This is a genomic window from Nocardia sp. 348MFTsu5.1 (assembly GCF_000383535.1).
In the GTDB taxonomy this organism is placed as follows: domain Bacteria; phylum Actinomycetota; class Actinomycetes; order Mycobacteriales; family Mycobacteriaceae; genus Williamsia; species Williamsia faeni.
Window position 1 is genome coordinate 57672 of record NZ_KB911520.1, and the last position, 115343, is coordinate 173014.

The following is a 115343-nucleotide window of genomic DNA, read 5'->3' on the forward strand; positions in this document are numbered from 1 at the left end:
CCGATCGGACGTCCCACCGTCACACCGCGACCGACAACGACCACATGTGATCCGGCGATCGGCACGTCGCACCGTCGCAACAGATGCAGGATGCCGCGCGGGGTGCACGGCAGCGGAGCGTCGGACGAGGTCCCCGATCCGTCGAGGACAAGGCGCCCCAGATTGATCGGGTGCAGTCCGTCGGCGTCCTTGGCGGGATCGATCCGCTCCAGGGCCGCATTCTCGTCGAGATGCTTGGGCAGCGGCAGCTGGACGATGTACCCGGTACAGGCCGGATCGGCGTTCAGCTCGTCGATCACCTCGTTGAGCTGCTCGGTGGTGATGTCGGCGGGCAGATCCTTACGGATCGATGCGATGCCGAGTTTGGCGCAATCGTTGTGCTTTCCACGCACATAGGCGTGTGAGCCGGGGTCTTCACCGACCAGCACGGTGCCGAGACCGGGAACTATTCCGGCGGCACGGAGCTTGTCGACCCTCACCTTCAGATCGACAAAAACTTCATCACGGGTTGCTTTTCCGTCCAACACAGCTGCACTCACGCCACCCACTATTTCAGGTCGCGGCCGCGAGGTGTGCAAGCCATGGATCTAGCGGGTCCAAAACCACGCGATCTTCGATGAACCGATACCCGAGATCCACACTTTGCCGCCCGTTTCGACAACGCCGGTGCTCATTCCGAAACCCGGGATGTGCACTCGGTGATCAGCAACAACACGGCCGCCGGGCAACTCGATCTTCAGCAGCCACAGCGGGGTCACCGGTTCCGGCAGGAATTGGTCGGGTACGCGCCAGATCAACTTTCGCAGCCGCGGATATTTGGCGAGAAGTTCCAGCGGCCGACTTCGCATGCCCGCCATCGCCAGCCACATGTGCTCACCGTCGGCGCTGATCGAGGCGTTGTCCGGGAACCCGGGCAGCCGATCGATGGTCACCGCCTGCTCACCCGTCGTCGGGCTGTACGACCTCACGCAATAGTCACCGGTTTCGGCGACGTGCAGAAGCCCGCCGTGCGCGACGATCCCGTTGGCGAACTGCAGGTCATTGATGACAACGGTGGCCGTCGGCCGGAGATCGTCGTCGAACCTGACCCGGATCAGCCGGCCCGTCGCGGAATGCTCGATGATGTCGGCCTTGTAGTGGTCGTAGCCGAATCGCGTGGTGGACTGGCTGACGTAGAGCTCGCGCGGCCGGGGATCGATTCCGCCGGTGTGCTCGGTGACGATCACGTTGGAGCAAAACGTCAACGGCACACCGTCGGCCTCTTCGATGATCGTCTCGATCGCGTAGGTGTCGAGGTTCATCTGGAGCAGGCCGCGTTCACTGTCGCAGATGAACAGGCGCGCACCGAGGACTTCCAGACCCAGTGGTCGCCCGCCCGTTGTCGCGACCGCCTGCCACCGCCCGGAGTCGGGATCGATGCAGATGATGTCGCCGCCGATCGCCCCGGTCCAGATCCGCCCCCGGTCGTCGACAACAACGTCCTCGGGTGAATCGGACTCGACGTCGATGACCGAGATCTCGGGTTCCTGCGCCTGTGGCCAGCCTGCGGTCGATGCCGGCGTGGGCGTCCATCGCACCGGGGAGATCGCAGGCTTTGCCACAGCGTTCAACCTCCGATGTTGAGTCCGTGTGCCGCCGCGAATTCCATCGCCTGGCCGTGGTCGACGAGCGAATCGGTGACCTTGGCCTGCAGCCAGAGCATCGGATCAATTCTCGCACCCCGAAGATTCGCCTGACCCAGCTTCGTCCCGATCGCTCGGACGCCGGTCAGGTCGGACCCGGTGAGGTCTGCGCCGGTGAGATTCGAATCCGACAGGTTCGCCTCGCGCAGGCGACAACGGCTCAAGACCACACCCGACAGGTCCAGGCCGCCGATGGACATGAGTGACAGATCGCTGTCGACGATTTTCATCGGCCGAACCCGGGAGTTGGTGATAACCGACCCCAGCAAACTGCAGTCGGTGATCTCGGTCTTGTTCAGATGCGCGCGTTCGAAGTGGCAGTTCCGGAACGCGCTGGAGACGTGTTTCGAGAACGACAGGTTGACACCGGTGAAGTCGCAGTCGGTGAAAATCACTGTGCGAGTGGATAATTCACTCATATCGGCCTCGACAAAACTGCAGTTGACGAACTCCCGGTCCTCCCAGGTCTCCCCCGAGAAATCGGCATAGTCGAACTGTTCACCCTCGGCCACGTCAGTCATGCCCTCTGTTTACACCGGGGTGCCCTTGCGCCCAAACGCTCCACCTCTCAACCCCCAGAAGTCGGTCCGCAGTGCCGGTGGGGCAAGCTTCACAGGTGTTCAGAATGCTTTTTCACGAACCATGTATCCCGCCCAACACCGGCAACGCGATCAGATTGGCCGCCAACACCGGGTGTGAACTCCACCTGGTCGAACCACTCGGATTCGACCTCTCGGAGCCAAAGGTCAAACGGGCCGGACTCGATTACCACGACATGGCGACGGTGAGTGTCCACTCCGATCTGCTGACGGCGTGGGGTGCGCTCGCCCCCAAACGGGTGTACGCCTTCACCGCCCATGCCGATACGTTTTATACCGACATCAAGTACGAAGCGGGCGATGTGCTGTTGTTCGGTCCGGAGCCCACCGGACTGTCGGACCAGGTACTGGCCGATCCGCACATCACCGAAACGGTCCGCATCCCGATGCTGCCCGGCCGCCGCTCCCTCAATCTGGCCAACGCGGCCAGCATCGTGATCTACGAGGCATGGCGGCAACACGGATTCCCCGGCGCGGTCTGACACTCAGTCGATCGGCAGGCCCCGCATGACGAACTTGCGCAACATGACGGGTGTCGGTTCTGCGATCAGGAGTTCTGCGTTGTCGGCCGGGTTGGTCTCGGTGACCGTCAGCTGCAGTTCGCCGCCGGGCAGGATGTCCGCGGTGTAACCACGTTTGTCGCGTTCCCACTGCATGCTCAAACCACCGGCCGCCGTGGCAGATGGTGTGGACTCGGTCCAGTACGAGCTGCTCAGGCCGTCCCAGTACAACTCGAAGAACGCTTTGGCCGGGGCCGTCGGCGCCAGCGAACCAGCCCCTTTCCAGCCGTCCTCCAATTCCCAGAGATCCTTGATATGGGTGTCAATGACCCGCTTTGCGTTCGCCTGGTCGTCGCCCGACGCTTGCTTGTCGAGATTGCTCGAATACGTGCTTCTCGTGGTCATATACCGAGGTTAGGCTCTTTCCGGCCTCCGGGTATCCCGTGACGCCGACACCCACCATCACCGCTCCGATCGACCTACTCGTCGATCCGGAATCGTTTGATTCGTGAGGTCGCACCGGCGGTCAACGTCACACGGCTCTTCGCGATCCCAAAATGCTTGGCCAGCAATGCCGCAACAGCCGCGTTCGCCTTACCCTCGGTGGCCGGTTCCCGAACGAACACCGTGAGTGCGCCGGCGTCGTCCATTTCGATCAATGGTCCTTTACGACTGTTCGGCTTCACCGTGACCACCACCTGCTCATCCACCGCTTCAGGTTATTACGGCCCACTCGGCGGCTGGTTCGGCACGGTCGGCGGTTCTATCGGCACGCTCGACGGCGGGTGGGTGGGCACGGTCGGCGGCGGGTGGGTGGGCACGGTCGGCGGCGGTGGATCAGGCCCAGTCGCGGGATCTGGTGGCAACACGGAGGTCCATGCGCTGCATACGTTCTGCCACCACGGTGACCGCACCTTCGGCGTTCTGGACCCGGCCACGGATCAGCAACGCCGGCGACGACTGTGCGAGTTTGCGGTATTTGGCCCACAAACCCACCGAGCAGACCACGTTGACCATGCCGGTTTCGTCTTCGAGGTTCACGAAGGTGACACCGGATGCAGTGGCCGGGCGTTGCCGGTGGGTCACCGCTCCCCCGACCAGTACCCGGGAACCGTCGGGCACCGACAACAGGTCAACCGCCGCGACCACCCCCAGCTCTTTCAGCTGAGGCCGGATGAACTCGGTCGGATAGCTACCCGGGCTGACGCCGGTGGCCCACACATCCGAGGCGGCCATCTCCACATCGCTCATACCCGGCAGCGCGGGTGATCCGTTGACCTCGTGCAGAGCCAGCCGATCCGACTTCTCCTGGGCAGCCGCCCCGGCATCCCACAGTGCCTGACGGCGACTGGTTCCAAAACACTCCAGCGCCCCTGCCGTGGCCAGCGACTCCAACTGCCTGGTGCTCACCTCACACCGACGGGACAGATCCGCAGCTCCCTTGAACGGTCCTCCGGCCTCCCGCTGGGCCACGATCTGCTCGGCCAGGTCGATGCCGATGTTGCGTACCGCCCCCAGACCGAGCCGGACATCGAGTCCGTTGTTCTCCAGATCCGCATAGGGCTGCGAAACATTGATATCCGGCTTGTGCACCGCGACCCCATGCCTGCGGGCATCGGCAACCAGTGACTGCGGCGAGTAGAAACCCATCGGCTGGGCTTTGAGCAGCGCAGCACAGAAGGCGGCCGGATGATGCAGCTTGAGCCACGACGAATAGAAGACCAGGGAGGCAAAACTCTGCGAATGACTCTCGGGGAAACCGAAATTGGCAAAGGCAGCCATCTTCTCGAAGATACGATCGGCCATCTCCCCGGTGATGCCGTGCAGGTCTTTCATGCCCTGATAGAACCGGCCGCGCAGACGGTCCATCTTCTCCGGTGACCGCTTGGATCCCATCGCCCGACGCAACTGGTCGGCCTCTGCGGCACTGAAGCCGGCGACATCGGTCGCCAGTTGCATGAGTTGCTCCTGGAACAGCGGAACCCCGAGCGTCCGTTCGAGTGCCGCCTCCATCGACGGATGCTCGCAGGTCGGCGCTTCCAGCTTGTTACGACGACGAATGTAGGGATGCACCGAGCCACCCTGGATCGGCCCCGGCCGGATCAACGCGACCTCCACCACCAGGTCGTAGAACTTGCGGGGTTTGAGCCGGGGCAGTGTTGCCATCTGCGCCCGCGACTCCACCTGGAACACACCGACGGTGTCGGCGCGACAGAGCATGTCGTACACCGCCTGTTCGGTGAGGTCGATCTTTGCCAGGTCGACGTGGATGTCTCTGTGCTCCGCCAGGAAGTCGATGGCGTAGTGGATGGCCGAGAGCATACCCAGACCCAGCAGATCGAACTTCACCAAACCGATTGCGGCGCAATCGTCTTTGTCCCACTGCAGCACACTGCGACCCGGCATCCGTGCCCATTCGGTGGGACACACATCGGCGATCGGCCGGTCACAGATGACCATGCCACCGGAATGGATACCGAGGTGCCGCGGCATGCCATTGATCTGCCCGGCCAGATCGAGCACGTCGTCGGGGATGTCGGTCTCGGTGGATTGCGCGGCGCCATACCGATGCACCTGTTTGCTCCAGGCATCCTGCTGACCCACCGAATATCCGAGGGCGCGGGCCATGTCGCGCACCGACGACTTACCGCGATAGGTGATCACGTTGGCGACCTGCGCCGCGTTCTGCCGGCCGTAGCGCCGGTAGACGTACTGGATGGCCTCTTCGCGCCGATCCGATTCGATGTCGACATCGATGTCCGGTGGGCCGTCCCGGGCCGGGGACAGGAACCGCTCGAACAGCAACCCGTTGCCCACCGCGTCCACGGCGGTGATCCCGAGCGCGTAACACACCGCGGAGTTGGCGGCACTTCCCCGCCCCTGGCACAGGATGTCATTGGCACGGCAGAACGAGACGATGTCGTGTACCACCAGGAAATAACCCGGAAATCCCAGTGAATCAATCACATTCAGCTCATGTTCGATCTGCTGATACGCCTTGGGATGACTCTTCGGGGTGCCATAACGCTCCACGGCCCCACGGGCCGTGAGCTCACGGAGCCACGAACTCTCGGTATGGCCCTGCGGCACGTCGAAAGGCGGCAATTGCGGTGCGATCAGGTGCAGCCCGAATGCCAGATCCTTGGCCAGCATGACGGCGTTGTCGATGGATTCGGGATGCGCCGCGAGCAACCGGGCCATCTCATCCCCGCTACGCAGATGCGCGCCGCCGAGTGGACCGAGCCAGCCGTCCATCTCATCGAGACTGCGCCGCGCCCGCACCGCGGCCATCGCCATCGCCAGACGCCGGCGATGTGGCGCCGAAAAGTGCGCACCCGTCGTCGCCACCGTCTGAACCCGATTGCGGTGGGCGATCTGCGCCAGCATCGCATTCCGCTCGTCGTCTTCGGCAACGCCTTGAGCGGTCAACTCCATCACCACGTTGCCGTGGCCGAACTTGTCCAGCAGATCACGCAGCGCCTTCTCGGCAGCCGACGGACCACCCGTGTCCAGCGCGCGACGCACATCGCCTTTGCGGCATCCGGTCAGGATCAGCCAATGTCCTTGCGCCGCCTGTGCCAACGTGTCGATGTCAAAACGCAACAGCCCCTTCTCCCCGGCTGCCATGTGGCCGTCGGCCAGCTGTCTCGACAATCGCCGGTACCCCTCCTGCCCTCGCGCCAGGACCAGCAGATGAGAACCGGCCGGGTCGGCGACCCCGGTTCGGGATGAGTCGTGTTCCAGCGACAATTCGGATCCGAAGATGGTGGGCAGTTCCCATTCCAGAGCAGCCTCGGCAAACCGCACCACCCCGTAGAAGCCGTTGTGATCGGTGATCGCCAGCGCCTCGAGCCCCAGCCGGTAGGCCTCTTCGGCCATCTCCTCGGGACTGCTGGCACCGTCGAGAAAGCTGTACGAGGAATGGGCATGCAATTCGGCGTATCGGGTGTCGGAGACACCTCTGCGAAGAGGCCCGGCCTCATACGGTTCGCGCTTGCGCGACCATGCCGGACTGTCACTGCCGTCACCGGCAAAGGTCTCACCGGACCGGCCACCGTTTGACGGTCGACCGGACAGTACGCGCTCCATCTCCGACCAGGTCGGAGGGCCATTGTGCCAGCCCATAGCGCATGGTATCGAACACAGTTTCGAATGACAAGCGACCCTGTTGCTCTCGACGGCATCCATGCCGCCACACCGACTCTGGCATTGTTGCCTCACATGACGGAACCCAATACCGGGCAACCAGGACGTGGCGGGCGGATCCTGGCTGCCACCTCGGCGCTCGACACCCCATTCCTGGCTGTCGACGAACAGGTTCTCGACGCGAACATCGCTCGCATGTCCGCCTTCGCCGCCACGTCCGGACTCCGGTTGCGTCCACACGCCAAAACACACAAGTCCCTCATCCTGGGACAACGCCAACTGGATGGCGGCGCAACGGGACTGACTGTCGCCACCATCGCGGAAGCGGAAGCCTTTGCCGGCGGCGGATTCTCAGATCTGTTCATCGCCTATCCCCTGTGGATGACCGAGAACAAGGCGGCGCGATTGCGTGCGGTGATGGCGCGGGCGCATGTCCTGCTCGCGATCGATTCGGTCGCCGGCGCCGAGCAACTCGCCTTCCATCTTCCCGGGGCCCCGGTTCTGGTCGAGGTCGATTCGGGGCACCACCGCACCGGGATCGCCCCGGAACTGGCGGGCGATCTGGGAGCCGCGGCCAAAACCGCCGGACTGGAGGTGCTCGGCGTCTTCACCTTTCCCGGGCACAGCTACCGCCCGGACGGCCCATCCGACGCCGCCGGACAGGAATCGCACGCCCTCGCCGTCGCCGCCGAATCCCTGCGCAGCCACCAGATCACCCCGGTGATCTGCAGCGGCGGCTCCACACCGTCGGCCGGCAACACCGACTCCACCGTCCTCACCGAGATCCGGCCGGGTGTCTATGTGTTCAACGACGCGGGGCAGGTCGAACTCGGGGTCGCTACCATGGCCGATGTGGCATTGACGGCAATCGGCACCGTGGTGCACAGCAACGGGGCAAAAGCCGTTGTCGACGTCGGGAGCAAGGTACTCGGCGCGGACCAGCCGGCCTGGATCAGCGGTGGTGGCCGGCTTCCCGACGAACCCGGGGCGCGCATCACCGCACTCTCCGAACATCACGCGACCATCGACTTCTCGAACGCATCGCGCCATCCGGTGGCCGGCGAACGGGTCCGGATCGCCCCCAATCATGTGTGCACGGCAGTCAATCTCGCCGATGACCTCGTTGTGGTCGGTGCCGATGACGTCCTCACGCACTGGCCCGTCACCGCCCGCGGAGCCAACACATGAAGAACCTCGGAGCCGCGGCCCTGGCCGTCCTGATGCTGGGCATGTCCGCGTGCGCATCGGACGAACCAGCAGACCTGACAGTGGAATTGGCCACCGCCTCTGACGTCGAGTTCGAGGAGATCGGCATCGATGAGGTCCGCGATGCGGCCACCGCACTGGTCGGGTACACCAGCGACCTGGGGATCGACATGATCCGCAGTGCGAAGCCCGCCGCCAATCAGGTGGTGTCCCCCTGGGGAGCGATGCTCACGCTGCAGATGCTGCGGGCCGGCGCCGGCGGCAACACTGCGGCCGAACTCGATTCCGTCCTGGGCGTCGCCGATACCGACGCCGTGGCAGCGCTGATCGGTCAACTCGATCAGGTCTCGGGTGATCCCGGTGGTGTGGACCTGAAGAACCCACCGTCGCCGCCGGTCTTTCACCAGGCATCAGGGATCTTCATCGACGACTCCCTCACGGTCGGTGACGACTACCTCGAGGTACTCGCACGCAGCTTCGGTACCGGCATCTACCCGGTCGACTTCTCGGTGCCCGAGACCGAATCAGCTCTCAACAAATGGATTTCGGTGAACACCGGCGGAGAGATCTCGCAGGCGCCGACCGAGTACAGCACCGACACCGTGATCAGTGTGCTCTCCACCGTCTTCCTCGCCGCTGCCTGGCAGCAGCCTTTTTCGCCCGAGTCCACCTCCCCCGCAGATTTCACCACCGGCGACGGCTCGGTGGCGGAGGTCGACACCATGCACAAGACCTTGGATGTACCGCTGCGGCGAGGCGCCGGCTGGACCGCGGTACAACTTCCGTACTCGCAGAGTCTGGCGATGCAGATCCTGCTGCCCGACAACGGATCTGACCCTGACGCCTTGCTGAACGGAACGGCACTGGCCGATGCGAACAGTGCGCTGCGGGCCGGTCCCGAGTCGTCAGTCGAGGTGAGTCTGCCCCGCTGGGACATCACCGGTCAGGTTGATCTCAAGTCCACCCTCGAAGGCCGTGGCGTCCACGACCTGTTCACCGATGCCGCCGATCTCACCGCGATCAGCGATCAGTTGGTGGTAACCGCTGTCGCGCAGAACAGTTCGATCACAGTCGGCGAGAAAGGCACGGTCGCCGCCTCGGCCACACAGGTCGACATCGGCGTGACTTCGCTCCCGCCCGAACCGGCCGATACCTTCATTGCCGACCGGCCGTTCGTGTTCCAGATCGTGGACACCGCAACCGGCCTGCCGTTGTTCCTGGGAATCGTGGCACGACCCGACAACGGCTAGCAGTCCCACCCGCTTCTGCGACTCGCCTGGTCTCGCCCTTTCGACTTTTGTGAATGTTAGGCTACCCAAACGCCCGGGGGCCTTTCCCGGAGTCGAGCATCGTGAACACGCGTGAAAGTCGAGGTCGCCGACATGGTTCAGACGTTGGCACCTCCGACCACCACAAAGCCGCACGAGGGGTTGATCCAGAACGGCAAGCGCGTTCTCGCACTCGTGGTCATGGCCGGGTTACTCGTCGTGGTGATGTTCCTGAGCGTGTTCATCGGTAGCGGCGACATTCCGGTTTCAGATGTGTGGCAGGCGATCCTGCACGGCAGGGACGGCAGCACCAATGCCGAGATCATTCTTTCGAATCGAATCCCCCGAACACTGCTCGGCGTCCTCGTGGGCGCCGCGCTCGGTGTCGCCGGAGCGCTCATCCAGGCGCTGACCAGAAATCCGCTGGCCGACCCCGGCATCCTCGGTGTCAACGCAGGCGCGTATTTCGTGATGGTCGTGGGTTTCGCGGTGTTCGGCGCCACGTCCATCTCGGGCAACGTCTTGTTCGCCATGCTCGGCGCCTTCGCGGCCTCGATCCTGGTCTACTTCGTCGGTTCCCGGGGACGCGGTGGTGCCAGCCCGGCCAAACTCGTTCTGACCGGTGTCGCGGTGAGTTGCGTATTCCAAGGCGTCGCCTTCGGCATCACCATGGTCGACCCCAAGGCCTTTGACAACATCCGCAACTGGCAGGTCGGCTCACTACAGAAGGATCAGACCGACTCGATTCTCGACACGATCTGGCCGTACATCCTGGTCGGACTGGTGATCGCGCTCCTGCTGACCGCCTACCTCAATGCCATCGCCCTCGGTGATGACCGGGCACGGGCCCTCGGAGTTCCGGTGACCTCGGTGCGGGGAGCAGGCTTCGTGTCCATGACGCTGTTGTGCGGCGCCGGTACCGCTGCGGTCGGTCCGATCACCTTTCTGGGACTGATGGTTCCCCACGCCGTTCGCACGGTGGTCGGTCCCGACCAGAAGTGGATCATCCCGGCCAGCATGCTCTTCGCGCCAGTACTCTTCCTCGGCGCGGACGTCATCGGCCGGGTCATCGCCCCGACCGAGGTACCGGTCGGGATGGTCGTGGCGTTCATCGGTGCACCGGTCCTGATCTACCTCGCCCGCCACAGCAAGTTCAACGAGCTATGAGCACCACGACAGCACGCCCAGAACCCGCGATCTGGCCGAAAAGGACCAAATTCCTGCGGCCGTTCTCCGGCAAGATCAGCATCAAGATCGATCTGCGAACCGTGGTGATCACCGCGATCCTCGCAGTCATCACCGTGTGCGTAGCCCTTTGGTCGCTGACCCTCGGATCCGCCGAAGGCTCGGACATACCCCTGGATCGAGTGTTCGGGGCACTCGCCGGAAACGAATCACCTTCCGTCACCCGAATCGTCGAGGGCCGGTTGCCGCGAGTACTGGTCGCCGTGTTCGGTGGCGCCGCACTGGCTCTGAGCGGTGCGATCTTCCAGACAGTGACCCGGAACCCCCTCGGTAGCCCCGACATCATCGGCTTCACAGCCGGGGCGAACACCGGGGCTCTGATGGCGATGCTGGTGTTCGGTCTGGGCTACAACGGGGCGACCTTCGGTTCGCTGATCGGCGGGTTGCTCACCGGCGTCGTCATATATCTGCTGGCATTCCGCGGTGGGGTGCAGGGATATCGGTTGATCGTCATCGGTATCGGCGTCAGCGCGATGCTCACGGCCTTCAACGGATACCTGCTGGTACGTGCCCGCGTCGAGAATGCCGCGGCTGCCGCGGCATGGGGTCAGGGCATCTTCGAACAGCTGCGGCTCAAAGACGTCATCCCCGTGGTGCTCGTTCTGGTGATTCTCATCCCCGCCCTGACTTACTTCACACCGAACATGCGGATGTTCGAACTCGGCCAGGATTCGGCCCAGAGCAAGGGAGTTCACACCGAACGCGTCCAGGTGTATCTGATGATCATCGGTGTGGGCCTGATAGCTGTGGTCACCGCGGTTGCCGGACCGATCGCCTTCATTGCGCTCATCGCGCCGCAGGTTGCCATGCGGATCACGCGCAGCCCCGGTATTCCGCTGGTGACCGGCGCCGCGGTGGGGGCCACCCTGCTGGTGATCAGTGATGCGATCGCCCGCACCCTGCTGGCTCCGGTCCAGCTCCCGGTCGGTGTGGTGACGACCGCACTCGGTGGTGTGTATCTGCTCGGTCTACTCATCGTCCAGTCCCGAAAGGCAGGCTCGTGACCGAATCACCGACCTATACCGGCCGCCTCACCGGCGAGTCACTCGACATCGGTTACGACAAGAACATCATCATCCCCGATCTCGACATCACCATTCCGGACGGATCGTTCACCGTGATCGTCGGCCCCAATGCGTGTGGAAAATCCACACTGTTGCGCGCACTGTCGCGGCTACTCAAACCCAGTGGTGGCACTGTGCTGCTCGACGGCAAGGACGTTCACGGGTTCAACGGCAAAGAGTTCGCCCGCGAGGTCGGACTGCTGCCCCAGCAATCGTTGGCTCCAGAAGGTATCAACGTCGTCGACCTCGTCTCACGAGGCCGCTTTCCGTACCAGAAGATGTTCAAGCAGTGGACGGATGCCGACGAGAACGCGGTTCGCCGGGCCCTCGCGGCCACCCGGTTGATGGATCTGTCCACCCGCCCGGTCGCCGCTCTGTCCGGTGGTCAGCGGCAACGGGTGTGGATTGCCATGGCGCTCGCCCAGGAAACACCCATTCTGCTGCTCGACGAGCCCACCACGTATCTCGATCTGGCGCACCAGCTCGAGATCCTCGAACTGTGCGCTCGACTGAACAAAGAGGGGTCCACCCTCGTGGCGGTCCTACATGACCTCAACCAGGCAGCGCGGTACGCGACCCACCTGATCGCCATGCGCAGCGGGGTGGTCGTCGCCGAAGGTCCGCCGGCCGAAGTTGTCACCGAGGAGATCGTCGAATCCGTCTTCGGGGTCCGGTCCCGGGTGATCAACGATCCCGAAACCCAGACCCCGATGGTCATCCCATTGGCGAACGGAGCCGTACTGACGGCTGAAGTGCAAGGCGACACGGCCAATTTGAGGGCCGAACTCGATGATCTGGGCTGACGCCGGGACCTACCGGCCTGATGGAAGGGCAAGCGAAATATGAGATCTGTGCGGCGTGTTCTAGGTGCGCTCACCGTTGCGGTGGCGCTGACCACGGCGATGGCTGCGTGTTCATCATCGGATGATTCGTCCTCATCCGACGGCGAGGTGGTCGGTTCGGTCGCGAGCGGTCCCGACACCGTTGTCCGGAAGTCGGGCGACGAACTCAAAGTTGTCGCTTTGGGCTGGTCGGACGGTGAGATCTCGTTGTCCCTGGGCGTCAAGCCGATTGCCATCTATGACTGGCAGGGTCTGGGAGAGTCGAACAAGGGCGTCGGGTCCTGGGCGACCGATCTGTTCGGCGACTACTCACCCACCGTCATCAAGAACACCGGCACCACCTACAACTACGAGCAGATCGAACTGCTCGAGCCCGACCTGATCCTCAATGTCCGTGCGGCATCGGACGAGAGGGTTTTCGATCGGCTGTCCGAGATCGCACCGGTTGCAACCGCGCCGCCGGGAACCCCTGACTTCGCCGTCGACTGGCGCACCCAGACCAAGATCATCGGCGAGGCGATCGGCAAAACGGCTGAAGCCGACCAGGCGGTGGCCGATACCTCGGCGAAGATCGAAGCGGCCGCGACTGCGAACCCCGATTTCAAGGACAAGACCTTTGTCTACGCGGCGAAGTTCGCTGACGCCTACGGCGCATATGTGGCCGGCGATGCCCGGTTCGACGTGTTCGCCGAGATGGGCTTTGTGGCCTATCCCCCGTTGCTGGCATTGCAGCCCAGCGGGTACTTTGCGGCCGTGTCGGCAGAGCAGGTGGCGGCGCTGAACGCGCAGGTGGCCATCTTCACCACGATCTCCAAACCGATGAGCGACCTGACCTCGGACAATCTGATCAATTCACTCAGTGTCGTCAAGGACGGCCGGGCCATCATGCTCGACGAGAAGAGTGAGGTCAACGTCGCGTTGGCTGCGGGAACCCCGCAATCCATCGCGATCGCCGTCGACCAGGTTGTGCCGATGCTCCAGCAATCAGTGGCAAAGATCCCCGCCTGACCCGGTTGTGGTGGGTTCTGGTGAGCGTGACCTGCGGAGATGCTCGCCAGAACCCACCACTTTCGGCTATTCATAGACCCCTTCCACCACCCACTTTCCTTGCTGGTAGAGCAGCAGCAGAGCTCGCGAATCCTCCAGCAGCACTTGAGCTCTCGCATACGAACCAACATTGCCACCACCGTCGGCGGCGGACCACCAGTGTTCGTCGACAGCCCACGGCCCGGCCCACCAACTCAGTGACCAGGTCCGCTTGCCCCAGCACAGACTGGTCGGCTCGGCGCTGAAACTGCCTCGGGCAGTGACCTCGACGGGTTGATCTTCGACGTCGAGTACCCGTACCGGGGCCATCGGCAGGATCGCCGGAGATGGACCGGGCAATCTGCCCGGCCAGGGTGCCGACGGATCCGACGCCGCCGCCAGCTCATCACCCAACGGCACCAGCGTGATCTGCTGAGCAGGCCCCCGACCACCACTGCGCACCGGAACCTTGACCCTCTCACCACCGAGCAGGCCCTGTACCCGGACCAGGGCCCGGCGCACCCGCTCGGCCACCTCACCGTCACCACCGGTCAGTCCACCACCGGTGAATCCCAATTGCATTGCACCCGAACCGATCACCTCCACCGGATCCAGACGGAGCAGCACCACCGGGCCATCCGGGCGCTCGGCGGCACTTCGGCCGGAGAGCCACCCCTCCACCTGCCAGCGGATCCGGTCGGCCGTGGCATCCGGCGTCAACGGCTGGGCACACCGCCAGGTACGTGAATACTCACGACCGCTTTCGGTGACCGCCTGCACGGTCAGCCTGGTACAGGCCACCGACGCCGCCGCCAACAGATCGTGGAGCTGAGCCGACAACCGACGTCCGACAAAGGCGGCCGCATCCACCCGGTCGATCGGCGGGTCGCACTGATGCTCCACCACCAGATTCGGCGGAGGCGCCTGCCCGGAGGCGGAACGCTGCGGCAGGGCCCGCGCCGTGCGGTGGGCGTAGATCGCATCGGCCGCAAACCGGGTTGCCACGTCGGTTGCCGACAACGCCGCAAAGTCACCAATGGTCCGTAAACCCATCCGCCACAACAGATCAACAAGGGCAACCCGATCATCGGCACACATACTCGGCTCCACCGCCAGCTCCGAGATACGCAGCGGCGCCAGGAACCCGGCACCCTGCCCGGGGGGTATCACCAGCCCACGGCGGGCGGCGATGATCGCGGTGAACAGTTCGTCGGCCACCCCGACCTGCGACTCGACACCGCAGGCAGACACCACATCCGTCAGCTTCTCGGCCGCGATTTCCTCACTCCCGAAATACCGGGCCACTCCACGGGCCGGCAGCACCAGCAACCCCGGCCGCAGCACCTCGACCACGGGGATCATCTCGGCGACAGCCGCCACCACCGGTTCGAACAAGCGCGCATCGCGGCCGATGTCCGCATCTGCGAGCACCAACTGCGGACATCGTGCCTGCGCATCGCGCTTCCGCATCTCCCGGCGCACCCCGGCGCCGCGCGCCGCTGCCGAGCACGCGACGATCCGCCCCGACTGCAGCACCGCCACCGGCCGGTCCGGTGAGATGTCGACCTCCGCCGCCGCGGCCACCGCCGGCCAATCGGGGCACCAGACACCGAACACCCGTCCACTCATCTACAGCGCCACCTTGAGCATCTCGGATTCTGAAACATTTTGTCCACCAACACTATTCCGATGGTTTTCGGAGATATCCGAGACCGGTGCGATGTCGGCCGGAGAATCAACCAGCTGAACCCGGTTGTCGCGATGAACCACATCCAGCCGGGTGGTGGCCCCGGCAAACCCCCGGCCCCGCGAACGCACCATCAGAGACACCCCGCCGAGCCGCCCGTGCCCGCGGCGGCGCGGGGACTGCCCTAACCCCGACGGTTGATGCCGGTAATCGCACACCCGGGACTGCACCTTCACATGCGCACCCGACCACTCTCCGTCGGTGACCACCAGGACCGCACCCTTGCTACGGGCGCGGGCCATCACCACCCGACTGCGGGAAGGCGGCACACTGAGCCCACCGAGCCCGACCACCACCAGATCAAGCCCGTCGAGCAAGACGGCCGCGATCTCCACCGGATCCGGCCCCGGATCGGGGATCACCGCGATCCTGGACAGATCCGCACCCATCTCCACCGCCGCCAACAGCCCCAACTGCGGCTGCCCGATCACGGCCACATGACCTCCGTCGGCGCTCACCTGGGCAATCAACGACAACAACAGCGATCGCGCTCCTTCCAGCGCCAACACCGTGCCCCGAGCCAGCCCCGAAGGCGGCAACACCCGCTCGAACGCCGGCGGCACCGGCAGCCGATCCCGCTCGGAGTACTTTTCATCAACGTTCCGAACAGCGGACATCTGACGCTGCGGCACAATGGATTCCGGGCGTGCCCGAGTGGTGGCAGCAGCAAGGGTCTGCCGCAACATCTCCAGCTTCTGCGCCCTACTCGGTACCGCTTCCGGCACCGTCTCGATAGCTTGCATCACACCTCCACATCACTCTCCGCCGAGGCGAAGAAGTGGCACAGGGAAGGTGGGCCACAATCAGAACTCGAATAAAAACTCGAACATGTTTTCGATGACCTGAGCGTAGGTCAGCCCTCCGACAAGCGTCAAACACTCACGGCGCGTCGGCCCCGAAATGCCGGGGCGGGCGGCACACCACCAACACGCGCCCCAGCGTCCACTAAGGTCAAACCCGTGAGCGCCCCTTCGTACCGCGTTCCCGGCCCCGACTACCTCGTCGCCGGGCGATACCGCCTGCGTTCGAAGATCGGTGGCGGCGGCATGGGCGCGGTCTGGCTGGCGCACGACACCCTCCTCGACCGCGAGGTGGCCGTCAAGCAGGTGCTCTCCGTCGCCGGGATGACCGAGGATTCGGCGGCCGAGATGCGGCAGCGCGCGATGCGAGAAGGCCGGATCGCCGCCCGGCTCAGCCACCGCAACGCCATCGCCATGCACGACGTCGCACTCGACTCCGGCGAACCCTGGCTTGTCATGGAATACCTGCCCTCGCGCAGCGTGGCCGAGATCTTGCACCAGTCCGGCACCCTGCCCGTCGATCAGGTGGCACAGATCGGTGCGCAGATCGCCGATGCCATGGTCGAAGCGCACACCGCGGGCATCCTGCACCGCGACATCAAGCCCGGCAACATCCTGATCGCCGAGGGGCGCAACGCCGGACTGGTCAAACTCACCGACTTCGGGATCTCCCGATCCAAAGACGACGCCGCGCTGACACAAACCGGGGTGATCACCGGGACCCCGGCATACTTCGCCCCCGAAGTGGCCCGCGGAGAGGATCCCACCGAGGCATCCGATGTCTATTCCCTGGGATCCACCCTCTACACCGCGGTCGAAGGTCAGCCGCCCTTCGGCGTCGACGAGAACTCACTTGTCGTGCTGCACAGGGTCGCCCGCGGTGAGATCATCCCGCCCAAACGGTCCGGACCCCTCGAAGGTGCGATCCTGGCGATGCTCGAACCCAGCCCGGCCCGGCGCCCGACCATGGCCCAGGTCCGCGACCGTCTCGCCCAGGTGGCGGCCGGTGACAACAGCAACACCGCGTTGATCCTGACCACACCAATCGATCGCAGGTCCGTCGGGACCCCGCATCGCACCACCACCCGGCGGATACCGACCGCCACCGAGTCCGGCCTCCCCGCTGTCACCGGTGTGCCCGGCCCCACTCCGCAGACGGGCACCCCGTCGTGGCAGGTCACCGGAGTCTCCGGACCGTCCTACCCGGCGTCCTGGGCTGCTCAGCAACCCCGGAATCAATCCCCACAGCGTCATCTCGGCCTGGCCGCCGCGGTGTTCCTGGTATTTGTGCTGCTGGCCGCCATCGCGATCACCATCATCGCCCTGATCCGCTGATCCTCAGCCATATCCACGTGGCGCAACTGGTGGCGGCGGGCGGCGCTGCTTGTTTGTCGATAATCAGTGAATGTGCCGGTTCACGGCCCAGCGCGTGAGCGCATTGCGGTTCGACTGCTGGGTCTTGCGCAACACATTCGAGGCATGCGTTTCCACGGTCTTGATCGAGATGACCAGATCCTCGGCGATCTCGCGATAGGTGAACCCGCGCGCCAGCAACCGCAGGACCTCCATTTCACGCGGGGTCAGCGAATCGAGCTCCGGATCGAGATGCGGCTCGGGCACCGGCGAGCGGCCGGTGAACGAATCGAGCACAAACCCGGCAAGACGTGGGCTGAACACCGCATCACCGTCGGCCACCCGTCGCACCGACTCGGCCAGCTCGGCGCCGTCGATCGTCTTGGTGACGTAGCCGCGGGCACCCGCCCGGATGGTGGCGATCACGTCCTCGGCGGCGTCAGAAACGCTGAGCGCCAAGAACACCGGCGGATTGCTCGGCGCGGCATCGGCGATCCCCCGGAGTACCGCGATCCCGCCACCGGCCGGCAAATGGACGTCGAGTAACACCACATCCGGCGACGACTGCATGATCCCGGCGATCGCATCCGCCACAGATCCCGCCTCACCGACAACCTGAACATCGGCCTCGGACGCGAGTTCGGCACGGACACCGGAGCGGAAGACCCCGTGATCGTCCACCAAGAACACGCGGTACGGTCCGCTTCTTCCGGTCATCGTTCCCGCTCTCCGTCCACCTGCGTCTCGTCGCCGATGTCCACCGGAGGCTCGACACCGTTGTCGAGCGCCGGCTCGCCGCCGTGCCCACCGCGCGGCATGGCCATCCGAACGTCGACGCCTTTGCCCGGCACCGACTTGATGTCAACGCTACCGCCGTGCCGGATCACCCGGCCCTTGATCGAACCCGACACACCGCGACGATCTTCGGGTACCTCGTCGGGATCGAAACCGACTCCGCGGTCACGGACATACACCACGATCTGCCCGCCATCGACCTCGGCGTACACATCGACCGAGCGTTCGCCAGAGTGCTTGGCCGCGTTCACCACAGCCTCCCGGGTGGCCGCGATCAGTGCGGCCCAGCGCCGGGTGTCGGTGGTCCATTCCGGATCGTCGGCGGTGACATCGCCGACGGTCACCACCTCGACCTCCACCCCGTAGTGGTCCTCCACCTCGGCCGCAACGGATTTGATGGCGGCGGTCAGCGAATCACTGTGTCGGTCAACCTCTCCGAACAGGTAGCTGCGAAGTTCTCGCTCCTGACTGCGGGCCAGCCGCTGCACCTCGTCGGCATGTCCGGAACGCTTCTGGATCAGCGCCAGCGTCTGCAACACCGAATCATGCAGGTGCGCTGCGATTTCCTCGCGCTCGATGTTCCGGATCCGGGCGGCCCGTTCCATTCCGAGCATGCGGGCCATCCGCAACCACAGCGGAATCGTCAGCAGCATCACGCCGGTGAACGTGGCCGCGACCGCCAGCATGACGGTGCTCAAGCCGCCGATCTTGTTGTTGCTCGCCAGCACGACCACCACCAGTCCGATCACCACCAGCGTTGCGCCACCGGTGATCCGCGTCCAGGTGAGCGCGCGGGCCGATGCCGATCGTGGCCGCCAGCTCGAGTCGAGTTCCCGCCACACCAGCGACGCTCCGATGGCAACCACCACCAGCGGGATGAGGAACTGCGCCGGGGTGCCAGAGGCGACAAATCCGACCAGGACCACCGCGACCAGACCGACGATGGCGAGTCCGATCCCTTGCCTACGTTCGGACTTGCTGGGCGGCACGGTGTCGGTACCAGGTGGGCACATGAACCAGAGCAGGCCGTACGCGCATATCCCGGCCCCGGCCAATGCACTGAGCACCACGAACACAACACGCACCCGAAAGGCGTCGACGCCGAGATGATCGGCCACACCGCCGGCGACCCCGCCGATGACGCGACCTCCATCACGTCGGTGGACACGAGCGGCAGTGGACATCACCCGATAGTGGCACGCCCGGGCCGGTCGGCACATCGGGGACATTCCCCAGATCCGAAGACAGGGTGCAAATCAGGGTGAATCCCGATGGTGCACGGGCCCACCGCTCCGCAGAATTGAGACAACAGAATTGAATCGACAGCACAGCACCGATGTATCGAGGCGGAGTCATGACAACCAGCAGCACCGGTACAGGTACCGACGACTTGCAGAAGCAAGTGCAGAAGATGTGGCAGACCCGGCCGGCCCGGGCGACCACCGGGTCGACGGTCGGTGGTGTGTGCGCCGGCATCGGTGCCCGATACAAGGTGGATCCGAACCTGGTCAAGGTGGCGTTCATCGTCGCGGCGCTGTTCGGTGGATCCGGCCTGGTGCTCTACATAGCCGCATGGATCGTATTGCCCGAAGGTTCGACGACCTCGCAGCCGGGCGCCCAGCATCATCACCGCCGGTGGCATGGCTTCCGGCATTCGACATCGCATCCACCGACGGTCGCGGCCATTGTCGTGCTGGTGATCCTCGTCCTGGTGCTGCAGCCCAACATGGCCTGGAGCGGGGGTGGCCTGGCCGGTACGGCACTGATGTTGCTCGGCTGGTGGCTGCTGTATCAACGGACTCCGATACCTGAACCAGGAACCAGCGCAGACACTCTCGGGCAGCAGTCCGGCAGTGCGCAGGCCGTCGGTCCGCAGGCCGCTACCACCGGTTCGTGGTGGGCCAATGACTCCGGTAGCCCGGGTCAGGCGACCGACCAGTTCCAGCGGTGGACCCCGCGGTCGTGGCTCAAAGACGAAACACCGGCCGGAGCGGACGGCCCCGCCGCGGGGGCGGGCGCCGATGCGGCCGCATCCGATCCCCTCTCGCCACCGTCGCCGCCCTCGTGGGACCCGTTGGGAGTTGCGCCTTTTGCCTGGGATCTCCCCGAACCCGCACCTCCGGAGGAGAAGAAACCCTCGTCACGTTTCACTCCGATCGTGCTCGGCCTCGCGATCATCGCGACGGCCGTGACCGCTGGTCTTTCCAGTTTCGTGGACTGGCTCAGTCCGGCCGAGATCGCCTCGGTGGGATTACTGGTGCTGGCCGTTGGACTGTTGATCGGCGCGTTCACCCGGCGCGGTCTGGGACTGATCCCGATTGCCATACCGGTTGCCGGATTCGTCGTTGTCGCATCGTTGATCAGCGGTATCGGCTTCCCCTCGGGTGGAGTCGGTGACCGCAACTGGAAGCCGCTGACGGCTGCGGACCTGAAGGACAGCTACTCCCTTGCGATGGGCAACGGCACCCTCGACCTGACAAATATCGACCTCACCGAAAACGCAACGGTCACTGCGGAAGTCGGTGTCGGCGAGTTCAAGGTGATCGCTCCGGCCGGCATGAACATCCGGGCCGATTGCGACGTCGCGGTCGGAGAGGTCAACTGCCCCGATGGCCTCGACGGCGGTAACGACGGAACCAAAGGTCCCGTCGTGGTCGTCGACCTGAGTGCATCACTGGGAAATGTGGAGGTCACCCGTGAATAAGTTCTCTCCGACCCTGGCACTGAGCGGCATCGGCGCACTTCTGGTCGCGGTGTGGGGTCTCCTCGGAGGCCCGGACATCACCAATTCGGCCACGGCGCTGTGGAGCGCGCTGGTCGTGGCCGTCCTGGTCGGACTCGTCCTGATCTTCAGCGGAGGACGACACGACACGAACGGTCGAGCACACAACCAGGACCAGGAAACCGCAGAGCCCGCCGAGCCCGCAGAGTAGGCTCAGCCGCCGGCGATCATTCCCACTCGATGGTGCCCGGCGGCTTGCTCGTCACGTCGAGAACCACCCGGTTGACCTCGGGCACCTCGTTGGTGATGCGCGTAGAGATGAGTTCGAGGACCTCATACGGGATACGTGTCCAGTCGGCGGTCATCGCGTCTTCGCTCGACACCGGGCGCAGCACGATCGGATGACCGTAGGTACGGCCGTCGCCCTGGACACCCACACTCCGGACGTCGGCGAGCAACACGACCGGGCATTGCCAGATCTGGTTGTCGAGTCCGGCCGCGGTCAGTTCCTCGCGAGCGATGAGATCGGCCTTGCGCAGCAGCTCGAGCCGCTCCGCGTTGACCGAACCGACGATGCGAATGGCCAGTCCCGGACCCGGGAAGGGTTGGCGCGCAACGATTTCCTCGGGCAGACCGAGCTCACGACCAACCGCCCGGACCTCGTCCTTGAACAGCAGACGTAGCGGTTCGACGAGACTGAACTCGAGATCTTCCGGAAGTCCACCGACGTTGTGGTGGCTCTTGATGTTTGCCGTACCGCTACCGCCACCGGATTCGACGACATCCGGGTAGAGGGTGCCCTGCACCAGGAACTCGACCTTGTCGCCGTCGGCGGCCCGATCACCGAGGACATCGCTGATCGCACCCTCGAACGACCGGATGAACTCGCGGCCGATGATCTTGCGCTTGGTCTCGGGATCGCTGACATCGGCGAGTTCACGCAGGAAGGTCTCTTCGGCGTCGACGGTGACCAGGCGGGCGCCGGTCGCGGCGACGAAATCGTGCTGGACCTGTTCGCGCTCACCGGCGCGCAGCAGACCATGGTCGACGAACACACAGGTCAGGCGATCACCGACAGCCCGTTGGACCAATGCCGCGGCCACTGCCGAGTCGACGCCACCGGACAGTCCACAAATGGCCAGACCGTCGCCGATCTGCTTGCGGACCTGCTCGACGAGAGCATCGGCGATGTTCGACGCGGTCCAGGTGGGTGCGAGCCCGGCGACCTCATACAGGAACCGGGTGAGCACGTGCTGGCCGTGCGGAGTGTGCATGACCTCGGGGTGGTATTGGACGCCGGCCATCTGGCGCTCCACACATTCGAAGGCCGCAACCGGGGCACCGGGTGTCGACGCGGTGACCACGAATCCGGGCGGCGGTTCCTGCACGGCGTCGTTGTGACTCATCCAGACCGGCTGCTGGTCCGGGGTTCCCCCGTGCAGCACACCGCCGGTCGTGGTCATCGTCGTGCGGCCGAACTCTCGGCCACCGGTGTTGGCAACCACACCCCCGAGCGCGTTCGCCATCGCCTGATACCCGTAGCAGATCCCCAGCACCGGAATCCCGAGGTCGAACAGACCGGCATCGATCCCCGGCGCATCCTCGGCATACACCGATGCCGGACCGCCGGAAAGTATCAGCGCAACAGGATCTTTCGCCTTGATCTCATCGAGTGTCGCGGTATGGGCGACGACCTCCGAATAGATCCGGGCCTCGCGGACCCGTCGAGCGATCAGCTGCGCGTACTGGGCGCCGAAATCGACCACCAGTACCGGTCGCGGAGCTGCCGCCTGTACACCTGTGTCTACGCTGTTTGCCACCGCACCAGTCTAAACGCGTCCGGGCAATGCCCCGACCACTGGGAGACCATCCTAGGCACCGGCCTGCAGTGGCTTGTTCACCACGGTCAAGGGAAGCCGCAGGGCACCGGGCGCGCCGTCGGGAACCACGGGAGCATTGGGCCGCGTCGGCGCAATCCGGATATAGGGCTGCCCCTGTTCGGGCCGGTTGTCCGCTTCGCCCTTGTTGGGCCACAACGCAACAGCGCGCTCTGCCTGTGCGCAGATCGACAACGACGGGTTCACACCCAGGTTCGCCGAGATCGCCGCACCGTCGGTGATGTGCAGGGTCGGGTAGTTCCACACGCGGTGGTAGGGATCGACCACACCGGTCTCGGGGCTGTCCGAGATGACACATCCACCCAGATAGTGGGCGGTGAGCGGCATGTTGAACACATCGCCCCAGGTTCCGCCGGCAAGGCCGTCGAATTGCGCCGCCGCCCGCTCCGTCGCCTCGTTGCCGGCCGGGATCCACGTCGGGTTCGGTTCGCCGTGGCCCTGCTTGCTGTTCACGAAGCGCCACGGGCCGAACTTCTGCACGAAGGTCGTCAGCGAGTTGTTCCGGTTCTGCATCACCAGGAGAATCACCGTCCGCTGACTCCAGTGCCGCAGCCGGAACAGCTGGATCAGACTTCCCAGCCCTTCCTCACGCACCTTGTCGACGAGTTTGAGCCGACGGGAACGCCCCGGTTCGCCGTCGGTCAACAAGGTCTGCAGCAACGCAATCGCGTTGGAGCCCTTGCCATAACGCACCGGCTCGATGTGGGTATCAGGTGCCGGATGGAACGACGAGGTGATCGCGATGCCTTCGGAGAAATCCTGTGCCGGATCATATTTGCGCCGCATCGCACCGAGTATCGACTCGGAGTTTGTTCGGGTCAGCAGCCCCAGCGCATCAGACACGTCGGGCAGCGCACCGCTGTTCTTGTTCAGGTGCATGATCTTCTGCGTGTTGAACGTGCCCGCGGCGACGATGACCTGGCTCGCGGTCAGAGTCCGGCGGCGTGCACCCACCCGGCCCCAGGCGGCCGACCTATTGGTCTGGACCGTCCAGCCACCATCGGCACGCTGCTCGAGGCCGGTCACCGTGGTGCGGTCGATGATCTTCGCCCCGCGGGATTCGGCCAGACCCAGATAGTTTTTGAGCAGCGTGTTCTTCGCACCCACCCGGCAACCGGTCATGCACGCGCCGCACTCGATGCACACGGTGCGGTCGGGACCGACGCCCCCGAAATAAGGATCTGCCACGTCTTCACCGGGAAGTCCTGTGCCACCGGACTTTTCACCGAAGAAGACGCCAACGGGTGTGGGACCGAACGTATCCCCCACACCCATGTCGTCGGCGACCTTGCGCATCACCCGATCAGCGTGGGTCTCGATCGGCGTGGTCACCACACCGAGCATGCGGCGGGCCTGGTCGTAGTAGGGCGAGAGTTCACTCTCCCAGTCGGTGATGTGCGCCCATTGCGGATCCTGGAAGAACGGCGTCGGCGGCTTGTAGAGGGTGTTGGCGTAGTTCAGTGAACCGCCGCCCACCCCGGCACCGGCCAGGATCATCACGTCTTTGAGCAGGTGGATCCGCTGGATCCCGAACATCCCCAGCTTGGGAGCCCATAGCCACTTGTGGAGCCGCCAGCTCGTCTTGGCGAACTGGTCGTCGGAGAAACGACGTCCGGCCTCGACGACACCGACCTTGTAGCCCTTCTCGACCAGCCGCAAGGCACTGACGCTCCCGCCGAACCCCGATCCGATGATCAGCACATCGAAATCGTGGTCCGAGCGGGTCTCAGGCTGCGTGGGCTGCGAGTAACCGTTACCGCGTGATACAGACACCTTGACATCGTACCTTGTCACATAGGCGTCCGGCGGGGACTCGGAATCAGGCCGACAACGGAACTCAGTCGCAGGCCGAGAGCCCGACCTTCTGGAACTCCTTGAGATTCGAGTAGCCGGCCTTGGCCATGGAACGACGGAGTGCGCCAACGATATTCAGATGTCCGAACGGGTCGTCGGTGGGTCCGTGCAGAACGGTCTCGAGGGACGGACGGCCCTCATCCGAGGACACCGGCAAGAGCGCACCCCGCGGCATCGACGGATGCGCCGCGGCGGCCGGCCAGTAGTAGCCGCGACCGGGCGCCTCGGCAGACGCTGCCAGCGGACTGCCCAGCACTGCGGCATCCGCGCCACAGGCGATCGCCTTGGCCAGCTCACCGGAGGTGTGGATGTCACCGTCGGCGATGACGTGGACGTACCGCCCACCGGTCTCGTCGAGGTATTCGCGCCGGGCGGCAGCGGCATCCGCGATCGCGGTGGCCATCGGCACCCCGATACCCAGCACCTCACCGGTGGTGGTCGATCCCATCGTCGATCCGTATCCGACGATGACCGCAGCAGCGCCGGTACGCATCAGATGCAGGGCGGTGCGGTGATCGTGGACACCGCCGGCGATCACCGGCACGTCGAGCTCGGCGATGAAGGTCTTGAGGTTGAGCGGTGCCGAATCCTCTTGAGAGACATGCTCGGCGGAAATGATCGTGCCGTGGATCACCAGCAGCTCGACGCCCGCGGCCACCAGTACCGGGGTCAGCTCGGCCGCGTTCTGCGGACTGACGCGCACCGCGGTGGTCACACCGGCGTCGCGGATCGTCTTGACTGCCAGACCCAGCAGATCGCGATCGATCGGGGCGGCATGGAGTTCTTGCAATTTGCGCACGGCGGCGGACGGATCGATGTCGTTCTCGGCGATCTCGACCACCTGGGCGATCTTGTCTTCGACATCGCGATGACGCGCCCACAGGCCTTCACCGTTGAGGACGCCGAGTCCGCCGAGGCGGCCGAGCTCGATGGCCGACTGCGGCGACATCAGCGCATCGGTCGGATGGCTCAGAATCGGCGTGTCGAAACGGTATGCGTCGAGCTGCCACGTGGTCGACACCTCTTTCGACGAACGCGTCCGGCGGGACGGAACGATGTTGATGTCGCTGAGTTCGAATGTCCGCCGGGCAGTCCTGCCCATGCCGATATCCACAAGATCGCGCACGTGTGGTGCCTTTCGCGTTGCCGCTGCGCATCACACAAGTCGCGATGCAGCCAGCTGATTTGGCGTCTCCCCTGACGGCCGGTTCACACCGACCAGGTGTTCACCGGGAAGTGTAGTTGGGTGCCTCGACGGTCATGGTGATGTCGTGCGGATGGCTTTCTTTGAGTCCGGCCGCCGTGATCTGGACGAACTGCGCTTTCTGCAGTTCGGAGATCGAACTCGAGCCGGTGTACCCCATCGCTGCCCGGAGTCCGCCACCGAGCTGGTGAATGACCTGCGACAACGGTCCGCGGAACGGAACCCGGCCCTCGATGCCCTCGGGAACCAGCTTCTCTTCCGACAACACGTCGTCCTGGAAGTAGCGGTCCTTCGAGTACGACTTCGCCTGACCGCGTCCCTGCATCGCGCCGAGTGAACCCATCCCGCGGTAGCTCTTGAACTGTTTGCCGCCCACGAGGATCAACTCGCCGGGAGACTCCGCGGTCCCGGCCAGCAGCGAACCGAGCATTGCGGTGGATGCGCCCGCGGCCAACGCCTTGGCGATGTCACCCGAGAACTGCAGACCGCCGTCGGCGATCACCGGGACTCCGGCGGGCGCACAGACCGCGACTGCTTCCATGACTGCGGTGATCTGCGGTGCCCCGACCCCGGCGACAACGCGAGTGGTGCAGATCGAGCCGGGTCCGACACCGACCTTGACCGCGTCCGCACCTGCATCGACGAGGGCAGCGGCCGCTGCCCGGGTGGCCACGTTTCCGCCGACCACCTGAACCTTGGCTCCGACCTCGGCCTTGAGCTTGCTGACCATCTCCAGGACCAGGCGATTGTGCGCGTGGGCGGTGTCGACGATGATCACGTCGACACCGGCGTCCGCCAAGGCCATCGCGCGAGTCCACTGATCACCACCGGTACCCACCGCCGCACCGACGAGCAGTCGGCCGTCGGCATCTTTGGTGGCAAGGGGATGCTGCTCGGTCTTGACGAAGTCTTTGACGGTGATGAGGCCGGTCAGCCGTCCGTGTCCGTCGACGATGGGCAGCTTCTCGATCTTGTGCCGGCGCAGCAGTCCCAGCGCAGCCTCGGCCGACACACCCTCTTGCGCGGTGATCAGCGGAGCCTTGGTCATGACCTCGGCGACCGGGCGGTCCTGATCCACCTCGAAACGCATGTCGCGATTGGTGATGATGCCGACGAGTTCACCGGCGTCGTCGGTGACCGGCAAACCGGAGATCCGGTACCGCGCGCACATCGCGTCGACTTCGGCGAGTGTGGCGGTCGGACAACAGGTGACCGGGTTGGTCACCATGCCGGCCTCGGAACGCTTCACGGTCTCGACCTGCCCCGCCTGGGCCTCGATCGACAGATTCCGGTGGAGCACGCCCATGCCGCCCGCGCGTGCCATGGCGATCGCCATCCGCGACTCGGTCACGGTGTCCATTGCCGAACTGACCAGCGGTACCCGCAGGGTGATCTCCCTCGTCAGCTTCGAGGAGGTGTCCACGTCGCTCGGAATGACATCAGAGGCGGCTGGAAGCAGCAGTACGTCGTCGAAGGTGAGGCCGAGCATGGCCACCTTGTTCGGATCGTCACCGCCGGTCCAAACATGGGCTGGGCCGGCTATCTGATTGTTCATTCCGGGCACGCTCATTCCGGTCAGGCCATCTCGCGGGAGGGCACAGTCGTTTGAATGGCACTATCCTATCTGCTCGAAACCACAACCCTTGACACGGCGGTGGAGCTGCGCATCACACCTCGACATCGACTTCGCACTGTCATCCGGGTAACGGAAACTTTTCACCTACTGGCGCGCGGAGTGGCGCTCGTGGGGTGCGGCTGACTACCGTGGTCAGGGTGCGAGACCATTTGCCACCGGGACTGCCTCCGGACCCCTTTGCCGACGATCCCCGAGGGGACCCTTCGGCAGCTCTCGATGCAGCCCCTCCCGGAGAGCCTTTGGACGCGGCCGAACGGATGGCGATCGAAGAAGATCTCGCCGACCTCGCCGTTTACGAGGCACTCCTCCATCGCCGCGGTGTCCGCGGTCTCGTGGTCATCTGCGACGACTGCCAGCTCGACCACTACCACGACTGGGACATGCTCCGCGCGAATCTGCTGCAGCTGCTGGTCGAGGGAACTGTTCGCCCTCATGAGCCGGCGGTCGACCCGTCGCCCGAGGCATACGTCACGTGGGATTACTGCCGCGGATACGCCGACGCGATGATGCACATCCGCGAAGACGACTGAATCCACAACACATGCGTGCATTGAAAAACGGTGGTGATCGATCCGATCACCACCGTTCTTTGTCTCACCACCGGTCTATCGGTGTCAGCCCGGGGGAACCACCGGAACGCTGCTGCTGGGCGTCTCACTGGTCGACGAGTCAGATACCGGCGGCTCACTGACGCTCGTCGAAGGCGGTTCCGATGACGACGGCACAGGTTCGACGACGACTGTCTCGGAGGGTGTGATCGTCACCGTTTGCGGCGGAATCGTCACCGTTTTCGGAGGCGTGCTCGTCCCGACGATCGGCGGCACCTTGACCGGAATGGAACTGGTCGATGGCGGGGACGACTGCACTGTGGACGGGTCCTCCAGCAGTCCGCGCAACTTGTTGATCTTGCGCTGCAAGGGCGCTCGGTCACCGACGGATTGCACATCACCGAGCAGCGATTCGGCGGCGTCCAGGTGCTTCAACGCAGCTTCCTTGTCGCCGGCCACGAATGCCTGTGCGGCAAGCTCGATCTTGGTCTGGACGTCCGCCATCGCCATGGTGGACGACGCGTCCGCGCCGAACATCACCTCTTTGACGCCCCACAGCGCGTCACCGGGCGCCGCGTTATGGGCGACAACACTCACGCCACCGAAGACGAGAGCGACCGCGGCCGCGACGCCACCGGCATAGCGGGCGAGACGAAGTGAACGTCGCTGGTTATCGCGGCGCCGCGCGGCGTCGGCGATACCGGCCTCGATCTCATCGAGTGTCGGATGCGGACCGACCGGCTCGGACAGCACGTCATTGCGCCAGTTCGAGAGGAGCCCGGCGAGTTCGTAGTCGACCCGGCTCCGGGTCGGAACGATCGGCCTCGAGAGCAGTGCCTCGATGTACTCGTCATCGGCGCGAACAGCACCGAGATCGACCGGGGTCAGGTCTTCGTCGACCGAGTCTTTGTCCACCGCGGCATCATCCGGCGAGGGCATGGCTCCGAATCCCTTGTCGACACCGCCGACCCTGCGATCACGCTTTCTGGACACTACCCTCACCGCCTTTCAAGAGCTCTTTCTTCAATTTCGCGAGTGCCCGGTGCTGGGCCACCCGCACCGCGCCCGCGGTACTGCCGATGGCAGCGGCTGTCTCTTCCGCAGACAGTCCCACCACCACTCGCAGTATCAGGACTTCTCGTTGCTTCTCCGGAAGTTTGGTGAGCAGTGCGTTCATCCGCCGGCCCGCGTCGGAGTCGATGGCCCTTTGTTCAGGGCCTCCACCCGTGGCCAACTGCTCAGGCAACTCCTCGACCGGTTCTGACTTGTTCCGGCCTGCTGCCCGGTGAGCATCCGCGACCTTGTGCGCGGCGATACCGTACACAAACGCCATGAACGGCCTGCCCTGGTCCTGATACCGGGGCAGTGCGGTCATGACGGCCATGCAGACCTCCTGGGCGACGTCGTCAGCGGAGAGCGAATGCCGCTCACCACCTCCCACCCGGGCTCTGCAGTAGCGCACAACCATCGGGCGGACACTCTCTAAAACATCGGAGAGAGCTGACCGATCGCCCTGCGTTGCCGCAGCGACCGCCCGGTCCAACTCGTCACCTGTAAAAATCATCGCTCGTTGATGTCTCCGCGTTACTTTTCGCCGAATGTCCTGGGTCCACGCGGGGACCATCCCCCAGCGAGTCACCCCGGGGGTTCGCCCCCGGTCGTCGTTTGCAAGCTTAGCCAGCCCCCCATCGCGCCGTTGACGCTAACGCATCGCCCCACCCCGCTCGGCGAGTACACAACCCAGTCGCTCCGCCCGAGCCGCCCAGTTGTCTCCCGCTCCGACCCTCCGCACTCCTATCCCATCGAGCAGTTTGGCCGCCGCCCACTGCAGCGGAAGCTGACGGGCCGTCTCCGCCGCGTCGGCAACGCGTCCGGCCCGTTCCCCGGCCTCCTGGACGTCACCGGACGCCGCTGCAGCGGCCGCGCCGATCAATTCGGTCTTGATCCGATGACGTAGCGACGGACCGGCCACTGCGATCACCTGGGCAGCGGCCGCATGTTCGACGGCCGCCGCCGGGTCTGATGTGTACATGGCGAGCTCGGCCCGCACCCAGCGCCATCGCAGATCCAGCCGCTGTCCCCAGATCCAGGCCACCTCGTCGCCGGCGGGAACCGTGTCGCGATCACCGAGGATTTGCTCCACCCGACCGAGTAGGAGGTCCGCAGCCCCGAACATGCCCCGTCCGAGGTTGTCTGCGGCCAATCCCGTCAGTGCGTCGCACCGGGCTGCCGCCACCTCAGGGTCGCCCAGATCCCCCTGGCCCACGATATATAGGGCGGCACCGTCATGGACCGCCGCGCGATGGTGACGCCCGCCCTGCCGCAGGTGAGCCGCGCGTGTGCTCGCTGCCAGCGACCTGAGCACCGGACCACAATTGCTGTCCTCCATCCGACGCAACTCGGTCGCCGCAACAGCATAAAAGCCCTGCCCACCGAGCGAAACCGCCCGCAACCACCTCGTCCACGGGTCGTGGGCCGGCAGTATGGCGTTCGCGCTCGCGCTGCCGCCGAACGCAATGGCGGGTAGTGTGATCTGCATCGCTCTCCTGGCTCGGGAAGTTCGAATTAGCGCAGATTTAACTTACCGGCGCCGGCCCAAACGTCGACTCGATGTCAACGACAGATGGCCGCATTGTTTCCTCCAGGTTAATCGGCAACAGTTTCCGCGTGCCTTCGTAACGCGCCAGATCCGCGATACTGACGTACGCGTTGATCGCATTCACTGCCCGTGAACTGCACTGATTGCATTCAGCCCAACCTCTGACATCACAAATTCCCCACACCAGCCATGGTGACTCCGTTAAACGAATGGTTAACACAGATCTAACTTATCCATTCGGCAGCCCCCAAATATCGGGCTATTGACTCCATTTCACCCGTTTGCATACGGTGTGCAGGACGACGAGGAAAAACGTCGAATCGGTTTCATAAAGCTCACAATTAAGCCGCAAAGGCACGTCAAAGAGGAGCAAGCATATGCCTCAACCAAACCACCTCCCAGGACCCAACGCCGACGTCTGGGATTGGCAGATGAAGGGCCTGTGCCGCGGAATCGACTCGTCGATGTTCTTCCACCCGGACGGCGAACGCGGTCGGGCCAGGGCCCAACGTGAGCGTCGTGCAAAGGAACTCTGCCACCAGTGCCCGGTCGTAGCGCATTGCCGTGAACACGCACTGGCCGTGGCAGAGCCCTATGGGATCTGGGGCGGACTCTCCGAGTCCGAGCGCGGGATCTTGATGAAGCGCGGCGTCGGACGCCGCATCGCGAGCTGAGAGCCGCGGCGCACCCACAAGTGAACAGCAGACAACATCGTGATGTCGGCTAATTGAAATCAGTCTGAATACAATTCTTTTCAGGTGTGGTTTCAGTGGAATATCAATTCAGAACCAGACAAAACAACGGTGCCCCGGCTGATTCCAGCCGGGGCACCGTTGTCGGTCGGGGCACCAATGCCCCTGCGTTCACGAATCAGTGAGCGTGTCCGTGATGACCGTGTCCGCCGCCGGCAGGTGCGTCGGCGGGCTTCTCGGTGATCGTGCTCTCGGTGGTCAGCACCATCCGCGCCACAGAAGCAGCGTTGACGATGGCCGAACGGGTCACCTTCACCGGATCCACGACGCCATCGGCGAGCAGATCACCGTAGGTCAGGGTGCCGGCGTTGAAACCGTGTCCACGGGGCAGCTCGGCAACCTTGGAGACCACCACGGCGCCATCGGCACCGGCGTTGCTCGCAATCCAGAACAGCGGTGCCTGAGCAGCCTTCTGGACCACACGGACGCCGAGAGCCTCATCACCTTCGAGGCTGTCCGCGAGATCGTCGAGCACAGCCGCAGCGGCCTGCACGATGGCGGATCCACCACCGGGAACGATGCCTTCTTCGACAGCGGCCTTGGCCGCGTGAACCGCATCCTCGACCCGGTGCTTACGCTCCTTGAGTGCGGTTTCGGTGGCCGCGCCGACCCGGATGACCGCGATGCCACCGGCGAGCTTGGCCAGCCGCTCGGCGAGCTTCTCCTTATCCCAGTCCGAATCACTGGCCTCGATCTCACGACGAAGCTGATCGGCCCGGTTGGCGATGGCCTCGGTGGTGCCGGCACCGTCGACGATGGTGGTCGAATCCTTGGTGACCACGATCCGGCGGGCACTGCCCAGCAGATCGACTCCGGCATCGGCGAGGGTGATGCCGATGTCCGAGGTGATGACGGTTCCGTCGGTGACCACGGCCAGATCCTCGAGGAATGCCTTGCGTCGATCACCGAAGTACGGGGCCTTGACGGCCACCGCGCGGATCGTCTTGCGGATCGAGTTCACGACCAGCGTCGAGAGCGGTTCACCCTCGACGTCCTCGGCGAGGATCAGGACCGACTTGCCGGTCTCGACGATCTTTTCCAGCAACGGAAGGAAATCGGGCAGTGAGCTGATCTTGTCGCGATAGATGAGGACCAGCGCGTCTTCGAGGACGGCTTCCTGGCTGTCGATGTCGTTGACGAAGTACGGCGACAGGTATCCCTTGTCGAACTGCACACCTTCGGTGACTTCCAGGTCCGTGATCAGACCCGAGCTCTCCTCGACGGTGACGACACCGTCGACACCGACACGATCCATTGCGCGTCCGACCATCTCGCCGACCTCTTCGTCACGCGAGGAGACGGTGGCGACCTGTGCGATGGCCTTGGCTCCCTCGACGGGGGTCGCGGCGGCGATCAGGGCGTCGGACAACGCATCGGCGGCTTTGCCGATACCCGTTCCGAGTGCGATCGGGTTGGCGCCGGCGGCAACGTTGCGCAGGCCTGCCTTGACGATCGCCTGTGCCAGCACGGTCGCGGTGGTGGTGCCGTCACCGGCAACATCGTTGGTCTTGGTGGCAACGGACTTGACGAGCTGCGCACCGAGGTTCTCGAACGGGTCCTCGAGGTCGATCTCACGGGCGATGGTGACTCCGTCGTTGGTAACGGTGGGTCCGCCGAATGCCTTGGCCAGCACCACATGCCGACCGCGGGGTCCCAAGGTCACCTTGACCGCGTCGGCCAGGTGATTGACGCCGCGTTCGAGCGAGCGCCGGGCCTCGTCGTTGTATTCGATCTGCTTGGCCATAGGTGTTGTGGCTCCTAGAAAGTAAGTGAACGTATAACGAAACCGCCCCGGCAACCCCGCAGGGGGACGCCGGGGCGGTGATCCAATTCAGGTTCGATTGCTCGAGACCCGGTGAATTACTTGGAGACGACTGCCAGCACGTCACGCGCGGACAGGATCAGGTACTCCTGGCCGGAGTACTTGATCTCGGTGCCGCCGTACTTGCTGTAGATGACGGTGTCGCCTTCTTTGACGTCGACCGGGATCCGGTTGCCCTGCTCGTTCACGCGTCCTTCGCCAACGGCGACAACGGTGCCTTCCTGCGGCTTTTCTTTCGCCGTTTCCGGGATGACCAGGCCGGACGCAGTCGTCGTTTCGGCCTCGATGGCCTGGACGAGGATCTTGTCCTCAAGCGGCTTGATGTTCACGCTCGCCACGATGTGAGCCCTCCACTTTCGGGGTAGTTCGGGCCCGAAGCGGACCCGTAGGTGTATTGCACGTATACGGCGCCTGGATCGGTCCCGTCGTCGCGGGTGCCGGAACCGAACTGGGTGCCGACTAGCACTCTATACATGCGAGTGCCAGCACTCAAGGCCCGAGGGTGCAAGTGTCTCAAGCTGCGACCGCCACCGTCCGCCGTCGACCGGCGAGGATCACGCCGACCGAGGTCACCAAGGCGACCACCGTCAGGATGGCGATCACCGTGATCGCCGGGACCATCCCGCCGATGAGTTCCCCCGGCGCACCGGGTTCGGAACTGCGCAGCATCGCCGTGGTCACCGCCATCATCAGAGCACCACCGATCTGGGTGCTGGTGTTCACCAGGCCGGACGCCAGGCCCTGCTCCTCATCGGCGACACCTGCCGTGGCCTGCGAGTTCACCGAGGGAAAGGTGACCGCAAAACCCGCCCCGAGGAAAAGCACTGTGGGTAGCAGGAAGACCACATAGTTCATCCCGGGCTCTACCTGCAGGAACCACAGATAGCCGATCAGGAAGGCCACGAACCCGCCCGAGATCAGGAGTTTGGTGTCGACGCGGTCGAGCACCCGATCCATGAACAACGCACTGGCCACGACCAGGATCCCGGCCGGCAGGAAGCCCAGCGCCATCTGCATCGGCGACCAACCCAGTGAATCCTGGAGGTAGAGCGTGACCACGAACTGGAACGCGACGTACCCGCCGAACATCGCGGCGGCCGAGAAGTTGGCGTGGACAAGCGCGATCGAACGCAGAATCCCGAGCCGCACCAACGGGTGCCGATGGCGTATCTCGATACCCACGAATCCGGCGGCCAGGAGCGCAGCAACCACGAACAAAATGATCGTCGACGGCGCCAGCCATCCCACTTCGGGAGCCTGGACCACGGCGTACACCAGGGTGAGCAGCGCCGCGGTGGACGTGATCGCACCGAGGGCGTCGAATTGCGACCAACTGAAGTTCGTCGGCGCCGACTTCGGGATCACCCTGGCACCGACAACCAGGAGCAGCAGCGCCACCGGACCCGGGAAGATCAACGTTGCACGCCAGGACAATTCGGTGAGCAATCCACCGAACACCAGGCCCAGCGAAAATCCGCTGGCACCGCAGACGGTGTAGATGGACAACGCCTTGTTACGGGCGGGGCCCTCGGTAAATGTGGTGGTGATGATCGACAGCCCGGCCGGAACCGTGAACGCAGCGGCCACACCTTTGACGAACCTCAGGGCGATGATCAAACTGTTGATCTCGGTGGCCGCGCTGATCACCGAGGCCACACCGAACACCGCGAGGGCGGTCAGGAACACTTTCCGTCTGCCGAGCAGGTCGCTCGCGCGGCCGCCGAGCAGGAGCAGACCGCCGTATCCCAGCACGTAGGCACTGACGATCCATTGCAGTTGCGATTGGTCCATGCCGAGGTCGGACCCCATGGACGGCAGGGCAACCCCCACCATCGAGACGTCGAGTCCGTCGAGGAACAGTGCTCCCGCGAGGACAACCAGAAGTAGCCAGGTCTTTCGGCTCCACCCACCGGCAGAGGTCACTTGGTCGGGCGGCACTCCGAAATCGGTGAGACGCGGTTGCGCAGTCTTTCGGTTCAGGTCAACAGACATGGGAGAAACTATATGCACTTGCATCTTATCTGTCTACATAAAATGCGTATACATTTAATGTCATTGCATGTGATACACTGCGACCATGTCCCACCCGCACCGAAGCGACGACGAGCTGGCGCAGGCCTGGCACGCGCTGTCGGTGCGCTATCACAGACTGCAGTGCGACCTCGACCGCGAACTACAAGCCAGTCAACAGATCTCGAGCAGCGAGTTCGAAGTCCTCGAACTCCTCGCCACCGCCGACAACTGCAAGTTGCGGATGAGTGAACTGTCCCGCCAGGTCCATCTGAGCCAGAGCGCGTTGTCCCGACTGGTGTCCGGCCTGGAGAAAGACGGACTCGTCGAGCGGACGATGTGCACCAACGACCGCCGGTCGGTGTTCACCGAACTGACCGGTTCCGGCCGCACCCGATACGAGGCCGCGAAACCGGTACAACGCGCCATCCTCCGCGCCGAGGCCGGCGAGGACAGTTCCGGATCACTGTGCAGTGCAGCAGAACTGGATACGCCTGCCAAGTCTCGATAGCGGCGCCGCCCGATCAGCGCCGCCGAGCGACCACAAGTAGTTCAACACCGGGTAGTTCGATCCCATCGGCGTTCTGATACTGGACGACGGATTCTCGGAGCCTGCCGCGCAGCGACTCCCTGACCTCTGGCGCCAAATTTTTGACGATCGCGACAACCGGTCCCGATATTGCCGTGATATGACCCCACCATTGCTCGAAATCTTCTGCGACATAGGGATTATCGACATCAGTGAGCGTGACGTCCAGAAATCCTGCCCCGTCGACCAATCCGGTCAGTGCGGACTTGTCGGCGAGTGAAAACGGTCCCGGGACACCCGGTGGTGGTACCTCGAAACCCAACTCGGTGGCAACGGCATCCAACATCAGGCCGAGCCACGGGTTCCTGTCTCGCGCCGCCCAGACCGAGACAGCCATCCGGCCACCGGGTTTCAGCACGCGATGAATCTCGGTGAGAGCGCGTCCGGGGTCGACCGCGAACATCAGCCCCTCCCGGCAGAGCACCGCATCAAAAGTGCCATCGGGCATCTCGATCTGTTCGATGTCGAGCACTGCGGTCGCGACATTGGTGACACCCAATTGCTTTGTCCGGTTGACTGCGACCTCAACCATGTCGGGTGCCACATCGGACATCGTGACCATCCCGTCCGGACCTACCCGCCGCGCTGCCGCGATACCCGCGGCACCGGTTCCGCAGGCGAGTTCGAGGACTCGATCTCCGGGCGACAGGGCGAGCCCGTCGAGCATGAGCTCGGCAACAATCGATCCGCGTTCCTCGATGTCGTCGACCTGCGCGGCCCATCCTCCGGCCACCGAGTTCCACACCGCATGGACCTGATTGCGCAACGGACCGATATCCTCGTGCTCGCTCATCGTGGCCTCCCGCCGACTACACGAGAATGCGCCCAATCGGCGTTGTTGTCACGGATCCGGCGGCACAAATGTCTCCGCGATGGACTGACCGACGGTGGTTCAGTAGGTGCTGACCTGCACCGACAGGCCCGGATCGGTCGCAACGGTCAACGCGGACGGCGCTGCTCCACCGGCGATGACATGTGCGCCGAGGGTGGCGATCATGACGCCGTTGTCGGTACACAGGCGTGGCTTAGGGATCCGCAGCGTGATGCCCGCGGCCTCACACCGCTCCTGGGCCATCGACCGGATCCGAGAGTTGGCCGTCGCCCCACCGCCGAGCACCAGGGTGTCGACACCGACGTCGCCGCAGGCCCGGATCGCCTTCATCGTCAACACATCGGCAACGGCTTCCTGGAACGACGCGGCGATGTCGGGGACCGACGGCTCGGCACCGTCACGACGACACTTCTCCACGTACCGTGCGACTGCGGTCTTGAGCCCGCTGAACGAGAAGTCGTGGCGGGCATCGCGCGGCCCGGTCATACCACGTGGGAACTTGATCGCCTGCGGATCACCATGTGCGGCAGCCGCATCCAGCGCCGGACCACCCGGAAATCCCAGGCCGAGAAGCCGGGCGACCTTGTCGAAGGCCTCCCCCGCCGCATCGTCGACCGTGGTGCCGAGTTCGGTGATGGGAGCCCCCAGATCGGTGACGTGGAGCAGATGTGTGTGTCCGCCCGAGACCAGCAATGCGACACAGGGTGGCATCGGCCCGTGCTCGAGGGTGTCGACCGCCACGTGACCACCGAGGTGGTTGACCGCATAGAGCGGAACATCCCACGCCGCGGCGTAACCCTTCGCCGCCGCCACCCCGACCAGCAACGCGCCGGCGAGGCCGGGCCCGATGGTCACCGCAATGGCGTCCGGCACCTTGATGTCGGCTGCGTCCAGCGCCCGCCGCATGGTCGGCACAATCGCTTCCAGATGTGCACGGGATGCCACTTCCGGGACCACACCGCCGTAGCGGGCATGCTCTTCGACACTGGATGCAACCTCGTCGGCGAGCAGCGTGGTGGTCTGATCGGGGTTCCACCGGACGATGCCGACCCCGGTCTCATCGCACGAACTCTCGATACCCATGACGATCATTGCGAATCTCCCGACTGTGTCGTGTCACCGATCGCCGGGCGTCGCATGGTGTACGCGTCGGCGCCACTGGGCTGATAGTAACCGCGGCGAACGCCGATCTCGTCGAATCCGTTGCGGCGATACAGATCGATGGCGGTCTCGTTGTCGGTCCGGACTTCGAGGAACACCGGTGCCTTTCGGCTGTCCGCGATCTCGAGCAATGTCGCGAGCAATGCCCGACCGTGCCCGCGGCCCTGGAATTCCGGGTCGACGGCGATGGTGTGGATCTCGCACTCCAGGTCACCGTCGAGCCCGAGCACGGAGATCCCGGCATAGCCGATCAATGTCTCGCCGTCTCGCACTGCGAAGTAATGATTATGTGGCGCAAGGATTTCCGAACGGAATGCCTCGGCGGGCCACGGCGAATCCCCCTCGAACAGCAGCGCTTCGATCCTGGCGCATCGAGCCGAATCCCGGGCGACGAGCGGACCGATCATTTCTTCCGGTCCTTGAGTTCCACGGCGTCGGGACGGCGGAGATACAACGGGATCAACGGTTTCGGAGCAACACCCGACAACAGGTCGGGCAGTGCCACCGACACGAGTCCCACCGCGGTCGGTGCGGTCGGGGTGAGCACCGGGTATTCGAAAAGGCTTGTGTGACTCGGTGAGCCCACGCTTGCGTCGATCGACTCACCGACCAGGCCGGCACCGAGTTCGGCCGGCGCCACCACGTCGGGCCCGTGGGTCCGGACGCCCTGGGCATAGCGCGCCCAGTAGACCTCGCGACGACGGGCATCGGTCACCACCAGCAGCGAGGCGACATCGGTGGCCTGCGCAGCGATGGCGTCGAGTGAACACACCCCGTGGACCGGCAAACCCAGCGCGTCACCGAACGCGGCGCCGGTGGCCAGGCCCACGCGCAATCCGGTGAAGGGTCCGGGGCCCTGACCGACAACCACGGCATCGAGATCGGATCGCGCCAGCCCGGCCTCGTCGAGGCATTCCAGGATTCTGGTGGTGAGGATCTCGGCGTGACCACGCGTTGTCACCTCGCTGCGCTGCGCGCGGACCGTGGGCGCCTCACCTATTTCTGCGGTCACTTCAACGATCCCGGTCACAACCTCGGGAGTGGCGGTATCGATGGCGAGCACAAGCACGATGAGCCAGCCTACCCGCCTCCCGATGATGTGCCGTTTTGGCGGAGCTCACCTGGGCTTTTGTTCGCCAAAACACCACATCATCGGGGGTGGGAGTCGATCCAGCCGTAGGTTGCGGTGCGTTCGTCGGTGTCGACGTCGCGGGACAGCCGAACCAGCAGATGCCGGCGGCTCAACCGTTCGGCCACACCCTCACCCCATTCGACCACCACAACGGAATCGTCGAGGTCGGTGTCGAGGTCGAGTGCATCGAGCTCGTCGAGGCCGCCGAGGCGATAGGCGTCGACGTGGATCATGCCCGGCCGACCATCGGCACCTGCCCGGTGCTGACGGGCGATGATGAACGTGGGCGACGACACCCTCCCGATCACGCCGAGTCCGGCACCGATACCGCGGGCCAGTGCGGTTTTGCCGGCCCCGAGCGGTCCGTCGAGGATCACCACGTCACCGGCGGCGAGGTCTGCCGCGAGTTCGCGGCCGAACGCCTCCGTGTCGGCGACGTCCGGCAAGGTGCACTGATGTGGCAGGACCGGGTTCATGGCTGCCAGACCCGCTCGACCAGCGCCTCGATGGCGTCGGTGATGACATCCGGGTTCTCCAGCATCACCATGTGCCCGCAATCCGCGACCCCGACCAGCTCGCATCCCGAACCCAACCGGTTGTGGAGCTCGACCGAGTTCGGCAACGGCGTGACCTTGTCCTCATAACCGCAGGCAACGAGAGTGGGAATCCCGGAAAGGACTGCGAGTCCGGAGGTTTCATCGTGTTCCTCGAGTGCGCGCAGGAAGTTGACGACGGTATCGATCCGGGTCCGCTGAATGACCGACTCCACGAACTCACTCACCGCCGGCGAATGAAACGTCGAACCGAAACTTCCGGCCGTCAACACCGGCGCCATCAGCATCCTGGTCAACCCGCGGCCGGCTTCCACCGCACGCGGCGCCCGCCTGACGGACGTCCGGAATGCGTCGACCAGCGGATTCTGCAGACCCCGTCCCAGCCCCACCTCCGCGATGCCGTGCGCCGCCGACGCCACCAACCCGACACCGAGCACCCTCGTTCCGAACAGTTCCGGTCGACGGCTCGCCAGTGCCATGACCGCCATCCCGCCCATCGAATGGCCCATCAGGACAACAGGACCGGTGGGAACCACAGTGCGCAGGACCGCTTCGAGGTCCGCGGCCATCTGAGTGATGGTGCACGACCCGGGCGAGGCCTGTCCGGACTCCCCGTGCCCGCGATGATCGAAGAAGATCATCCGAACGTCACCGCCCCAGCGCTTTTCGAGGTCGCGCCGCTGGAAATGCCAGGTCGACATCCGGAGACAGAATCCGTGGACGAACACCACCGTCAACGGCGCGTCGGCCGGACCGACTTCCCGAACAGCAAGCGGCACACCATCGTCGGCAACCACAATGCTGGCGTGATCGCTGTAGATCAGGCCGAAATCCTCGATCGAGTTCGGGTCGGGAGTGGTGGGTTTCCTTCGCGTCAGAGAGCGGGCCGCGGCTCCGATGGCCACTGCGCCCAGCGTCGCGACACCCGCTGTCCCGGCCAGGATCTCAAGCCGTCCCGATCGCTCCATCAGACCACCTCACCGGTGATCGGACCGGAGACGTAGGTGCGCACTGCGCGGCCACGGATCCCCGAGACGATCTCGTAGTCGATGGTGCCGATGGCTTCTGCCCATTCCAGCGCGGTCGGGCCGTCGCCGGCGCCGGTACCGAACAGCACAGCTCGGTCCCCCGCGCTCACCCCCGCGGGGTTCTGGCCGAGGTCGACCACCATCTGGTCCATACAGATACGACCCACGTTGCGATACCGATGTCCGTTGATCTGAACGCTCAGCATGTTCGACAACAACCTCGGCACACCGTCTGCGTACCCGGCCGGGAGCAGCGCAACGTTGGTGTCGTTCGGGGCAACCCAGCTGTGGCTATATGAAACACCTTGTCCTGCTGGAATCTTCTTGACCGACAGCACCTCGGCCGACAGTGTCATCACCGGGACCAACCCGAAGTCGCCCAACTCGGGTATCGGTGAGCGCCCGTAGACGGCGATTCCGGGACGCACGAGGTCGCGGGCCAGATCTGGACGCGTCAGGGTGGCCGCCGAATTCGCTATGTGCCGCACGGCAACCGGAGCCCCCACCCGGGCCAGGTCGTCAGCCGCCTCGTCGAGGCGCTCGGTCTGCAGATCGTTGAGGGGATGATCGGGTTCGTCAGCACGCACGAGATGACTCATCACACCGTGCATCGTGATCACCTGCTCGGCAACGGCTTTTGCCAGCGCATCCCTGGTGTCGTCCCATTCGGTGATGTGCACGCCATTGCGGGCCAGACCCGTGTCGACCTTCACCGTCACCGACGCGGTGCGTCCGGCGGCACGCGCCGCGGCCACCACCGCATCGAGCTCCCGGGAGGAAGAGACGCCCAGTTGGACGTCGGCCTCGATGGCCGAGCCGAAGTCGGCATTGCCGCCGTGCAACCAGGCGAGCACCGGCGCGGTGATGCCGGCGCGGCGCAGTTCGAGCGCCTCACCGATCGTTGTCACACCCAGCTGGGCGGCACCCGCGGCCAGGGCAGCGCGCCCGACCTCGACGGCGCCGTGGCCGTAACCATCGGCCTTCACCACGGCGACGATCCCGGCGCTGGTGTGCGCGCGCAGGACGCCGATGTTGTGCGACACCGCTGAAAGGTCGATCCGTGCTTCGAGTGCCGGAGTGTTCATCACGTCCCATTCTTTCACCTGCGGCCGCCCAACAGTGCACGCAAGGTCGGTAAGAGGGCCTTGAGCAGGGCTGATGCCCCGATCGGTGCCGCGTCACCCGACGCGGTGCGTGCCGCCAGGGCGTGCACCCGCGCTGCGGCCGCCGCGGCGAGCGTTGTGTCGATCCCGGCCGCGAGCAGGCTTCCCGCGACACCGGAAAGGATGTCCCCGGCGCCCGCTGTCGCCGCCCAGGACGACCGGGCATCGTTGACCAGGGTGAATCCGTCTGCGTCCGCAATCACCGTCGCCCGCCCTTTGAGAAGGACCGTCGCCTGTAGTTCGGCAGCCAGCTCGCGAACGGCGGCGATCCGATCGGGACCCGGCACCGATCCGGTCAGGCGGGCGAACTCGCCGGCATGTGGGGTCAGCAGTGTCGGTGCATCGCGGACCGTGACCAGATCGCGGTGGGCCGCGAGGAGTGTGAGTCCGTCGGCATCGATCAGGACGGGCAGATCGGTCGACAACACGTACGCCAGCCGCCGCAGCCCGGCCTCGTCGGTGCCGGCACCGGGACCCACCACCCAGGCCTGCACGGTCCCGGCGTCCTCGGGTTCGTCGGCGACCACGGTTTCGGGGAACTGCGCCAACACATGTGGGCCGGCACCGCCCGCGTACCTGACCATGCCCGACGTCGCCGACACCGCGGCCCCGGTACACAACACTCCGGCGCCCGGGTACCGCGCCGAGCCGGCGATGATCCCGACCACACCCTGGCTGTATTTGTCGTCGGCCGGCCCGGGAATCGGCCAGAGCGCCGCCACGTCGTCGTCGGTGAGCTGACTGATCGACGGCTCGCCGGCATCTATACCGATGTCCGCCACCACAATCCGGCCACACTGCGGCGCTGCCATCACGTGCGCGATCCGTGCGGCGCCGAACGTCACCGTGACCGCGGCCTTGACCGCGGGGGTATTGACGTACCCGGTGTCGGCGTCGACGCCGGAGGGCAGGTCCACCGAGATGATCGGCGCCTCGCAGGCGGCGAGAACGTCTGCCGCCGCAGGTCGCAAGGGACCGGTTCCGCTGAGACCAACGATACCGTCGATGATCAGATCAACTGTGTCGGAAAGCTTTTCGACGATCACACCACCGGACTTGCGATACGCGGCCAGGCCGGCGGTATGCGTGCGCTCACCCCCGAGGAGGACCGCTTGCACCCGCACCCCGCGACGACGGAGTTCGGCCGCCGCGTACAGCGCGTCACCGCCGTTGTCGCCCGAGCCGGCGACAACGCCGACGGATCGGCCGTAGCATCCGCCACAGCGGGATTTCAGTTCGGCGACAACCACTCCGGCGACCGCATGTGCGGCCCGGCGCATCAACACACCATTGGCCAACAGATCACCGGTGGCCTCCTCGGCCACCCGGATCCGTTCGGCGCTGAAATAGTTGATCATCGCCTGCGAACCTCGACCTACTCGACGGTGACAGATTTGGCCAGGTTGCGTGGCTTGTCCACGTCGTAGCCCCGCGCCTGTGCGACCGCGGCGGCGAATACCTGAAGCGGCACAGTCGAAACCAGCGGCTGCAACAGTGTCGGTGTCTGCGGGATCCGGATCAGGTGGTCGGCGACATCGACCACCGACTCGTCACCATCTTCGGCGATGACGATGGTGGTTGCGCCACGTGCCTGGATCTCGCGGATGTTGCTGATCATCTTCGAGTGCAGCACAGCACGTCCGGTCAGCGACGGCATCACGATGATGACGGGCAGGTCGTCTTCGATCAGCGCGATCGGGCCGTGCTTGAGTTCACCGGCGGCAAACCCTTCGGCATGGATGTACGCCAGCTCCTTGAGCTTGAGTGCGCCCTCGAGCGCCACCGGGTAGCCGACGTGGCGGCCCAGGAACAGCACGGTGTCGCAGCCCGCGAGGTCGCGGCCAAGTGCGCGAACCGGTTCCATGGTCTCCAGCACCTTGCTGACCAGTGCCGGCATGGCTTCCAGGGCAGCGAACTCTCTGGCCACCTCGTCGGGATATTTGGTACCGCGGGCCTGCGCCAGAGCCAGGCCGACCAGGTAGGTCGCGGTGATCTGCGCCAGGAAGCATTTGGTGGAAGCAACGCCGATCTCGGGTCCGGCGTGGGTGTAGAGCACCGCGTCGGATTCCCGCGGGATCTGCGCACCGTTGGTGTTACAGATCGCCAGCACCTTGGCCTTCTGGTCCTTGGCATGCCGGACCGCTTCCAGGGTGTCGGCCGTCTCCCCCGACTGCGAGATGGCGACCACCAGAGTCGAACGATCCAGCACCGGATCCCGGTACCGGAACTCACTGGCCAGTTCGACCTCGACCGGAAGGCGGGTCCAGTGCTCGATCGCGTACTTCGACAGCAATCCGGCGTGGTAGGCGGTACCGCAGGCGACCACAAAGACCTTGTCGATGTCGCGCAGGTCGTCGTCGGTCAGGCGCTGCTCGTCGAGGACGATCCGCCCGTTCTCGAAGTGGCCGAGAAGGGTGTCGGCGAGCGCCTGCGGCTGCTCGGCGATCTCCTTCAACATGAAGTAGTCGTAGCCGCCCTTTTCCGCGGCAGCGAGGTCCCAGTCGATATGGAACGGCTTGCCCGGTGCGGCGTTTCCTTCGAAATCGGTGATCAGGTAGTTGTCGGCCGTGATGACCACGACCTGGTCCTGTCCTAGCTCGACCGCGTCGCGAGTGTGCTCGATGAATGCGGCCACATCCGAGCCGACGAACATCTCGCCGTCACCCACACCGACAACCAACGGAGTCGACCGGCGCGCGGCCACGATCGTATCGGGGTGATCGGCGTGCGTGAACACGAGCGTGAACGCCCCGTCGAGCCTCGCGAGGACTGCATACGCACTGGCCACGAAGTCGCCCGCGGTGGGGCCGGAGGCATATTGCAGGTGGATCAGGTGCACAGCGGTCTCGGTGTCGGTATCCGACGAGAACTCGATACCGGCCTGCTCCACCTCGCCACGCAGCGCGGCGAAGTTCTCGATGATCCCGTTGTGGACCACAGCGATCTTGCCGTCGATGCTGGTGTGCGGATGCGCATTGCGGTCGGTGGGCCGACCGTGGGTTGCCCATCGGGTGTGCCCGATGCCGGTGGTGCCGGCAAACGACTCGCGGCCGATCGCGGCGAGTTCCTTGTCGAGATTCTCCAGGCGACCGGCCTTCTTCTCGACTGCAGCGTTGCCCGCGCCGTCCAAAATCGCGACCCCGGCCGAGTCGTACCCGCGGTATTCCATCCGCCGCAGCGCCTCGACAACAACCTCGAGGGCATCGCGTTTGCCCACGTATCCGACGATTCCACACATAGTGCTACAGGGTACTTGCCACGTACGGCAGGAGTGAATCGCCGATCTCCCGATGCTGCCCGCCACCGGATTTCTGATGCGGACACCTTCGGGAAGACTCGAAGTGGCCGGACAACGGCCTACTGCCGTTGGTCGGGGTGATCACCTAGAGTCAGACCGTGGCCAATCCCAAGAAGCTTCTTTCGCAGCTGTCCAGAACGGGACCGCACAAGGTTCTGCGCGGTGACATGGCGATTGTCGGGCTGCCCGGAACCATCTACACACCCGCCGAAGGCAAAGACCTCGCCGGCATCGCATTCGGACACGGGTGGATGACCGGAGCAAAGCAGTACTACAAGACCCTCGCGCATCTGGCGTCGTGGGGCATCGTCGCGGCCGCGCCGTCCACCGAGAAGGGCATGCTGGGTTCGGACGAGGGACTCGCCGCCGACCTCGAGACAGCGCTGGCCGTGATCAGTCAGGTCCGGCTCGGCACCGGCCGCATCACGGTGAACAAGCATCGCCTCGGACTGGTCGGACACGGTTTCGGTGCGGGGGCGGCCACGCTCGCCGCCTCCCGGAGTGATCGTGCGAAGGCTCTGGCCGCGCTGTATCCCGCGCCGACCAGCAAAGCGGTCCTGCCGGCTGCCGAAGCGATCCGGATCCCGACGATGATCCTGACCGCACCGGGCGAACTCGAGTCGATGACCTCGAACTCGCTGGCGTTGCGCCGCGCACTGCCGGCCGAGGCCAATCCGGTCTTGCGCATGGTGCCCAAGGCCGACAATCGTGGCTTGGCCGAAGGATTCAGCATTCGTGGAACCCTCGGCGCCGGTGGAAACAGCAAGGCCACCCAGCGCGCCACCCGCGGCGTCCTCACCGGATTCCTGTTGCATCAGCTGACCGGCGACAAGACCTACTCCGCGTTCAGCGAGCCCGAAGGTGTACTTGGCAAGCTGCACACCGTCGATCCCGAATCGTTGCCGCCGGGCACCGAGGACGTCATCGACCCGCTCACCAGGTTGCTTCGCAAGTAGTCGCCGCCCGGGCAACCTCAGCGGTCGGACAGCCAACCGCTCTCGTAGGACGAGTCACCACCCACGGTGTCCACGGGGTCATCATCGGCCGTCGTTGCGTCTGCGGCGGTGCGGGTCTCGTCGGCAGCGCCGCCCGCCGTATCGGATATCGGAGCCGGACCGGACATCGGACTGTGCGGACTGAGGTCGATGTCGTCGGCCGGCAACAGAATCGCACCGCCCCGGGCGACCGATTCCCTGGTGACACCGCGACGATGTCGGTCGTCTTCTGCCCGAACACGCACCCGTTCACCGAATACGGCCATCTGTTGGTCGTAAGTCTTTGTGGCAGAGTCGGTTTTACGTCGCGCCGCGGACACGATCTCATCGAACAGATCGACGACGCTCATTGCTCACCTGCCAATGCCAGCTGCCCATCCTCCGGTGGCGGGCCCGCGTCGTCGGGCGCAGACGATTGTGGCGACACGGCCGTGTTCGGGTTCGGGGAGTTGTCACTCACTCCAGGGGTCCGGTGTGTGAACCCCGGCACGGGCAGGGCCGGGCTCTGAGGCGACACCTCCGGACCCGGTGCCACCTCTCCCGGTTCGACGGGCGGACACGGTGTTTCGCTCGCTGTCGGCGGAACGACGCGACCATCGAGCGCAGCCTCCGCATCAGGTTCGACATCAACCTGCACGCCTTGCGTTTCGACTGTGGGTTCGGAACCGTCCTGCCCGGTTGCCACGACCTCTCCGGTACCCACCTCCGGCGCACCGATCGACCCATCGGGCCGTACTTCGAGCACGTGCGTTTCGGCATCGCCACCTGCCCCGGTCACCGTGAGATTCACCGACGCGCCATCCGGACCCGCTGCGATTTCGATGACCTTGTCCCCCAGCGTGATCGAGGCAGTCGCATCCAATGATCCGTCGACCGCGGCGGGCCCTGCCGAATCTCCCACCGGTGCCGTGTCGATCATCCCGCCGACCGACAGGCCGCCCTGCGCGACCACCGTGGTGATCGCTTCGGCCAATCCGGTGACTGCTGCGGACGCGATGGTGCCGACAACGCCGAGCAGCGGACCCAGGAGTTCGGACGCTGACTCCCCCGCCAGCCCACCCGAGAAAGTCCCGGCACCCTGGGTCATCGGACCACCACTGGCGACCGGGGTGGCGCCGGACTGAGCCCCGCTGCCCGCTAGGGTCCCACCGCCCGCCGGTGTCCCGCCACGTACCGGTTGGTCCCCGCTACATTGCTGATCCGATGGTGCATCGGCCACACCGGTGAGTTGACCGACCGGCCCGGATCCAGTCGCTGGATAGTCGGAGGTGTCGACCTCGGCCATGGCCGTGCACAGACCCGAGAGGATCGCTTCGATGGCCTCGTCGCAGGCGCTCACCGCAGTCCCGAACAGCTCCACGGTCGCCGCGATCGCTCCCCGGAGTTCGGTGTGGTGTGCAATGCAGGCCATCGTCATCTTCAGCCACAACGTGATCGGTACGCCGAGCAGATTGTGCGGGTCGATCCCGGCGATGCAGGTGTACTGGATGAAGCGTGCGACGTCGATGCAGTCTGCCGCGACCAGCATCCCGGTGCCGATCCCCGAGATCGCGGCCAGATCAGCCTCCGCCCGCGGCAGAATCGATTGGAGTTGTTGCTGTGCAACGATTCCGGAGCCATCCGGCCACGAACAGGCCAGTGCACCGTGCTGCTGCTTCTGTACGTCGACCTGCGAGGCCAGCGTGGCATGCAGTTGTTGCATCACCGCGCCGTCGGCGCGCAGTTGCGCCGTGCTGAGGTCATCCGTCTGGCAGAAACGGCCTTCAAAGACCGAGAACTCGGGAAAATCTGTGATCCCGAGGCGCGAAGCCAACGGCGCGACGTGCGCAAAGAACTCGAGTCCGGATTTGGCAACCTCACGTGCAGTGGCCAGTTCGAACTGCAGATCAGCACCGGTGCCTGGCCCCTTACCCACGACCGGCTTTCGCTTCGACTATCGACCGGCCATTCGCCCGGTCCTGTCCGTCCAAGGTGTCGGCGGCATCGACCAGACCGTCACCGAACTGCCGCGCCGATTGCGCCAGCTTTCTCACACTCTGCGCGATCGCCAGCAATCCCTCGGAGTAGGCGAGCTCGTGGTGCCCGTATCGACTCCCGAGGTGCGCAGCCATATCGCACTCGCCCAAACCCGTACACGCAACATCGGCCAGATGCGCGGTGTCCCCGAAGACACCGCCGACACGACGTATCTCCGGCGGATCGATCCAGGTCTGACTCCCCATGGTCACCTCCCGCCAGGTTGGACGCACCGGGCCCGAGTCCGGTTCCGCGGATCGCGACTTCGGTCTGCAACCACACTCAGCCCGGGAAACGGCGATGTCCGCGTCCCGAGAACTCGGGACGCGGACATCAAACAAGCGAAGTGCAGGACCTACGCGGACCTAGGCGCCAAACAACACTCCTGCGTTGTCGATGAGGAACTGGAAGATGTCCAGCCACGCGAACTCAAATGTCGAGGTCATAGTGAATTACCCTTCGTAGTTGTGGGCGGAATGCATTCCCCCACAGCGACATACATAATTCGGAAGCGGCCTGGGTCTAAACCGATATCCGACCATAATGTTTCACAGCCAGACATATCTGTCACGACGAGAACGCGATCAATAGCCGACCTAGCCATCCGAACGACGGTAATCAGCAATTCATCGAAAAATTCCTTGCACAATGAAGGGAGACTGTATCAATGCAGGCCAGAGGTCTACCGAGGGATAAACAACCATAGACACAATTGCCCGTCCCGGTATATCAACATTCTTATCAACAGTCACAAACCGGACAAAACGCAACGCTGCGATGACCCCGACATCGGGGACACCAATTCCGAAAACCCCCGGCCCGGAGCATGAATAGGCCTGCAGAAATTCGTTGAATAGACCAATATATGCGTGCGCAAGAATAATTACCGAAGTGTTTACACCTCGTTCGAATCAACCGAGTCACCCAGACTAATTGTGATCTACATCACATACCGCAGATAGCGGCCACGTCGCCGGTGAAAGGTCGGCTGTCAGGCAGCCTCGACGACCGCCGCAATCCGCTCTGCGACCGACTGTGCCTGCTCTGCGGTGGCGGCCTCGACCATCACCCGGACCAACTGCTCGGTTCCGGACGGACGGAGGAGCACGCGCCCGGTGGCACCGAGTTCGCCTTCGGCGAGGGCAACCGCCTGTTTGACCGACTCTGCTTGTGCAACGACATTCTTGTCGGCCACCCGGACGTTGATCAGCACCTGCGGGAGCGCGTGCATGATCGACGCCAGCTCGGCCAATGATTTGCCGGTGGAAGCCATGCGGTCCATCAGCGCGAGACCGGTCAGGATGCCGTCGCCGGTGGTGCCGTAGGACGGGATGACGACGTGGCCGGACTGTTCACCGCCGAGGGCGTAGCCACCGGCCCGGAGTTCTTCGAGTACATAGCGATCACCGACACCGGTGGTGCGGACCGCGATTCCGGCCTCGGTCATCGCCAGGTGCAGTCCGAGGTTGCTCATGACAGTGGCCACGAGGGTGTTGTCGGAGAGGGTGCCGGCGTCCTTCATGGAGGTGGCGAGCACCGCCATGATGGCATCGCCGTCGACGATCTCACCGGTTGCATCCACTGCCAGGCAGCGGTCGGCATCGCCGTCGTGGGCCAGTCCGAGATCGGCACCGTATTCCCGGACCGCGGCCTGAACCTGATCCAAATGTGTTGACCCACAACCATCGTTGATGTTGTTGCCATCGGGATCGGCACTGATCGCGATCACCGTGGCACCGGCCGTGCGGTAGGCGCGCGGTGCGGCCAGATAGGCGGCGCCGTGGGCGCAGTCGACCACCACGGTCACGGGATTGAGGCTCGTATGGACGATCCCGGCCAAGTGCCGGAGATAGACGTCCAGTGCGTCGTCGGCATCACGAACGCGGCCGACGTCTTCACCGGTCGGACGCTGCACTGCAGCGTCGAGCGCTGATTCGATGGCGTCTTCGGCTGCGTCGGCCAGCTTGTGGCCCCCGGGGCCGAAGAACTTGATCCCGTTGTCGGGCATCGGATTGTGCGAGGCCGAGATCATGACACCGAACGCGGCGTCGTAGTGGTCGGTGAGGTAGGCGACGGCCGGTGTGGGCACCACGCCGACGCGCAGGGCATCGACACCTGCTGCGGTCAGTCCGGCGCACACGGCTGCCTCGAGCATCTCCCCCGATGCCCTGGTGTCACGGCCGACGACGGCGACCGGTCGCCCGGACCCGCTGCGTGCCGACGCGAGTACTCGCGCTCCGGCCTGTGCCAGTGATAGTGCCAGTTCCGGTGTCAGGTCGGCGTTCGCCAGTCCCCGAACACCATCTGTGCCGAACAGGTGCCCCATAAACCTTCCTCAGTTCCATGCACACAGGCAGGCGTCCAGAGATCGGAACGCCTGCCTGCGGTCAAGACGAGCTTTGTAGTTCTCGCGATGAAGTGATCAGCGCTTGCTGTACTGCGAAGCCTTACGGGCCTTCTTCAGGCCGTACTTCTTGCGCTCCACGGCACGCGGGTCACGGGTGAGGAAGCCGGCCTTCTTGAGGGCCGGGCGATCATCCGGGGTGACCTCGATCAACGCGCGGGCAATGGCCAGACGCAGTGCGCCGGCCTGTCCCGACGGGCCGCCACCATGCAGGTTGGCGAAGACGTCGAACGAATCGCTGCGCTCCACGGTGACAAACGGAGCCTTGATCAGCTGCTGGTGCACCTTGTTGGGGAAGTACTCCTCCAGGGTGCGTCCGTTGAGCTTGAACTCGCCGGTGCCGGGCGACAAGCGCACGCGCACAACGGCTTCCTTACGACGGCCGACGGTCTGAATCGGCTGATCGAACTCGATCGGCGCGCGGGTGACGGCAGCCTCTTCGGCCACAGCGTCATCCACGGTGTAGTCGTCGGCGCCGACCTCGGCGTCTACGACTTCAGCAGCCACAACTTCGGTTTCGGTCTGATCGGACACGTTTTGCTCCTCCGGCGCCGTCACTGGGCAACCTGGGTGATCTCGAAGGGCACGGGCTGCTGGGCCGCGTGGGGATGGTTGGGTCCGGCGTAGACCTTGAGCTTGGACGCCATGGCGTTACCGAGCTTGGTCTTCGGGAGCATCCCGATGATCGCCTTCTCGACGAGGCGCTCTGGATGGGTGGCCAGGGTCTCACCGACAGTGCGGGACTTCAGGCCGCCCGGGTGACCGGAGTGGCGGTAGAGCAGCTTGTCGTCGCGCTTGTTTCCGCTGACGGCAACCTTCTCGGCGTTGATGATGACGACGAAGTCGCCACCATCCATGTGAGGGGCGTAGGTCGGCTTGTGCTTGCCGCGGAGCAGGTTGGCGCTCTGCACGGCGAGGCGGCCGAGCACCACATCGGTGGCGTCGATGACAAGCCACGCATGCGTGATGTCACTCGCCTTCGGGGTGTACGTAGGCACAGATAGTCCTCTGTCTGGTGTTACGGGGCTGGTCCCGATACGCGGCAGAGGTTCTCCTGGCGACCAGTGGGGACCCAGGCCTCGACTCGTCCGGAATCCCGGATGGCCGCGCACCAACGAATAACAGTACCGGTCGGCCGTCGCCATGGTCAAAACGCCTTCGACCAGCGATCGCGGCGAGCCAGAGTCAGCGCTCGGTGACCCGCACCGATCCGACGGCAGCGCGGCACTGAGCGTCGACGGATTCGCCGGCAGATCCGCTCTGGCAACCGATGCTGACCTGCAGGCCCCGCTCCACGGTCAGGTACCAGCGGATCGGCCCGCCGGAGACCGGGACCTCGCGATAGCTGATCACTTCGCGACCCGCGAATTGAGTACTCGGGGAGAACTCCTGGACCACCCCGTCGCCGCGCTGGTCGATACGGTTGCGCAGACTCACCGCGACCGACGCCAGCGTGGAGGTGTCCCGCACGGTGTTCTGCAGGACGATCAGACGGCTGTCGTCGTCCGGGGCCGCAAACGTTGTCCTCGACACGACACCTTCGGCCGGTGGCTCACTGCTCTGGCGCCAGCTACCGGGAACCGTGAGGCTCGCGCGTCCGAGGTCGACGGAACGATCCACCGCCGCTGCCGGCGCCGGTGAGGTCGCGTCCCGCATCGCCACGACACCCACGGCAACCGCGGCCGCGATCAGCACCAGCGCCGTCGCTGCTGTCGCGACGACCCGGCCCCGGCTCCGCGTGGTGGCCGGAGGCAGTGCGTCATCGACCCGTGGGGGCGGTAGTTCGGCGCCGCCGAATCGGCGCAACAGGGTCCGGTCGACCACCAGAACCCGGCCGACGATGGTCGACTCCTGTGCGCTCCGGCACACCGCTTCGACCGCCGCCCGATCGCGACCGTCCACCAGGATCGCCTCGACACTGTTGTCCACGACACTGCGCAGGAGGTCGGGCAGGGCGTCCGGCTCGGTGAGTACCCGTGTCGAGGCGATCCGCCAGCCGTCCGCCGACGAGCGGAGTTCATGGACGTCGATCCGCCCGTGGACCTCGATGATCACCGCGCACTGTGCCGCCGACTCGAGATGAGAACGCGCCACCGCCACCGCTCGTGGAACGAGCTCGAGCTCGCCACAGTGCGCCGACGCCGCGCCACGCAAGATCTCGGTTCGCCGGCGGCCCCAGGTGGTCGGGTAGGTCAGCGTCACCGCACCGCGCCCGTCGATCGCCGAGGCGAACAACCGCGACCACGCCTCGGTGGTGTGCATCCGCCGACCGTCGATCGTCAGCCCGGCGGAGTTGATACCCGAGACCAACGGGGCGATCGGAATCGCGCTGCCCGTACCGACCGCGAGTTCGTCGTAGGCGATGTCGGCCACCACGGCACGGATACCGGGATCCGGACTCCCGGCGCTGCCGTTCAGCACCGTCGTATTCACACTGTTTCCGTTCACAGCGGCGGCAGGTAGGCGACTTGGATCATTTCCTGCGGTCGCGACCGCGAGACGAGTTCACCGCGGCCGGGCACCAGCTTCTGCAGACGGACCCGACCCAGCAGGTAGCCCTCGTCCCGGTCACCGCTCATCAGCAGGCCATCGGTCGACAGGTCTTTGAGGCGCCCGATGATCGTGTCGAACAGTGCGCGCCCCGCACCACCCGAGCGTCTGGTGACGATCAGGTGCAGACCGATGTCCCGGGCCTGTGACAGCAGGTCCACCAGTGGCATCAACGGATTGCCGCCACCGGTTGCCACCATGTCGTAGTCGTCGACAACGATGTAGACGTCCGGGCCCGACCACCAGTTGGCTTCGCGCAACTGTTGTTGGGTCACGTTCTCGCCGGGTATGCGGGCGGTGAAGAACGCCACCAACTCGGTCACCATCGGCGCCAGGGTCTGTGCCGAACTCGCGTATCCGGCAAGGTGATCCGATTCGATGACACCCAGCATGGTTCGCCGATAGTCGACAAGGACGATCTTCGTCTCGTCGGCGGTGCCGTTTTCGACGAGGCCGGCGACGATGTTGCGCAGCAGCGTCGTCTTCCCGTGCTCGACGTCGGCGAAGGCCATGAAGTGCGGGTGCGTCCCGAAATCGAGGATCACCGGCTCCAATTCGGCTTCACCGACACCGATGGCAACCTGCTTCGGGCCCAGCGTGATCCCCCGTTCCCGCACGCTGTTCAACACGTCCTCGCGGTCGAGGTGGGATGCAAGCTTACGGACCGCCATCGCCCCACCGCCGGGGTAGACGGCACACAGCTTCGAAACCGTGTCGGCCAGTGCCTCGCCAAGCGACTCGATTCCGGTCTCGGAGTCGGTGCGCGGCAACGCGATCAGCATATGCAGTTGCTGCGGCGTCAGGCCGCGGCCCGGTCTGCCTTCAGGGACGAGCCCGGCGACCTTGCGGCCCATCTCCGAATCGAGCGGGTCGCCCAGGCGTAATTCGAGCCGGCTGCCGATCAGGTCCTTGATCGCCGGACGGACCTCGGCCCACCTCGCGGCCGTCACGATCACGTGGACTCCGTAGGACAATCCCTGCGCCACAATGCTGTTGATCTGTTCTTCCAGGAAATCGAACTCGCCGCGGATCACCGCGTATCCGTCGACCACCAGGAACACATCGCCGAACACGTCCTCGGACAGCGTCTGATCACCGGCGCGCCGGCGGTTCCGGAAATCGCGCATGGATTCGATCCCGAGAGCTGCGAACCGCAGCTCGCGTCGCCGAACCAGGGTCGCCACCTCGGCGACCGTCCGGCGCACCGCATCCATGTCCGCGCGTCCGGCGACCGAGCCCACGTGCGGCAACCCCGCGATACCGGCGAGCGAACCGCCGCCGAAGTCGAGGCAGTAGAACTGCACCTGCTGCGGACTGTGCGTGGCCGCAGCCGCAAGGATCAGGGCGCGCACCGCATTCGATTTGCCCGACTGCGGGCCACCGACAATCGCCACATTGCCACGCGAGCCCGATACGTCGATGGTCAGCACGTCGCGGCGCTGGTCGTAGGGACGGTCGACGATGCCCAGCGGGAACTCGAGTCGGCCAGTTTGCGGGGTCTGCCAGTGCGGGGCCAGCATGTCGATCGTCGGCGACTGGTCCAGCGGCGGCAACCACACCTCGTGCGCGGCGAGGCCCTGCCCCTCGATCTGGCCGACAACCGTCTCGAGCAACGTACGGGTGACCACTGCCGCCACGGCTTCGGGAACCTCTTCTGGCAGGGCAGGTTCGGGCGCCACGACCGGATCGAGAGGAACCCGGCCGGCGGTGAACATCTTGAGTCGGCCGGTGCCACCGGCAGCCGTCGAATACACCGCATCGATCGCTTCCTGCGGCGCCGTGTAGGGACCGGACACATAGCAGGTGTTGAAGCGGATCGGTTCGGCCGAATCACATTTCAGGTATCCCGACCCCGGCACATTCGGCAGGTGGTACGCGTCAGGTACGCCCAGCACCGACCGGGATTCGTTGGCCGAGAACGTCTTCAGACCGATCCGATACGACAGATGACTGTCGAGCCCACGCATCTTGCCCTCTTCGAGGCGCTGCGACGCCAGCAGGAGATGTATGTGCAGCGAACGTCCGAGTCGGCCGATCGCAACGAACAGATCGGCGAAGTCCGGCTTCTGTGCGAGGAGTTCGGAGAACTCGTCCACCACGATGAACAGTGCCGGCATCGGTTCCAGCGCCGCACCGGCGGCCCGCGCCCGTTCGTAATCACCGACGTTCGCGAAATTTCCGGCGGCCCGCAGGACCTCCTGACGCCGATTCATCTCACCGGAGAGCGCATCGCGCATCCGGTCGACCATCGACAATTCCTCTTCGAGGTTGGTGATCACCGCAGCAACATGCGGGGCCGCATCAAGACCCAAAAATGTTGCGCCACCTTTGAAGTCGACCAGGACGAGGTTGAGTGCCTCGGGTGAATGGGAGGCGACCATCGACAACACCAGCGTGCGCAGGAATTCCGATTTCCCCGACCCGGTGGCCCCGATACACAGACCGTGCGGGCCCATGCCACCCTCGGCCGCCTCTTTGATGTCGATCTCGACCGGCGTTCCGTTGACCGAGTAGCCGATCGGCACCCGCAGCCTGCTGCGCGCGGTCCGCGGTGCCCACACACTTCGAAGGTCCAGGTGGGTCGCATCGGGGATGCCGAGGAGGGTCATCAGACCCGGATCGGTCGGCGACACCTCCTGTTCCAGGCTGACGAGCTGGGCGGCGGTGGCGAGGCGATAGCGGGCCATCGCGCGGGCGAAGGCCTCGGCCTCCGGGACGCTCAGCGCATCCATGTCGGCGAACTCTTCGACACCGAACGCGCTTCGCGCGCCGACCTTTCCGTCCCGGATCACCAACTGCAGTCCGCGTCGGACAGCGAGACCGTCCGGCGGCGCGGACAGGTCGAGGACCGAGACGGCCTCCATGCCGGCGTCCCCGACGATCCGTTCGTCACCGGTCACGTGACCGTCATCGATGACCACCACGAGGTGGGCGCGGCCGGCTGCCGGCGGCGCCGAGCGCGAGAAGCGGCCACGTTCGAGGAGATCGACGGCGAGGTCGTCCTCGAGATCTGCCAGCGACCGGTAGATCATCCGGACCGATCCGACGCCGTCTCGCTCGTAGGGATGCTGAACGTGCGGCAGCCACTTGCACCAGTCCCACGATTCGGCGGCTGGATCGGCTGTCACCACCGCGACCATTATTTGATCGGGCCCGTGAAAGGCACACAACTCCAACATCATCGACCGGGCGAGCTGGCGGGTCTCCTGCCTGGCGCCCTCGATGTTGATCGCCGGGAATCCTCTCAGGGACACGGCGGTGGGCAGTCCGTGCACCACGGAATGCGTGCGCACAAAGCGGCGGAGCGCCACCGCCGACACCGGTTCGATGTCTTCGAGGGGCCCGGTCTCCGGCGGCATCAGCCGGGTCGCGAGGCGCTGCGATCCGACCCCGACGCGGACATGACCGAAATCGTTGTCGCCGCGGCGGCGTTCCCACATCCGCCTGCCGCCGACAACCCCGAGCAGGGCGGCGGGCTCGGGATGACTCCATTCGAGGGCGTCGCGTTGGGCCGCGCCGGTCTCGTGAACCTCGTCGCGGACCTGGCACAGGTACCGGAAATAGTCCTTGCGTTCCTCATTGAGTTCGGCTGCGCGCTTGCCTCCGCGGTTGCCGCCACCGGCATACATGCCGAACATCGACATCAGCATCATCATCGGGAACATCATGGTCAGCGGATTCGACAACATGTTGCGACCGCCGGTCACGAACATCATCGCGATCATGCCGACGACGGCGAACACCATCACCACGGGCATCATCTTCATCAGGAGATTGCCCGGAACCACCCGCGGCACATCCGGTGGCACCTGCAGATTCACCTCGCCACCAGGCGTCCGCGGCGCCGGCACCCGAGCCCGACGGACAAAACCCTCGGTTGTACCCGCGGTCATCGCGACATCATGGATTTCAAAACCCCACCCCCGAACCTCAACCTGCTCCCCTGAGCGCACATCATTCCTCATCGAATTGCCGGCGGCACCGCGAAGGGCCCAATTCATCCACATCGAGGGCGGTCGCAGGCGTCAGATGTCGGAACGGTTCGCTATGGTCATCGGTACTTGGTGGGGATCTCTTGGGGGGGAATCATGACCGCTGCTGACCTTTTGGCGGAGCTGGACGCTGCTGCCGGCCGCGAACCGTCGCTCGCGCGGGTGTCCGTGATCGGTGGGACAACGCAGTTCGACGTCGGTCTGCCCGCCGCCGTCGCCGTGGCTGCGCTGATCCCTGACCTGGTGGCCCTGATCAGCACCCGGGCCCCTGTCACCGACGACGAGAACGAGGCCAGGCCCGGTCCGATCCGCGACCACTGGACGCTGTCGCGGGTCGGCCACGACCCGATCCCACCCAACCGAAGCCTGAGCGAGGCGGGAGTCCGCGACGGCGACCTGCTGATCCTGCGAGCCGTACCGGCGCGCGAAAGTGCCGTGCTGTTCGACGACGTCATCGACGCGGTCGCCCGCCTCGGCGAGGCCCAATTCTCCAGCTGGAATGCCGCCGCCGCCCGCGTGATGGGATACGTGGTGGCAGTCGGTGCCTCGACACTGTTGTCGCTGTCGTTGCTCCACGAACGCGGCGCCCGTGATCTGCTGTGGCCCATACTCATCGCCGCTCTGGCCGCCGGCGCCTTTGTGGTCGCCGGCGCGATCGTCGGTCGCTACTACGACGATCCGGGTACCGCGGCGATCACTTCGTTGTGCGCGATGGCCCCCGCGATGGCCACCGGAATGATGGTGCCACCCGGCGCATATGGCGCCGCCCACCTGACACTCGGATTTGCGGTCGTCACCATGCTGGCAGCACTCTCCTACCGCATCTCCACCGCCGGCCCGCTGATCCATTCCGCCGTCGGCACCGCTGCGGTATTCGGAACCTTCACATCGCTTGCGCAACTCCTCTTTTCACCGGGTGCGGTCAGCCTCGGTGCCGGTCTGTGCGCGGCCGCCATCGTGGCGATCTCGATGGCGCCGCGCATCACGATCCTGCTGGCCCGACTGCCGTTGCCCCCGGTTCCGACCGCGGGTGCCGCGATCGATCCGGCCGACTCGGCACCTCGCCCCGCGATTGAAGGCATCGGGGCGATCGGTGCCATGGCCCTGCCCTCGGCCGCCGCGCTCGAACTCCGGGCGAGGACAGCCGCGCGGTATCTCACCGGCCTCCTTGCCGGCACCTCCGCGGCCGCGGTGGCCGGGATGACGATGGTGGCCTATTCCGTCGACGAATTCAGTTGGCGTTGCACGGTATACGCATTGATCATCGCCGCGCTGCTGTGTCTACGCGGACGTTCCTATGCCGACCTCGCGCAGGCATCGACCCTCATCGGTGCCGGAGCCATCGGATTCGGTGTGACCGCGGGCCTGGTGGTTCTCGGTCCCGGCGATCATGCGGCGGTTGCGATGTCGGCACTCGCTGCGGTCGCGGTACTGGCGCTGCTCTGTGGTGTCGTGGCGCCCCGGTCGTCGTTCTCTCCGGTGATGCGCCGCATCGTCGAGATCACCGAATACGTGCTGATCGCCATGATCGTGCCGCTGATGTTCTGGATCATGGACCTCTTTGCCGCGGTGCGCGACCTGTGACGGCTCCGGTCAACATCCGGAACCCGCACCAACCGACGCGTCGCAAACGTATCGTTCGGCTTGCCGCACTGGCCGGTGTGGTTGCACTGCTGGGAGCACTTCCGGCACCGACCGCCGGCGCGATCACCCCACCGGTCATCGAACCAGGCGCGCTGGTGCGTAATGCCCCGGTGGCACCACCGGAAGCCACCGAACAGAAGATGTTGTGCGCCAAGCCCGTTCTGGCACCCGGCACCGACATCACCGTGCCGTCGGCCGCGCAGACCATGATGCGCTTGCCCGATGCCTGGCGTTTCAGCCGGGGCGCGGGCCAGAAGGTGGCGGTCATCGACACCGGCGTCACCCGCCATCCACGTCTGCCCCGCGTCCAGGCCGGAGGCGACTACGTCGCGCGCACCGACGGCACCGACGACTGCGACGGGCACGGCACCCTGGTCGCCGGAATCATTGCCGCACAGCCCTCTTCGACCGATGCGTTCGCCGGGGTGGCGCCCGAGGCCTCGATCATTGCGATCCGGCAGTCGAGTGGAGCCTTCGAGGCCAAGGATCGGCGACAGAACACAACACCTGACCCGACGATCGGATCCGGCTTCGGAACCGTGCAGACGTTGGCCAATGCGATTGTGCGGGCGGTTGATCTGGGCGCCACGGTCATCAACATCTCTGAGGTGGCCTGCGGTTCGGCCGGCACCGACCTTCACGACAAACAACTGGGCGCAGCTGTGAAGTACGCGTTCGACCGCAACGTGGTCGTGGTCGCAGCGGCAGGCAATCTCACACAGGGTTCGGCCTGCTCGACGCAGAATCCACCGCCGAACCCCGCAAATCCCCAACTCGACGGATGGGACACCGTCACCACCGTCGCCAGCCCTGCCTGGTACGCGCCGTACGTCCTGAGTGTGGCGGCGGTCGATTCAGAATCCGGTTCGCCCGCCGGGTTCAGTTTGTCGGGACCGTGGGTGGGCGTAGCGGCACCCGGCACCGGCATCCTGAGCCTGGACAGCGCCGGTGGATCGAACAAACTCGTCAACGCCCATGTTGGAGACCAGGGACTCACCAGCATCGACGGCACCAGTTTTGCCGCCCCGTACGTTGCCGGCGTGGTGGCCCTCGTCCGGGCGAAATACCCCGAATTGAACGCCGCCGAAGTGATCGAACGGATCACCCGGACCGCACACGCCCCGGGGACCGGCCGCGACAACACCATCGGTCACGGGGTGATCGACCCGGTCGCCGCGCTGACCTACGACCTTTCGAATGTGCAGACCGATTGGACTGTCCCACAATCGATCTCGGCTCCACTCCATGAACCTCCGGCCGACACCGGGCCTCGCACGGCAGCACTCATCGGATTCGGGGTGTGCGTGGTGATCCTGATCGCCGGATGGGCGGTCTCGATGCCGGCGCGGCGCTTGCGCACGCTGGAACCGGACGAGTACTGAACCCGCTGCCCGGCGCACCGATCACCAGCCGCGGACGCGGTGTGGCCGCACGCGGATGAGGACTGAATACGCCGCCTTGAACGTTTCCGGAGTCATCTCCAGTCCGCGGATCAGTGCGCTGTATTTTGCGACGTACGCGTCCCATTCGGCATCGCTGGGCCCGTCGGGGTCGACGGTGGCCCCTGAGGTGAATACGGCAACGTCGCCGCCCTCGGCTGTACCGTTGAAGTTCAGCGCCACCGATGAATTCTCGGAGATGTTGGTCAGCTTGGGAGTGTCGGGTTCGGAGAAGATCAGGAATTCATCCGACGACCACAGAAACCACACCGGTGTGGGTACGGGGGCTCCGGACTTCTTGACGGTGGTCAACCAGATGACGTGTTCGGCGTTCAAGCGCTCACGTTGGCGCTCTGTCAGTTGCAATGTCGTCGTTGTCATGAACATCACAACAATGCCCGGGGCCCCGATTCTTCCGAATCGAGCGCGCCGGGCACCCCGATTTACTTCGCGCGGGCCGGACGCAGCTCGCGCGGCAAAGCAAACGTCAATGTCTCCTGCGCGGTGGTCACCGACTCGACGCCGTCGAAGCCGTGTTCTTGCAGCAGGTCCATGACACCACGGACCAGCACTTCCGGCACCGATGCACCGGAGGTGATGCCGACCGTCTGCACACCCTCGAGCCACGCGAGGTCGATGTCACGGGCGTAATCGACCAGGTACGACGCATTCGCGCCGGCCTGCAATGCCACCTCGACCAGGCGAACCGAGTTGGACGAGTTCTGTGAACCGACCACGATCACCAGCTCACACTGCGGCGCCATGGCCTTGACGGCCACCTGCCGATTCTGGGTGGCGTAGCAGATGTCATCGCTCGGCGGGTCGTTGAGCAGCGGAAACTTCTCCCGCAGACGGGACACCGTCTGCATGGTCTCGTCGACCGACAATGTGGTCTGCGACAGCCAGATCACCTTGGATTCGTCGCGGACGGTAACCCGATCGACGCTGTCGGGTCCGTCGACGAGCTGCACATGGTCGGGAGCCTCACCGGCGGTGCCCTCGACCTCTTCGTGGCCCTCGTGACCGATCAGCAGGATGTCGTAGTCGTCGCGGGCGAACCGCTTGGCCTCCTGGTGCACCTTGGTGACCAGCGGGCAGGTGGCATCGATGGTGCGCAGGTTGCGGTCGGCGGCGGAGTCGTGGACGGCCGGCGAGACACCATGGGCGGAGAACACCACGAGTGCCCCCTCGGGAACCTCGTCGGTTTCGTCCACGAAGATCGCACCGCGATTCATCAGTGTCTCCACGACGTGCCGGTTGTGGACGATCTCCTTACGCACGTACACCGGGGCGCCGTGCTTCTCCAGTGCTTTCTCGACCGTCTCGACGGCGCGATCGACGCCCGCGCAGTAGCCGCGCGGCTCAGCGAGCAGGATTTTCTTGCCTGAAGGGGTGTTTTCGGCCGAACTCATGACAATCAGCGTACGGGTTATCCGGCCCTACTGGTGGCCACCGCCTGCGCCATGAGGCAGAGTATGGACATGATCCGACCACCTTATGCCGCAAGGGTCGCCGCCGGGGTTGTTGTCACTGTGCTCGAAGAGACACGCAAATTGCCGACCACCGCGATCACCCTTCCGATGACCGCAGTGAGCCAGACCTTGCAGGCAGTGATGCGCTTTCAGCAGGGCATCGCCGAAATGGCCATCAAGGGCGACGAGGTCTTCGAGTCATGGCTCGGGCAGGCTGAAGAAGAGCCGGAGTGGGCCACCTTCGACGAAGACGAAGACGACTACATCGCACCGGCGGCACCGCGTCCGGTGACTCCGGCCACAGTTGCCGGCTCCGACACATCAACCGCCACCGAATCCGACGACGAGTCCACGTCGCCGCCGTCGGGCTCGGGCCGGTTTGCGCTCTACAGTTCGACACCCGACCTCGGCTCCGAGGAGGAGGCAGCGCCGCCGAGCACGAACGGCGATGCTCCCGAGATCGTCGAAGCACTCGATTACGAGACGCTGACGCTGGCTCAACTGCGGGCCAAGCTCCGCACCATCGGCCTCGCCGAACTCAAAGAACTCGCCGCTTACGAGAAGGCCACACGAGCGCGGGCACCGTTTGTCACCATGCTCGACAACCGTGTGACCGCGGCGAGCAAGTAGCCTCCCCGAGTGAGCAATACGCCCGAATCGGCGTGGCCGGTACGGACGATCAACACCAAGATCGCCGACTGGCTGCACAAACTGGGACAGGTCTGGGTCGAGGGTCAGGTGACCCAGATCAACCGCCGTCCCGGCACCCGGGTCGCATTCCTGACGCTGCGAGATCCCGCCGCAGACGTCTCGATCCAGATCACCTGCAAACCGGAGCTGCTGACCCGGGGACCGGTCCCCCTCACCGAGGGCGCTCGCGTGGTGGTTCTGGGTAGACCAAACTTCTACACCGGTCGCGCTACGGTCTCGTTGTTGGTCACCGAGATCCGGCCGATCGGGATCGGTGAGCTCCTGGCCCGGATCGAACGACTGCGCCGGCTCCTGGCCGCCGAGGGATTGTTCGACGCCGGCCGCAAACGACCGCTGCCGTTTCTGCCCGGCACCATCGGACTCATCACCGGCCGCGCCAGCGCCGCTGAACGCGACATCGTGTCGGTGGCACAAAAACGCTGGCCGGCAGTACGTTTCGAAATCCGCAACGCCCCGGTCCAGGGTCCGACGGCGGTCCCGGCGATCCTGCGGCACCTGGCCGAACTCGATGCGGACCCCGACGTCGACGTCATCATCCTGGCGCGCGGCGGCGGCAGCGTCGAAGATCTGTTGCCGTTCTCCGACGAGGCGCTGTGCCGGGCCGTCGCGCAGGTCACCACCGCGGTGGTCAGCGCGATCGGACACGAGCCCGACTCCCCTGTACTCGACCTGGTGGCCGACCTGCGGGCAGCAACTCCGACCGATGCCGCCAAGCGCGTGGTCCCCGACGTCGCCGTCGAGCTCGCCAACGTCCGAGATCTTCGCGCGAGAAGTGCCGGAGCACTGCGTAATTGGGTGACCACCCAGGTTCGGGGACTCGATTCCCTGCGCGGTCGGCCGGTGCTGGCCCAGCCGTATCGCATCGTCGACGACCGAATCGACGAGATCGAGCGCGCCGCCCGTGACATCCGCCGCGACGTCGCCCGACTCGTTTCCCACGAGGAGCAGCGGATCGAACATCTGCGGGCCCGGCTCTCCACCCTCGGCCCGGCACAGACACTGGCCCGCGGCTACGCCGTGGTGCAACGCGTACCCGGGGCCGCCAGTAGTTCCGGCGAAGATCCCCATGTGGTGACATCGATCGACGACATGCCGATCGGAACCCAGCTCAGGATTCGCGTCGCCGACGGCGCGACCCGGGCCGCGGTGATGGGTGTGGAAAAGCCACAGCGGCGCTGACGGACGCGCGAACAACAAGAGCAATCAACCGGGGCGCGGACACATGAGCACAACAGCCCCGGCCCCGGGCCCGGAACAGAAGGAAGACAGTGGCAGCAAAGAACGACGCCGACAGCAATGAGCCGTCGATCAGCGAACTGGGCTACGAACAGGCCCGCGACGAGCTGATCGTGGTGGTCCGCACCCTCGAACAGGGCGGGCTCGACCTGGACGCGTCGCTGGAACTCTGGGAGCGTGGCGAGGCCCTGTCCCGCCGGTGTGAGGAACATCTCGAAGGTGCCCGAAAGCGCATCGAGTCGGTCCTCGGGGCCGAGGACGACGGTGATTTCGAGGACGAGGACGTCGACGATGAGGACTGACGCCGGCTTCCGGCGTACCGATCTTCGTCGGTGATCATCGCCCGTTTATGACCATCGCGAGCTCCCTGCAATACTCGGGTAGTGGCTGCAAAACCCCGGATTCTGACCAACAACAAAGACATGATCTGGTCTTTGATCCCTTTGTTGTTGCTGTGCATGTTCGTGGCAGCGGTATCCGGTAACTGCTCGGTCGGACTGACCGGCGGGGCCGGCGACGACAAGGTCCCCGCCTATGACGTGGACAGCGGACTGAAGGCCGAAGCCCGCAACTCGGCCTTCCCGATCCGGCTCCCGCAGACGCCCACAGACTGGAAGCCCAACAGCGGCACCACGGTTGCGCTCGAGGACACCACGGTCTCCAACGCCGGCTACATCACCGCCAACGGGGTATACCTCCAGCTGAGCCAGACCGGCGCCGCCGAAGACGCCCTGGTCGGCTATCTGGCGGGTGATGAGCAGCTGCTCGGCGCCGGTACCCGCGATGTCGGCGGTTCCAAATGGGTGGTCTACAGCAAGCCCGAGGGCGGACGTTCGGTGTGGGTCACCGACCTGGGTGACGTCAGGATCGGACTGATGACGAACAAGGCCGGGGAACCCGATTTCACGTCACTCGCCGAGGCGGTTCTCGCCGTTTCACCGCTGCCGGGTCTGAGCCCGGATGCGCAAGTTCTGCCCACCAAGTAACGGAAGACCTTGCCGGATAACGGAAGTTGTCCACAGCACAAAATCGCCTTCCTGGTGAGAGCGATGTCGGCACAAGACTATAAGCTCTGCTCATGGCAATGTTCTTGTATCGGCTCGGGCGATTCTCCTTCAGGCACAAATGGACCGTGCTGGCCGCCTGGCTGATCGCCGCCGTATTGGTGGTCACCCTGGTCAGCACGCTGAACCCGAAGTTCTCCAAGGACTTTGAGCTGCCGGGTACAGACTCGGACAAGGCGATGTCGTTGATGAACGAGAACTTCACCGCCATCAACGAAGAGCAGACCCAGGCGTCGACCAGCGTTCTCGTCGCCGCTGACGACGGCCTCGAGGCACACAGCGAGACCATCGACGCGCTTGTCGCAGAGCTCAAGACACTGCCGAATCTCAGTGACCCGGATTCCATCGCCAACCCGCTGGACGTGGCCGCCGCCGATCCGGCGCTGGCATCGTCGGTGATCGGTGACAACGGGACCGTCGGCCTGATCCAGGTCAAGCAGACCACCAACATCGAGGATCTGACTGCGGACGACACGAAGCAGTTCGAAGACATCCTCGCCGAGTTCCGGGTCGGTGGCCTCCAGGTCGAGGGCACCGGTTCGCTGATGCAGGTCTTCGAACAGGGTGGCGCCGCCGAGATGCTCGGCTTTGTCATCGCCTTCATCGTGATGATCGTGGCGTTCGGTGCCATCGTCGCCGCATTCATCCCGATCATCACCGGCATCCTCGGCGTCGTGATCACGATCATGCTGGTCACGCTCGGCGCGGGCGTCTTCAGCATCAACGAGAGCGCAACCGGCATCATCACGATGCTCGGCATCGCGGTGTCGATCGACTACGCCCTGTTCATCGTCTCCAGGTACCGCAGTGAGCTGAATCTGGGTGGTACCCGAGAGGCCGCCGTCGGCCGGGCCGTGGGTACCGCCGGTTCGGCAGTCGTGTTCGCCGGCCTCACAGTGATGATCGCGGTTGCCGCGCTCTCCGTGGTCGGCATCCCGTTCATCTCACAGATGGGTCTGGCGGCAGCGCTCGCGGTCCTGATCGCGGTACTCGGTGCCATCACACTGATTCCCGGCCTGCTGGGCGCCTTCGGCCGGTTCGCGTTCTCGCCGCGGATTCCGAAGGTCCGGCACGGCGACGAACCAGAGTCGGAGGAGACCAACGGCCTCCGCTTCGCCAAGTTCATCACCAAGTACCCGTGGCCCGTCGCGGCGGTCTCGTTGCTCTTCCTGATCGTGGTGGCGTTGCCGATGAGCAAGCTCGAACTCGGCCTCTCGTCGACCACCGATGCCGAGGTTCCGGCCACCGAACTGCTGCAGCGTGGATTCGGTGAGGGCATCAACGGCCCGCTGCTGGTGGTGCTCGACGACCCCGACGAGGGCGCTGTGGCCCCGGTGGCGGAACAGACGATCGCGCACATCAAGACCCTGCCCAATGTCGCCAACCCGGACCAGATGACCTGGATCGGCAACGGACCCAACCAGACCGCGGACCCCGCGACCGGCCAGGTCGGAGCGACCTCGGCGTTGATCTTCGTGACACCGCAGCAGTCGCCGAGCGGCCCGCAGACGCACGACCTGATGGAAGAGATCCGCGACTATTCGGCGACCACAGAGGCCGAGGGTGTCACGCTCAACGTCGGTGGCCAGACGGCGATCATGTCCGACATCTCGGCGAAGCTGAGTTCGGCGATGATCCCGTACCTGATCCTGGTCGTCGGACTCGCGTTCATCATCTTGATGATCGTGTTCCGGTCGGTCCTGGTACCGCTCACCGCCACCATCGGCTTCCTGTTCTCGGTGTGTGCCACATTTGGTGCCACGGTGGCGATCTTCCAGTTGGGTCACTTCGGCCTGATCACCCACACGCAACCGATCATCTCGTTCCTGCCGATCTTCATGATCGGTGTGGTCTTCGGTCTGGCGATGGACTACCAGGTGTTCCTGGTGACCCGGATGCGTGAGGAATACGTGCACGGGCTGCCCGCCAAGCAGGCCGTGATCATCGGGTACAAACACGGTGCCCGGGTGGTCGCCTCTGCGGCGATCATCATGATCTCGGTCTTCGCGTCGTTCATGCTCGCCCCGGATACCAGCTCGAAGATGATGGGCTTCGCATTGGCCGCAGCCGTGTTCTTCGACGCGTTCATCGTGCGGATGGTGATCGTGCCGGCGGTCATCACGATCATGGGCGACCGGGCCTGGTGGATCCCGGCATGGCTCGACAAGATCCTGCCCAACGTCGACATGGAGGGCATCGCGATCCGCGAGATCCCCATCGACACGTCGGTGTCCGCGGACGGCAAACCGCTGCAGCCCGCGGTCAGCGCCAACGACTGACCCGCACACTGTGATCCGGCTCACGTAGACTCATCGGCGAACCTACGAGCCGGAGAACTGTGTGCCCCAACCGCTGACCCGCCCGTCGAGCGCGCTGCGTATCGACCAGGATCCGCGTGCCCACCTGCGCCGCCTGGATTCCCTGTTCTCACAGTGGTCCACGACCGGCGCGGTTCCGGTCGGGGTGCGCGAGGAAGTCGCCCGGTCGTGGCAGCGGCAGCCCGGTGAATACCGCGGTCCCGACTTCCGGCCGTCGGATGAGATAGCCCATCGGCGCGGCGCAGATCCGTTTCTCGTCCACGCATCGGCCTCACTGAGGGAACGCCTGCTCGCCAGTTGTACCGACACGGCCACCGAGCTGGTGCTCTGTGACCGCGACGGGGTCGTCCTGTGGGTGGCCGGCCCATCCAACGTGCGACGCCGTTCGGAGAGTCTCGGATTCGTCGAAGGCGCGTCGTGGACCGAGAAGTCGGTGGGCACCAACGCCCTGGGAACCGCGATGGCCGACCGCGCCCCGATCCAGATCTTCGGTTCCGAACACGCCCACCCGAGCCACCACAGTTGGGTGTGCACGGGCGCGCCGATCATCGATCCCCGCGACGATTCGGTGCTGGGTGCGATCACGTTGTCCGGCGGACTCCGCACCGCTCACCCGCACACGCTGTCGCTCGTCTGTTCAACAGTCGACGCGGTCAACGCCGAGCTCGAGCTGCTGCATCGCGACAATCTGCGGACCCGCAGCAACGCCGCCGCCGGATTGCTCGGTTCGGCCGGCCCTGACGCACTCATCGTCGACCGAGGCGGCTGGGTCATCGCGGCCCGCGGCATCTCGGTCAGCGATCGCCTCTACATCCCCGGCGGTCTCGGCTCATCCACCGTCTGGATACCCAGCCTCGGCCACTTCGACGCCACGCCCGTGGGCGACCTCTGGCAGCTGAATCGGTCGCGGCGCACCGTCACGACCTTGACCCTGACCTCCGAACCACCCGGCGCGCAGGTCACATTCGACGACTCCGGGCAGACAACACATCCGCTGACCCGGCGACAGCTGGACCTGCTCCGGATCCTGGCCCAGAACCCGGCTGGTTTGAGTGCCAGGGAGTTGTCGACGTCGCTCTACGGTTCCGGCGACCACACGGTGACCGTCCGGGCCGAGGTCTCCCGCATCCGCCGCACGCTCGGACCGCTGCTGGTTCCGCGGCCGTACCGCCTGACCGTGGCCGCAACCTTCTCCTGACGTCTGCAACCTCCTGCAACCCTTCTTCCCGGGGCCGATCACTCGTAGCGTCATATGTGATCCACCTCACGCTAAGGAGTTGCACATGACCACCACGGTCTCACCCACCCTCGGAGACGAAGCCGAAGGCGGAGCTCGACCCACCCAGACGGCTCAGGCATTTCTGACCGACCTGGAGCGGGCGATCAACGATGCCCGGACGAGCGGCGACGTCAGCGCCGTGACCGACCTTTTTGTCGACGACTGCTACTGGCGCGATCTGGTCGCACTGAGCTGGAATCTGACGACTGCCGAAGGCAAGGACGATCTGGCGGCGATGCTGACCGCGACCCTGCCGCATTCGGCGCCCGGAAATTTCGAGTTGACCGGCGAGGCCACCGACGCAGGTGACGGCGTTACGGAGGCCTGGTACACGTTCACGACACCGGTTCTGCGCGGCAAAGGCCTGATGCGACTGCGGGACGGCAAGTGCTGGACATTCCTCACGTCGGCGCAGGAGCTGCTGGAGTTTCCCGAGAACAAGGGCAACCGTCGGATCAAGGGAGCCGAGCACGGTGTTGTACCGGGTCGCAAGAACTGGCTCGATCGCCGCGCGGAGGCGCAGGAAACCCTCGGTGTCACGACGCAGCCCTACGTTCTGATCGTCGGCGGCGGACAAGGTGGCATCGGGCTGGCCGCACGCCTGCGCCGGCTGGGGGTGGCCGCCCTGGTCATCGACAAGCACCCCAAGCCGGGCGATCAGTGGCGCAGCCGCTATTACTCACTGTCCCTGCATGATCCGGTCTGGTACGACCACATGCCGTACCTTCCGTTCCCCGACGACTGGCCGGTGTTCACCCCAAAGGACAAGATGGGTGACTGGCTCGAGAGCTACGTCAAGATCATGGAACTCGACTACTGGTCGAACACGCTGTGCCAGAGTGCCTCGTTCGACGAGGCCACCGGACAGTGGACCGTCGAGGTCGAGCGGGAGGGAAAACCCTTGACGCTCACACCGACTCAGCTGGTGATGGCCACCGGTATGTCCGGCATCGCGAACATGCCCGAGATCCCCGGCGCCGACACCTTCGAGGGCGATCTCGTGCACTCTTCGCAGCATTCCGGTGGCGCCGAATACACGGGCAAGAAGGCTGTGGTCTTGGGCGCCAACAACTCTGCACACGACATCTGCGCGGATCTGTGGGAGAACGGCGCCGACGTCACGATGATCCAGCGTTCGACCACACACATCGTGCGGTCCGAGTCGTTGATGCGCGAAGTGCTCGGCCCGCTGTATTCCGAAGAGGCACTGGCCAGTGGCATCGATCATGAGACGGCCGATCTGATCTTCGGGTCGATCCCCTACGGTCTGCTCGCCGACTTCCAGATCCCCGCCTTCGACACCATCCGTGAGCAGGACAAGGAGTTCTACGACCGCCTCGAGGCCGCCGGATTCATGCTCGACTTCGGTGACGACGGATCCGGACTGTTCCTCAAGTACCTGCGCCGCGGCTCGGGTTACTACATCGACGTCGGGGCGTCCGAACTCATCGCCGACGGCAAGGTGAAGTTGAAGGCACCCGCCCACATCACCGAGATCAAGCCGCGATCGGTGGTGCTGTCCGACGGCACCGAACTCGAGGCCGACCTCATCGTGATGGCCACCGGGTTCGGTTCGATGAACGGCTGGGCCGCCAAGCTCATCTCCCAGGACGTCGCCGACAAGGTGGGCAAATGCTGGGGCCTGGGGTCGGGTACCACCAAAGACCCGGGTCCCTGGGAAGGCGAGTTGCGCAACATGTGGAAACCCACCGCCCAGCAGAACCTCTGGTTCCACGGCGGCAACCTTCACCAGTCGCGCCACTATTCGCGATACCTCGCGCTGCAACTCAAGGCGCGTGAGGCCGGGATGAACGTCAGTGTCTACGGGCAGGCACCGGTGCACCACCTGCAGTAACGGGCATGAAAGGATGGCCTTCAACACAATCGCCGCGATTCAGGAGGCCATCACAATGTCAGCCGCTAACACCAACTTCGAGGCTCCGGACCGTAACTTGGCGATGGAACTCGTGCGCGTGACAGAGGCCGCCGCACTCGCGGCCGGACGTTGGGTCGGCAAGGGCGACAAGAACGGTGGCGACGGAGCCGCGGTTGACGCGATGCGTCAGCTCCTGTCCACCGTGTCCATGCGCGGTGTCGTCGTCATCGGCGAAGGTGAAAAAGACGAAGCCCCGATGCTCTATAACGGCGAAGAGGTCGGCAACGGCGAGGGCCCCGAGGTCGACGTCGCTGTCGATCCCATCGACGGCACCACCCTGATGGCCGAAGGCCGCCCCAACTCGATCGCCGTCATCGCGGTGTCCGAGCGCGGCACCATGTACGACCCGTCGGCCGTGTTCTACATGGAGAAGATCGCTGTCGGCCCGGAAGCCGCCGGCGTCATCGACATCAACGAATCCGTCGAATACAACGTCCTGGCCGTCGCCAAGGCGAAGGGCATCGAGGTCGCCGACCTGACCGTGGTCGTCCTCGACCGGGAACGCCACGAGGGTCTGATCGCCGAGATCCGGGCCGCCGGCGCCAAGGTGCGGCTGATCTCCGACGGCGACGTCGCCGGTGCGATCGCCGCGGCACAGGACGAGAGCTCCGTCGACATGCTCATGGGCATCGGCGGCACTCCCGAAGGCATCATCACCGCGGTTGCCATGAAGTGCATGGGCGGCGAGATCCAGGGCAAGCTGTGGCCCCGCAATGCCGCCGAGCGCCAGAAGGCCCTCGATGCCGGACACGACCTCGACCGCGTCCTCAAGACCGAAGATCTCGTCAGCGGCGAAAACATGTTCTTCTGCGCCACCGGCGTCACCAACGGCGACATGCTGCGTGGTGTGAGCTACCGCGCCAACGGTGCCACCACCCGCTCGCTGGTCATGCGGTCGAGGTCGGGCACCATCCGCACCATCGAAGGTCGCCACACCCGTCAGAAGGTCAGCGAGATCTCCACGAGCCTTTCCAAGAAGTGAAATTCTGACACTACGAGGATCACGGAGCGAGACGTTGTTGCTGCGCCATTTCGTGCTTGACAACCTCTGACGAGTGGCGCCACGCCACAGCGATACGATGCTGGGCGTGAGTAAACCAGCCTCCGCCCCAGAGTTTCTCTACTCCGATCTGCTCCCGATCGATGGCGACGACACCCCCTACCGACTCATCACCACGGAGGGGGTGTCGACGTTCGACGTCGACGGTCAGACCTTCCTCAAGGTCGATCCGGAAGCCATCCGGAAGCTGACCGCCGAGGCGATGCATGACATCAGCCACTACCTGCGCCCGGCTCATCTTGCGCAGCTACGCAAGATCATCGACGACCCGGAGGCCTCCGGTAACGATCGCTTCGTCGCACTGGACCTGCTCAAGAACGTCAACATCTCCGCCGGTGGCGTACTGCCGATGTGCCAGGACACCGGCACCGCCATCGTGATGGGCAAGAAGAGCGAAGGCGTGCTGACCGGCGCCGACGACGCCCAGTCCATCTCCCTCGGCGTGTACGACGCCTACACCCAGCTAAATCTGCGCTATTCGCAGCTGGCGCCGCTGACCACGTACGAGGAAAAGAACACCGGCTCCAACCTCCCGGCCCAGATCGAGATCTACGCGACCGAGCAGGGCCCCAAAGGACCCGAGTACAAGTTCCTGTTCATGGCCAAGGGTGGCGGCAGCGCGAACAAGTCGTTCCTGTTCCAGGAAACCAAGGCCATCCTGAACCCCGCTGGAATGCTCAAGTTCCTCGACGAGAAGATCCGCTCGCTGGGCACCGCGGCCTGCCCGCCGTATCACCTGGCCGTTGTCATCGGCGGTACCTCGGGCGAATTCGCGCTCAAGACGGCGAAGTACGCGTCGGCCCATTACCTCGACAACCTTCCGACATCGGGTTCGATGTCGGCGCACGGGTTCCGTGACCTCGAACTGGAGGAAGAGGTCTTCAAACTGACCCAGTCCTTCGGGATCGGCGCCCAGTTCGGCGGCAAGTACTTCTGCCACGACGTGCGTGTGGTCCGCCTCCCCCGGCACGGTGCGTCATGTCCGGTGGCGATCGCGGTCTCGTGCTCTGCGGACCGACAGGCGCTGGGCAAGATCACCGCCGACGGGGTGTTCCTCGAGCAGCTCGAGACCGATCCGGCGAAGTACATGCCGGCCGCGGGTGTGGCCGAAGACATCTCGAGCGGTGAGGTGGTCGAGGTCGATCTCAATCGCCCGATGTCGGAGATTCTCGAGCAGCTCTCGCAGTTCCCGGTGAAGACCCGACTGTCGCTGACCGGACCGCTGGTGGTCGCCCGCGACATCGCGCACGCCAAGATCAAGGAGCGCCTGGACGCCGGCGATCCGATGCCCGACTACCTGCGTAATCATCCCGTCTATTACGCCGGTCCGGCCAAAACGCCCGAGGGCATGGCGTCGGGTTCGTTCGGCCCGACCACGGCCGGCCGCATGGACAGCTACGTCGAGCAGTTCCAGGCCGCCGGTGGATCAATGGTCATGTTGGCCAAGGGAAATCGTTCCAAGCAGGTCACCAGCGCATGTGACACCCACGGCGGCTTCTACCTCGGTTCGATCGGTGGTCCGGCCGCACGTCTGGCACTCGACTGCATCAAGAGCCAGGAGATCATCGAATACCCTGAACTCGGCATGGAAGCCGTGTGGAAGATCGACGTAGAGAACTTTCCGGCCTTCATCGTCGTCGACGACAAGGGCAACGACTTCTTCACCGATCCCGGTGGCGCGGTCACCGTTCCGCTGGGTGGCGTGAGGATCCGATCCAAGGAGCGCTGAACATTGAGTGAGCAGGCCTATCGCATCGAGCACGACACCATGGGCGAAGTTCGGGTGCCGGTCGACGCTCTCTGGCGGGCGCAGACCCAGCGCGCCGTGGAGAACTTCCCGATCAGCCACCGTCCCCTCGAACGAACCCAGATCCGTGCGATGGGCCTGCTCAAGGCTGCGTGCGCGCAGGTCAACAAAGACCTCGGTCTCCTCGACGCCGAGAAGGCCGACGCAATCGTGGCCGCTGCCAAGGAGATCGCCGACGGTCAACACGACGATCAGTTCCCCATCGACGTGTTCCAGACCGGGTCGGGCACCAGCTCGAACATGAACGCCAATGAGGTCATCGCATCCATCGCCAAGGCGGCCGGTGTCGAGATCCACCCGAACGACCACGTCAACATGTCGCAGTCGTCGAATGACACCTTCCCCACCGCGACGCATGTCGCCGCCACCGAGGCTGCCGTCACCGACCTCATCCCCGCGCTCGAGCACCTGCAGAAGTCATTGGCGCAGAAGGCCACCGAGTGGCGCACCGTCGTCAAATCCGGCCGCACCCATCTGATGGACGCGGTGCCCGTGACACTGGGCCAGGAGTTCGGTGGATACGCCCGCCAGATCGAGGCCGGCGTGGAACGCGTCACCGCCACCCTGCCCCGCCTCGGCGAGCTGCCCATCGGCGGAACCGCTGTCGGCACGGGCCTCAATGCACCGGCCGGGTTCGGCACCAAGGTTGTCGCCGAGCTGATCAAGCTCACCGGTGTGGCCGAGCTGGCCCTGGCCAAAGACAACTTCGAGGCCCAGGCCGCACGTGACGGCCTCGTTGAACTGTCGGGTGCCTTGAAGACGGTCGCGGTCTCATTGACCAAGATCGCCAACGATGTCCGCTGGATGGGCTCGGGCCCGCTCACCGGGCTCGGCGAGATCCAGCTCCCCGACCTGCAGCCCGGCAGCTCGATTATGCCCGGCAAGGTCAACCCGGTTCTGCCCGAGGCAGTCACCCAGGTCGCCGCACAGGTCATCGGCAACGACGCCGCCGTCACATGGGGTGGTGGCAACGGCGCGTTCGAACTCAACGTCTACATCCCGATGATGGCCCGCAACGTCCTCGAGTCGTTGAAACTGCTGGCCAACGTGTCGCGGTTGTTCGCCGACCGCTGCATCGCCGGCCTGGTGGCCAACGAAGAGCACCTCAAGGAACTCGCCGAGTCGTCGCCGTCCATCGTGACCCCGCTGAACAGCGCAATCGGCTACGAAGAGGCCGCCGCCGTGGCCAAGGCAGCCCTCAAGAACAAGCAGACGATCCGTCAGACCGTCATCGACCGCGGTCTGATCGGTGACAAACTCTCCGAGGCCGAGCTCGACAAGCGTCTCGACGTCCTCAAGATGGCCAACCTGGATCGCGAACGCTGACCGACCCCGATTTTGGTGGCTTTTGGTAACCTTGACCTGCAGGTTTACTCACCAGAAGCCACCATTTTCGGGTACATCGGGGGTTGGCCTACTTCAGGCCGATGCTGATGATCGGTTGACGAGCCGGGTCCAGCCACCGGACGATCTCGATCAGCACGTCACGATCGATCGCGACGCAGCCCCAGGTGGGTTCACCGTTGGTGACGTGCAGGAAGATGCCGGATGCGTAGCCGTCGACCCGCTGCGGGTTGTGGGCGATGTTGACGACGTAGTCGTAGATGTCGCCGGTGGCCAGGATGTTCTCGCTGTCACCGCCGGGGTTCTCGACCTGCCGCACGTGCGTGTTGTACGTCGGTGACCCGGGCAGCGCGTCCCACCAATCCTGTTCGTCCGCTTGGAAATACGGCATCTCTGTACCGGGATCGGGTTGATTGCCGAATGCCTGGTCGAGGGCGAACACACCCATCGGGGTCCGCCAGACGTTGTCGCGTGGGATGCCGATACCTTCGGCACCGAGATCGGCATCGGTGGCGTCGACCACCTGAATCCACTTGCCCGATTCATTCCGCTCCCATGCGGTCAGCGTTGCCATAGTGCTGTGGATCGATTCGGAGGTCACCCTGATCATCTGCGTCGACAACGGGAACGACGATGGCGTCAAGACCTCATCGGCCTGGGCCGAAGCAGGAACGATCATCGCAGTGACAACAAACAGAGCGGCGGCCAGTGACACCACTGGTCCCATGAACGTCTTGGACAACTTCAGCACCACGTGATTATGCCAAGTGCTCAGCGAAAGCACGTATCGGGCCGATTACGGCACTGCACTAATCTGGTCACTGCCGAGCATTGGAACCACTCCGCTCGCGGTGCCGGCGCAACACAGAAATCTGGGGGTCTTCATGCCACTCTCCGCGGGCACCATGTTTGCCGGCTACACAATCGAACGCCTTCTCGGAGCCGGCGGCATGGGTGAGGTATACCTGGCCAAGCACCCGCGGCTGCCGCGCTCGGACGCCCTGAAGATCCTGCCCACGTCACTCCCCGGATCAAGTGCGACATCCGACGAGGACTACCGCCTCAGGTTCGTGCGCGAGGCCGATCTGTCGGCCAAGCTCTGGCATCCGAACATCGTCGCAGTCCATGACCGCGGCGAGTTCATGGGCCAACTGTGGATCAGCATGGACTTCGTCCCCGGCACCGATGGCGCAGAACTCCTGGCCGTCTACCCCAAAGGTGTACGTCCGAGCCTGTGCCTCCAGATGGTCACCGAGGTCGCGTCGGCGCTCGACCATGCCCACAGCCAGGGGCTCCTGCATCGGGACGTCAAACCCGGCAACATCATGCTGACCGAATCGACTCCGCACCGAGTCATGCTGACCGACTTCGGAATTGCGCGCCCGATCGCAGAGACGAGCGATCTGACGCTGACCGGATTTGCGGTCGGCACCGTTGCCTACGCCGCGCCCGAACAACTCCGCGGCCTGCCTGTGGATGCACGCGCCGACGTCTATGCGCTCGGCGCCACCGCCGTCGCTCTTCTCACCGGAGCACCCCCGGGCTCCGGTCGTCAACTTGCGCCCGCGGTCGCCCCGGTGATCAACCGGGCCCTGGCCACCGAACCCGCCGATCGCTACCCCACCTGCAGCGAATTCGCGCGCGACCTCGCCGTCGCGCTCGACCTGCCTCCGGTGACGCCTCCGCCGACCACTCCCCCCGCCGACTCGCACGATGCACAGCACGCGCCGACTCTCCTGGGGCTGCCCACCATCGCGACACGTCCACCGACCGAGCCGCCGGTGTAAGCCACCGATCTGTATGACCCTACGCACCACCTGTTTTCGCACCCGCCACCGACAATTGTCGGTGGATGGAACGAAAACAGGTGGGCGCCAAGGCGAACCGTGCGCTCGCTACGCGGTCGGCGCGAATTCTTCCAGCATCTCGGTGACCAGTGCCGCAATCGGTGACCGCTCGCTGCGAGTCAACGTGACATGTGCGAAAAGTGGGTGGCCCTTGAGCTTTTCGATCACCGCCGCGACACCGTCGTGCCGGCCGACTCGCAGGTTGTCGCGCTGTGCGACGTCGTGGGTGAGCACCACCCGCGACCCGGTACCAAGGCGCGACAGCACGGTCAGCAGCACATTGCGCTCCAAAGACTGTGCCTCATCGACGATCACAAACGAATCATGCAGTGAACGGCCTCGAATATGGGTCAGCGGAAGCACTTCCAGCATCCCGCGGCTGAGAACCTCTTCGATCACCTCGGTGGATGCCAGGCCTTCGAGGGTGTCGAACACCGCTTGCGCCCACGGTCCCATCTTCTCTGACTCGCTGCCGGGCAGATAGCCGAGATTCTGGCCGCCGACGGCGTAAAGCGGCCGGAACACAACAACTTTGCGCTGCGTGCGCCGTTCGAGTACCGCCTCGAGACCGGCACACAATGCCAGTGCCGATTTTCCGGTACCCGCCTTGCCGCCCATGGAGACGATTCCCACACTGTCGTCGAGAAGGAGATCAAGCGCCACCCGCTGTTCGGCGCTACGTCCACGCAATCCGAAGGTCTCGCGATCGCCGCGGACCAGCTGCACCTGCTTCTGCGGGTTCACGCGGCCAAGTGCACTGGAGTTGTTACCCAGGAGTCGAATCCCGGTGTGGCAGGGCAGGTCCCGGGCGGTGTCGAGGTCGACGACTCCGTCGGCGAACAGCGTGTCGATCACTGCGGAGTCGACATCGATCTCGGTCATTCCGGTCCATCCCGAGGCCACCACGTCCTGGGCGTGATATTCGTCCGCGGCCAGACCCACAGCGCCGGCTTTGACGCGCAGTGGTGTGTCCTTGGACACCAACACCACATCTTTGCCTTCGGCCCGGAGATTCAAGGCGCAGGCCAGGATTCGGGAATCGTTGGTGTCGGTACGGAAACCGGCCGGCAGGACCGCCGCGTCGGTGTGATTGAGCTCGACCTGGAGGGTGCCGCCCGCAGTGCCGATGGGGATCGGCTGATCGAGGCGCCCGAACTCCAGTCGCAGGTCGTCCAGCATCCGTAATGCTTCGCGTGCGAACCAGCCCAGTTCGTGGTGGTGGCGTTTACCTTCCAGTTCACTGATGACAACCAGCGGAAGAATCACGTGGTTCTCAGCGAAACGTGTTGCCGCCCATGGGTCAGACAACAGCACGGAAGTGTCGATGACGTACGTACGAGCGTCGCGTGCGGTCACGAAGGGCTCCTCGGTGTCTGGGCGGCACCGCTCAGACATTTGTTGCGGCCGGTCCGGTTCTGGTTTCAGCTGCAAGGTGCAACTGAACGAGGACCGGGGCCGGTCCCCTCGTACTCACGTAAGCAAGTCAACGATCGAACCTCCCAGGACGAACCGCTTCCCCGCGGCCCGTCAAACGTCAAAGTACGCGCAACTCCGCGTGTCGTCGCGTTGGAACCGCCCCGTGTCCGTGAACAATAAATTAACTGTCGAACGTCCTCGACGGACGATGTCGGCGGCCCGGTGCACGCGTCGAACCCGCCCGAGAAAGCACAAACCCCGCTCCATCGCGGTCGATGACTGCGAGTGGGGCGGGGTCCGCCGAGAACCAGAACAGTAGTTTTTCTACAGGCCGGCAGCGGCCAGGACGCGCTGACGTGCCGCCTCACCGGCCTCATCGAGCCCGTCGAGCGATTGCAGCTTGAGGTCCGCCACCAGAGTTGTCGCGACGAACGTCGCGGCACCTTCGTTGAACGGGGCGATGGTGTCGAGGTCACCGAAGTCGGCGATGTCCGCACCGATCGGTTCGAGCTCGGTCAGCGCGCGGTCGACCGACTTGATCAGCTCGGCCACGTTGGCATCGACACCGGCGTTCAGGAAGTTGGCAAACGTCTTGGCCTGAACGCGGTCGTCGTGCACGACCTTCTCGACGATGCCCTTCAGCACCTCACTGTCCGACGCCTCGAGGAGCTTCTCGCCGAACGAGACGCACTGCAGCTCATGCACCGCGAGCAGGGCCAATACGTCGAGGATCTGATAATCGGTCACCGACGCGGGCGTCTGCAGCTTGCCCTTGGTCATGTGGTGCAGGCGCAGGGTTTCGGCGGCTTCGGGGTCCATCAACCGCGACACCACGAGGTAATCGCGCAGGGCGATCGCGTGACGGTTGTCCTCCGCGGTCCACGTGCCGATCACCTGCTGCCACGCACCGAAGATGGACGCCTTCTGCGCCATCAGACGGTGGTACGACGGCATGTTGTCCTTGGTGAGCAGCAGTGCCAGGACCGCCTTCACGACGTCGTCGGGCAGTGCGGTCGGCGCGGTCGGATCGAAGTCCTCGCCGCCGAGGAATGCAAAGTTCTTGCCTTCGGCCCACGGCACCCAGTCATGCGGGTTCCATGCCACGGCCGCGGCATTGTGCTCTTCCATGATTTCCGGGATCGCCTTTTCCAAGGCGTAGAGCAATTCGTCCTGGGTCAGATCATTCACCCAGACAGCCTAGATGTCGGCCCCCGATATGCGAAACCACCCGCCCGAAAAACAAACCCACCTCGTGTGGCCAAAAACACACCTGGACGGGGTGTTTTTGATTGGTCGAGGTGGGTTTGTCAGGTCGTGCTCGGACGGACTCAGCGCTGGGTGCTGAGCAGACCCCAGTCCTCGAGTCCCTCGTAAAGCGGGAAGTCGAGAGCGAGCTGCGAGACGCGGGCGCGCAGCGCGGAGATGTCCGCACTCTCGCCGGCAGCCAGTGCGGTCCCGATGATGTCGGCGACCTCCCGGAACTGCTCTTCACCGAAACCGCGAGTGGCGAGCGCAGGCGTACCGATCCGAAGACCGGAGGTGACCATCGGCGGGCGTGGGTCGAACGGCACGGCGTTGCGGTTGACGGTGATGCCGACCTGATGGAGCAGATCTTCGGCCTGCTGGCCGTCGAGCGCGCTGTTACGCAGGTCGACCAGCACCAGGTGCACATCGGTGCCACCGGTCAGGACCGAGACACCGGCCTTCGACACATCGTCACCGGTGAGGCGCTCGGCCAGCAGGTGGGCGCCGACCAGCGTGCGCTCTTGGCGCTCCTTGAACTCTTCGGTGCCGGCGATCTTGAGGGCCACGGCCTTGGCGGCGATGACGTGCATCAGCGGGCCGCCCTGCTGACCGGGGAAGACTGCGGAGTTGAGCTTCTTGGCCCACTCCTTCTTGGCCAGGATGATGCCCGAGCGAGGTCCACCGAGTGTCTTGTGGACGGTCGACGACACGACGTCGGCGTACGGGACCGGTGACGGATGCAGGCCGGCGGCGACGAGTCCGGCGAAGTGGGCCATATCAACCCACAGGTGCGCACCGACCTCGTCGGCGATGGACCGGAAGGCCGCGAAGTCCAGGGTCCGCGGATAAGCGGACCAGCCGGCGACGATCACCTTCGGCTTGGTGTCGAGGGCGATCTTGCGCACCTCGTCCATGTCGATCCGGAAGTCTTCTTTGCTCACGCCGTAGAAGGCGTTCTCGTAGAGCTTGCCGGAGAAGTTCAGACGCATGCCGTGCGTGAGGTGACCACCATGGGCCAGATCGAGGCCGAGCAATGTCTCGCCGGGCTCCATCAGCGCAGCCAGGACCGCAGCGTTCGCCTGTGCGCCGGAATGTGGCTGCACGTTGGCGAATTCGGCACCGAACAGCTCTTTTGCGCGATTCCGGGCGATGTCCTCGACGACGTCGACGTATTCGCAGCCACCGTAGTAGCGGCGTCCGGGATAACCCTCGGCGTACTTGTTGGTCAGCACGCTGCCCTGGGCCTGCAGCACCGCACGGGGAACGAAGTTCTCCGACGCGATCATTTCCAGGGTGTCTCGCTGACGGTTCAGTTCTCCGTTCATCGCGGCCGCCACATCCGGGTCCAGCTCAGCCAGGGATGCGGTGTTGACGTCGGTCATTGGTCTCCTTCAGACGCTGCTGCGCGGACGAATCGGCAGGTTCAGTGTAAGAGACCGGGCACGTAACCGATAAATGCCCTATATCCCGGCCCCGAGCTCCGCCCGCAGTCGTCCGGGTGTCAGGGGTTCGTCGAGCAACCGCCCGAAACGAATGAGCCGATCTGCCGGCGACACGGCACCGAGCCCCGGCGCTGCCGGCATGTCCAGCCACCTCTGCAGCAGGCGGTAGCCCTCGACGTACGTACTGATGTACGCGCGCCACAGCGGTGACGACAGGAAACGCAGCATCTGCCGGGCGCGTTCGTCGGTGGCCAGGAGCCAGGTCTGCAGGTACGTCGCAACGGTGTCCTGGTCGGCGCCGCGATCGTGCAGCAACAGCGCTGCATCCTGGCGCACACCGAGGAGTCCACCGACGGCCCTTCCGATGGCGACGGCACGCTCGCCGTCGAACCGCAGTCCGAGGTCGGCGTAGATCTCCTGCGCCCAACTGCCCCACTCCGGCCCGATCGCAGCGCTCAGCGCATGATCGGCCAGCCCCTCGGCCATCAGGCATTGCGGGGTGTTCACCAGGAAGATCGACTGCTCGACCTGACCTGTCCCGACCAGCAACTGCTCTTTGCGGCAGTGCTCCGTGTGGTGGCCCGGGTACGCCTCGTGCGCGATGAGATGCGGCAGCGACGACATGTGCTGGGTCAGGTCGCCGTTGATGGCAACCTTCGACCGGTAGTCGCCCAGGTAGTAGTTGAACCCCGACCACGGCTTGTCGCCGACGACCTCGAAGTCGACGATCTCCACCTCGGGCAACGCGTAGGTGCCCCGCACCCGTTCTCGCAGTGCGCCGCTGAACGCCGACACCGCCTCGGCGACCTTGTCCTGTGGGATCTCCTCGGCACGTTTGTGCACGGCATAACGCTCGGCGAGGTCGCCGGTGCCGGGCAGCAACTCGTCCAGCTCCGCGTGGGCGCTGCGGTAGGTGTCGGGATCGCCCATCGTGATGTCGACGTCGAAGTAGTTGTGAACTTCTTCGACGAATCCGATGTCGTCGCCGGCGAACTTCCGCGCCGAACATTCCAGCGCCCGCAGCGCTGAATCGACAAACTCGGTGCGGATGTCTCCCAGTCCGGCGCCGGGGAGTTCGTCGCGGAGCGAAGCCGCTTGATGGGCAAGGTCTCTCGGATCGGGCGCCGGGGCGTTCTCGACCTCTCGACGGAGTGCCGGATCACCGGTGAACGCGTCGACGAAACCTTCTTCGAGCCGATCAAATGCCAATCCAAGCCGCAGATACCGCGCTGTGATCGCTTCGTTGTGCATGGGGTCAAACGCTACCGAAGGGACCCCGGAGTTGTTGCTCTGCGATCCATTCGCAAGGATGAACCCCATGCCACGGGGCCCACGGATCGAAAGTTGACATGGCACGGATAACCGAGCCGAGTCCGTACATCGAACTCGACCGACGTCAGTGGCGAGATCTTCGCCAATCGATGCCGATGGTGCTGACCGAGAGTGAACTGCGCGAATTGCGTGGTCTCGGCGAGCAGATCGACCTCACCGAAGTCGCAGACGTCTATCTGCCGCTGTCCCGTCTGATTCATCTGCAGGTGGCTGCTCGGCAACGTCTGTTCGCGGCGACGGCCACCTTCCTCGGCGAACGGAAACCTGAGCGACAGGTGCCGTTCATCATCGGTGTGGCCGGCAGTGTCGCGGTGGGCAAGTCGACCACGGCCCGCGTCCTGCAGGCTCTGCTGGCCCGGTGGGAGTCGCATCCGACCGTCGACCTGATCACCACCGACGGATTCCTCTACACCACCGCCGAGCTGGAACGTCGCGGGATCATGCACCGCAAGGGTTTCCCCGAGTCGTACGACCGGCGCGCGCTGCTGCGGTTCGTGACCGAGGTGAAGTCGGGTGCTCGTGACGTGTCGGCACCGGTGTATTCACATGTCTCCTACGACATCGTCCGCGGCACCAAACACCATGTGAAACAACCCGACATCCTCATCGTCGAGGGACTGAACGTGCTCCAGACCGGGGCCCGGCTGATGGTGTCGGACCTCTTCGACTTCTCGATCTACGTCGACGCCCGCATCGAGGACATCGAGGACTGGTACATCAACCGGTTCCTGGCGATGCGGACCACGGCCTTCGCCGACCCGAACTCTCACTTCCACCACTACTCGTCGCTGAACGACGACCAGGCCTTCCTGGCAGCCCGCGACATCTGGAACGGCATCAACCGGCCGAATCTGGTGGAGAACATCCTGCCGACCCGTCCACGGGCGACGCTGGTGCTACGCAAGGACGCCAATCACGCGATCAACCGGGTGCGCCTGCGCAAGATCTGATCGAGCAGGCGCGGTTTCACTTACCGAAGCGACGGCTTCGTGCGCCGTAGTCACGCAGTGCGCGCAGGAAGTCGACGCGGCGGAACGCCGGCCAGTAGGCATCGGTGAACCAGATTTCCGAGTAGGCGCTTTGCCAGAGCAGGAAACCTGAAAGGCGTTGTTCGCCAGAGGTTCTGATGACCAAGTCAGGGTCGGGCTGGCCTCGGGTGTAGAGATTCTGGTCGATGGCCTCGACGGTGACCGCGTCGACGAGATCGTCGGGTGAATCGCCGGCAGCGATCCGGTCGGCGAGCAGGGTCCGCACCGAGTCCACGATCTCCTGGCGTCCTCCGTAACCCACCGCCACGTTCACGGTCGGACCCACGCGGCCTGCCGTCTGCTGCTCCGCGGCCTTCAGCCGGCTGGACACCTCGACCGGGAGTTGATCAAGGGCACCAACAACTTTCACCCGCCACGGCTGCCCGGGCGCAGAGATCTCCTCGACGATGTCGGGAACGATCTGCATCAGCGCGCCGAGTTCCTCGGTGTCGCGGCTCAGGTTCTCGGTGGAGAGCAGGTAGATGGTGACCGTCGAGATGTCGAGAGCGCTGCACCAGGTGAGGACTTCGGCGATCTTCTGCGCACCCACCCGATGCCCATGATTGACGTTGTCGAACCCGGCCTCGCGGGCCCACCGACGATTTCCGTCACAGATGATCGCGATGTGCCGGGGCACCCGTTCCGGATCGAGGTACTGGGTGAGCCGACGTTCGTAGACCCGATACATCGGTCCACGCATCGCGTCGGGAATCAACTTCACTCGGTACACCTTACGCGGCCTCACGGACCGCCGATGCGAACCTACGCTACCGTAGGTTGTGGTCTCTTCCGAACTCGCACGACTCGCTGAACTCAAGCCGCGCATGCGGGGGTGGATCCACCTGTACGCCGGCTTCGCCGCCATCGGCGCCGGCATCGTGCTCGTTGCCGTCGCGTGGGCGCTGGTCGGTCCGGTGGCGGCCCTGGCCTGCGGTATCTATGCGCTGACGGTCTGCGGGGTGTTCGGCGTCAGCGCCACGTATCACCGGGTGAACTGGACCACGGACACCGCGAAGATGTGGATGAAGCGGGCCGACCATTCGATGATCTTCATCTTCATCGCCGGTAGCTACACCCCGTTCTGTGTGATCGGCCTGGAACCACCCGCGCAGGTGGCGGTGCTGGTCATCGTGTGGGTCGGAGCATTGGCCGGGGTGACCCTCAAAATGGTCTGGCCGTCGTCACCGCGATGGCTCGGGGTACCGCTCTACATCATCCTGGGCTGGACGATCATCGCGGTGGTCCCGACGCTCATCGAATCGGTGGGTGTGGCCGTCGTTGTACTCCTGGCCGTGGGTGGACTGTTCTACACCGTCGGCGGCATCCTGTACGCAACCCAGTGGCCCAACCCCTGGCCGAACACCTTCGGCCACCACGAGTTCTTCCACGCCTGCACGGTGATCGCCGCACTGGTGCACTACGTCGCGGTGTGGCTGGTGCTGTTCAGCTGAGGTGCTGCACCAGAATCGGTACAGGTCAGGCCGAAACCGTCACCGAATCCTTTGCCGCCGACAGGGTCTGCACGACCGTCAGGGTCGCGTCCCAGTCCATGCACTTGTCGGTGACGGACTGGCCGTAGGTCAGAACCTCGGCATCCGGCGACTGCGCACCGGCAACCAGGAAGCTCTCCAACATCACACCGCTGATGCCCAGTTGGCCGCCGGCGATCATCGCCGCGATATCGGTGGCGACCACGGCCTGCTGGATGTGGTCCTTGCCCGAGTTGGCGTGCGAGCAGTCGACCATCACCAGTTCGGGCAGGCCCGCCTTGGCCAGCGCAGCGATCGTGCGGTTGATGGAGTCGACGTCGTGGTTCGGTCCCGTGGTGCCACCCCGCAGGATGACGTGGCAGTCCTCATTGCCCACGGTCTCCACGATCGAACCCCGGCCGAAGTCGTCGACGCCGAAGAAAACATGCTCGGCGGCAGCGGCTTTCACGCCATCGACCGCGACCTGGATGTTGCCGTCGGTACCGTTCTTGAATCCGATGGGCATCGACAGACCCGATGCCAGCTGACGGTGCACCTGCGACTCGGTGGTGCGGGCACCGATGGCGCCCCAGGCAACAGCATCCGCGATGTACTGCGGGCTCGTCGGTTCGAGGAACTCACAACCGACCGGCAGACCGAGGTCGATGATGTCGAGCAGCAGTGCGCGCGCGGTGCGCAGACCACGCTCGACGTCGAACGAACCATCCATGCCCGGGTCGTTGATCAGGCCTTTCCAGCCGACGGTGGTGCGAGGTTTTTCGAAGTACACGCGCATCACGATCTTGAGCCGGTCCGCATGTTCGACGGCGAGCGGAGCCAGACGGCGGGCGTAATCCAGAGCGGCGACGGTGTCGTGGACCGAGCAGGGCCCGACGATGACCAGGAGTCGGTCGTCGCGGCCGGCGAGGATGTCGGCGATCTCATCGCGATCTTGCTGCACAACCGCGGCGCGGCGATCGGTCAACGGCAGTTCTGCCCGAACCGCGTCGGGTGAAGGGATCTCGCGGAAAGCCCGGATGCGGCGGTCGGATGTTTTGGGTCCGACCAGCGTCGCCTGCTCGGCCTGCGTGGTGGTGGATTCGCTACTCATGATGCGTGCCTTTCTGATTCGGCGAGCACCCGCACTCATGTAACCGGTGCCCTGACAAAGAAAAAAGCAGCGACCACGATGGTCACTGCTCGGGGCTCCGGGTGTTGGCGCGCGTCAGTACAGCGCGATATCGGCGGCTCCACCCGGAGCCTCGATAAAGCGCCAATAGGCACCAGCACAAATGTTCACGTCGGCCAACCTAGCACGGTGTTCGCCGGATGCCCAAAATGCGCACCCTCCTAGGGATGACCGCGGTCGATCACCCGGGACAGCACGATGATGCTCTCGGAGTGGTCGACGGTCTCCGCCGCCCGGATGCGTTCGAGCGCCACCTCCAGGTGCTGGACGTCGCGCGCCACCACCCGCAGGATCGCATCGGCCGGGCCGGTGACGGTGGCAGCACTGACCACTTCAGAGATGTGTTCCCACGATCGGGCGAGGATGTCCGGGGCTATGGTGCCCCGGCAGAACACCTGAACGTAGGCCTCCGTGGTCCATTGCAACGCTGCCGGATCGGTGACCACGGTGAAGCCGCGGATCACACCGGAAGACACGAGCCGGTCGACGCGACGCTTGACGGCCGGCGCCGACAGTCGCACCTGCTCCCCGATCTGCGCGTATGTCTGCCGCGCATCACGAGTCAGGCAGCCCAGAATCGCCTCATCGATCTCGTCCAGCTCAGCCACCGGGAGTCCTCCCTTTCACCTCACGCAACAGATCTAACTATTGTGCCAGATTTAGCAACAGACAGCCGGTCTAGACGCAAGGCACGGAGATTGCTTGCATTTCATGGGGTTCTTACGATCGATGAGTGACCATCACCCAGTTCGCCCCTGCCGTCGGCCGAGACCGAACCTTCTCACCACGCAACTATGCGATGACCCCACCGACCCACTTTGAGGTCACCTACCGGATCAATCCATGGATGGACCCGACCGTCGAGGTCGACACCGCGCTCGCCCTCCACCAGTGGAACGTCCTTCGCGAGACGTATGTCCAACTGGGACATTCCGTTTCAGAAGTGCCGCCGGTCCCGGGTCTGCCCGACATGGTCTATGCCGCCAACGGGGGACTGGTCGTCGGCGGTGTCGCGATAGCCGCAGCGTTCCGACATCCGCAGCGTCAACCCGAGGGCGCGGCATATGCCGCCTGGATGAACAGCGCCGGACTCGGACCGGTGCGGACGGTCTCCGGGATCAACGAGGGCGAAGGCGACTTCCTCGTGGTCGGCGATCGCATCCTGGCCGGCACCGGTTTCCGTACCGACCAACAGACCCACCGCCAGGTTGCTCAACTCACCGGACTTCCGGTTGTCAGCCTCGAACTCGTGGACCCGCGGTACTACCATCTCGACACCGCGCTCGGCGTACTCGACGACGACACCATCACCTATTTTCCGGACGCGTTCTCGGCGGACGCCCAGCGCGTCCTCGCCGATCTCTACCCCACCGCTATCCGGGCGAACGATGCCGATGCCGCTGTACTCGGGCTGAATCTGGTCTCCGACGGCCTCAACGTCGTGATGACCGACGCCGCACCACATTTGGCAGCCCTACTCACCGCCGCCGGCTTCAATCCGATCGAGGTGGACCTCTCCGAATTGCTCAAGGGCGGTGGCGGCGTCAAATGTTGCACGCTGGAACTACGAAAGGCCGGTGTCACATCATGACCGTCGACATCACCCATTCCGTCGATCCGATCATCTCGTCATCCGAGCACATCGGCATGGTCGACGACTTTGCGGCACACAACTATTCGCCGTTGCCGGTGGTCGCGGCCACCGCCGAGGGTGCCTGGATCACCGACGTCGAGGGACGCAGGTACCTCGATTGCCTGGCCGGATACTCGGCGATCAATTTCGGGCATCGCAATCGGGAGATCATCGCCGCGGTCACCGACCAACTCGGCCGTCTCACGTTGACCAGCAGAGCCTTTCATTCCGACCGTCTGGGGCCGTTCTGCCGCGACCTGGCCGCACTCTGCGGCAAAGAGATGGTGCTGCCGATGAACACCGGCGCCGAAGCGGTGGAATCAGCCATCAAGGTGGCCCGCAAGTGGGGCACCGAGGTGAAAGGTGTGCCGGCGGGACAGGCCTCGATCGTGGTGGCGGCAGGCAACTTCCACGGGCGCACCACCACCATCGTGAGCTTCTCCGACGATCCGGTCGCACGCACCGGATTCGGACCGTTCACCCCGGGCTTCCGGATTGTTCCGTTCGGTGACGCCGAGGCGATGGCTGCCGCCATCGACGACACCACCGTTGCGGTTCTGATCGAACCGATCCAGGGTGAGGCCGGCATCATCGTCCCGCCCGATGGGTACCTCGCCGCGGTTCGTGAACTCTGCACCAGCACAAACGTGTTGATGATCTGCGATGAGATCCAATCCGGACTCGGCCGTACCGGGACCACATTCGCCTGCGACCACTGGGACGTGGTGCCCGACCTGTACACGCTCGGCAAAGCTCTGGGCGGGGGCGTCCTGCCCGTGTCGGCGGTGGTCGGCGACAGCAACGTACTCGGGGTACTCCGGCCGGGCGAGCACGGTTCGACGTTCGGCGGCAATCCCCTTGCTGCTGCGGTCGGTTCGACTGTGGTGCACATGCTCGGTACCGGGTATTGGCAAGACCGCGCAGCAACACTGGGCACCCATCTCCACGGTCGACTTCACGAGTTGATCGGCGGCGGCGTCACCGCGGTCCGCGGGCTGGGCCTATGGGCGGGTGTAGACGTCGATCCGACATTGGGCACCGGCAAAGACCTCTGCAAGAAACTCGCAGAACGCGGTGTCCTGGCCAAGGACACCCATGGTTCGACGTTGCGGTTTGCTCCCCCGATTGTCATCACCACAGACGAAATCGATTGGGCGATGGATCAGTTCGCGGCAGTCCTACACACCTGACCCCACCCCCGCCTCCGCCGAGCGTGCCCATATCACCGTCGAGCGTGCTCATATCACCGCCGACCCCCCGTCGAGCGTGCCAACATCCCCGCCGAGCGTGCCCAAATTCCCGCCGAGCGTGCCCAAATTCCCGCCGAACGTGCCGAAAACTACTGTGCAACAGCGATATCGGCACGGTCGACGGTTCGTTCGGCACGGTCGACGGTTCGTTCGGCAGGCAATGTCAAGTGGTTGTTGCATCGCTTCTGGTTGTGACTAGGCGGCTGTGATGATGTCGGTGTCGATGAGTTTGGCGAGTGCTTGTGCTGGTGTTTGGTAGTCGAGGGTTGGGCGGGGTCGGTCGTTGGAGTCGGGAGACGCGCTGGAGATCGGCGGCAGTGTGGGCGCGTAGGTTCGAGCCTTTGGCGAACCAATGCCGCAGGAGACGATTGGTGTTTTCGTTGGTGCCGCGTTGCCATGGCGAGTGTGGATCGCAGAAGTACACGGGCAGATCGAGTTTGAGTTGGATATCGCGGTAGCCGGCCAACTCTGTGCCGCGATCCCAGGTGATCGATGCCAGCAGGTGCTCAGGCAGTTTGTTCATGGCCGCGATCATGGCTTCAGCGACGGTCTCAGCACGATGGTCGGCTGGCAAATGCAGCAAGATCGTGAACCGTGTCGACCGTTCAACCAGGGTTCCGATAGCGCTGGAATCAGAGCCCATGATCAGATCACCCTCCCAGTGACCTGGGACTTTACGCTTTTCGACGTGCTCGGGCCGATCAGCGATGGTGAACGCATCGCGAAACGGTTTACCCAGCTTGCTCTCGCGGTCTCGTGGCTTGCGGGCCGCGCGCCGGGTGGAGAGCGTCTTGTGTAGATCCGCCCGCAAGCTGCCACGGGTTTGGACGTACAACGCCTGATAGATCGTTTCGTGGCTCACCCACATCAGTTTGTCATCGGGGTAGAGAATCTTGAGCACGTCAGCAATGAGCCGGGGAGACCACCCACAGTCCAACGCCTCTTCGATCATCGTGTGCTGCGGATGATCAACCAGTTTAAATCGTTTGGGCCGCTTGGCCTTACCAGCAGCCCGCCAATGCGCTAACAACGCATGATAGGTGCCATCGAGATTGCTGTTGCGTGCCAATTCCCGTGAAATCACCGACCGGTCCCGGCTCAGAACACGCCCTGTGGCCGCGGGTGTCACCTTTAGGATCACCCCCACCATGATCGTTTCGCGTTCTGCCAAACTCAGCCGATGACCTCGTCCGCCGATCCCTACCGAGATCATGTCGCCCAAGCCGCCGACCGCGCCCTTGTTCAGATCCATCCCGCCAGCCTGGACCCACCACCGCTTCGCGGTCGTTTTCGACACACCCACAGCACGGCCCGCGGCCGCTAACGAGGACCCTGAACACAACTGATCAAAGACCTGGCCACGAAGAACCCGATCGAAAGCCATTGCAACCTCCCGCGTTAGACGATGTTGCAATAACCGTATGAATCCGCCGCACGGTCGACGGTTCGTTCGGCACGGTCGATGGTTGATCGGTTCGGCACGGTCGGCGGTCTGTTCGGCACGCTCGACGGCTCGGGCCGGGGCCGGGTTATCCCAGCTGCTGAGCCAGTCCTTCGACGGTGGTCACCGGGAGACCGCAAACCGATCCGCGGCAGATGTAGGCGGCGGATTCTCCGTTGACCGGGGGCCGTCCGACCAGCAGCGGCTGAGAATCCACCAGACCACCGACCACGATCGCGCCACCCGGAGCCCGAACTCGTGCCTCTGCGAGCAGCTCGGTGGATCCGATGTCTTGCTGCGACACGGCAATCTGCAATGGTCCGGCAAGCCGGGCGGATGTGACCGCCAGCCACTGCCCCGCCGACCGGGGTAGCTTTGCCAGCAACACGCCACCACGGGCAAGTGTGTCGTCGGCAAGCGCTAAGTAGTCGTCGGCGCTGCGCGGTGTGCGGCCTGTCGGCGCCAGCGGCGCGGCGGTCAGCAATGCCTCGGCCACCAGCGAGGTGCCGGACGGTGTTGCCCCGTCGATCGGGTCGCGCGGACGCGTCAGCAGGGCATCGGCATCGTCCCCGGAGTCGTACCACGACCCCGGCGTCTGCGGGTCGGCGAACAGATCGATGGTCCGGTCGAGGAGGTCGAGTCCGTGGTCTCGCCAATCCGGTTGTCCGGTCACCTGATACAGCGCCAGGAGCGCGGTGACCAGCGCAGCATGATCGTCGAGCATCGCCAGAGGCGCGCCTGCCACCCCATCGAGCGAGGACCGTCGGAGGCGGCCATCCGGCTGATGGCGCTCGAGCAGTTCTCCGGCACACCAGGTGGCCAGCTCGATCCACTCCGGACGATGAAGTCCGGCGCCGGCTTCGGCAAGCGCCGTGATGGTCAGTGCATTCCAGCCGGTGACGACCTTGCCGTCGATCCCCGGCTGTGGTCGCAACGACCGCGCCGCCGACAACCGCTTGCGTACCGAGTCGAACCGGTCGACGTCATCGGGATCGGCGCGCAGCTGCAGTGTGGACGCGCCGTCTTCGAAGGTGCCCGCCGCGGTCACGGTGAACAGTTGTGCTGCCCACTCTCCGTCCTCGGCACCGAGCACATCGACCATTTCCTGCGGAGTCCACACATACGTCAGGCCTTCGCGACCGTCGGTGTCGGCATCGAGCGCGGAGGCGAAGCCGCCGATGACCTTGAGATCGCGTTGCAAGAAGCCAATGGTCTCCTCTGTAACCTTCTGCGACAACGGATCTGAGGTGGTGCGGGCCAGGTGGGCGTACACCCGCAACAGCTGCGCGTTGTCGTAGAGCATCTTTTCGAAGTGCGGAACCACCCAGTCCTGGTCGACCGCGTACCGGGCGAAACCACCGGCGAGCTGATCGTAGATACCGCCGCGGGCCATCACCGAGGCGGTGCGCTGCGCGGCCTCGATCCCCCGCGGATCTGCGGTCCGCTCGGATTCCCGGATCAGTCCTTCGAGCAAGGCCGACGGCGGGAATTTGGGGGCACCGCCGAAACCGCCGTAGTCGCGGTCCTCGTCTTCGAGAACCTTGTCGACGGCATGGGCGAGCAAAGCGTTGTCGAGGGCGAGCTCCGGATCGGGAAGACCCTCCGCAGTTGCCGCAAGCTGCTCGGCAACCGCCGTGCCCACCCGCTGCACCTCGTCGCGTTTGGCCTTCCAGGTCTCAGTGATCGCATCGAGTAGCTGAACAAAGGACGGCAGACCGTGGCGGGGTACCGACGGAAAGTAGGTGCCGCAGTAAAAAGGCTCACCCTCAGGGGTCAGGAAACAGGTCATGGGCCAGCCACCCTGACCGGTCATCGCGACGGTGGCATTCATGTAGATCGCGTCGATGTCGGGGCGCTCTTCGCGGTCGACCTTGATGCAGACGAAATGCCGGTTCATCACCGTTGCGGTGGCGTGATCCTCAAAGGACTCGTGCGCCATGACGTGGCACCAGTGGCAGGCCGCGTAGCCGACCGACAACAGGATCGGAACATCGCGCTCTCGCGCCCACTCCAGGGCGTCCGCACTCCACTGTTGCCAGTGCACCGGATTGGCGGCGTGCTGGCGCAGATAGGGGCTTGTCGCGTCAGCGAGACTGTTGCTGTCGCGGGTCACCATCGGTCCCGTCGTCGGCGGCCTGATCGTCCTCAGGATGGTCCCAGTCGAAGTTCTTGGGCAGACGCTTGATGTGCTTGTTCATCGACCAGATCAAGAAAATCGTTCCGCCCAGCAATAGCAGGACCACCAGCAATCCCAGCGGGGACGCCTTACCGAACTCGGGGCCTTCCGGGCCCGCGAGCACGTCGGTGATCTGCGCGGCGGTGTAGGTCATGTTCATGACACAACCTCCTCATCAGCAGTGATACCCGTGAACAGATCAGTTTCGGGGATCGCGGTCTTTACGCGGGTCTTGGCCAGTTCGAACTCTTCGGTGGGCCACAGACGCTGCTGCCACTCGATCGGGACCGCAAAGAAGATCCCGTTCGGGTCGATCTGCGTGGCGTGTGCCCGCAACGCCTCATCGCGATTCGAGAAGTGGTCACCGCAGGTCACCTGGGTGGTCACCCGGCCCATCAGGTTGCCGCGCTCGGGATCCCAGTTCGAGAGCCACTCCGCGAACGGGCTCTCCTGGCCGATCTTCGCGTATTCGTCCGAGAACAGAATCATCCGGTCACGGATGAATCCATGGGTGTAGTAGATCTTCGACACCGACCACGGTTCTCCGGCATCAGGGAACTGTTCGGGATCCGCGGCGGCCTCGAAAGCGGCCATCGACACCTCGTGGTCGCGGATGTGGTCGGGATGCGGGTAGCCGCCGTGCTCGTCGTAGGTGATCATCACGTGCGGTCGGAACTCGCGGACCACCTTGACCAGGGCCTCGGTGGGGATTTCGAGCGGGATCGCTGCAAACGAGCCTTCGGGTAGCGGCGGCTTCGGATCACCTTCCGGCAGTCCGGAGTCGATGAAGCCCAGCCATTGCTGACGGACGCCGAGAGCTGCCGCGGCCTTGGCCATCTCTTCCTTGCGGACTTCCGGCATGCGATCTTTGATGCCCGGCAGATCCATCGCCGGGTTCAGGATGTCGCCGCGCTCGCCACCGGTCAGCGTCACCACCAGGACGTCGTGTCCTTCGGCGGCGTACTTGGCCATCGTGGCCGCGCCTTTGCTGGACTCGTCGTCGGGGTGCGCATGCACCGCCATCAGTCGTAGTCCGACCACGCGATTTCCTCACCTTCACAACAGCCCGATATTCGGGTTCAATACTCCCACCGTCCACACGGACCATGGCGCACCGGTACCCGCTTCTGGCTCCATGGTAGGTATGAACGCATGACAAGCCCTCGCAACCTACCGCCGGGGCGTTACCCCACCGACCGTTCTTCAGGCTCTCGCCGGGTGTGGGCGATCGGACTCACCGCCCTGGTCATCGCGGCGGGCGTACTCATCGCATGGATCGGATACAAGAACTTTTCCGACCCCGACATCTCCGGAGAAGCCAGCGGCTACGAGATTCTGAACGACACCAGCGTTGAGGTGAAGTTCACAGTCATCCGCAAAGATCCCGGCGTTCCGGCCACCTGCATCGTGCGCGCGCGATCCAGGGACGGCAGCGAAACCGGCCGGCGCGAGATCTACGTCCCGGCGTCCGAAGAAACCCACTTCTCGATGTCCACGGTCGTCAACACATCCGCTGCTCCGGCACTCGGCGAGGTGTACGGCTGTAGCAAGACGGTCCCGGAGTACCTCGTCGCACCCTGACGCGCCACGCTTGGAGCCCGGTGGTCGGTGGGTCGTTCAGTCGACCGACACCACACTCCGCTGACCTGCATTTCCTCCTGCAACCCACCGTTCGGATACTTTCGGTGACTAACTTTTTCGCTGCCCGCCACGACACAGTCAGTGGGTCGGCAACGAAAGGTTCGTTCGATGAATATCGCTGTGAACAAACAATTCTCGGCCGTCCGGTCATCGGCAGTGCGCTGGACGACGGCAGCGGCCGCAGTCATCGCCATCGTGGCTGCGGCCGGTTGCTCGGACGCAACCGACAGCGCAGCAGACGTGAGCACAGCACCGTCGGTGGCGATATCGACCGATCCGGTCTCCGAGATCGCTACCTCCAGCGCCACTGGTCCCGTCACCGCCATCGAGACGAGCACAACTACCTCGACCGAGACTGTTCTCACCACCGTCGACGACGCCGCACCGTGTCAGTCCGCCGGCGCCTCGGTGATCGCCGGGGGCGCGATCAGTCAGATCCCGCCCCCGTTACCAGGAGCACTGTGGGTGTCGGAAGAATCCAACTTCGACGGATGCGCCGACTTCACCTATGTGGCGCTGGCCACCGAAGGCGGCACGGTGTCGTCACCACACCAGTTGTTGTTCTTCCACCGCGACGAGTTCCTCGGCACCGGAACCGCCTGCAATCTCCCGTATCAGCAGATCACCGGCGCCACCGACGATCAGGTAGACGTCACCTACCACTACATCGTGGGTGACGAACCCAACGCCGACCCCCAAGGTGAGGTATCTGTCAGCTACCGATGGAACGGCGTCGGAGTGGACATGATCGGCGAACTTCCCGCCGCAGTGACCGACGGCAGATGCTGATCACCCATAATCGGCACCCATGACATCCATAAACAAGTCTGGGCAGCCGGACTCGCTCACCGCCAAGGGAACGGGTCCGGCGTTTGCCACCATTGCAAGTCCGTATTACCCGATGCTCGTCGGCCTCTTCGTCGGCGTGATGATGATCAGCAACATCACCGGCACCAAAGGCGTGGTGCTGTTCTCGAGCCTCCACTTCGACGTCGGACCGCTGTCCATGGACGGCCTGGTCACCGACGGTGCCTTCTACATGTTCCCCCTCGCCTACGTCCTCGGAGACGTGATCAGCGAGGTCTACGGCTTCCGCGCGATGCGACGAACAATCTTGGCGGGCTTCTTTGTCCTGCTTCTGGCGTCCCTGTGCTTCTGGCTGACCATCAAACTGCCGGCCGCCTCGTTCTACGACGGCCAAGAAGCCTTCGAGACCGTCGCCGGCGTGATCCCTCAGTTCCTGGCGGCCGGCCTGGCCGGTTACGTCGTCGGAGAGTTCCTGAACTCCTGGGTGCTGGTGAAGATGAAGACCCGTTCCGGCGAGAAACATCTGTGGGCCCGACTCCTCGGCTCCACAGTGGTCGGCGAGTTTTTCGACACGCTGGTTTTTTGTGCGATTGCTGCGACCGCACTGGGCATTTCGACGTGGTCCGATTTCCTGAATTACACACTCATCGGGTTCATCTGGAAAACCCTGGTCGAGATCGCAATCATGCCGCTGACGTATGCGGCCATCCGATGGCTCAAGAAGCGCGAACCGACCTATCAGTCGTCGCTTGCCCAAGAGGGCACAATTTCCTAGGAATTCGGGAACCGTACATTTGACCTGGTAGTCTTGACTGATACACGGTTCCGAGAGGGGCCGTGTTGCTGCATGTAACGAGAGGGAGTGATCGAGCATGACCGACACCGAGGTGACCTGGCTTACCCAGGAGTCCCATGATCGGCTCAAAGAGGAGCTCGACGCGCTCATCGCGAACCGTCCGGTGATTGCCGCCGAGATCAACGAGCGACGCGAAGAGGGAGACCTCAAGGAGAACGGTGGCTACCATGCCGCCCGCGACGAGCAGGGTCAGCAGGAAGCCCGCATCCGTCAGCTCCAGGAGCTGCTCAACACAGCCAAGGTCGGCGAGACACCCACGCAATCCGGTGTGGCACTGCCGGGTTCCGTCGTGAAGGTGTACTACGACGGCGACGAGTCCGACACCGAGACCTTCCTGATCGCCACCCGCGAGCAGGGATCGTCCGAAGACAAACTCGAGGTGTACTCACCGAAGTCACCGCTGGGTGGTGCGCTCATCGATGCCAAGGTCGGCGACACCCGCAAGTACACCGTGCCCAGTGGCGCCACCGTCTCGGTGACGCTCGTCAGCGCGGAGCCGTACCACAACTAAAGACCCCAAAATGGTGGCTTTTGGCGAGTAAACCCGCAGGTCGGGTTCGCCAGAAGCCACCATTTTTGTTTGTGGACTTTGTGGGTATGCCGGGATCATGACGGATTCGACCATCACCGCACGCCGTATCGCCGAACTCGCGCACGCGCACCCCGAGTACACGGCCATAGCGTTCGACAATGACGGCAAGATCATCGACTGGAAAACCTCGGGCGACTGGGTCAACGGCTCGCACGAGGGCGAACGGCTACATGTGGTCGATGGCGACAGTCTCGATGAGAAATCGGTGCAGGCGCAACTCGACCAAAAAAGTACCGGGAACTAGCAACGCCCAGGGTTCTTGCTGACCGGATTCTGACCGTTGTCGACGAAGTTCGCAAGACGAGTGTCGGGAAGTTCGAAAAGACGCGGCTGCGCTCGGCCTATCACCACGGCAACCTGAGCGTCATCCGACCCCGACATCATCGAGCCAGTGCGCGGCCCAGGCGGCGGCGCGGGGAAGCGACAGGCGTCGGCACCGACAGCAGCCCCGCCTCGAGATCGGCACGCAGCTGCGCCACCGTTTCCGCCGAGTCGGATTTGTTGGTGCCGATGAAGCCCGATGGACCGCGCTTGATCCAGCCGGTGACGTACACACCGGTGATCGGAGTGTCCCCGTCGACGACGCGCCCACCGGCGTTGGGGATTACGCCGCGCGCGCCGTCGAACGGCAGACCCGGCACCTCGACGCCCTTATAACCGATCGAGGTCAGCACCAGCCCCGCCTCGACGGTCTCGGTCTCCCCCACCGGCTCGACCCCACCCCTCAGTGGGTCGAGCCGGTTGATCCCAAAGGTGACGCCGGCAGCAGATCCGTCCGCATTCGCGGTGATCTCCTGCGGCGACCGCAGGAATCCGAACCTGATGACAGGTCCCGATTGTGTTGGCCGCTGCGACAATTCGGCCAGAATCTCGAGTTTCGCCGAAATCGTGGGGTCGTCGGAGGTACCTGCTGACGCCAACAGTTCAGGCGCCAGCAACTCCGGATCCACGGTCACGTTGGCGCCGCGGTCGGCCAGTCCCACCAGCTCGGGCAACGTGAATGCGGCGTCGGCCGCGCCGCGGCGGGCGACAACCAGCACTTCTTCGACCTTGGAGTTTCTCAGAGCTGCCAACGCGACCGGCGAAATGGAGGTCGACGCAAGATCTTCCGGGTCCGATGTCAGGATGCGAGCGACATCGAGGGCGACGTTACCGTTGCCGATGACAACCACTTTCCGGTGTGAGAGGTCGAAGGCGCGATCGGCGAAGTCCGGGTGGCCGTTGTACCAGCCGACGAATTCCGTTGCACTGGCCACGTTCTCCAGCTCGATGCCCGGGATGTCCAGACGTCGATCGGTTTTCGCGCCGCCGGCATAGATGACGCCGTGGAAATCGCGACGTAGATCGTCCAGCGCGATGTCGCGGCCCACTTCGCTGCGGACCAGGATGTCCAGGCGGTTGTTACGCGCGATCTCGTCGAAGAGGGCCATCACCTTGCGGGTCGAAAGATGATCGGGCGCAACCCCATAGCGGGCGAGCCCGAACGGCTTGTCGAGGCGTTCATACATTGTGACGTACACGTTGGGATGGCGCAGCAACTCGTCCGCGGCGTACATCGCCGACGGTCCCGACCCCACGATCGCCACGCGGATGTCGCCGCCACCGGGGATCTCGATCGGCTTCGGTTTGCTGATCGGCGCCAGCGGTAACCGAAGTCTGGCGTCGACCGGGAAACGGACGGGCGACTGAGCCACGTCCACGTCCTCGTAATGGGCCGCGTTGATCTCGAGATACCGCTCGTCCTGAGGCTCGATGCGATGGCCGGGGACGATCGCGCCGACCGGGCATGCGCTGACGCAGGCTCCACAATCGACACAGGTCGCCGGGTCGATGTACAGCATCTCCGAGGTCAGGAAGTCGGGCTCATCCGGTGTCGGATGGATACAATTGACCGGGCAGGCGTAAACGCAGGAGGCGTCGGCACAACATGCCTGAGTGACAACGTGCGGCACGGGCTTACGCTGCCGCGTAGGTGGGTTCGCTGCGGAACCGCGAAGAGCGGCCGCCGATACCCAAGATGTTCCAGATGAACCGGGAGATCGGGTTCATCAGGCCACACTGGTCACCGAGCATCCGAACGTCGCCGAAGACGTTGCGCAGGAACTGCTTCGAGTTCTCCGACCGCCAGAAGATGTCTTTGAACACCGAGCGCGGGATATCGAACTCGCGACGGAACTCCTTGGGCGGCACCACGATCGCGCCACACAGCACCCGCATCACGATCGGCAGCATGATCGACAGGACAAAGCGCTGGACCGCGGACTTCTGCGGAATCGTCTCACGCAGCAGGTGATGGGCGAACGAGATGTGCCGCGCCTCTTCGGCGACGTGCAGCTGCATCACCGCCAACATCGACGGGTGCATCTCATCGCGGTTGCGCAGGAAGTCCTTCTGGATGTGGTCGATCGGCTCCTCGCCGCCGAGCACACCGAAGTAGAAGATCGTCGGAAAGATGGTGGAGAAGAGCGGGATCACCGGCGAGATCCGGCGCAAGCTCTTCTTGGCTCCCGGGACGTCCATGCCGGTGCGGTTCACGAACTCCTGGAACATCAGGGTGTGATTGCACTCTTCTTTGGCCTCGTGCGTGGTGTAGCGAAATTCCTTGGCGGCGTTGGGGAGTTTGAAGCTGTACTGCATCAGGCCACGGATCAGGACCGACTCGAACTGCAGGCCGACCTTGGCGACATTGGCCTGGCGCCACATCCCGATCTTGATCTGCTTCTCGAGCGGCTGCTGCTGGTACCAGGGGTGGCGACCGATGGGGTCGACATTCTTCGACAGGACCCAGCGGGGGTCTCCGTCGGTGATCGCCATCTCGGGGGAATCCCAGTCGATGTCGATGTACGGATCAAAATTGCGGTGGACCGATGCACTCGACAGGTCGTCGAGAACCTGGTCGTAGTTGTCACCGGTGGTCGCCGTGGCGTGCTCCGGGACATACTTCAACGCTTCAGTCATCTGCGGCCTCCTCGCTGCACCTTTGTTCACATGACGCTAGAAGGCCGATCCGAACTTGTCAACGCCCGTTGTTAAATCAATGAACGTTGTCACGCCATGTGGCGGCGATACGGCGAGGACTTGAGGCCCCGACCTGGTGTTATTTGCTGCCACGCCCCCAGTTCAGGCCCCAGCGAAAGTGTTTGTCCATCTTGTCGCCGCCCGAGAAATACTCGACCGCACGGGTCACACTCACCCCGTTGCCGCCCATCTCGATGAGAACGATGGACGCTGTTCGCAGACTGTTCTTGGCCGAGTCCATCCGGACCTCGATCGGCGGACCGAACTGCGATTCAACCGTCACCACGCCGTCGACCGCCGCCCAGTTCGGGCTTCCCTCGTAGATGTCGGCGAAGACCAGGATGCGCCGGAAGACCGTGGGGTCGGTCAGGTTCACGAACATGTTCTCGCCGCCGGCCGAACTACCGGAGCGGTCATCCTGGTCGAGTTTGATGTATGGCGCCCGGTCCAGGGCACCGAAGTTGCGGTCGAGTGCACCGACACCGCCGCGCGATCCGTCGGCCAGCTCATACAGGCACCGCAGGTCGAGGTCCACCGAACTCTTCCGCTTGAAAAATCCTCCGCCCGGCGAAGATTGTGCCCAGTTCAGATTGACGCGAATGGTTCCGCCCGAGCTACCCGACTTCGCGAGACTCACCGTCGGCTGAGCCTTGGTCAGGGTGATCTTGCTCAGCTGCACCGGCGGTGCGGCAGGAGCAGGAGCGGGGGCCGCCGGCGATGGTGGGGTCGGTGCCGGTGGTACCGGCTTCGGGCGCTTGTTGTAGTCGATTCCCATACCGGTGAGCCTAGTGCGGCACCACGGAGAATCGGACAGAAAAGTGGTCAGGCCACCGAATAGCCGGCATCGGCCAGTGCGGCCCGGACCTTCGCCTGATGATCGGGTCCCCTGGTCTCCAGGCTGACCGTCACCGCGACCTCCCCAAGGCTCAGTTCACCGCTGACCCGCGAGTGGACCACGTCGACCACGCTCACATTCAGGTCGCGGAGCAGCTCGAGCAACGACACCAGGCCACCCGGACGGTCGGGCACAGTCACCGTGATCGTGAGATAGCGGCCCGCCGCATGCAGGCCATGCGTGGTCACCTGGGTGAGCAGCAACGGATCGATGTTGCCACCGGACAGCACCACACAAACCCGCCCGTCGAGTTCGAGACCGGGAAGACTCGTCAGTGCCGCGACCGCCGTGGCACCGGCCGGTTCGACAATGAGCTTCGCCCGTTCCAACACCAGCAGCAGCGCCTGAGAGATGGCCTCTTCGCTGACCGTGACCACCTCGTCCACCAGATCGGCCACCAGGGCAAACGGCACGGCACCGGGTAGCGCCACCGCGATGCCGTCGGCCATCGTGTTCATCGACTCAGCTCTGACGGGTCTTCCGGCGGCGAGCGAGTCGGGCCACGCGGCGGCCGTGGCGGCCTGGACGCCGACGACCCGGACCTCCGGTCGATGCAATTTGATCGCGACCGCCACACCCGCGAGCAGTCCGCCACCACCGAGGGGCACCAGCACGGTCCCAACATCGGGCAATTGTTCGAGGATCTCCATCCCGACGGTTGCCTGTCCGGCCACGATGTCGGGGTGATCGAACGGGTGGATCAGGACGGCGCCGGTCTCTTCGGCATATCCCGCCGCGGCGACCAAGCTCTCGTCGACGGTTGTGCCTTCGAGGATCACCTCGGCGCCATAGGCACGGGTTGCGGCGATCTTCGGCAGCGATGCGCCGGTGGGCATATAGACCCGCGATGTGATGCCCAGATCGGCGGCCGACCATGCCACGCCCTGCGCGTGGTTGCCCGCACTGGCCGCGACAACACCGTTCGCGCGCTCGTCGTCACTCAGGCCGGCGATCCGCAGATACGCGCCGCGCGGTTTGAAAGATCCTGTGCGTTGCAGGTTTTCACACTTGAGCCAGACGTCGTGGCCGCATCGTTCCGACAACGCCCGCGACGCCACCACCGGTGTCCGGCGCATCACCGGCGCCAGCAACTGCACGGCACGGTCGATCTGTGCCAGGTCGACCGTCATCGGATCACGGGCCATCGAGTCAGCTTGCCACCCCACAACCCAAAATTCGCGCCGCTTGCCTGCGTGTGCTCCCGTTGCAACAGGAGCGAACGCAGGTAAGCGGCGCGAATTTGGAGGGCGGTGGCGTCAGCTGAGGGCGTTCTCGATGTCCCCGAGCAGGTCGCCGATGTCTTCGATGCCCACCGACAGCCGGACCAGGTCATCTGGGACCTCGAGCAGCGAACCGGCCGTCGAGGCGTGGGTCATCGCGGCGGGATGTTCGATCAGCGACTCGATGCCACCGAGCGACTCGGCCAGGGTGAACACCTCGGTGCGGTCGCAGAATTGCTGTGCGGCCTCGAGGCCACCGGCCACACGCACGGAGATCATGCCGCCGAAACGGCTCATCTGCTTCGCCGCCGCAGCGTGACCCGGGTGGTTGGCGAGTCCCGGGTAGAGCACCGAATCGATCTTCGGATGTGTCAGCAGGAATTCCACGAGCCGCTCGGCGTTGTCGCTGTGCCGGTCCATCCGGACGGCAAGTGTCTTGATTCCACGCATGGTCAGGTATGCGTCGAACGGTCCAGGAACCGCGCCGGCGCCGTTCTGCAGGAACGCGAGATCGGTATCGAGCTGCTCGTCGTCGGTGATCAAGGCGCCACCGATCACATCCGAGTGACCACCGAGGTACTTGGTCGTCGAGTGCAGCACGACGTCGGCACCGAGCGTCAGCGGACGCTGCAGGTACGGCGAGGCAAAGGTGTTGTCCACCACGAGCTTTGTGCCGGCCTCGTGTGCGACCGCCGCAGTCGCCTCGATGTCTCCGATGTTGAGCAACGGGTTGGTCGGGGTCTCGATCCAGACCAGTTTGGTGTTGGGGCGGATGGCCGCGCGCACCGCGTCGACATCCGTGACAGGTGCGACCGAGTACTCGATCCCCCACTGCGAGAAGACCTTGTCGATCAACCGGAACGTGCCGCCGTAGGCGTCGTTGGGGATCACCAGGTGGTCGCCCGGCCGCAGCGTGGCTCGCAACAACGCATCGGTGGCGGCCATGCCGGACGCGAACGCGCGACCGAAACTGCCCTCTTCGAGGGCCGCGAGGTTGGCCTCGAGTGCTTGACGGGTCGGATTTCCGGTACGTGCGTACTCGAATCCGCCGCGCATTCCGCCGACGCCATCCTGGGCGAAGGTGGAACTCGCATAGATCGGCACGTTGACCGCGCCGGTCAGCGGATCCGGTTCATATCCGGCATGAATCGCCTTGGTCGCAAATCCCTGCCAGTTGTGCGAGTCGGTCTTGCTGCGCTGCTCACTCATGGGAGCCAGCCTAGTGCCCCCGAAAATCGCCGAGCCGATCGCACTGCCGGTTTACTCAGCCGGCCTCGACGACCGTTCTCGTCAGCCGATGGCGCTCACAAACGCCAGCAGATCGTGCCTGGTGATGACGCCGATCGGCTTGCCGTCCTCGACCACCATCAGGGCGTCGGTGTCGCGGAGGGCCTTGGTGGCCGCCGACACGGGCTCGCCCGAACCGATCAACGGGAAGGGCTGTCCCATGTGGGCGCTGACCGGGTCGGCCAGGTTGGCACGTCCCTCGAACACCGCGCTGAGCAGTTCGCGCTCGCTCACCGCACCGGCGACCTCACCGGCCATGATGGGTGGCTCGGCCCCGACCACGGGCATCTGCGACACCTCGTACTCGCGCAAGATTTCGATCGCGTCGCGCAGGGTTTCCTGCGGGTGCGTGTGCACCAGATCGGGCAGCGCACCGGACTTGCCGCGCAGGACATCGCCGACCATCGGCTCGGCCTCGCCCTTGCCGTCGAGCGGGGTGCGCAGGAATCCGTAGCTGCTCATCCACCGGTCGTTGAAGATCTTGCCCAGGTAGCCGCGTCCGCCGTCGGGCAGCAGCACGACGACCAGTGCATCCGGGCCCTCGCGCTCGGCCACCTTCAGTGCCGCAACGACTGCCATACCGCAGGAGCCACCGACCAGTAGTCCCTCTTCGCGAGCCAGGCGACGGGTCATCTCGAACGAATCAGCGTCCGAGACGGCGATGATCTCGTCCGGGATGGACGGGTCGTAGGCACTCGGCCAGAAGTCTTCGCCCACACCTTCGACGAGGTACGGACGACCGGTTCCACCGGAGTACACCGAACCTTCCGGGTCGGCGCCCACGATCTTCACCTTTCCGCCGGAGACCTCTTTGAGGTAGCGGCCGGTGCCGGTGATCGTTCCGCCGGTGCCGACGCCCGCGACGAAGTGGGTGACCTTGCCGTCGGTGTCGTTCCAGATCTCGGGTCCGGTGGTCTCGTAATGCGACTCGGGTCCGGCCGGGTTGGCGTACTGGTTGGGCTTCCACGCGCCCTCGATCTCGCGGGTCAGCCGGTCAGAGACGTTGTAATAGCTGTCGGGGTGTTCGGGCGCGACCGCGGTCGGGCACACCACGACCTCGGCGCCATAGGCCTTGAGGACGTTCCGCTTGTCCTCGCCGACCTTGTCGGGGCACACGAACACACACTTGTAGCCGCGCTGCTGGGCGACGAGGGCCAGGCCGATGCCGGTGTTGCCGGATGTCGGCTCGACGATCGTTCCGCCGGGCTTCAGCTCGCCGGAGGCCTCGGCCGCGTCGACCATCTTGATGGCGATGCGGTCTTTGGAGCTGCCACCGGGATTGAGGTATTCAACCTTGGCCGCCACCAGGCCTGATCCCGCCGAGACAACGGAGTTGAGCTGGACCAACGGGGTGTTGCCGATGAGTTCGGTGACGTGACTTGCGATGCGCATGTACCCATCGTCCCAGACGCTTCGATTATGTTGGAGCCGTGTCCGCATCAAGGCGCCGAGTGGTCCGTGATCTCGCCGCCGCCTCCGTTGCCACCGTGGGTACCGCAGGTGCCGGTTGGTGGGCCGTGGCCTTCCTCAACGGGCAGGCCCGGCACGCTCGCACCGTCATCCCCCATCGCACCGACAACGCCCCCAACGGCGACGGAATATACGGTCCGGCAGGCCTCGGGCCGGTGAGGTATCGCCGCGACGACGACCACGACCTGCATCTGATGGTGTTCGGGGATTCCACGGCGGCCGGTCTCGGCGCCGAAACGGCCGACGAGACCCCCGGAGTGCAGCTGACCCGCAAGCTGGCAGACGAAACCGGGCGACGAATCCGATTGAGCACCAAGGCAATTGTCGGTGCCACGTCCCGGAGCCTGACCGGCCAGGTGGACGCGATGCTGATCGCCGGTCCCCCACCCGACATCGCAATCATCTTGATCGGCGCCAACGACGTGACGAGCGCCAGCGGGATCCGGGCGTCGGCCAAGAGGCTTGGCGCTGCCGTCCGCCGTCTCGAGGATTCCGGCGCCCGGGTGGTGGTGGGAACGTGCCCGGACCTCGGTGTGGTCGCCGCGATCCCGCAACCGCTGCGAACGGTCATGCGGCATTGGGGGTTGCGATTGGCAGCCGCCCAAGCCGCGGCGACGCGTGCCGGCGGGGGTACCCCGGTGCCGTTGGCAGACCTGCTGGCCCGCGAGTTCCTGGCGGCACCCGAGCGGATGTTGTCCTCCGACAACTACCACCCGTCGGCCGCCGGTTACGAGCTGGCCGCACAGATTCTGCTACCTGAAGTCCTGGCCCGACTGGGCGAATGGGGTACCGGTCCGCTGCCCGATCCACCCGAGGTGTCAGCCATCGCGGAGGACAACAAATGGTCGACGCGAGCCCGCGGGCTGGTGAGCCGGACCGCCCAGCGATGGTCGGGCTGACCACGCGTAACGTCAGTTCTGATCAGGCCCACACGTAGTCGCAGTGCCAAGCGAGGATCATAGGAGTTCTTATGCCAGAAGCAGTTATCGTTGCCACCGCACGCTCACCGATCGGCCGGGCCGTCAAAGGCTCACTCAAAGATGTCCGGCCCGACGAGCTCGCCCGCCAGATGGTCGAAACCGTCCTGAACAAGGTCCCCGAACTCGACCGCAACGACATCGACGACCTGCACCTGGGTAGCGGGCAGCCCGGCGGCAAGGCCGGCTTCAACATGGCGCGGGTCGTCGCCGTCCTCGCCGGACTGGACCAGGTTCCCGGCGTCACCGTGAACCGCTACTGCTCCTCATCGCTGCAGACCACCCGCATGGCACTGCACGCCATCCGCGCCGGAGAAGGAGACGTCTTCATCTCCGCCGGCGTCGAAAGCGTCTCGAGCTTCGCCACCGGCAACGCCGACGGTTGGCCCGACACCAAGAACCCCGAATTCGCCGTGGCGATGGGGCGCACTGCGAAGGCTGCCAACGGCGGTGCCGGTAAGTGGAGCGACCCCCGCGAGCAGGGCCTGCTGCCCGACATCTACATCCCCATGGGTGAGACCGCCGAAAACGTCGCCTCCTTCACCGGGATCTCCCGCGAAGACCAGGACCACTGGGGCGTGCGCAGCCAGAACCGCGCCGAAGAAGCCATCAACTCCGGATTCTTCGCCCGCGAAATCGACCCCATCACCCTGGCCGACGGCACCATCGTCAACACCGACGACGGCCCCCGCGCCGGCACCACCTACGAGAAGATCAGCCAACTCAAACCGGTGTTCCGCCCCGACGGCACCGTCACCGCCGGCAACGCCTGCCCCCTCAACGACGGCGCCGCTGCCCTGGTGATCATGAGCGACACCAAGGCGAAGGCGCTCGGCCTGACCCCACTGGCCCGGATCGTCGCCACCGCCTCCACCGGCCTGTCCCCCGAGATCATGGGACTGGGCCCGATCGAAGCCGTCCGCAAAGCCCTGCGCTACGCCGGGATGGGCATCGACGACATCGACCTCTTCGAGATCAACGAGGCGTTTGCCGTGCAGGTCCTCGGCTCGGCCAACGAGCTGGGTATCGACCACGACAAGCTCAACGTCTCCGGCGGCGCCATCGCACTGGGCCACCCGTTCGGCATGACCGGCGCCCGCATCACCACCACACTGCTCAACAACCTCAAGACCTACGACAAGACCTTCGGGGTCGAGACGATGTGCGTCGGTGGCGGACAGGGCATGGCGATGGTGCTCGAGCGCCTCAGCTGAGCCGTTTCGCCAACTGCTGACAACAAGGAAGCCCGCGACCGTGTGGTCGCGGGCTTCCTTGTTGGAGTTGTCTGTTGATCCGGACGACTAATCCGAGCTGAAGTAGCTCAGCAGGCGCAGGATCTCGACGTACAGCCAGACCAGGGTGACGGTCAGGCCCAGTGCGATGCCCCATGCGGCCTTCGACGGAGCGCCCGAGCGGATCAGCTGATCGGCGGCGTCGAAGTCGATCAGGAAGCAGAACGATGCCAGCGCGATGCAGGCGAGCGAGAAGATGATGGCGATCGGTCCGCCGTCACGCAGGCCCAGGCCCGATCCACCGTTGAAGAAACCGATGAGCAGGTTGCCCAGGATCAGCACCAGAACACCGATCAGACCGGCGAAGATCATGCGGGTGAAACGCGGGGTGACGCGGATTGCTCCCGTCTTGTAAACGATGAGCATGCCGGCGAAGACACCGAACGTTCCGAGTACGGCCTGCCCGATCAGGGCCCCGGCGCTGACATCATCGGCGACAACCCAATTCGCGAAGACATAGGAGATCGTGCCGACGAACATGCCTTCGAGCACCGCGTAGCTGAGCACGATGGCCGGGTTGTCCTGCTTGCGACCGAAGGTTGCGACGAGCACCAGGGCCAGGCCGCCCAGCGAGCCGATCAGCATCAGCGGTGTCGCGACGGCTTCGTTCTGGGTGGTGAGGTAGTACGAGACGGCGGCAGACAGGATCAGCACCGCAAGTGTGGCGGCGGTTTTGGTCACCACATCGTCGATGGTCAGTGTTCGGGCACCGACCGGTTGGCCCGGCCGTGCATACGGATCAGCGGATGGTGCTCCCGAATTCTGGTTCCACGTCGCGGGCTGGCCCGCGCCGGCTGCACCAGCGCCAAAGCCGGCGTACCCACCTGGGCCTTGGTTGCCGCGCACGACCCCGCGCATCACCGGATTGCTGGTTTCACGCACCGTTTTGGTCCCTTCTCATAACTCACTTGTATCCGCCCAACGGGTGGGGTGATGTTCGAGTTCCGACTTTACCTTCTCTTGACCCTTTGTGCAGAGAGCTGTTTACCCTTCACCCCCAGCGACTGTGCCCACCGTCGGCAGGGATCGTCACGCCGCTGAGATAACGAGCGTCCTGGCCCGCGAGGAACACCGCGATCCGCCCGATGTCGGCCTCGGCGTCGCCGATCCGACCCAGCGGAATGCTCTTCACGAAGGCGTCGGCCTCGTCAGGGTACGTCTCGGTCCACCACTGCAATGACGGGGTCATCGCATGTGGCGCAATGGCATTCACCCGAATGTTGTCCTTGCCCCATTCACACCCGGCAGCCCGGGTCAGTGACCGGGTCGCTTCCTTGACCGCGGCATACGGCCCGTATGTGGCCATGTCCCATCGCACGGCCGCGGAGGTGACGAGATTGATCACCGAACCCCCACCCCTTGCCACCATCAATGGGTGACATGCCTTCATGAGCCGCAGCACGGCCAGTGGTCCGGTCTGGAAAAAGCGGGTGAAGTCCTCGTCGGTGACGTCGAGCAACGGGATTGGCATCGCATCGTTGGCGTTGTTGACGAGGATGTCGACACCGCCGAGCCGGTCGGCGCAGGTGTCCACGATCGCCGTGCAATCGGCCGCTTCGCTGACATTTCCGACCAGATACTCCGCACGCACACCGTTCGCCGCCAATTCCTCGGCGGCAGCAGCCAACGGACGGCGATGCCGCCCGCAGATGAAGATATCGGCGCCTTCCTTGCTCATCGCCGCTGCGATACCCAGTCCTACGCCCTTGCCACCGCCGGTGATCAGTGCCACCTTGCCATCGAGGATTCCCATGGCGACGACAGTAGCGAAACTAGAACACGTTCACCCTGTTTTTGGTGGTCATCGGGCGCGCGTCAAACCTCTGTTTCGCCGGTGCGCTTCGGCGGATCGAAATCCGGGAGCACCACGGCCGCACCGCCCACGCCGGCGAAACCCTCCCACAACAGATTCGTGACGTGGTCGACGAGTTCGACGCGGTCCATCGTCCGGGTCTCGCTCCACCACTGCACAGCTGTCCAGATGGCACCCACAATCGCGCGCGCCCACGGTCCCGCCGCGCGCCGATTTGCATCAACCTGGATCAACCCGGTGTCGAGGACGTATTCGAGAAACCCCGTGACCAGCGAATCACCAACACCTGCCTGCATCCGTGGTGCGAGAACGGCAGACAATTCGGAGTTGTCCTCCATCCACCGCGCGAGCACATCGACAGTTGCCCGCGTCTGCACAAGCGGCTCTTTGACCTCGTTGAGCACCCGCGCCATGTCGACGGTGATCACGTCCGCGTGACGACGGGTGAGCGCGGTCAGCAGATCATCGCGGTCGGCAAAAGCCGCATACACCGCAGAACGGGTCAGGCCCGCACGCTTCGCCACACCGGCCAGCCCGAACTCATAGCCGTGCTCGATGATCTCCGACTCCGCAGCGTCGAGCAACGCTTCGCGGCGAGAGCCGAGATCGACACCGGGTCCCGGCGGTCGCCCCCTGCTGCGGCGGGCGGATGGTTCAGGCATGTGCCTTATTTTGCACCGGGGACGAAAGTCCCTGGTGTCCGGCATCGACCTTTCACTGTCGAACCCTTGTCGCGAGACGCTTGGCCGTCCATGACATTCTGATCAGGCTTCACAGCACGGCCCCCATAGCCCAACTGGCAGAGGCACCGGACTTAAAATCCGTCAAGTGTGGGTTCGAATCCCACTGGGGGCACCGCCACACGTTTGCCAATTCCCGGCGGTTGCGGCACCAGAATGCGATCGGCGACTTTCCTCAGCGCACGGAATCGAGTGGCAATCGCATCAGCACCACGTTGTAGATACTCGAGATCGACAGCGTGAAGTACAACGTGTCCCCCGAACTCCACGGATGAATGTAGGGCGCGTAGCTGGTTGGTACGTCGTTTTCGTTCACGATCAGCCGTGGTGCACTCCACGGCCCTTCGGGGGTGTCCGACGTGCGCATGACGGTCCCGTCATCGCTGAGCAGGGCGATGTACTTACCCAGATAGTTGTTGTATGCCACCGACAGTTCGCCGTTCGGCGCACCGATCACCGGTGTGGCGGCATCGGGGTTTCCGGGCACCCAGTTTCCGTTCGAAAAGTATTGATATGCAGCCAGAGCAGTGAACTGCTGTTCGGGCACCCGGGCGAGGTAGACATCACCCTGCCGGCCGGCCGGGGTGCCGTAGACGTAGACCATCCCGCCGGATTTGAGAAGAGCGCCCATCTGGAATTTCTGATTGCCACCGGTGTTCGGACGAATCGCATCGAGGCGGGTCCAATTCTGACCGTTGTCGGTTGATTCGGCGATTCCTGCGTAGTTCGTCTGCCAATAATTCGGCAATCCCCAAGACTTTACGGACATGTATGTCATGTACTGCTTACCGTTGATCTCCGCACCCGCGGTGGGGATCAACGTGATCTCGTGTCGCAGATCAGGTTCCAGAAGGCGCTTCGCGTAGCCAGGCGACCTCAGCGCGGCGCCTGAGATACTCATCCCATCGCGTAGATTCCGATCAGCACTGCGCAGCAACACATTTGATCGCCAGTGGTACATGCTGCCGTATAGGAGCGATTCACCATCGAAGTGCGCGGTGTCACCGAACGCGGCGAGAATCTCCCCTGAGCCGTTGTCCCAGGTGATCCCCAGATCGGTACCGAGAATTGAGAATCGTCCCGGGGTGTCGTTCGTGTCGCCCAGTCCCGTCACCTGATTCACCGCATAGGCCGGACCCGAGGTGCTCGGCAACGGCTTTGGAATCACGACGGGAGCAGCTACTGCCGACGGCACCGTGGCGACGGTGATCACACTCGCTGCGACCACCGCGGCCATGCCGACGGCCAGACCCATCACCCCGGTCCTGTTCCCCATTGCCGCGTACGCTAACACCCCGGCGTGGGCGCTCGCAGCGTTATTCGCAAGCCCTTGTCCACAATCGACCGCTGATCGGGAAGCAGCGGGCGCCTGCGTCACCGCCCGGCTGCCGCCCGAATCTGGGCAACCAGCGACTCGATGTCGGCTTTACCCCCTTCGTCGACGGTCAGGCTCATGATCGACGACATGATCAGCAGTACATCGAACTGCCTGGGGCTCTTCGGTTTACCGAACAGCGAGGTCTTCTCCTTGATCGAAACCTCACGGAACGTCGAGACCGGATTTCGGGCGGCCTCGTCTTTACCGTGGTGACGGAACTTGGTGACGGTCATACCGTCGAAGACGATCGACTCGCCGTTATGGCCGATTACCTCACTCATCAGCACAAATTAGCAGCGCCGGCGCGCCCGGTCGCGGTGATTTGGTGGGACGCCAGACGATGTCATCTCACCGGAGTAAAGGTGTAGGCACAGCCCACACCGAAAGGACGAGGACGATGAATGAGGCCGACCTGATCCGGGATGCGTTCGGCCGGATCTCCGAGGAGGTTCACGCAACCCTGTCCGATCTTCCCGATGCAGCGCTCACCTATCGAATCGACCCCGAAGCGAACACGATCGCGTGGCTGGTCTGGCACCTGACCCGCGTGCAAGATGATCATCTTGCAGGTGTCGCGGACCACGAGCAGGTCTGGACCGCCCAGGACTGGCACAGTCGCTTTGCACTCCCCTTCGACGTCGGCGACACCGGTTACCGGCACTCCACCGAAGAGGTCGGACAGGTTCAGCCATCCATCGACCTCCTTCTCGGATACCACGACGCCGTCCAGAAAGAGACCGCCGCATTTGTCGAAACACTGAGATCAGACGACCTCGACACCGTGGTCGACCGCAATTGGAATCCCCCCGTCACTCTCGGGGTCCGCCTGGTCAGTGTCATCTCCGATGACCTCCAGCACATCGGGCAGGCCGCACTCATCGCCGGAATCTTCGTTCGCAGCCACTCGTGAAGCCCGCACGCCCTGAGCCCGGATCTGGGGAAGTTCTCAATATTGGTTGTGCACAATTGAATAGCGCGCTATCTTCGACTGGTGGGCGCACTTCGTTTGGACAACCAACTCTGCTTTGCGCTGTATTCGGCGTCACGGGCGACAACCGCCGCGTATCGCCCGATGCTCCACGCCCTCGGGTTGACCTATCCGCAGTACCTCGTCCTTCTGGTGCTGTGGGAAGAAGAGGCAATCACGGTCCGCAGACTGGGCCAACGGCTGCACCTGGATTCCGGCACACTCTCACCGCTCCTCAAACGGCTGGAAGCGGCCGGATATCTCCACCGCAACCGCTCCCCTACGGATGAACGATCGGTGGAGGTCACACTGACCGACGCCGGCCGAGAACTCGAATCGAAAGCCCGGTGCATACCCGAACAGCTCTTTACTGCAACTGGTTTGAACCCCGACGAAGCCGAAGCACTACGCAACGCGGTCCAGCTTCTGACCGTCGCACTACGCGAATCCGGCAATTCCGCCGATTCGTGAGCAGTCACACCGAAAGGCACCACCATGAAAGCTATCTACACCGCAGAAGCACTCGCGACCGGTGATGGCCGAAACGGTCATGCCCGCACCACCGACGGCAAGGTCGACGTCGACCTGTCGATTCCAAAAGAGATGGGTGGCAACGGTATCGGCACCAATCCCGAGCAGCTGTTCGCGGCCGGGTACGCCGCCTGTTTCCACTCGGCGCTGCGTCTGGTGGCCGGACAGGAAAAGGCCGACGTGACCGACTCCACCGTGGGCGCCCGCGTCTCCATCGGCACCCTCGACAATGGCGGCTTCGGCCTGGCCGTCGAGTTGGAAGTGGCGCTTCCGAACCTCGATCACGACACCGCCAAGGCGCTCGCAGACAAGGCACATCAGGTCTGCCCCTACTCCAACGCCACCCGCGGAAACGTCGACGTCAACCTCGTGGTGACCGACGACTGATCCACACCTGCGCATGTCAGCGCGCGGGTCACCCGCGACCCGCGCGCTGACGTTTGCCCGACACCGACACCGCCCTCGGCGCAGCGATGCCATCAACCGGGGATCTCCGACGTGGTTGATAATGCCGGGATGAGGTCGCGGAACAAGATCCTGGATGCCACCATCGGCCTGATCGCGGTCGAGGGGTTCGACAGGGTCAACATCGCTGCAGTCGCCGCCGCCGCCGGCGTATCCAGACAGACCGTGTACTCGATCTTCGGCACACGAGAAGATCTCGTCTCCCAGGCGGTCTCCGGGCTGACCGTCGAAATACTCGGCGATATCCGCAGCCGTCTGGAAAACGTCGACACACCCGTCGATTATCTGGTTGAACTGATCGTTGCCGGCCGGGCGACCGTCAAGGGCCATCCCGCTCTCGCCGCACTTCTCCACGCGGAGGTCGGTAACCCGATCTTTGACACCGGGATGATTTCTCGCGCGAAACCGATCGCCCGCGAATTACTCAGACCGCTGATCGACCGCCACCCCGAGACCACGGAACACATCGACGACATCATCGCGATGGGTTTACGAATCGGACTGTCGACAGTCTTGTTCGACGACGCAGACATCGCCGAGGACAACGATCTCCGCGAATTCTTGACCCGTTGGCTTGCACCCGCGATGCACAACTGGACTCGAAGTCCGAAAATCTCTTGACACTTACAGACAAGACTGTCTAGTTTTACCCTGGGGCGACCGTGCTCATCCAAGGATGTTTCTCGGTCGATGAAGCACATCAAACCTGGGGGCTATGTTGTCTGCAATAAAACGTCGTGCATTTTTGGCAGGAGCTGCCGCGGCCGGGGTGGCCGCAGCGAGTTCCACAGTTGCACAAGCGAAATCCACTCCGAAGTCACGCACACCCGCCGCACGCACACCCGTGACTCGCGAAGACCACCGCGTCATCGTGATCGGTTCCGGCTTCGGGGGCGGCGTGGCTGCCCTACGCCTGACCGAAGCGGGCGTACCGGTGACCATTCTCGAGCGTGGCCGGCGGTGGCCGACCGGGCCCAACTCCACCACGTTCCCCGTCGCCACGGCTCCGGACAAACGCATGCTCTGGCACAAGGGTGCTCCACAGCTGTTCGGCAAGCCGGCTGTGTTCGAGCCATACGCCGGCTTGATCGAAGCCGTGATCGGCGAAAACATGACAGCCCTGTGCGCGGCCGGGGTCGGCGGCGGATCCCTTGTCTACCAGGGAATGACACTGCAGCCCGAAGAGGCCGTCTTCAACGCCAACTTTCCCGAAGCCCTCGACTGGAAGACGATGGACCGGGTCCATTACCCGCGCGTGGCAAAGATGCTGCAACTCCAGGTGGCACCCGACGAGTTGATCGCGACACCCAACTACCAGGCCCCCAGGATGTTTGCCGAGAGCGCAAAGCGGGCGGGTTTCCCGGTGTCGAAGATCCCGATGCCGATCGACTGGAACTACGCACTCGACGAGCTCCGCGGCAAGATGAAGCCGTCGTACACCAACGGTGACGGCTCACTGGGTGTCAACAACGGCGGTAAGCACTCGGTCGATGTCACCTACGTCGCCGCTGCCGAGGCCACGGGCCTGGCCACCCTGCACACCCTCCACGAAGTCATCGATGTCGAACGGACCAACGACGGCCGGTGGCGACTGCACGTCGAACGCACCGATACCGACGGCACGGTGCTGGAAAACAAGATCCTGACGACAAACGCACTGATCATGGCTGCGGGATGCATGAACACCACGAACCTGCTGATGCGGGCGGCCGGCAAGGGCGCGATCGGGGACATGCCCGACGAACTCGGCGGCAACTGGGGCTCCAACGGTGACCGCATCTACCTGTGGACCAAACCGGCGTCCGGATTCGGCACGCCTCAGGGCGGACCGGTGGTCTACGGCAGCCGCAACTGGAACAGTCCGACGTCGGCGTACACCGTGATTCAGGCGTCGATACCCAGTCTGGCGGTGGATGCACGGACCACGGTGATGGTCGGCTTCGGCGTCAGCAGCTCCCGCGGTCGCTTCGCCTACGACGCGGCCACCGACAACGCGACCTTGCGCTGGCCCAAGGACGGGGACGCAGCCATCCAGAACGGCCATATCGGACCCGCCGTGCAGAAGATCGCCGGTGCCGGGAGCGTGCTGACCGACACCAACCTCATATTCCCCTCCACCTGGCATCCCCTCGGCGGCGCGAGCATGGGTACGGTCTGCGACCTCGAAGGCCGCGTCCATGGACAGAAGGGCCTCTACGTCCTCGACGGGGCACTGATGCCGGGCAACTCCGGGGCGTGCAACCCGTCGATGACCATCGCCGCCGTTGCCGAACGCGCGATGGACCACCTCGTCCGCGAGGATGTCGGCACCGTCATCTAAGTCATTCATTACCGGACGGCAGGGTTCACGCCCAAGCGGACTCCCGAAAATCCTTGTTGCACATCATCATCAGTAACCCGGCATGCCATCCTGCCGCGGGGCACCGCGTGGGCCTGGATCCGCACCGATCCAGGCCTGCGCTGTCCCAATTCCGGGAATCTGCACGTTCGTGCCAGGGAATCAACCCGCCACATTTCGGTATAATCGCTGGTCAGCGCCGCGCACGGAAAGACTTCACATTAAAGTTCGTCGTTGCGCTATCGGTTTCGGCCAATCCGTGCAACACTATGTACCAGGGGCGTGTTAATGCGTTCTGCAGGAAAAAAGAGAGAAGTACTTTAATATGGCACAGGGAACTGTGAAATGGTTCAACGGCGAAAAAGGCTTCGGCTTCATCGCTCCCGACGGCGGTTCGGATGACGTCTTCGTTCACTACTCCGAGATCCAGGGTGGCGGCTTCCGCACCCTCGAGGAGAACCAGCGAGTCGAGTTCGAGATCGGTCAGGGCGCCAAGGGCCCCCAGGCCACCGGAGTGACCGCGATCTAAGATCGCCTGACTTCAAAGAAGTGGGCCGACCAGCGAGAAATCGCGGGTCGCCCACTTTTTTTGCATATGCAAGGTCGCTAGCAAGCCTACTGATCTTCGCCGGCTCGGCAACCCAAAGTGGTTCGCTCCCACCGCCGTTGAGCTGCCGGCCGTCGACTCCGGTACGTCGGCTCAGGGTGTGAGAGCCATCTCGTGTGTCTGTAGGAGTTCCTGCGCACCGCCCGGCCCGGTCCGCGCGTGTTCAACCCGAACTGACGCGGTCTCACCCTCCAGTCGCAACAACATCACGCCGTTGTCGAACCACGGTCCGGCTTTTGCCTGCCACGTGATCGGGTGATCCTTCAGACCCGCCCTATGTGCGAGGAAATGCAGGAACCTGACCACAGGCCGCCGAGTCGCGAGCCGATTGACCACGCGGATCGGCAAGTCCAGTGGGTTGCGGAACGGTGACATCGTCAATTGATACAGCGCGGTGTTGTTCGGGACGAGCTCGCCGAGATCCGCCTGCGCAACGTAGGAACAGTGCACATCGCCGGACAACCACAGCGTGCTCGCCGGCGGTTTCGGGCGGCTGACCACTTCGCCGACGAGTCCGGCCATGTCTTCGAAGGATTTGCCGAACGCAGCCCAGTGCTCGAGGTCGAGTGCGAGGCGCAACTTCTCCCCGACCTTTGACCATCGGCGACCCCAAGCACCTTGTGCAACAGCTTCATTCCA

General features: G+C 64.5%; 106 protein-coding genes, 1 tRNA gene and 1 pseudogene (2 of these 108 cut by a window edge). 45 read left to right on the forward strand and 63 right to left on the reverse strand.

The window, feature by feature from the left end:
• The 3 genes in view from H290_RS0120550 to H290_RS0120560 are tightly spaced (at most 48 nt apart) and all read right to left on the reverse strand, a layout consistent with a single transcriptional unit that may run on beyond the window.
• On the reverse strand, positions 1 to 539 hold the 5' portion of the coding sequence (locus H290_RS0120550) for a bifunctional methylenetetrahydrofolate dehydrogenase/methenyltetrahydrofolate cyclohydrolase (RefSeq protein ID WP_196809601.1). It extends 334 nt beyond the left edge of the window; 539 of the gene's 873 nt are visible here — the first part of the coding sequence; the start codon lies at positions 537 to 539; its stop codon lies beyond the left edge, outside the window.
• Between the two features lie 48 nt (positions 540 to 587).
• On the reverse strand, positions 588 to 1601 hold the full coding sequence (locus H290_RS0120555; RefSeq protein WP_051122144.1) for an SMP-30/gluconolactonase/LRE family protein: 1014 nt from the start codon (positions 1599 to 1601) through the stop codon (positions 588 to 590).
• A 5-nt stretch (positions 1602 to 1606) separates the two neighbouring features.
• A complete protein-coding gene (locus tag H290_RS0120560) occupies positions 1607 to 2203 on the reverse strand; it encodes a pentapeptide repeat-containing protein (RefSeq protein WP_036519733.1) in 597 nt (198 codons plus the stop codon).
• 95 nt (positions 2204 to 2298) lie between these two features.
• Between H290_RS0120560 and H290_RS0120565 the strand changes: the two genes are divergently transcribed.
• Positions 2299 to 2763 carry a tRNA (cytidine(34)-2'-O)-methyltransferase gene (locus H290_RS0120565; RefSeq protein WP_028463461.1) on the forward strand — a complete coding sequence of 155 codons (465 nt, stop codon included), beginning with the start codon at positions 2299 to 2301 and terminating at the stop codon, positions 2761 to 2763.
• Positions 2764 to 2766: 3 nt separating this feature from the next.
• Here the strand turns inward: H290_RS0120565 and H290_RS0120570 are convergent, their stop codons facing one another.
• The 3 genes from H290_RS0120570 to H290_RS0120580 form a co-directional block, all read right to left on the reverse strand.
• Positions 2767 to 3186, reverse strand: a complete 420-nt coding sequence (locus tag H290_RS0120570) for a hypothetical protein (RefSeq protein WP_020108722.1) — start codon at positions 3184 to 3186, stop codon at positions 2767 to 2769.
• A gap of 74 nt (positions 3187 to 3260) precedes the next feature.
• Positions 3261 to 3491: a DUF167 family protein gene (locus H290_RS0120575; protein ID WP_020108723.1), complete on the reverse strand. Its 231-nt coding sequence runs from the start codon at positions 3489 to 3491 to the stop codon at positions 3261 to 3263.
• Between the two features lie 127 nt (positions 3492 to 3618).
• Positions 3619 to 6906 (reverse strand): error-prone DNA polymerase, encoded by a 3288-nt coding sequence (locus H290_RS0120580; protein WP_020108724.1) that lies wholly within the window; start codon positions 6904 to 6906, stop codon positions 3619 to 3621.
• A 27-nt stretch (positions 6907 to 6933) separates the two neighbouring features.
• Here H290_RS0120580 and H290_RS0120585 point away from each other — a divergent pair, with 27 nt between their 5' ends.
• The 6 genes from H290_RS0120585 (at position 6934) to H290_RS0120610 (ending at position 13560) form a co-directional block, all read left to right on the forward strand.
• Complete coding sequence (locus tag H290_RS0120585; RefSeq protein ID WP_020108725.1) at positions 6934 to 8115, forward strand: alanine racemase; 1182 nt, start codon at positions 6934 to 6936, stop codon at positions 8113 to 8115.
• Positions 8112 to 9383, forward strand: coding sequence for a serpin family protein (locus tag H290_RS0120590; protein WP_020108726.1), 1272 nt, complete (start codon positions 8112 to 8114; stop codon positions 9381 to 9383). The genes H290_RS0120585 and H290_RS0120590 overlap by 4 nt, the downstream gene beginning before the upstream one ends.
• A 111-nt stretch (positions 9384 to 9494) precedes the next feature.
• A complete protein-coding gene (locus tag H290_RS0120595) occupies positions 9495 to 10568 on the forward strand; it encodes an iron chelate uptake ABC transporter family permease subunit (protein ID WP_020108727.1) in 1074 nt (357 codons plus the stop codon).
• On the forward strand, positions 10565 to 11650 hold the full coding sequence (locus H290_RS0120600; protein WP_020108728.1) for an iron chelate uptake ABC transporter family permease subunit: 1086 nt from the start codon (positions 10565 to 10567) through the stop codon (positions 11648 to 11650). Before H290_RS0120595 ends, H290_RS0120600 begins: the two co-directional genes overlap by 4 nt.
• The gene (locus H290_RS0120605; RefSeq protein ID WP_020108729.1) at positions 11647 to 12513 is read left to right on the forward strand and encodes an ABC transporter ATP-binding protein; all 867 of its coding nucleotides are present in this window, start codon (positions 11647 to 11649) and stop codon (positions 12511 to 12513) included. The genes H290_RS0120600 and H290_RS0120605 overlap by 4 nt, the downstream gene beginning before the upstream one ends.
• A 39-nt stretch (positions 12514 to 12552) precedes the next feature.
• Positions 12553 to 13560 carry an ABC transporter substrate-binding protein gene (locus H290_RS0120610; RefSeq protein ID WP_051122147.1) on the forward strand — a complete coding sequence of 336 codons (1008 nt, stop codon included), beginning with the start codon at positions 12553 to 12555 and terminating at the stop codon, positions 13558 to 13560.
• Positions 13561 to 13626: 66 nt separating this feature from the next.
• On the opposite strand, the gene H290_RS0120615 is transcribed toward H290_RS0120610, so the two are convergent.
• Both H290_RS0120615 and H290_RS0120620 read right to left on the reverse strand, forming a co-directional pair.
• Positions 13627 to 15207 carry a DNA polymerase Y family protein gene (locus H290_RS0120615; RefSeq protein ID WP_020108731.1) on the reverse strand — a complete coding sequence of 527 codons (1581 nt, stop codon included), beginning with the start codon at positions 15205 to 15207 and terminating at the stop codon, positions 13627 to 13629.
• Positions 15208 to 16068 (reverse strand): hypothetical protein, encoded by an 861-nt coding sequence (locus H290_RS0120620; protein WP_020108732.1) that lies wholly within the window; start codon positions 16066 to 16068, stop codon positions 15208 to 15210.
• A gap of 216 nt (positions 16069 to 16284) precedes the next feature.
• On the opposite strand from H290_RS0120620, the gene H290_RS0120625 reads away from it, so the two are divergent.
• Complete coding sequence (locus tag H290_RS0120625; protein ID WP_020108733.1) at positions 16285 to 17460, forward strand: serine/threonine-protein kinase; 1176 nt, start codon at positions 16285 to 16287, stop codon at positions 17458 to 17460.
• 63 nt (positions 17461 to 17523) lie between these two features.
• On the opposite strand, the gene H290_RS0120630 is transcribed toward H290_RS0120625, so the two are convergent.
• Both H290_RS0120630 and H290_RS0120635 read right to left on the reverse strand, forming a co-directional pair.
• Positions 17524 to 18195: a response regulator transcription factor gene (locus H290_RS0120630; protein WP_020108734.1), complete on the reverse strand. Its 672-nt coding sequence runs from the start codon at positions 18193 to 18195 to the stop codon at positions 17524 to 17526.
• Positions 18192 to 19457 (reverse strand): ATP-binding protein, encoded by a 1266-nt coding sequence (locus tag H290_RS0120635; RefSeq protein WP_020108735.1) that lies wholly within the window; start codon positions 19455 to 19457, stop codon positions 18192 to 18194. Before H290_RS0120635 ends, H290_RS0120630 begins: the two co-directional genes overlap by 4 nt.
• Before the next feature lie 170 nt (positions 19458 to 19627).
• On the opposite strand from H290_RS0120635, the gene H290_RS0120640 reads away from it, so the two are divergent.
• Together H290_RS0120640 and H290_RS29370 are read left to right on the forward strand one after the other, a co-directional pair.
• On the forward strand, positions 19628 to 20977 hold the full coding sequence (locus H290_RS0120640) for a PspC domain-containing protein (RefSeq protein WP_020108736.1): 1350 nt from the start codon (positions 19628 to 19630) through the stop codon (positions 20975 to 20977).
• On the forward strand, positions 20970 to 21206 hold the full coding sequence (locus H290_RS29370; RefSeq protein WP_020108737.1) for a hypothetical protein: 237 nt from the start codon (positions 20970 to 20972) through the stop codon (positions 21204 to 21206). Before H290_RS0120640 ends, H290_RS29370 begins: the two co-directional genes overlap by 8 nt.
• 16 nt (positions 21207 to 21222) lie before the next feature.
• Here H290_RS29370 and guaA read toward each other — a convergent pair whose 3' ends face one another.
• The 4 genes from guaA to guaB all read right to left on the reverse strand — a co-directional run bounded on the left by guaA (position 21223) and on the right by guaB (position 27506).
• Positions 21223 to 22815 carry a glutamine-hydrolyzing GMP synthase gene (gene guaA / locus H290_RS0120650; RefSeq protein WP_051122148.1) on the reverse strand — a complete coding sequence of 531 codons (1593 nt, stop codon included), beginning with the start codon at positions 22813 to 22815 and terminating at the stop codon, positions 21223 to 21225.
• Between the two features lie 51 nt (positions 22816 to 22866).
• The gene (locus H290_RS0120655) at positions 22867 to 24594 is read right to left on the reverse strand and encodes a GMC family oxidoreductase (protein WP_020108739.1); all 1728 of its coding nucleotides are present in this window, start codon (positions 24592 to 24594) and stop codon (positions 22867 to 22869) included.
• A 136-nt stretch (positions 24595 to 24730) separates the two neighbouring features.
• Positions 24731 to 25873, reverse strand: a complete 1143-nt coding sequence (locus H290_RS0120660; RefSeq protein ID WP_028463464.1) for a GuaB3 family IMP dehydrogenase-related protein — start codon at positions 25871 to 25873, stop codon at positions 24731 to 24733.
• Between the two features lie 100 nt (positions 25874 to 25973).
• Complete coding sequence (gene guaB / locus H290_RS0120665) at positions 25974 to 27506, reverse strand: IMP dehydrogenase (protein ID WP_020108741.1); 1533 nt, start codon at positions 27504 to 27506, stop codon at positions 25974 to 25976.
• A gap of 218 nt (positions 27507 to 27724) precedes the next feature.
• Between guaB and H290_RS0120670 the strand changes: the two genes are divergently transcribed.
• Positions 27725 to 28117 (forward strand): DUF5319 domain-containing protein, encoded by a 393-nt coding sequence (locus tag H290_RS0120670; RefSeq protein ID WP_028463465.1) that lies wholly within the window; start codon positions 27725 to 27727, stop codon positions 28115 to 28117.
• Positions 28118 to 28201: 84 nt separating this feature from the next.
• On the opposite strand, the gene H290_RS0120675 is transcribed toward H290_RS0120670, so the two are convergent.
• From H290_RS0120675 to H290_RS29375, 3 genes are all read right to left on the reverse strand, one after another.
• Positions 28202 to 29128, reverse strand: coding sequence for an anti-sigma-D factor RsdA (locus H290_RS0120675; protein WP_020108743.1), 927 nt, complete (start codon positions 29126 to 29128; stop codon positions 28202 to 28204).
• Entirely contained in the window at positions 29112 to 29699 is a 588-nt protein-coding gene (locus tag H290_RS0120680) for a sigma-70 family RNA polymerase sigma factor (RefSeq protein ID WP_020108744.1), read from the reverse strand. Before H290_RS0120680 ends, H290_RS0120675 begins: the two co-directional genes overlap by 17 nt.
• A gap of 138 nt (positions 29700 to 29837) precedes the next feature.
• Positions 29838 to 30674: a hypothetical protein gene (locus H290_RS29375; RefSeq protein ID WP_020108745.1), complete on the reverse strand. Its 837-nt coding sequence runs from the start codon at positions 30672 to 30674 to the stop codon at positions 29838 to 29840.
• A gap of 437 nt (positions 30675 to 31111) precedes the next feature.
• Between H290_RS29375 and H290_RS0120695 the strand changes: the two genes are divergently transcribed.
• Positions 31112 to 31408, forward strand: a complete 297-nt coding sequence (locus H290_RS0120695) for a WhiB family transcriptional regulator (protein ID WP_028463466.1) — start codon at positions 31112 to 31114, stop codon at positions 31406 to 31408.
• 196 nt (positions 31409 to 31604) lie between these two features.
• On the opposite strand, the gene groL is transcribed toward H290_RS0120695, so the two are convergent.
• The 3 genes from groL to H290_RS0120710 all read right to left on the reverse strand — a co-directional run bounded on the left by groL (position 31605) and on the right by H290_RS0120710 (position 35300).
• Positions 31605 to 33230: a chaperonin GroEL gene (gene groL, locus H290_RS0120700; RefSeq protein ID WP_020108748.1), complete on the reverse strand. Its 1626-nt coding sequence runs from the start codon at positions 33228 to 33230 to the stop codon at positions 31605 to 31607.
• Between the two features lie 116 nt (positions 33231 to 33346).
• Positions 33347 to 33646 (reverse strand): co-chaperone GroES, encoded by a 300-nt coding sequence (gene groES, locus H290_RS0120705; RefSeq protein ID WP_020108749.1) that lies wholly within the window; start codon positions 33644 to 33646, stop codon positions 33347 to 33349.
• 175 nt (positions 33647 to 33821) lie between these two features.
• Entirely contained in the window at positions 33822 to 35300 is a 1479-nt protein-coding gene (locus H290_RS0120710) for an MFS transporter (RefSeq protein ID WP_231373787.1), read from the reverse strand.
• A gap of 85 nt (positions 35301 to 35385) precedes the next feature.
• On the opposite strand from H290_RS0120710, the gene H290_RS0120715 reads away from it, so the two are divergent.
• Entirely contained in the window at positions 35386 to 35829 is a 444-nt protein-coding gene (locus H290_RS0120715; protein ID WP_020108751.1) for a MarR family winged helix-turn-helix transcriptional regulator, read from the forward strand.
• Between the two features lie 13 nt (positions 35830 to 35842).
• Here the strand turns inward: H290_RS0120715 and H290_RS0120720 are convergent, their stop codons facing one another.
• From H290_RS0120720 to glmS, 9 genes are all read right to left on the reverse strand, one after another.
• Positions 35843 to 36700: a class I SAM-dependent methyltransferase gene (locus H290_RS0120720; RefSeq protein ID WP_020108752.1), complete on the reverse strand. Its 858-nt coding sequence runs from the start codon at positions 36698 to 36700 to the stop codon at positions 35843 to 35845.
• A gap of 99 nt (positions 36701 to 36799) precedes the next feature.
• The gene (tsaD, locus tag H290_RS0120725) at positions 36800 to 37831 is read right to left on the reverse strand and encodes a tRNA (adenosine(37)-N6)-threonylcarbamoyltransferase complex transferase subunit TsaD (protein ID WP_020108753.1); all 1032 of its coding nucleotides are present in this window, start codon (positions 37829 to 37831) and stop codon (positions 36800 to 36802) included.
• Positions 37828 to 38307, reverse strand: a complete 480-nt coding sequence (rimI, locus tag H290_RS0120730) for a ribosomal protein S18-alanine N-acetyltransferase (RefSeq protein WP_020108754.1) — start codon at positions 38305 to 38307, stop codon at positions 37828 to 37830. Before rimI ends, tsaD begins: the two co-directional genes overlap by 4 nt.
• Positions 38304 to 38969 carry a tRNA (adenosine(37)-N6)-threonylcarbamoyltransferase complex dimerization subunit type 1 TsaB gene (gene tsaB, locus H290_RS0120735; RefSeq protein WP_020108755.1) on the reverse strand — a complete coding sequence of 222 codons (666 nt, stop codon included), beginning with the start codon at positions 38967 to 38969 and terminating at the stop codon, positions 38304 to 38306. Before tsaB ends, rimI begins: the two co-directional genes overlap by 4 nt.
• A gap of 80 nt (positions 38970 to 39049) precedes the next feature.
• On the reverse strand, positions 39050 to 39508 hold the full coding sequence (gene tsaE, locus H290_RS0120740) for a tRNA (adenosine(37)-N6)-threonylcarbamoyltransferase complex ATPase subunit type 1 TsaE (protein ID WP_020108756.1): 459 nt from the start codon (positions 39506 to 39508) through the stop codon (positions 39050 to 39052).
• Positions 39505 to 40554: an alpha/beta fold hydrolase gene (locus H290_RS0120745; protein WP_020108757.1), complete on the reverse strand. Its 1050-nt coding sequence runs from the start codon at positions 40552 to 40554 to the stop codon at positions 39505 to 39507. Before H290_RS0120745 ends, tsaE begins: the two co-directional genes overlap by 4 nt.
• Positions 40554 to 41699 (reverse strand): alanine racemase, encoded by a 1146-nt coding sequence (alr, locus tag H290_RS0120750; RefSeq protein ID WP_028463469.1) that lies wholly within the window; start codon positions 41697 to 41699, stop codon positions 40554 to 40556. The genes H290_RS0120745 and alr overlap by 1 nt, the downstream gene beginning before the upstream one ends.
• 14 nt (positions 41700 to 41713) lie before the next feature.
• Entirely contained in the window at positions 41714 to 43135 is a 1422-nt protein-coding gene (locus H290_RS0120755) for a bifunctional ADP-dependent NAD(P)H-hydrate dehydratase/NAD(P)H-hydrate epimerase (protein WP_020108759.1), read from the reverse strand.
• Positions 43136 to 43152: 17 nt separating this feature from the next.
• Positions 43153 to 45015, reverse strand: a complete 1863-nt coding sequence (glmS, locus tag H290_RS0120760) for a glutamine--fructose-6-phosphate transaminase (isomerizing) (protein WP_020108760.1) — start codon at positions 45013 to 45015, stop codon at positions 43153 to 43155.
• Between the two features lie 158 nt (positions 45016 to 45173).
• On the opposite strand from glmS, the gene H290_RS0120765 reads away from it, so the two are divergent.
• On the forward strand, positions 45174 to 46031 hold the full coding sequence (locus H290_RS0120765; RefSeq protein ID WP_020108761.1) for a dienelactone hydrolase family protein: 858 nt from the start codon (positions 45174 to 45176) through the stop codon (positions 46029 to 46031).
• 17 nt (positions 46032 to 46048) lie between these two features.
• Here H290_RS0120765 and H290_RS0120770 read toward each other — a convergent pair whose 3' ends face one another.
• The 8 genes from H290_RS0120770 to H290_RS0120810 form a co-directional block, all read right to left on the reverse strand.
• Positions 46049 to 46420, reverse strand: a complete 372-nt coding sequence (locus H290_RS0120770) for a hypothetical protein (protein WP_020108762.1) — start codon at positions 46418 to 46420, stop codon at positions 46049 to 46051.
• A complete protein-coding gene (locus tag H290_RS0120775) occupies positions 46417 to 47985 on the reverse strand; it encodes a hypothetical protein (RefSeq protein ID WP_020108763.1) in 1569 nt (522 codons plus the stop codon). Before H290_RS0120775 ends, H290_RS0120770 begins: the two co-directional genes overlap by 4 nt.
• Positions 47978 to 48292, reverse strand: coding sequence for a hypothetical protein (locus H290_RS0120780; RefSeq protein ID WP_155976969.1), 315 nt, complete (start codon positions 48290 to 48292; stop codon positions 47978 to 47980). The genes H290_RS0120775 and H290_RS0120780 overlap by 8 nt, the downstream gene beginning before the upstream one ends.
• Positions 48293 to 49077: 785 nt before the next feature.
• On the reverse strand, positions 49078 to 50412 hold the full coding sequence (gene glmM / locus H290_RS0120790) for a phosphoglucosamine mutase (protein WP_020108765.1): 1335 nt from the start codon (positions 50410 to 50412) through the stop codon (positions 49078 to 49080).
• A 96-nt stretch (positions 50413 to 50508) separates the two neighbouring features.
• On the reverse strand, positions 50509 to 51048 hold the full coding sequence (rpsI, locus tag H290_RS0120795; RefSeq protein WP_020108766.1) for a 30S ribosomal protein S9: 540 nt from the start codon (positions 51046 to 51048) through the stop codon (positions 50509 to 50511).
• Entirely contained in the window at positions 51045 to 51488 is a 444-nt protein-coding gene (rplM, locus tag H290_RS0120800; protein WP_020108767.1) for a 50S ribosomal protein L13, read from the reverse strand. The genes rpsI and rplM overlap by 4 nt, the downstream gene beginning before the upstream one ends.
• A gap of 187 nt (positions 51489 to 51675) precedes the next feature.
• Positions 51676 to 52923 carry a type VII secretion-associated protein gene (locus H290_RS29380; protein ID WP_155976970.1) on the reverse strand — a complete coding sequence of 416 codons (1248 nt, stop codon included), beginning with the start codon at positions 52921 to 52923 and terminating at the stop codon, positions 51676 to 51678.
• An 11-nt stretch (positions 52924 to 52934) separates the two neighbouring features.
• Entirely contained in the window at positions 52935 to 56933 is a 3999-nt protein-coding gene (locus H290_RS0120810) for a type VII secretion protein EccC (RefSeq protein WP_028463470.1), read from the reverse strand.
• Positions 56934 to 57128: 195 nt separating this feature from the next.
• Between H290_RS0120810 and eccD the strand changes: the two genes are divergently transcribed.
• Entirely contained in the window at positions 57129 to 58616 is a 1488-nt protein-coding gene (eccD, locus tag H290_RS0120815; protein WP_020108770.1) for a type VII secretion integral membrane protein EccD, read from the forward strand.
• Positions 58613 to 60058 (forward strand): type VII secretion-associated serine protease mycosin, encoded by a 1446-nt coding sequence (gene mycP, locus H290_RS0120820; protein WP_020108771.1) that lies wholly within the window; start codon positions 58613 to 58615, stop codon positions 60056 to 60058. The genes eccD and mycP overlap by 4 nt, the downstream gene beginning before the upstream one ends.
• Before the next feature lie 21 nt (positions 60059 to 60079).
• On the opposite strand, the gene H290_RS0120825 is transcribed toward mycP, so the two are convergent.
• Both H290_RS0120825 and H290_RS0120830 read right to left on the reverse strand, forming a co-directional pair.
• Positions 60080 to 60496 (reverse strand): TIGR03667 family PPOX class F420-dependent oxidoreductase, encoded by a 417-nt coding sequence (locus H290_RS0120825; RefSeq protein WP_028463472.1) that lies wholly within the window; start codon positions 60494 to 60496, stop codon positions 60080 to 60082.
• 62 nt (positions 60497 to 60558) lie between these two features.
• Complete coding sequence (locus H290_RS0120830; protein WP_020108773.1) at positions 60559 to 61527, reverse strand: 4-hydroxy-3-methylbut-2-enyl diphosphate reductase; 969 nt, start codon at positions 61525 to 61527, stop codon at positions 60559 to 60561.
• Between the two features lie 69 nt (positions 61528 to 61596).
• On the opposite strand from H290_RS0120830, the gene H290_RS0120835 reads away from it, so the two are divergent.
• From H290_RS0120835 to H290_RS0120880, 10 genes are all read left to right on the forward strand, one after another.
• Complete coding sequence (locus tag H290_RS0120835; RefSeq protein WP_028463473.1) at positions 61597 to 62217, forward strand: lipid droplet-associated protein; 621 nt, start codon at positions 61597 to 61599, stop codon at positions 62215 to 62217.
• A 9-nt stretch (positions 62218 to 62226) separates the two neighbouring features.
• Positions 62227 to 63477 (forward strand): exodeoxyribonuclease VII large subunit, encoded by a 1251-nt coding sequence (xseA, locus tag H290_RS0120840; RefSeq protein ID WP_020108775.1) that lies wholly within the window; start codon positions 62227 to 62229, stop codon positions 63475 to 63477.
• An 89-nt stretch (positions 63478 to 63566) separates the two neighbouring features.
• The gene (locus tag H290_RS0120845) at positions 63567 to 63836 is read left to right on the forward strand and encodes an exodeoxyribonuclease VII small subunit (protein ID WP_020108776.1); all 270 of its coding nucleotides are present in this window, start codon (positions 63567 to 63569) and stop codon (positions 63834 to 63836) included.
• A gap of 81 nt (positions 63837 to 63917) precedes the next feature.
• Positions 63918 to 64520, forward strand: a complete 603-nt coding sequence (locus H290_RS29385) for a DUF4245 domain-containing protein (protein ID WP_020108777.1) — start codon at positions 63918 to 63920, stop codon at positions 64518 to 64520.
• A gap of 92 nt (positions 64521 to 64612) precedes the next feature.
• Positions 64613 to 66877 carry an MMPL family transporter gene (locus H290_RS0120855; protein WP_020108778.1) on the forward strand — a complete coding sequence of 755 codons (2265 nt, stop codon included), beginning with the start codon at positions 64613 to 64615 and terminating at the stop codon, positions 66875 to 66877.
• A gap of 61 nt (positions 66878 to 66938) precedes the next feature.
• A complete protein-coding gene (locus H290_RS0120860) occupies positions 66939 to 68114 on the forward strand; it encodes a helix-turn-helix domain-containing protein (RefSeq protein WP_020108779.1) in 1176 nt (391 codons plus the stop codon).
• A gap of 85 nt (positions 68115 to 68199) precedes the next feature.
• The gene (locus tag H290_RS0120865) at positions 68200 to 70050 is read left to right on the forward strand and encodes an NAD(P)/FAD-dependent oxidoreductase (protein WP_020108780.1); all 1851 of its coding nucleotides are present in this window, start codon (positions 68200 to 68202) and stop codon (positions 70048 to 70050) included.
• A gap of 55 nt (positions 70051 to 70105) precedes the next feature.
• A complete protein-coding gene (gene glpX, locus H290_RS0120870; protein WP_036519780.1) occupies positions 70106 to 71113 on the forward strand; it encodes a class II fructose-bisphosphatase in 1008 nt (335 codons plus the stop codon).
• A gap of 97 nt (positions 71114 to 71210) precedes the next feature.
• The gene (locus tag H290_RS0120875) at positions 71211 to 72920 is read left to right on the forward strand and encodes a fumarate hydratase (RefSeq protein ID WP_020108782.1); all 1710 of its coding nucleotides are present in this window, start codon (positions 71211 to 71213) and stop codon (positions 72918 to 72920) included.
• Positions 72921 to 72923: 3 nt separating this feature from the next.
• Positions 72924 to 74324, forward strand: coding sequence for a class II fumarate hydratase (locus H290_RS0120880; RefSeq protein ID WP_020108783.1), 1401 nt, complete (start codon positions 72924 to 72926; stop codon positions 74322 to 74324).
• Between the two features lie 88 nt (positions 74325 to 74412).
• Here H290_RS0120880 and H290_RS0120885 read toward each other — a convergent pair whose 3' ends face one another.
• Positions 74413 to 75093, reverse strand: coding sequence for a L,D-transpeptidase (locus H290_RS0120885; RefSeq protein ID WP_231373788.1), 681 nt, complete (start codon positions 75091 to 75093; stop codon positions 74413 to 74415).
• A 133-nt stretch (positions 75094 to 75226) separates the two neighbouring features.
• On the opposite strand from H290_RS0120885, the gene H290_RS29390 reads away from it, so the two are divergent.
• Complete coding sequence (locus H290_RS29390) at positions 75227 to 76129, forward strand: serine/threonine-protein kinase (RefSeq protein WP_081631670.1); 903 nt, start codon at positions 75227 to 75229, stop codon at positions 76127 to 76129.
• 108 nt (positions 76130 to 76237) lie between these two features.
• Here the strand turns inward: H290_RS29390 and H290_RS0120895 are convergent, their stop codons facing one another.
• The 4 genes from H290_RS0120895 to H290_RS0120910 form a co-directional block, all read right to left on the reverse strand.
• On the reverse strand, positions 76238 to 77584 hold the full coding sequence (locus H290_RS0120895) for a PhoH family protein (protein ID WP_020108787.1): 1347 nt from the start codon (positions 77582 to 77584) through the stop codon (positions 76238 to 76240).
• Positions 77585 to 77929: 345 nt separating this feature from the next.
• Complete coding sequence (locus H290_RS0120900; protein ID WP_020108788.1) at positions 77930 to 78793, reverse strand: acyl-ACP desaturase; 864 nt, start codon at positions 78791 to 78793, stop codon at positions 77930 to 77932.
• A 140-nt stretch (positions 78794 to 78933) separates the two neighbouring features.
• Entirely contained in the window at positions 78934 to 80232 is a 1299-nt protein-coding gene (gene glyA, locus H290_RS0120905; RefSeq protein ID WP_020108789.1) for a serine hydroxymethyltransferase, read from the reverse strand.
• 78 nt (positions 80233 to 80310) lie between these two features.
• Complete coding sequence (locus tag H290_RS0120910) at positions 80311 to 81543, reverse strand: hypothetical protein (protein WP_028463479.1); 1233 nt, start codon at positions 81541 to 81543, stop codon at positions 80311 to 80313.
• A 98-nt stretch (positions 81544 to 81641) separates the two neighbouring features.
• Here H290_RS0120910 and coaA point away from each other — a divergent pair, with 98 nt between their 5' ends.
• Entirely contained in the window at positions 81642 to 82574 is a 933-nt protein-coding gene (gene coaA / locus H290_RS0120915) for a type I pantothenate kinase (RefSeq protein ID WP_020108791.1), read from the forward strand.
• A 16-nt stretch (positions 82575 to 82590) separates the two neighbouring features.
• Here coaA and H290_RS0120920 read toward each other — a convergent pair whose 3' ends face one another.
• Positions 82591 to 83373: an isoprenyl transferase gene (locus H290_RS0120920; RefSeq protein ID WP_020108792.1), complete on the reverse strand. Its 783-nt coding sequence runs from the start codon at positions 83371 to 83373 to the stop codon at positions 82591 to 82593.
• Positions 83374 to 83476: 103 nt separating this feature from the next.
• Here H290_RS0120920 and H290_RS0120925 point away from each other — a divergent pair, with 103 nt between their 5' ends.
• On the forward strand, positions 83477 to 84103 hold the full coding sequence (locus tag H290_RS0120925; protein WP_051122159.1) for a hemolysin III family protein: 627 nt from the start codon (positions 83477 to 83479) through the stop codon (positions 84101 to 84103).
• A gap of 25 nt (positions 84104 to 84128) precedes the next feature.
• Here the strand turns inward: H290_RS0120925 and H290_RS0120930 are convergent, their stop codons facing one another.
• The gene (locus tag H290_RS0120930) at positions 84129 to 85232 is read right to left on the reverse strand and encodes a 3-deoxy-7-phosphoheptulonate synthase (protein ID WP_020108794.1); all 1104 of its coding nucleotides are present in this window, start codon (positions 85230 to 85232) and stop codon (positions 84129 to 84131) included.
• A 239-nt stretch (positions 85233 to 85471) separates the two neighbouring features.
• On the reverse strand, positions 85472 to 85918 hold the full coding sequence (locus H290_RS0120935) for an Lrp/AsnC family transcriptional regulator (RefSeq protein WP_020108795.1): 447 nt from the start codon (positions 85916 to 85918) through the stop codon (positions 85472 to 85474).
• 125 nt (positions 85919 to 86043) lie between these two features.
• Between H290_RS0120935 and ddaH the strand changes: the two genes are divergently transcribed.
• A complete protein-coding gene (gene ddaH, locus H290_RS0120940) occupies positions 86044 to 86901 on the forward strand; it encodes a dimethylargininase (RefSeq protein WP_020108796.1) in 858 nt (285 codons plus the stop codon).
• Positions 86898 to 88133, forward strand: coding sequence for an ornithine--oxo-acid transaminase (gene rocD / locus H290_RS0120945; protein ID WP_020108797.1), 1236 nt, complete (start codon positions 86898 to 86900; stop codon positions 88131 to 88133). Before ddaH ends, rocD begins: the two co-directional genes overlap by 4 nt.
• A gap of 255 nt (positions 88134 to 88388) precedes the next feature.
• Here the strand turns inward: rocD and H290_RS29395 are convergent.
• The 4 genes and pseudogenes from H290_RS29395 to mca all read right to left on the reverse strand — a co-directional run bounded on the left by H290_RS29395 (position 88389) and on the right by mca (position 92833).
• Positions 88389 to 89577, reverse strand: a pseudogene (locus H290_RS29395) (IS30 family transposase).
• Positions 89578 to 89722: 145 nt separating this feature from the next.
• Positions 89723 to 91750 carry a thioredoxin domain-containing protein gene (locus H290_RS0120960; protein WP_028463481.1) on the reverse strand — a complete coding sequence of 676 codons (2028 nt, stop codon included), beginning with the start codon at positions 91748 to 91750 and terminating at the stop codon, positions 89723 to 89725.
• Positions 91719 to 91970 carry a hypothetical protein gene (locus H290_RS29400; RefSeq protein WP_020108799.1) on the reverse strand — a complete coding sequence of 84 codons (252 nt, stop codon included), beginning with the start codon at positions 91968 to 91970 and terminating at the stop codon, positions 91719 to 91721. Before H290_RS29400 ends, H290_RS0120960 begins: the two co-directional genes overlap by 32 nt.
• On the reverse strand, positions 91967 to 92833 hold the full coding sequence (mca, locus tag H290_RS0120970) for a mycothiol conjugate amidase Mca (protein ID WP_051122161.1): 867 nt from the start codon (positions 92831 to 92833) through the stop codon (positions 91967 to 91969). Before mca ends, H290_RS29400 begins: the two co-directional genes overlap by 4 nt.
• Positions 92834 to 92962: 129 nt before the next feature.
• Here mca and H290_RS0120975 point away from each other — a divergent pair, with 129 nt between their 5' ends.
• The 5 genes from H290_RS0120975 (at position 92963) to H290_RS0120995 (ending at position 95950) form a co-directional block, all read left to right on the forward strand.
• Positions 92963 to 93391: a DUF4307 domain-containing protein gene (locus H290_RS0120975; protein WP_028463482.1), complete on the forward strand. Its 429-nt coding sequence runs from the start codon at positions 92963 to 92965 to the stop codon at positions 93389 to 93391.
• 168 nt (positions 93392 to 93559) lie between these two features.
• On the forward strand, positions 93560 to 94240 hold the full coding sequence (locus H290_RS30365; RefSeq protein ID WP_081631663.1) for an LppP/LprE family lipoprotein: 681 nt from the start codon (positions 93560 to 93562) through the stop codon (positions 94238 to 94240).
• Between the two features lie 19 nt (positions 94241 to 94259).
• The gene (locus tag H290_RS0120985) at positions 94260 to 95033 is read left to right on the forward strand and encodes a queuosine precursor transporter (protein WP_020108803.1); all 774 of its coding nucleotides are present in this window, start codon (positions 94260 to 94262) and stop codon (positions 95031 to 95033) included.
• A gap of 97 nt (positions 95034 to 95130) precedes the next feature.
• A complete protein-coding gene (gene greA / locus H290_RS0120990) occupies positions 95131 to 95625 on the forward strand; it encodes a transcription elongation factor GreA (RefSeq protein WP_020108804.1) in 495 nt (164 codons plus the stop codon).
• Positions 95626 to 95722: 97 nt separating this feature from the next.
• The gene (locus H290_RS0120995; RefSeq protein WP_020108805.1) at positions 95723 to 95950 is read left to right on the forward strand and encodes a hypothetical protein; all 228 of its coding nucleotides are present in this window, start codon (positions 95723 to 95725) and stop codon (positions 95948 to 95950) included.
• Positions 95951 to 96086: 136 nt separating this feature from the next.
• Here H290_RS0120995 and H290_RS0121000 read toward each other — a convergent pair whose 3' ends face one another.
• The 6 genes from H290_RS0121000 to H290_RS0121025 all read right to left on the reverse strand — a co-directional run bounded on the left by H290_RS0121000 (position 96087) and on the right by H290_RS0121025 (position 103518).
• Entirely contained in the window at positions 96087 to 97658 is a 1572-nt protein-coding gene (locus tag H290_RS0121000) for a 4Fe-4S binding protein (protein WP_036519739.1), read from the reverse strand.
• Positions 97659 to 97662: 4 nt separating this feature from the next.
• Entirely contained in the window at positions 97663 to 98664 is a 1002-nt protein-coding gene (locus H290_RS0121005; RefSeq protein WP_020108807.1) for a diiron oxygenase, read from the reverse strand.
• Between the two features lie 139 nt (positions 98665 to 98803).
• Positions 98804 to 99499, reverse strand: coding sequence for a hypothetical protein (locus tag H290_RS0121010; RefSeq protein ID WP_020108808.1), 696 nt, complete (start codon positions 99497 to 99499; stop codon positions 98804 to 98806).
• 47 nt (positions 99500 to 99546) lie between these two features.
• A complete protein-coding gene (ilvA, locus tag H290_RS0121015) occupies positions 99547 to 100749 on the reverse strand; it encodes a threonine ammonia-lyase (RefSeq protein ID WP_028463483.1) in 1203 nt (400 codons plus the stop codon).
• A 126-nt stretch (positions 100750 to 100875) separates the two neighbouring features.
• Complete coding sequence (locus tag H290_RS0121020) at positions 100876 to 102048, reverse strand: cystathionine gamma-synthase (RefSeq protein ID WP_020108810.1); 1173 nt, start codon at positions 102046 to 102048, stop codon at positions 100876 to 100878.
• A gap of 81 nt (positions 102049 to 102129) precedes the next feature.
• Positions 102130 to 103518: a cystathionine beta-synthase gene (locus H290_RS0121025; protein ID WP_020108811.1), complete on the reverse strand. Its 1389-nt coding sequence runs from the start codon at positions 103516 to 103518 to the stop codon at positions 102130 to 102132.
• Between the two features lie 38 nt (positions 103519 to 103556).
• On the opposite strand from H290_RS0121025, the gene H290_RS0121030 reads away from it, so the two are divergent.
• On the forward strand, positions 103557 to 104495 hold the full coding sequence (locus H290_RS0121030) for an SGNH/GDSL hydrolase family protein (RefSeq protein WP_036519741.1): 939 nt from the start codon (positions 103557 to 103559) through the stop codon (positions 104493 to 104495).
• Positions 104496 to 104566: 71 nt separating this feature from the next.
• Entirely contained in the window at positions 104567 to 105787 is a 1221-nt protein-coding gene (locus H290_RS0121035) for an acetyl-CoA C-acetyltransferase (RefSeq protein ID WP_020108813.1), read from the forward strand.
• A gap of 87 nt (positions 105788 to 105874) precedes the next feature.
• On the opposite strand, the gene H290_RS0121040 is transcribed toward H290_RS0121035, so the two are convergent.
• The 3 genes from H290_RS0121040 to H290_RS29410 form a co-directional block, all read right to left on the reverse strand.
• Positions 105875 to 106747, reverse strand: coding sequence for a Bax inhibitor-1/YccA family protein (locus tag H290_RS0121040; protein ID WP_020108814.1), 873 nt, complete (start codon positions 106745 to 106747; stop codon positions 105875 to 105877).
• A gap of 109 nt (positions 106748 to 106856) precedes the next feature.
• Positions 106857 to 107618, reverse strand: a complete 762-nt coding sequence (locus tag H290_RS0121045; protein ID WP_020108815.1) for an SDR family NAD(P)-dependent oxidoreductase — start codon at positions 107616 to 107618, stop codon at positions 106857 to 106859.
• 62 nt (positions 107619 to 107680) lie between these two features.
• Positions 107681 to 108340, reverse strand: coding sequence for a TetR/AcrR family transcriptional regulator (locus H290_RS29410; RefSeq protein WP_051122149.1), 660 nt, complete (start codon positions 108338 to 108340; stop codon positions 107681 to 107683).
• A 119-nt stretch (positions 108341 to 108459) separates the two neighbouring features.
• On the opposite strand from H290_RS29410, the gene H290_RS0121055 reads away from it, so the two are divergent.
• Positions 108460 to 108533, forward strand: a tRNA-Leu gene (locus H290_RS0121055).
• A 60-nt stretch (positions 108534 to 108593) separates the two neighbouring features.
• Here H290_RS0121055 and H290_RS0121060 read toward each other — a convergent pair.
• Positions 108594 to 109673, reverse strand: a complete 1080-nt coding sequence (locus H290_RS0121060) for a DUF4185 domain-containing protein (protein ID WP_020108817.1) — start codon at positions 109671 to 109673, stop codon at positions 108594 to 108596.
• Between the two features lie 119 nt (positions 109674 to 109792).
• Positions 109793 to 110077 (reverse strand): hypothetical protein, encoded by a 285-nt coding sequence (locus tag H290_RS0121065; protein WP_036519792.1) that lies wholly within the window; start codon positions 110075 to 110077, stop codon positions 109793 to 109795.
• A 116-nt stretch (positions 110078 to 110193) separates the two neighbouring features.
• Between H290_RS0121065 and H290_RS0121070 the strand changes: the two genes are divergently transcribed.
• From H290_RS0121070 to H290_RS0121095, 6 genes are all read left to right on the forward strand, one after another.
• Positions 110194 to 110706, forward strand: a complete 513-nt coding sequence (locus H290_RS0121070; protein WP_020108819.1) for a DinB family protein — start codon at positions 110194 to 110196, stop codon at positions 110704 to 110706.
• An 81-nt stretch (positions 110707 to 110787) separates the two neighbouring features.
• A complete protein-coding gene (locus H290_RS0121075) occupies positions 110788 to 111234 on the forward strand; it encodes a MarR family winged helix-turn-helix transcriptional regulator (protein ID WP_020108820.1) in 447 nt (148 codons plus the stop codon).
• Between the two features lie 24 nt (positions 111235 to 111258).
• Positions 111259 to 111681, forward strand: coding sequence for an organic hydroperoxide resistance protein (locus H290_RS0121080; RefSeq protein WP_020108821.1), 423 nt, complete (start codon positions 111259 to 111261; stop codon positions 111679 to 111681).
• Positions 111682 to 111810: 129 nt separating this feature from the next.
• A complete protein-coding gene (locus H290_RS0121085) occupies positions 111811 to 112380 on the forward strand; it encodes a TetR/AcrR family transcriptional regulator (protein ID WP_020108822.1) in 570 nt (189 codons plus the stop codon).
• 97 nt (positions 112381 to 112477) lie between these two features.
• Positions 112478 to 114079, forward strand: a complete 1602-nt coding sequence (locus H290_RS0121090) for a GMC oxidoreductase (protein WP_028463484.1) — start codon at positions 112478 to 112480, stop codon at positions 114077 to 114079.
• Positions 114080 to 114422: 343 nt separating this feature from the next.
• Positions 114423 to 114626 (forward strand): cold-shock protein, encoded by a 204-nt coding sequence (locus H290_RS0121095; RefSeq protein ID WP_020108824.1) that lies wholly within the window; start codon positions 114423 to 114425, stop codon positions 114624 to 114626.
• A gap of 171 nt (positions 114627 to 114797) precedes the next feature.
• Here H290_RS0121095 and H290_RS0121100 read toward each other — a convergent pair whose 3' ends face one another.
• Positions 114798 to 115343, reverse strand: partial view of an alkaline phosphatase D family protein gene (locus H290_RS0121100; RefSeq protein ID WP_020108825.1) — the 3' portion only. Its footprint extends 1137 nt past the window's final position; only the last 546 of its 1683 coding nucleotides appear in the window; its start codon lies off the right edge, out of view; its stop codon occupies positions 114798 to 114800.

Bases quoted from the DNA above. Each gene is read 5' to 3' on its own strand.
- H290_RS0120560 (WP_036519733.1), bottom strand. From the start codon at position 2,203: ATGACTGACGTGGCCGAGGGTGAACAGTTCGACTATGCCGATTTCTCG.
- H290_RS0120570 (WP_020108722.1), bottom strand. From the start codon at position 3,186: ATGACCACGAGAAGCACGTATTCGAGCAATCTCGACAAGCAAGCGTCG.
- H290_RS0120580 (WP_020108724.1), bottom strand. From the start codon at position 6,906: ATGGGCTGGCACAATGGCCCTCCGACCTGGTCGGAGATGGAGCGCGTA.
- H290_RS0120585 (WP_020108725.1), top strand. From the start codon at position 6,934: ATGACAAGCGACCCTGTTGCTCTCGACGGCATCCATGCCGCCACACCG.
- H290_RS0120590 (WP_020108726.1), top strand. From the start codon at position 8,112: ATGAAGAACCTCGGAGCCGCGGCCCTGGCCGTCCTGATGCTGGGCATG.
- H290_RS0120600 (WP_020108728.1), top strand. From the start codon at position 10,565: ATGAGCACCACGACAGCACGCCCAGAACCCGCGATCTGGCCGAAAAGG.
- H290_RS0120610 (WP_051122147.1), top strand. From the start codon at position 12,553: ATGAGATCTGTGCGGCGTGTTCTAGGTGCGCTCACCGTTGCGGTGGCG.
- H290_RS0120615 (WP_020108731.1), bottom strand. From the start codon at position 15,207: ATGAGTGGACGGGTGTTCGGTGTCTGGTGCCCCGATTGGCCGGCGGTG.
- H290_RS0120620 (WP_020108732.1), bottom strand. From the start codon at position 16,068: ATGCAAGCTATCGAGACGGTGCCGGAAGCGGTACCGAGTAGGGCGCAG.
- H290_RS0120630 (WP_020108734.1), bottom strand. From the start codon at position 18,195: ATGACCGGAAGAAGCGGACCGTACCGCGTGTTCTTGGTGGACGATCAC.
- H290_RS0120635 (WP_020108735.1), bottom strand. From the start codon at position 19,457: ATGTCCACTGCCGCTCGTGTCCACCGACGTGATGGAGGTCGCGTCATC.
- H290_RS0120640 (WP_020108736.1), top strand. From the start codon at position 19,628: ATGACAACCAGCAGCACCGGTACAGGTACCGACGACTTGCAGAAGCAA.
- guaB (WP_020108741.1), bottom strand. From the start codon at position 27,506: ATGAACAATCAGATAGCCGGCCCAGCCCATGTTTGGACCGGCGGTGAC.
- H290_RS0120680 (WP_020108744.1), bottom strand. From the start codon at position 29,699: ATGATTTTTACAGGTGACGAGTTGGACCGGGCGGTCGCTGCGGCAACG.
- H290_RS29375 (WP_020108745.1), bottom strand. From the start codon at position 30,674: ATGCAGATCACACTACCCGCCATTGCGTTCGGCGGCAGCGCGAGCGCG.
- H290_RS0120695 (WP_028463466.1), top strand. From the start codon at position 31,112: ATGCCTCAACCAAACCACCTCCCAGGACCCAACGCCGACGTCTGGGAT.
- groL (WP_020108748.1), bottom strand. From the start codon at position 33,230: ATGGCCAAGCAGATCGAATACAACGACGAGGCCCGGCGCTCGCTCGAA.
- H290_RS0120710 (WP_231373787.1), bottom strand. From the start codon at position 35,300: ATGTCTGTTGACCTGAACCGAAAGACTGCGCAACCGCGTCTCACCGAT.
- H290_RS0120715 (WP_020108751.1), top strand. From the start codon at position 35,386: ATGTCCCACCCGCACCGAAGCGACGACGAGCTGGCGCAGGCCTGGCAC.
- H290_RS0120720 (WP_020108752.1), bottom strand. From the start codon at position 36,700: ATGAGCGAGCACGAGGATATCGGTCCGTTGCGCAATCAGGTCCATGCG.
- tsaD (WP_020108753.1), bottom strand. From the start codon at position 37,831: ATGATCGTCATGGGTATCGAGAGTTCGTGCGATGAGACCGGGGTCGGC.
- rimI (WP_020108754.1), bottom strand. From the start codon at position 38,307: ATGATCGGTCCGCTCGTCGCCCGGGATTCGGCTCGATGCGCCAGGATC.
- tsaE (WP_020108756.1), bottom strand. From the start codon at position 39,508: ATGAACCCGGTCCTGCCACATCAGTGCACCTTGCCGGACGTCGCCGAC.
- H290_RS0120745 (WP_020108757.1), bottom strand. From the start codon at position 40,554: ATGGAGCGATCGGGACGGCTTGAGATCCTGGCCGGGACAGCGGGTGTC.
- alr (WP_028463469.1), bottom strand. From the start codon at position 41,699: ATGAACACTCCGGCACTCGAAGCACGGATCGACCTTTCAGCGGTGTCG.
- H290_RS0120755 (WP_020108759.1), bottom strand. From the start codon at position 43,135: ATGATCAACTATTTCAGCGCCGAACGGATCCGGGTGGCCGAGGAGGCC.
- glmS (WP_020108760.1), bottom strand. From the start codon at position 45,015: ATGTGTGGAATCGTCGGATACGTGGGCAAACGCGATGCCCTCGAGGTT.
- H290_RS0120770 (WP_020108762.1), bottom strand. From the start codon at position 46,420: ATGAGCGTCGTCGATCTGTTCGATGAGATCGTGTCCGCGGCGCGACGT.
- H290_RS0120780 (WP_155976969.1), bottom strand. From the start codon at position 48,292: ATGGGGAGTCAGACCTGGATCGATCCGCCGGAGATACGTCGTGTCGGC.
- glmM (WP_020108765.1), bottom strand. From the start codon at position 50,412: ATGGGGCACCTGTTCGGCACAGATGGTGTTCGGGGACTGGCGAACGCC.
- H290_RS0120810 (WP_028463470.1), bottom strand. From the start codon at position 56,933: ATGACCGCGGGTACAACCGAGGGTTTTGTCCGTCGGGCTCGGGTGCCG.
- eccD (WP_020108770.1), top strand. From the start codon at position 57,129: ATGACCGCTGCTGACCTTTTGGCGGAGCTGGACGCTGCTGCCGGCCGC.
- H290_RS0120825 (WP_028463472.1), bottom strand. From the start codon at position 60,496: ATGACAACGACGACATTGCAACTGACAGAGCGCCAACGTGAGCGCTTG.
- H290_RS0120830 (WP_020108773.1), bottom strand. From the start codon at position 61,527: ATGAGTTCGGCCGAAAACACCCCTTCAGGCAAGAAAATCCTGCTCGCT.
- H290_RS0120835 (WP_028463473.1), top strand. From the start codon at position 61,597: ATGATCCGACCACCTTATGCCGCAAGGGTCGCCGCCGGGGTTGTTGTC.
- H290_RS0120855 (WP_020108778.1), top strand. From the start codon at position 64,613: ATGGCAATGTTCTTGTATCGGCTCGGGCGATTCTCCTTCAGGCACAAA.
- H290_RS0120865 (WP_020108780.1), top strand. From the start codon at position 68,200: ATGACCACCACGGTCTCACCCACCCTCGGAGACGAAGCCGAAGGCGGA.
- glpX (WP_036519780.1), top strand. From the start codon at position 70,106: ATGTCAGCCGCTAACACCAACTTCGAGGCTCCGGACCGTAACTTGGCG.
- H290_RS0120875 (WP_020108782.1), top strand. From the start codon at position 71,211: ATGCTGGGCGTGAGTAAACCAGCCTCCGCCCCAGAGTTTCTCTACTCC.
- H290_RS29390 (WP_081631670.1), top strand. From the start codon at position 75,227: ATGCCACTCTCCGCGGGCACCATGTTTGCCGGCTACACAATCGAACGC.
- H290_RS0120895 (WP_020108787.1), bottom strand. From the start codon at position 77,584: ATGTCTGAGCGGTGCCGCCCAGACACCGAGGAGCCCTTCGTGACCGCA.
- glyA (WP_020108789.1), bottom strand. From the start codon at position 80,232: ATGACCGACGTCAACACCGCATCCCTGGCTGAGCTGGACCCGGATGTG.
- H290_RS0120910 (WP_028463479.1), bottom strand. From the start codon at position 81,543: ATGCACAACGAAGCGATCACAGCGCGGTATCTGCGGCTTGGATTGGCA.
- coaA (WP_020108791.1), top strand. From the start codon at position 81,642: ATGGCACGGATAACCGAGCCGAGTCCGTACATCGAACTCGACCGACGT.
- H290_RS0120925 (WP_051122159.1), top strand. From the start codon at position 83,477: ATGCGGGGGTGGATCCACCTGTACGCCGGCTTCGCCGCCATCGGCGCC.
- H290_RS0120930 (WP_020108794.1), bottom strand. From the start codon at position 85,232: ATGAGTAGCGAATCCACCACCACGCAGGCCGAGCAGGCGACGCTGGTC.
- rocD (WP_020108797.1), top strand. From the start codon at position 86,898: ATGACCGTCGACATCACCCATTCCGTCGATCCGATCATCTCGTCATCC.
- H290_RS0120960 (WP_028463481.1), bottom strand. From the start codon at position 91,750: ATGGTGACCCGCGACAGCAACAGTCTCGCTGACGCGACAAGCCCCTAT.
- H290_RS29400 (WP_020108799.1), bottom strand. From the start codon at position 91,970: ATGAACATGACCTACACCGCCGCGCAGATCACCGACGTGCTCGCGGGC.
- mca (WP_051122161.1), bottom strand. From the start codon at position 92,833: ATGGCGGTGCATGCGCACCCCGACGACGAGTCCAGCAAAGGCGCGGCC.
- H290_RS0120975 (WP_028463482.1), top strand. From the start codon at position 92,963: ATGACAAGCCCTCGCAACCTACCGCCGGGGCGTTACCCCACCGACCGT.
- H290_RS30365 (WP_081631663.1), top strand. From the start codon at position 93,560: ATGAATATCGCTGTGAACAAACAATTCTCGGCCGTCCGGTCATCGGCA.
- H290_RS0120985 (WP_020108803.1), top strand. From the start codon at position 94,260: ATGACATCCATAAACAAGTCTGGGCAGCCGGACTCGCTCACCGCCAAG.
- greA (WP_020108804.1), top strand. From the start codon at position 95,131: ATGACCGACACCGAGGTGACCTGGCTTACCCAGGAGTCCCATGATCGG.
- H290_RS0120995 (WP_020108805.1), top strand. From the start codon at position 95,723: ATGACGGATTCGACCATCACCGCACGCCGTATCGCCGAACTCGCGCAC.
- H290_RS0121005 (WP_020108807.1), bottom strand. From the start codon at position 98,664: ATGACTGAAGCGTTGAAGTATGTCCCGGAGCACGCCACGGCGACCACC.
- H290_RS0121010 (WP_020108808.1), bottom strand. From the start codon at position 99,499: ATGGGAATCGACTACAACAAGCGCCCGAAGCCGGTACCACCGGCACCG.
- ilvA (WP_028463483.1), bottom strand. From the start codon at position 100,749: ATGACGGTCGACCTGGCACAGATCGACCGTGCCGTGCAGTTGCTGGCG.
- H290_RS0121020 (WP_020108810.1), bottom strand. From the start codon at position 102,048: ATGAGTGAGCAGCGCAGCAAGACCGACTCGCACAACTGGCAGGGATTT.
- H290_RS0121025 (WP_020108811.1), bottom strand. From the start codon at position 103,518: ATGCGCATCGCAAGTCACGTCACCGAACTCATCGGCAACACCCCGTTG.
- H290_RS0121035 (WP_020108813.1), top strand. From the start codon at position 104,567: ATGCCAGAAGCAGTTATCGTTGCCACCGCACGCTCACCGATCGGCCGG.
- H290_RS0121045 (WP_020108815.1), bottom strand. From the start codon at position 107,618: ATGGGAATCCTCGATGGCAAGGTGGCACTGATCACCGGCGGTGGCAAG.
- H290_RS29410 (WP_051122149.1), bottom strand. From the start codon at position 108,340: ATGCCTGAACCATCCGCCCGCCGCAGCAGGGGGCGACCGCCGGGACCC.
- H290_RS0121060 (WP_020108817.1), bottom strand. From the start codon at position 109,673: ATGGGTCTGGCCGTCGGCATGGCCGCGGTGGTCGCAGCGAGTGTGATC.
- H290_RS0121065 (WP_036519792.1), bottom strand. From the start codon at position 110,077: ATGAGTGAGGTAATCGGCCATAACGGCGAGTCGATCGTCTTCGACGGT.
- H290_RS0121070 (WP_020108819.1), top strand. From the start codon at position 110,194: ATGAATGAGGCCGACCTGATCCGGGATGCGTTCGGCCGGATCTCCGAG.
- H290_RS0121080 (WP_020108821.1), top strand. From the start codon at position 111,259: ATGAAAGCTATCTACACCGCAGAAGCACTCGCGACCGGTGATGGCCGA.
- H290_RS0121085 (WP_020108822.1), top strand. From the start codon at position 111,811: ATGAGGTCGCGGAACAAGATCCTGGATGCCACCATCGGCCTGATCGCG.
- H290_RS0121095 (WP_020108824.1), top strand. From the start codon at position 114,423: ATGGCACAGGGAACTGTGAAATGGTTCAACGGCGAAAAAGGCTTCGGC.